102 protein-coding genes, 1 tRNA gene, 3 pseudogenes and 1 riboswitch (2 of these 107 running past the window's edge) are annotated in these 115,343 nt (G+C 61.7%); of the genes and pseudogenes, 61 read left to right on the forward strand and 45 right to left on the reverse strand.

Annotated elements, in window-relative coordinates:
- The 4 genes from AAIA72_RS08415 to AAIA72_RS08430 form a co-directional block, all read left to right on the forward strand.
- A protein-coding gene (locus AAIA72_RS08415) for an amino acid ABC transporter substrate-binding protein (protein ID WP_369599881.1) crosses the window boundary here: on the forward strand, nt 1-684 show its 3' portion. It extends 339 nt beyond the left edge of the window; the window shows 684 of its 1,023 coding nt (coding positions 340-1,023); the start codon falls outside the window, past its left edge; it ends in the stop codon at nt 682-684.
- A gap of 145 nt (nt 685-829) precedes the next feature.
- The gene (locus AAIA72_RS08420; protein ID WP_369602985.1) at nt 830-1,957 is read left to right on the forward strand and encodes an amino acid ABC transporter permease; all 1,128 of its coding nucleotides are present in this window, start codon (nt 830-832) and stop codon (nt 1,955-1,957) included.
- Nucleotides 1,958-1,960: 3 nt separating this feature from the next.
- A complete protein-coding gene (locus AAIA72_RS08425; protein ID WP_369599882.1) occupies nt 1,961-3,055 on the forward strand; it encodes an amino acid ABC transporter permease in 1,095 nt (364 codons plus the stop codon).
- A gap of 68 nt (nt 3,056-3,123) precedes the next feature.
- On the forward strand, nt 3,124-3,852 hold the full coding sequence (locus tag AAIA72_RS08430; protein ID WP_369602986.1) for an amino acid ABC transporter ATP-binding protein: 729 nt from the start codon (nt 3,124-3,126) through the stop codon (nt 3,850-3,852).
- On the opposite strand, the gene AAIA72_RS08435 is transcribed toward AAIA72_RS08430, so the two are convergent.
- Complete coding sequence (locus AAIA72_RS08435; protein WP_369599883.1) at nt 3,830-4,615, reverse strand: substrate-binding periplasmic protein; 786 nt, start codon at nt 4,613-4,615, stop codon at nt 3,830-3,832. The two genes, AAIA72_RS08430 and AAIA72_RS08435, sit on opposite strands and share 23 nt — an antisense overlap.
- Before the next feature lie 110 nt (nt 4,616-4,725).
- Between AAIA72_RS08435 and AAIA72_RS08440 the strand changes: the two genes are divergently transcribed.
- Nucleotides 4,726-5,529 carry a PhzF family phenazine biosynthesis protein gene (locus tag AAIA72_RS08440; RefSeq protein WP_369599884.1) on the forward strand — a complete coding sequence of 268 codons (804 nt, stop codon included), beginning with the start codon at nt 4,726-4,728 and terminating at the stop codon, nt 5,527-5,529.
- 3 nt (nt 5,530-5,532) lie between these two features.
- On the opposite strand, the gene AAIA72_RS08445 is transcribed toward AAIA72_RS08440, so the two are convergent.
- Together AAIA72_RS08445 and AAIA72_RS08450 are read right to left on the reverse strand one after the other, a co-directional pair.
- A complete protein-coding gene (locus AAIA72_RS08445) occupies nt 5,533-7,257 on the reverse strand; it encodes a protein phosphatase 2C domain-containing protein (RefSeq protein ID WP_369599885.1) in 1,725 nt (574 codons plus the stop codon).
- A gap of 3 nt (nt 7,258-7,260) precedes the next feature.
- Nucleotides 7,261-8,726 (reverse strand): annotated as a pseudogene (locus tag AAIA72_RS08450) (NarK family nitrate/nitrite MFS transporter).
- 361 nt (nt 8,727-9,087) lie between these two features.
- Between AAIA72_RS08450 and nirB the strand changes: the two are divergent.
- The 9 genes and pseudogenes from nirB to AAIA72_RS08495 all read left to right on the forward strand — a co-directional run bounded on the left by nirB (nt 9,088) and on the right by AAIA72_RS08495 (nt 18,633).
- Complete coding sequence (gene nirB, locus AAIA72_RS08455) at nt 9,088-11,544, forward strand: nitrite reductase large subunit NirB (protein ID WP_369599886.1); 2,457 nt, start codon at nt 9,088-9,090, stop codon at nt 11,542-11,544.
- Nucleotide 11,545: 1 nt separating this feature from the next.
- On the forward strand, nt 11,546-11,878 hold the full coding sequence (gene nirD / locus AAIA72_RS08460) for a nitrite reductase small subunit NirD (RefSeq protein ID WP_369599887.1): 333 nt from the start codon (nt 11,546-11,548) through the stop codon (nt 11,876-11,878).
- A gap of 132 nt (nt 11,879-12,010) precedes the next feature.
- Nucleotides 12,011-14,434 (forward strand): annotated as a pseudogene (locus AAIA72_RS08465) (molybdopterin oxidoreductase family protein); the annotation flags it as partial.
- Nucleotides 14,431-14,631, forward strand: coding sequence for a (2Fe-2S)-binding protein (locus AAIA72_RS08470; protein WP_369599888.1), 201 nt, complete (start codon nt 14,431-14,433; stop codon nt 14,629-14,631). The pseudogene AAIA72_RS08465 and the gene AAIA72_RS08470, both read left to right, overlap by 4 nt.
- A gap of 124 nt (nt 14,632-14,755) precedes the next feature.
- Nucleotides 14,756-16,186, forward strand: a complete 1,431-nt coding sequence (locus AAIA72_RS08475) for an ATP-binding protein (RefSeq protein WP_369599889.1) — start codon at nt 14,756-14,758, stop codon at nt 16,184-16,186.
- Nucleotides 16,164-16,829, forward strand: coding sequence for a response regulator (locus AAIA72_RS08480; RefSeq protein WP_369599890.1), 666 nt, complete (start codon nt 16,164-16,166; stop codon nt 16,827-16,829). Before AAIA72_RS08475 ends, AAIA72_RS08480 begins: the two co-directional genes overlap by 23 nt.
- A gap of 75 nt (nt 16,830-16,904) precedes the next feature.
- Complete coding sequence (locus AAIA72_RS08485) at nt 16,905-17,285, forward strand: Spy/CpxP family protein refolding chaperone (RefSeq protein WP_369599891.1); 381 nt, start codon at nt 16,905-16,907, stop codon at nt 17,283-17,285.
- Between the two features lie 119 nt (nt 17,286-17,404).
- The gene (locus tag AAIA72_RS08490; protein ID WP_369599892.1) at nt 17,405-17,527 is read left to right on the forward strand and encodes a hypothetical protein; all 123 of its coding nucleotides are present in this window, start codon (nt 17,405-17,407) and stop codon (nt 17,525-17,527) included.
- A gap of 122 nt (nt 17,528-17,649) precedes the next feature.
- On the forward strand, nt 17,650-18,633 hold the full coding sequence (locus AAIA72_RS08495) for a sensor histidine kinase (protein ID WP_369599893.1): 984 nt from the start codon (nt 17,650-17,652) through the stop codon (nt 18,631-18,633).
- A gap of 3 nt (nt 18,634-18,636) precedes the next feature.
- Here the strand turns inward: AAIA72_RS08495 and AAIA72_RS08500 are convergent, their stop codons facing one another.
- A complete protein-coding gene (locus AAIA72_RS08500) occupies nt 18,637-19,353 on the reverse strand; it encodes a tetratricopeptide repeat protein (RefSeq protein WP_369599894.1) in 717 nt (238 codons plus the stop codon).
- 135 nt (nt 19,354-19,488) lie between these two features.
- Here AAIA72_RS08500 and AAIA72_RS08505 point away from each other — a divergent pair, with 135 nt between their 5' ends.
- Nucleotides 19,489-20,595: a hypothetical protein gene (locus AAIA72_RS08505; protein ID WP_369599895.1), complete on the forward strand. Its 1,107-nt coding sequence runs from the start codon at nt 19,489-19,491 to the stop codon at nt 20,593-20,595.
- On the opposite strand, the gene AAIA72_RS08510 is transcribed toward AAIA72_RS08505, so the two are convergent.
- The 5 genes from AAIA72_RS08510 to pdhR all read right to left on the reverse strand — a co-directional run bounded on the left by AAIA72_RS08510 (nt 20,548) and on the right by pdhR (nt 28,059).
- Complete coding sequence (locus tag AAIA72_RS08510) at nt 20,548-22,221, reverse strand: putative transporter (RefSeq protein ID WP_369599896.1); 1,674 nt, start codon at nt 22,219-22,221, stop codon at nt 20,548-20,550. The genes AAIA72_RS08505 and AAIA72_RS08510 overlap by 48 nt on opposite strands.
- A gap of 224 nt (nt 22,222-22,445) precedes the next feature.
- On the reverse strand, nt 22,446-22,583 hold the full coding sequence (locus AAIA72_RS08515; RefSeq protein WP_369599897.1) for a hypothetical protein: 138 nt from the start codon (nt 22,581-22,583) through the stop codon (nt 22,446-22,448).
- 228 nt (nt 22,584-22,811) lie between these two features.
- Entirely contained in the window at nt 22,812-24,488 is a 1,677-nt protein-coding gene (gene aceF, locus AAIA72_RS08520) for a dihydrolipoyllysine-residue acetyltransferase (RefSeq protein WP_369599898.1), read from the reverse strand.
- 12 nt (nt 24,489-24,500) lie between these two features.
- Nucleotides 24,501-27,152, reverse strand: coding sequence for a pyruvate dehydrogenase (acetyl-transferring), homodimeric type (gene aceE / locus AAIA72_RS08525; protein WP_369599899.1), 2,652 nt, complete (start codon nt 27,150-27,152; stop codon nt 24,501-24,503).
- Nucleotides 27,153-27,288: 136 nt separating this feature from the next.
- Nucleotides 27,289-28,059: a pyruvate dehydrogenase complex transcriptional repressor PdhR gene (gene pdhR, locus AAIA72_RS08530; RefSeq protein ID WP_369599900.1), complete on the reverse strand. Its 771-nt coding sequence runs from the start codon at nt 28,057-28,059 to the stop codon at nt 27,289-27,291.
- Between the two features lie 264 nt (nt 28,060-28,323).
- Between pdhR and AAIA72_RS08535 the strand changes: the two genes are divergently transcribed.
- The 6 genes from AAIA72_RS08535 (at nt 28,324) to AAIA72_RS08560 (ending at nt 35,063) form a co-directional block, all read left to right on the forward strand.
- Entirely contained in the window at nt 28,324-29,076 is a 753-nt protein-coding gene (locus tag AAIA72_RS08535; RefSeq protein ID WP_369599901.1) for a (Fe-S)-binding protein, read from the forward strand.
- A complete protein-coding gene (locus tag AAIA72_RS08540) occupies nt 29,073-30,506 on the forward strand; it encodes a LutB/LldF family L-lactate oxidation iron-sulfur protein (RefSeq protein WP_369599902.1) in 1,434 nt (477 codons plus the stop codon). Before AAIA72_RS08535 ends, AAIA72_RS08540 begins: the two co-directional genes overlap by 4 nt.
- Nucleotides 30,499-31,185 (forward strand): lactate utilization protein C, encoded by a 687-nt coding sequence (locus AAIA72_RS08545; RefSeq protein WP_369599903.1) that lies wholly within the window; start codon nt 30,499-30,501, stop codon nt 31,183-31,185. Before AAIA72_RS08540 ends, AAIA72_RS08545 begins: the two co-directional genes overlap by 8 nt.
- Nucleotides 31,178-34,054 (forward strand): FAD-binding and (Fe-S)-binding domain-containing protein, encoded by a 2,877-nt coding sequence (locus AAIA72_RS08550; RefSeq protein WP_369599904.1) that lies wholly within the window; start codon nt 31,178-31,180, stop codon nt 34,052-34,054. Before AAIA72_RS08545 ends, AAIA72_RS08550 begins: the two co-directional genes overlap by 8 nt.
- On the forward strand, nt 34,011-34,499 hold the full coding sequence (locus AAIA72_RS08555; RefSeq protein ID WP_369599905.1) for a universal stress protein: 489 nt from the start codon (nt 34,011-34,013) through the stop codon (nt 34,497-34,499). Before AAIA72_RS08550 ends, AAIA72_RS08555 begins: the two co-directional genes overlap by 44 nt.
- Before the next feature lie 99 nt (nt 34,500-34,598).
- Nucleotides 34,599-35,063 (forward strand): hypothetical protein, encoded by a 465-nt coding sequence (locus tag AAIA72_RS08560; protein WP_369599906.1) that lies wholly within the window; start codon nt 34,599-34,601, stop codon nt 35,061-35,063.
- Nucleotides 35,064-35,124: 61 nt separating this feature from the next.
- Here AAIA72_RS08560 and AAIA72_RS08565 read toward each other — a convergent pair whose 3' ends face one another.
- From AAIA72_RS08565 to AAIA72_RS08575, 3 genes are read right to left on the reverse strand one after another with little or no spacing between them, the layout of a single operon-like run.
- On the reverse strand, nt 35,125-36,423 hold the full coding sequence (locus tag AAIA72_RS08565) for a hypothetical protein (protein WP_369599907.1): 1,299 nt from the start codon (nt 36,421-36,423) through the stop codon (nt 35,125-35,127).
- On the reverse strand, nt 36,423-36,623 hold the full coding sequence (locus AAIA72_RS08570; RefSeq protein WP_369602987.1) for a DUF2249 domain-containing protein: 201 nt from the start codon (nt 36,621-36,623) through the stop codon (nt 36,423-36,425). The genes AAIA72_RS08565 and AAIA72_RS08570 overlap by 1 nt, the downstream gene beginning before the upstream one ends.
- A gap of 45 nt (nt 36,624-36,668) precedes the next feature.
- Nucleotides 36,669-37,100 (reverse strand): hemerythrin domain-containing protein, encoded by a 432-nt coding sequence (locus AAIA72_RS08575; RefSeq protein WP_369599908.1) that lies wholly within the window; start codon nt 37,098-37,100, stop codon nt 36,669-36,671.
- A gap of 223 nt (nt 37,101-37,323) precedes the next feature.
- Between AAIA72_RS08575 and lon the strand changes: the two genes are divergently transcribed.
- Nucleotides 37,324-39,726, forward strand: coding sequence for an endopeptidase La (gene lon / locus AAIA72_RS08580; protein ID WP_369599909.1), 2,403 nt, complete (start codon nt 37,324-37,326; stop codon nt 39,724-39,726).
- Here lon and AAIA72_RS08585 read toward each other — a convergent pair.
- Nucleotides 39,675-40,439 (reverse strand): DUF3047 domain-containing protein, encoded by a 765-nt coding sequence (locus AAIA72_RS08585; protein WP_369599910.1) that lies wholly within the window; start codon nt 40,437-40,439, stop codon nt 39,675-39,677. The two genes, lon and AAIA72_RS08585, sit on opposite strands and share 52 nt — an antisense overlap.
- A gap of 30 nt (nt 40,440-40,469) precedes the next feature.
- Nucleotides 40,470-40,808, reverse strand: a complete 339-nt coding sequence (locus tag AAIA72_RS08590; RefSeq protein WP_369603026.1) for a hypothetical protein — start codon at nt 40,806-40,808, stop codon at nt 40,470-40,472.
- Between AAIA72_RS08590 and AAIA72_RS08595 the strand changes: the two genes are divergently transcribed.
- The 5 genes from AAIA72_RS08595 to AAIA72_RS08615 all read left to right on the forward strand — a co-directional run bounded on the left by AAIA72_RS08595 (nt 40,738) and on the right by AAIA72_RS08615 (nt 45,623).
- The gene (locus AAIA72_RS08595; protein WP_369599911.1) at nt 40,738-41,862 is read left to right on the forward strand and encodes a branched-chain amino acid ABC transporter substrate-binding protein; all 1,125 of its coding nucleotides are present in this window, start codon (nt 40,738-40,740) and stop codon (nt 41,860-41,862) included. The genes AAIA72_RS08590 and AAIA72_RS08595 overlap by 71 nt on opposite strands.
- A 69-nt stretch (nt 41,863-41,931) precedes the next feature.
- Nucleotides 41,932-42,861, forward strand: a complete 930-nt coding sequence (livH, locus tag AAIA72_RS08600) for a high-affinity branched-chain amino acid ABC transporter permease LivH (RefSeq protein ID WP_369599912.1) — start codon at nt 41,932-41,934, stop codon at nt 42,859-42,861.
- Entirely contained in the window at nt 42,861-44,162 is a 1,302-nt protein-coding gene (locus AAIA72_RS08605; RefSeq protein WP_369599913.1) for a high-affinity branched-chain amino acid ABC transporter permease LivM, read from the forward strand. The genes livH and AAIA72_RS08605 overlap by 1 nt, the downstream gene beginning before the upstream one ends.
- A complete protein-coding gene (gene livG / locus AAIA72_RS08610) occupies nt 44,155-44,922 on the forward strand; it encodes a high-affinity branched-chain amino acid ABC transporter ATP-binding protein LivG (protein ID WP_369599914.1) in 768 nt (255 codons plus the stop codon). The genes AAIA72_RS08605 and livG overlap by 8 nt, the downstream gene beginning before the upstream one ends.
- Complete coding sequence (locus AAIA72_RS08615) at nt 44,922-45,623, forward strand: ABC transporter ATP-binding protein (RefSeq protein WP_369599915.1); 702 nt, start codon at nt 44,922-44,924, stop codon at nt 45,621-45,623. Before livG ends, AAIA72_RS08615 begins: the two co-directional genes overlap by 1 nt.
- 66 nt (nt 45,624-45,689) lie before the next feature.
- Here the strand turns inward: AAIA72_RS08615 and AAIA72_RS08620 are convergent, their stop codons facing one another.
- The 8 genes from AAIA72_RS08620 to AAIA72_RS08655 all read right to left on the reverse strand — a co-directional run bounded on the left by AAIA72_RS08620 (nt 45,690) and on the right by AAIA72_RS08655 (nt 55,039).
- Nucleotides 45,690-46,196 (reverse strand): hypothetical protein, encoded by a 507-nt coding sequence (locus tag AAIA72_RS08620; protein ID WP_369599916.1) that lies wholly within the window; start codon nt 46,194-46,196, stop codon nt 45,690-45,692.
- 114 nt (nt 46,197-46,310) lie between these two features.
- On the reverse strand, nt 46,311-46,916 hold the full coding sequence (locus tag AAIA72_RS08625; RefSeq protein WP_369599917.1) for a hypothetical protein: 606 nt from the start codon (nt 46,914-46,916) through the stop codon (nt 46,311-46,313).
- A complete protein-coding gene (locus AAIA72_RS08630) occupies nt 46,913-47,464 on the reverse strand; it encodes a hypothetical protein (RefSeq protein WP_369599918.1) in 552 nt (183 codons plus the stop codon). Before AAIA72_RS08630 ends, AAIA72_RS08625 begins: the two co-directional genes overlap by 4 nt.
- A gap of 127 nt (nt 47,465-47,591) precedes the next feature.
- Nucleotides 47,592-48,236 (reverse strand): hypothetical protein, encoded by a 645-nt coding sequence (locus AAIA72_RS08635; protein WP_369599919.1) that lies wholly within the window; start codon nt 48,234-48,236, stop codon nt 47,592-47,594.
- On the reverse strand, nt 48,178-48,639 hold the full coding sequence (locus AAIA72_RS08640) for a hypothetical protein (RefSeq protein WP_369599920.1): 462 nt from the start codon (nt 48,637-48,639) through the stop codon (nt 48,178-48,180). The genes AAIA72_RS08635 and AAIA72_RS08640 overlap by 59 nt, the downstream gene beginning before the upstream one ends.
- 85 nt (nt 48,640-48,724) lie before the next feature.
- The gene (locus AAIA72_RS08645; RefSeq protein WP_369599921.1) at nt 48,725-49,627 is read right to left on the reverse strand and encodes an NAD(P)-binding protein; all 903 of its coding nucleotides are present in this window, start codon (nt 49,625-49,627) and stop codon (nt 48,725-48,727) included.
- Nucleotides 49,624-52,944, reverse strand: coding sequence for a YncE family protein (locus AAIA72_RS08650; protein ID WP_369599922.1), 3,321 nt, complete (start codon nt 52,942-52,944; stop codon nt 49,624-49,626). Before AAIA72_RS08650 ends, AAIA72_RS08645 begins: the two co-directional genes overlap by 4 nt.
- 220 nt (nt 52,945-53,164) lie before the next feature.
- Nucleotides 53,165-55,039: a hypothetical protein gene (locus AAIA72_RS08655; RefSeq protein WP_369599923.1), complete on the reverse strand. Its 1,875-nt coding sequence runs from the start codon at nt 55,037-55,039 to the stop codon at nt 53,165-53,167.
- A gap of 209 nt (nt 55,040-55,248) precedes the next feature.
- On the opposite strand from AAIA72_RS08655, the gene AAIA72_RS08660 reads away from it, so the two are divergent.
- Complete coding sequence (locus AAIA72_RS08660) at nt 55,249-55,692, forward strand: hypothetical protein (RefSeq protein WP_369599924.1); 444 nt, start codon at nt 55,249-55,251, stop codon at nt 55,690-55,692.
- A 51-nt stretch (nt 55,693-55,743) separates the two neighbouring features.
- On the opposite strand, the gene AAIA72_RS08665 is transcribed toward AAIA72_RS08660, so the two are convergent.
- Nucleotides 55,744-57,189 carry a DUF945 family protein gene (locus AAIA72_RS08665; RefSeq protein WP_369599925.1) on the reverse strand — a complete coding sequence of 482 codons (1,446 nt, stop codon included), beginning with the start codon at nt 57,187-57,189 and terminating at the stop codon, nt 55,744-55,746.
- Between the two features lie 352 nt (nt 57,190-57,541).
- On the opposite strand from AAIA72_RS08665, the gene AAIA72_RS08670 reads away from it, so the two are divergent.
- The 7 genes from AAIA72_RS08670 (at nt 57,542) to AAIA72_RS08700 (ending at nt 65,009) form a co-directional block, all read left to right on the forward strand.
- Nucleotides 57,542-58,105 (forward strand): TMEM165/GDT1 family protein, encoded by a 564-nt coding sequence (locus tag AAIA72_RS08670; protein ID WP_369599926.1) that lies wholly within the window; start codon nt 57,542-57,544, stop codon nt 58,103-58,105.
- A gap of 100 nt (nt 58,106-58,205) precedes the next feature.
- Complete coding sequence (locus tag AAIA72_RS08675) at nt 58,206-60,209, forward strand: methyl-accepting chemotaxis protein (protein ID WP_369599927.1); 2,004 nt, start codon at nt 58,206-58,208, stop codon at nt 60,207-60,209.
- Between the two features lie 98 nt (nt 60,210-60,307).
- Nucleotides 60,308-62,062: an arginine--tRNA ligase gene (gene argS, locus AAIA72_RS08680; protein WP_369599928.1), complete on the forward strand. Its 1,755-nt coding sequence runs from the start codon at nt 60,308-60,310 to the stop codon at nt 62,060-62,062.
- Between the two features lie 2 nt (nt 62,063-62,064).
- Nucleotides 62,065-62,631, forward strand: coding sequence for an SPOR domain-containing protein (locus tag AAIA72_RS08685; protein ID WP_369599929.1), 567 nt, complete (start codon nt 62,065-62,067; stop codon nt 62,629-62,631).
- A 109-nt stretch (nt 62,632-62,740) separates the two neighbouring features.
- Nucleotides 62,741-63,268: an ATP-dependent protease subunit HslV gene (gene hslV / locus AAIA72_RS08690; protein WP_369599930.1), complete on the forward strand. Its 528-nt coding sequence runs from the start codon at nt 62,741-62,743 to the stop codon at nt 63,266-63,268.
- Between the two features lie 18 nt (nt 63,269-63,286).
- Complete coding sequence (gene hslU, locus AAIA72_RS08695; protein ID WP_369599931.1) at nt 63,287-64,609, forward strand: ATP-dependent protease ATPase subunit HslU; 1,323 nt, start codon at nt 63,287-63,289, stop codon at nt 64,607-64,609.
- 10 nt (nt 64,610-64,619) lie between these two features.
- On the forward strand, nt 64,620-65,009 hold the full coding sequence (locus AAIA72_RS08700; RefSeq protein WP_369599932.1) for a gamma-butyrobetaine hydroxylase-like domain-containing protein: 390 nt from the start codon (nt 64,620-64,622) through the stop codon (nt 65,007-65,009).
- Nucleotides 65,010-65,110: 101 nt separating this feature from the next.
- Here AAIA72_RS08700 and AAIA72_RS08705 read toward each other — a convergent pair whose 3' ends face one another.
- From AAIA72_RS08705 to rppH, 3 genes are all read right to left on the reverse strand, one after another.
- Nucleotides 65,111-66,370: a patatin-like phospholipase family protein gene (locus AAIA72_RS08705; protein WP_369599933.1), complete on the reverse strand. Its 1,260-nt coding sequence runs from the start codon at nt 66,368-66,370 to the stop codon at nt 65,111-65,113.
- 81 nt (nt 66,371-66,451) lie between these two features.
- Nucleotides 66,452-68,740: a phosphoenolpyruvate--protein phosphotransferase gene (gene ptsP / locus AAIA72_RS08710; RefSeq protein ID WP_369599934.1), complete on the reverse strand. Its 2,289-nt coding sequence runs from the start codon at nt 68,738-68,740 to the stop codon at nt 66,452-66,454.
- A 2-nt stretch (nt 68,741-68,742) separates the two neighbouring features.
- On the reverse strand, nt 68,743-69,234 hold the full coding sequence (rppH, locus tag AAIA72_RS08715; protein WP_369599935.1) for an RNA pyrophosphohydrolase: 492 nt from the start codon (nt 69,232-69,234) through the stop codon (nt 68,743-68,745).
- Between the two features lie 153 nt (nt 69,235-69,387).
- On the opposite strand from rppH, the gene AAIA72_RS08720 reads away from it, so the two are divergent.
- The gene (locus AAIA72_RS08720; protein WP_369599936.1) at nt 69,388-70,044 is read left to right on the forward strand and encodes an HAD family hydrolase; all 657 of its coding nucleotides are present in this window, start codon (nt 69,388-69,390) and stop codon (nt 70,042-70,044) included.
- On the opposite strand, the gene AAIA72_RS08725 is transcribed toward AAIA72_RS08720, so the two are convergent.
- On the reverse strand, nt 70,045-71,244 hold the full coding sequence (locus AAIA72_RS08725; protein WP_369599937.1) for a class I SAM-dependent rRNA methyltransferase: 1,200 nt from the start codon (nt 71,242-71,244) through the stop codon (nt 70,045-70,047).
- Nucleotides 71,245-71,473: 229 nt separating this feature from the next.
- On the opposite strand from AAIA72_RS08725, the gene AAIA72_RS08730 reads away from it, so the two are divergent.
- The 4 genes from AAIA72_RS08730 to AAIA72_RS08745 are packed head-to-tail and all read left to right on the forward strand — an operon-like array spanning nt 71,474 to nt 76,297.
- Entirely contained in the window at nt 71,474-72,010 is a 537-nt protein-coding gene (locus AAIA72_RS08730) for a DJ-1/PfpI family protein (protein ID WP_369599938.1), read from the forward strand.
- Nucleotides 72,007-72,462, forward strand: coding sequence for a GlxA family transcriptional regulator (locus AAIA72_RS08735; protein WP_369599939.1), 456 nt, complete (start codon nt 72,007-72,009; stop codon nt 72,460-72,462). The genes AAIA72_RS08730 and AAIA72_RS08735 overlap by 4 nt, the downstream gene beginning before the upstream one ends.
- Nucleotides 72,459-74,063, forward strand: a complete 1,605-nt coding sequence (locus tag AAIA72_RS08740; protein ID WP_369599940.1) for a VRR-NUC domain-containing protein — start codon at nt 72,459-72,461, stop codon at nt 74,061-74,063. Before AAIA72_RS08735 ends, AAIA72_RS08740 begins: the two co-directional genes overlap by 4 nt.
- Entirely contained in the window at nt 74,060-76,297 is a 2,238-nt protein-coding gene (locus AAIA72_RS08745) for a helicase C-terminal domain-containing protein (protein WP_369599941.1), read from the forward strand. The genes AAIA72_RS08740 and AAIA72_RS08745 overlap by 4 nt, the downstream gene beginning before the upstream one ends.
- On the opposite strand, the gene AAIA72_RS08750 is transcribed toward AAIA72_RS08745, so the two are convergent.
- From AAIA72_RS08750 to AAIA72_RS08765, 4 genes are all read right to left on the reverse strand, one after another.
- Nucleotides 76,298-77,866: an inorganic phosphate transporter gene (locus AAIA72_RS08750; RefSeq protein ID WP_369599942.1), complete on the reverse strand. Its 1,569-nt coding sequence runs from the start codon at nt 77,864-77,866 to the stop codon at nt 76,298-76,300.
- A gap of 157 nt (nt 77,867-78,023) precedes the next feature.
- A complete protein-coding gene (locus AAIA72_RS08755; protein WP_369599943.1) occupies nt 78,024-81,059 on the reverse strand; it encodes an efflux RND transporter permease subunit in 3,036 nt (1,011 codons plus the stop codon).
- Entirely contained in the window at nt 81,059-82,165 is a 1,107-nt protein-coding gene (locus AAIA72_RS08760; protein ID WP_369599944.1) for an efflux RND transporter periplasmic adaptor subunit, read from the reverse strand. Before AAIA72_RS08760 ends, AAIA72_RS08755 begins: the two co-directional genes overlap by 1 nt.
- A gap of 2 nt (nt 82,166-82,167) precedes the next feature.
- Complete coding sequence (locus AAIA72_RS08765; RefSeq protein WP_369599945.1) at nt 82,168-82,767, reverse strand: TetR/AcrR family transcriptional regulator; 600 nt, start codon at nt 82,765-82,767, stop codon at nt 82,168-82,170.
- 149 nt (nt 82,768-82,916) lie between these two features.
- Between AAIA72_RS08765 and rimK the strand changes: the two genes are divergently transcribed.
- Together rimK and AAIA72_RS08775 are read left to right on the forward strand one after the other, a co-directional pair.
- Entirely contained in the window at nt 82,917-83,828 is a 912-nt protein-coding gene (rimK, locus tag AAIA72_RS08770; protein ID WP_369599946.1) for a 30S ribosomal protein S6--L-glutamate ligase, read from the forward strand.
- Nucleotides 83,829-83,830: 2 nt separating this feature from the next.
- Nucleotides 83,831-84,865, forward strand: coding sequence for a succinylglutamate desuccinylase/aspartoacylase family protein (locus AAIA72_RS08775; RefSeq protein ID WP_369599947.1), 1,035 nt, complete (start codon nt 83,831-83,833; stop codon nt 84,863-84,865).
- 21 nt (nt 84,866-84,886) lie between these two features.
- Here the strand turns inward: AAIA72_RS08775 and AAIA72_RS08780 are convergent, their stop codons facing one another.
- From AAIA72_RS08780 to AAIA72_RS08790, 3 genes are read right to left on the reverse strand one after another with little or no spacing between them, the layout of a single operon-like run.
- Nucleotides 84,887-85,765, reverse strand: coding sequence for a 30S ribosomal protein S6--L-glutamate ligase (locus AAIA72_RS08780; protein WP_369599948.1), 879 nt, complete (start codon nt 85,763-85,765; stop codon nt 84,887-84,889).
- Nucleotides 85,762-86,199 carry an ATP-dependent zinc protease gene (locus AAIA72_RS08785; protein WP_369599949.1) on the reverse strand — a complete coding sequence of 146 codons (438 nt, stop codon included), beginning with the start codon at nt 86,197-86,199 and terminating at the stop codon, nt 85,762-85,764. The genes AAIA72_RS08780 and AAIA72_RS08785 overlap by 4 nt, the downstream gene beginning before the upstream one ends.
- A 34-nt stretch (nt 86,200-86,233) precedes the next feature.
- Nucleotides 86,234-86,590, reverse strand: a complete 357-nt coding sequence (locus tag AAIA72_RS08790; RefSeq protein WP_369599950.1) for a DMT family protein — start codon at nt 86,588-86,590, stop codon at nt 86,234-86,236.
- 72 nt (nt 86,591-86,662) lie between these two features.
- Between AAIA72_RS08790 and AAIA72_RS08795 the strand changes: the two genes are divergently transcribed.
- On the forward strand, nt 86,663-87,379 hold the full coding sequence (locus AAIA72_RS08795; protein ID WP_369599951.1) for an alpha/beta fold hydrolase: 717 nt from the start codon (nt 86,663-86,665) through the stop codon (nt 87,377-87,379).
- On the opposite strand, the pseudogene purT reads toward AAIA72_RS08795, so the two are convergent.
- A pseudogene (gene purT, locus AAIA72_RS08800) lies at nt 87,376-88,613 on the reverse strand (formate-dependent phosphoribosylglycinamide formyltransferase). The gene AAIA72_RS08795 and the pseudogene purT sit on opposite strands and share 4 nt — an antisense overlap.
- 246 nt (nt 88,614-88,859) lie before the next feature.
- Between purT and AAIA72_RS08805 the strand changes: the two are divergent.
- The gene (locus tag AAIA72_RS08805) at nt 88,860-89,468 is read left to right on the forward strand and encodes an FMN-dependent NADH-azoreductase (RefSeq protein WP_369599952.1); all 609 of its coding nucleotides are present in this window, start codon (nt 88,860-88,862) and stop codon (nt 89,466-89,468) included.
- A 109-nt stretch (nt 89,469-89,577) separates the two neighbouring features.
- Here AAIA72_RS08805 and AAIA72_RS08810 read toward each other — a convergent pair.
- The 5 genes from AAIA72_RS08810 to rpsU all read right to left on the reverse strand — a co-directional run bounded on the left by AAIA72_RS08810 (nt 89,578) and on the right by rpsU (nt 94,165).
- Nucleotides 89,578-89,654 (reverse strand) — tRNA-Ile (locus AAIA72_RS08810).
- Nucleotides 89,655-89,714: 60 nt separating this feature from the next.
- Nucleotides 89,715-91,559, reverse strand: a complete 1,845-nt coding sequence (gene rpoD, locus AAIA72_RS08815; protein WP_369599953.1) for an RNA polymerase sigma factor RpoD — start codon at nt 91,557-91,559, stop codon at nt 89,715-89,717.
- Between the two features lie 128 nt (nt 91,560-91,687).
- Nucleotides 91,688-93,430 (reverse strand): DNA primase, encoded by a 1,743-nt coding sequence (dnaG, locus tag AAIA72_RS08820; RefSeq protein ID WP_369599954.1) that lies wholly within the window; start codon nt 93,428-93,430, stop codon nt 91,688-91,690.
- A 40-nt stretch (nt 93,431-93,470) separates the two neighbouring features.
- Complete coding sequence (locus tag AAIA72_RS08825) at nt 93,471-93,917, reverse strand: GatB/YqeY domain-containing protein (protein WP_369599955.1); 447 nt, start codon at nt 93,915-93,917, stop codon at nt 93,471-93,473.
- 32 nt (nt 93,918-93,949) lie between these two features.
- Nucleotides 93,950-94,165, reverse strand: a complete 216-nt coding sequence (rpsU, locus tag AAIA72_RS08830) for a 30S ribosomal protein S21 (RefSeq protein ID WP_369599956.1) — start codon at nt 94,163-94,165, stop codon at nt 93,950-93,952.
- Nucleotides 94,166-94,523: 358 nt separating this feature from the next.
- On the opposite strand from rpsU, the gene AAIA72_RS08835 reads away from it, so the two are divergent.
- From AAIA72_RS08835 to AAIA72_RS08855, 5 genes are all read left to right on the forward strand, one after another.
- Nucleotides 94,524-95,588, forward strand: coding sequence for an extracellular solute-binding protein (locus AAIA72_RS08835; protein WP_369599957.1), 1,065 nt, complete (start codon nt 94,524-94,526; stop codon nt 95,586-95,588).
- 77 nt (nt 95,589-95,665) lie between these two features.
- Nucleotides 95,666-96,733, forward strand: a complete 1,068-nt coding sequence (locus AAIA72_RS08840; protein ID WP_369599958.1) for an ABC transporter ATP-binding protein — start codon at nt 95,666-95,668, stop codon at nt 96,731-96,733.
- Nucleotides 96,730-97,587 (forward strand): ABC transporter permease, encoded by an 858-nt coding sequence (locus AAIA72_RS08845; RefSeq protein WP_369599959.1) that lies wholly within the window; start codon nt 96,730-96,732, stop codon nt 97,585-97,587. Before AAIA72_RS08840 ends, AAIA72_RS08845 begins: the two co-directional genes overlap by 4 nt.
- On the forward strand, nt 97,584-98,441 hold the full coding sequence (locus AAIA72_RS08850; RefSeq protein ID WP_369599960.1) for an ABC transporter permease: 858 nt from the start codon (nt 97,584-97,586) through the stop codon (nt 98,439-98,441). The genes AAIA72_RS08845 and AAIA72_RS08850 overlap by 4 nt, the downstream gene beginning before the upstream one ends.
- Nucleotides 98,442-98,501: 60 nt before the next feature.
- Nucleotides 98,502-98,610, forward strand: a riboswitch (SAM-I-IV-variant riboswitch).
- 48 nt (nt 98,611-98,658) lie between these two features.
- Complete coding sequence (locus tag AAIA72_RS08855) at nt 98,659-98,967, forward strand: hypothetical protein (protein ID WP_369599961.1); 309 nt, start codon at nt 98,659-98,661, stop codon at nt 98,965-98,967.
- Here the strand turns inward: AAIA72_RS08855 and AAIA72_RS08860 are convergent.
- Complete coding sequence (locus tag AAIA72_RS08860; protein ID WP_369599962.1) at nt 98,933-101,479, reverse strand: penicillin acylase family protein; 2,547 nt, start codon at nt 101,477-101,479, stop codon at nt 98,933-98,935. The two genes, AAIA72_RS08855 and AAIA72_RS08860, sit on opposite strands and share 35 nt — an antisense overlap.
- A gap of 100 nt (nt 101,480-101,579) precedes the next feature.
- Here AAIA72_RS08860 and AAIA72_RS08865 point away from each other — a divergent pair, with 100 nt between their 5' ends.
- From AAIA72_RS08865 to AAIA72_RS08890, 6 genes are all read left to right on the forward strand, one after another.
- Nucleotides 101,580-102,224 (forward strand): TetR/AcrR family transcriptional regulator, encoded by a 645-nt coding sequence (locus tag AAIA72_RS08865; RefSeq protein ID WP_369599963.1) that lies wholly within the window; start codon nt 101,580-101,582, stop codon nt 102,222-102,224.
- A gap of 116 nt (nt 102,225-102,340) precedes the next feature.
- Complete coding sequence (locus tag AAIA72_RS08870) at nt 102,341-103,459, forward strand: GGDEF domain-containing protein (RefSeq protein WP_369599964.1); 1,119 nt, start codon at nt 102,341-102,343, stop codon at nt 103,457-103,459.
- A 68-nt stretch (nt 103,460-103,527) separates the two neighbouring features.
- Nucleotides 103,528-103,983 (forward strand): flavodoxin domain-containing protein, encoded by a 456-nt coding sequence (locus tag AAIA72_RS08875; protein ID WP_369599965.1) that lies wholly within the window; start codon nt 103,528-103,530, stop codon nt 103,981-103,983.
- A gap of 54 nt (nt 103,984-104,037) precedes the next feature.
- Complete coding sequence (locus tag AAIA72_RS08880) at nt 104,038-104,961, forward strand: SPFH domain-containing protein (RefSeq protein WP_369599966.1); 924 nt, start codon at nt 104,038-104,040, stop codon at nt 104,959-104,961.
- Complete coding sequence (locus AAIA72_RS08885) at nt 104,958-105,428, forward strand: NfeD family protein (protein ID WP_369599967.1); 471 nt, start codon at nt 104,958-104,960, stop codon at nt 105,426-105,428. The genes AAIA72_RS08880 and AAIA72_RS08885 overlap by 4 nt, the downstream gene beginning before the upstream one ends.
- 118 nt (nt 105,429-105,546) lie before the next feature.
- Nucleotides 105,547-108,171 carry an EAL domain-containing protein gene (locus AAIA72_RS08890; RefSeq protein WP_369599968.1) on the forward strand — a complete coding sequence of 875 codons (2,625 nt, stop codon included), beginning with the start codon at nt 105,547-105,549 and terminating at the stop codon, nt 108,169-108,171.
- Here AAIA72_RS08890 and AAIA72_RS08895 read toward each other — a convergent pair.
- Nucleotides 108,113-109,129 carry an MBL fold metallo-hydrolase gene (locus tag AAIA72_RS08895; protein ID WP_369599969.1) on the reverse strand — a complete coding sequence of 339 codons (1,017 nt, stop codon included), beginning with the start codon at nt 109,127-109,129 and terminating at the stop codon, nt 108,113-108,115. The two genes, AAIA72_RS08890 and AAIA72_RS08895, sit on opposite strands and share 59 nt — an antisense overlap.
- Complete coding sequence (gene tesB, locus AAIA72_RS08900; RefSeq protein WP_369599970.1) at nt 109,126-109,995, reverse strand: acyl-CoA thioesterase II; 870 nt, start codon at nt 109,993-109,995, stop codon at nt 109,126-109,128. The genes AAIA72_RS08895 and tesB overlap by 4 nt, the downstream gene beginning before the upstream one ends.
- Nucleotides 109,996-110,178: 183 nt before the next feature.
- Between tesB and AAIA72_RS08905 the strand changes: the two genes are divergently transcribed.
- Entirely contained in the window at nt 110,179-110,436 is a 258-nt protein-coding gene (locus tag AAIA72_RS08905) for a cysteine-rich CWC family protein (RefSeq protein WP_369599971.1), read from the forward strand.
- A gap of 18 nt (nt 110,437-110,454) precedes the next feature.
- Here the strand turns inward: AAIA72_RS08905 and AAIA72_RS08910 are convergent, their stop codons facing one another.
- Complete coding sequence (locus AAIA72_RS08910; RefSeq protein ID WP_369599972.1) at nt 110,455-111,606, reverse strand: FAD-dependent oxidoreductase; 1,152 nt, start codon at nt 111,604-111,606, stop codon at nt 110,455-110,457.
- 2 nt (nt 111,607-111,608) lie between these two features.
- Nucleotides 111,609-111,776 carry a rubredoxin gene (gene rd, locus AAIA72_RS08915; RefSeq protein WP_369599973.1) on the reverse strand — a complete coding sequence of 56 codons (168 nt, stop codon included), beginning with the start codon at nt 111,774-111,776 and terminating at the stop codon, nt 111,609-111,611.
- A gap of 219 nt (nt 111,777-111,995) precedes the next feature.
- On the opposite strand from rd, the gene AAIA72_RS08920 reads away from it, so the two are divergent.
- The 5 genes from AAIA72_RS08920 to phoR all read left to right on the forward strand — a co-directional run.
- Nucleotides 111,996-112,553 (forward strand): hypoxanthine-guanine phosphoribosyltransferase, encoded by a 558-nt coding sequence (locus AAIA72_RS08920; protein WP_369599974.1) that lies wholly within the window; start codon nt 111,996-111,998, stop codon nt 112,551-112,553.
- A gap of 6 nt (nt 112,554-112,559) precedes the next feature.
- The gene (locus AAIA72_RS08925; RefSeq protein ID WP_369599975.1) at nt 112,560-113,123 is read left to right on the forward strand and encodes a chorismate lyase; all 564 of its coding nucleotides are present in this window, start codon (nt 112,560-112,562) and stop codon (nt 113,121-113,123) included.
- Between the two features lie 52 nt (nt 113,124-113,175).
- Nucleotides 113,176-114,063, forward strand: coding sequence for a 4-hydroxybenzoate octaprenyltransferase (ubiA, locus tag AAIA72_RS08930; RefSeq protein ID WP_369599976.1), 888 nt, complete (start codon nt 113,176-113,178; stop codon nt 114,061-114,063).
- A gap of 76 nt (nt 114,064-114,139) precedes the next feature.
- Nucleotides 114,140-114,832: a phosphate regulon transcriptional regulator PhoB gene (gene phoB / locus AAIA72_RS08935; protein ID WP_369602988.1), complete on the forward strand. Its 693-nt coding sequence runs from the start codon at nt 114,140-114,142 to the stop codon at nt 114,830-114,832.
- A gap of 4 nt (nt 114,833-114,836) precedes the next feature.
- Nucleotides 114,837-115,343, forward strand: the 5' end (the start) of a protein-coding gene (phoR, locus tag AAIA72_RS08940; protein WP_369599977.1) for a phosphate regulon sensor histidine kinase PhoR. The gene runs 831 nt beyond the window's last position; the window shows 507 of its 1,338 coding nt (coding positions 1-507); its start codon is at nt 114,837-114,839; its stop codon lies off the right edge, out of view.

Raw genomic sequence — 115,343 nt, forward strand, 5'->3', positions numbered from 1 at the left:
TCCCTGGGCCTGAACTTTGCCGGCGTGACCTACTATGACGGTCAGGGCTTCCTGGTCAGCAAGGACCTGGGGGTTTCCAGCGCGAAGGAGCTGGATGGTGCGTCCGTCTGTATCCAGGCCGGTACCACCACGGAACTCAACCTGGCTGACTACTTCCGTGAAAACGGCATGAAGTACAACGCCGTGGTTTTCGATACGTCGGACCAGACTGTCAAGGGCTTCGAGTCCGGCCGCTGTGACGTGCTGACTTCCGACCAGTCTCAGCTCTACGCACTGCGTCTGAAGCTGGCCAACCCGTCCAAGGCCGTGATCCTGCCGGAAGTCATTTCCAAGGAGCCGCTGGGCCCGGTGGTCCGTCAGGGTGATGACGAGTGGTTCAACATCGTCAAGTGGTCCCTGTTTGCAACGATCAATGCTGAAGAAATGGGTGTCACCTCCAAGAACGTGGACGAAATGAAAAAGTCCAGCAACCCGAACATTCAGCGCCTGCTGGGCACCGCCGGTGAGATGGGCAAGATGCTGGGTCTGTCCTCCGACTGGGCCTACAACATCGTCAAGCAAGTGGGTAACTATGGCGAAATGTTCGACCGCAATGTGGGCAAGAACTCCGCACTCAAGATCGAGCGCGGCCTGAATGCCCTGTGGAACAAGGGTGGCATTCAGTACGCACCGCCCATTCGCTAAGCCATACCGTCAGGCGGGCCCCGGGCCCGCCTTTTCCTTTACGTAACGCCTGTTTCAAGCCTGTATAGGAGAGTTGCGCGTGCAATCCGATCCTCAACAGCAGGTCAAACCCGTCAAAACCGGCAAATGGTGGAATGACCCGAAAATCCGGGGCATATTCTATCAGGCGCTCGCCGCCCTGGCCGTGGCCGGGTTTATCTGGTATCTCGCAAACAATGCGCTGACCAACATGGAGAAGCGCGGCATCACGACCGGCTTTGATTTCCTTAGTCAGCCGGCAGGTTTTGGCATCCTGCAAACACTGATTGACTACACGGAAGCCGATACCTACGGCAAAACCTTTGTTGTGGGGCTGCTCAATACGGTACTGGTTTCCGTCATTGGGATCATTCTGGCGACCATTCTCGGCTTCATCATGGGCATTGCCCGCCTGTCTCATAACTGGCTGATCCAGAAAATCGCCACCGCATACGTGGAAATATTCCGTAACGTACCACTACTGTTGCAGATTTTCTTCTGGTACTTTGCGGTGCTCCAAGCCCTGCCCGGTGCACGCAACAGCATTTCCATCGGAGAAGCCGCCTTTCTCAGCGTAAGGGGTCTTTATATTCCGCGACCCATCACGGAAGACGGCTTCGGCTGGGTGACGGCCGCCTTTGTGCTGGCCATCATCCTGGTCATTACCTACGTGCGCTGGGATCACAAGCATCAGGCGGAAACCGGGCAGATCCTGCCGGTCTTCTGGCCCTCCGTGGCGGTGCTGATTGGTCTGCCGCTCATCACCTACTGGATCATGGGCAGTCCGCTGCACTGGGAATATCCCGAGCTGAAGCGCTTCAACTTTGCCGGCGGAATCCGGGTGATTCCGGAGTTCATGGCGCTGTTGATGGCACTGGTCATCTATACGGGGACCTATATCGCGGAAACCGTACGTTCCGGTATTGAAGCCGTGTCCCATGGCCAGACCGAGGCGGCACTGGCACTGGGCTTCACCAACAGTCAGCGTCTGCGGCTGATTGTGGTGCCCCAGGCACTGCGGGTGATCATCCCGCCCCTGACCAACCAGTACCTGAACCTGACCAAGAACTCGTCGCTGGCCACGGCCATCGGCTATCCGGATCTGGTTTCCGTCTTCGCGGGCACCACTCTCAATCAGACGGGTCAGGCCGTGGAAATCATCCTGATGACCATGTCCGTGTATCTGACGCTGAGTCTGACAACTTCGGCCTTCATGAACTGGTACAACAAGCGCATTGCGCTGGTGGAGCGTTAAACCATGTCGACCTTTACTCCGAAACCGGATTTGCCACCACCCCGCAACATGGTGGGCGTGGTCGGCTGGATGCGTGCCAATCTGTTCAACTCCATCCCCAACGTGATCATGACCTTCGTGGGGCTGTATGTGATCTGGCTGGCCGTGTACTGGATCGTGGACTGGGGCATTCTGAACGCCGACTTTGTCGGCGACAAGGCGTCCGACTGTTCCCGCGAAGGGGCCTGCTGGGTGTTCGTGCGTGCCTGGATGGATCGTTTCATCTACGGGTTCTATCCCGATGCCGAGATGTGGCGGGTCAATATCGTCTTTGCACTGGCGGCGGTATTGGTTGCCGCACTCATTATCGAGGCTGTGCCCCACAAAGGGAAAATCGCCCTCTTTGCACTGACAGGCTTCCCCGTGATTGCCTTCTTCCTGCTGCACGGCGGTTATTTCGGCCTTGAGGTCGTGGAGACGGAAAAGTGGGGCGGCCTGATGCTGACCCTGGTGCTGGCCGTGGTGGGCATTGTGGCCTCCTTCCCCATCGGCATCATGTTCGCGCTGGGACGACGCTCGGACATGCCCATCATCCGCAGCATTTCCATCGTCTACATCGAGTTCTGGCGGGGCGTTCCGCTGATCACGGTGCTTTTCATGGCTTCGGTGATGCTGCCGCTGTTCATGACCGAAGGCACGGATCTGAACAAACTCATCCGCGCCATGATCGGTATCACCCTGTTCCAGGGCGCCTACATGGCCGAGGTGGTGCGCGGCGGACTGCAGGCCATTCCCAAGGGACAGTATGAGGCGGCGGATGCGCTGGGCCTGAGCTACTGGCAGAAGACCGGTCTGGTGATCCTGCCCCAGGCACTGAAACTGATGATTCCGGGGATCGTGAACACGTTCATTGCCCTGTTCAAGGATACCAGCCTGGTGCTGATCATCGGCCTGTTCGACCTGCTGTCCATGGTTCAGTCCGCCCTGACCAACCCGGACTGGCCCGGCTTTGCCACCGAGGGCTATCTGTTTGCCGGCTTCGTGTTCTGGATCTTCTGTTTCGGCATGTCCCGTTACAGCCAGCGCCTGGAAGCCAAACTGAATACCAGCCACCGCTGAACGCATTCCGGAGAACACACATGAGCGAACACAACGCAACACCCACCACCGACGCCTCGCGCAAGGTGATGATCGAGATGCGCAACGTCAACAAGTGGTACGGTCAGTTCCACGTCCTGAAGGACATCAACCTGACCGTCTACAAGGGCGAGCGCATCGTCATCTGCGGGCCTTCCGGGTCCGGCAAGTCCACCACCATCCGCTGCATCAACCGGCTTGAAGAACATCAGGCCGGCCAGATCATCGTGGATGGCACGGAGCTGACCAGCGATGTCAAGAACATCGAGCAGATCCGCCGTGAAGTGGGCATGGTGTTCCAGCACTTCAATCTCTTCCCGCACCTGACGGTACTGCAGAACTGTACCCTGGCCCCGATCTGGGTGCGCAAGATGCCTCAGAAGGAGGCGGAGGAGATTGCCATGAAGTACCTGGAGCGGGTCAAGATTCCTCAGCAGGCACACAAGTATCCGGGCCAGCTTTCAGGGGGCCAGCAGCAGCGCGTGGCCATCGCCCGCAGTCTGTGCATGAACCCGCAGGTGATGCTCTTTGACGAGCCCACCTCGGCCCTCGACCCGGAAATGATCAAGGAAGTGTTGGATGTCATGATCGAGCTGGCCGAGGAAGGCATGACAATGATCTGTGTCACCCACGAGATGGGCTTTGCCAAGACCGTGGCTGACCGGGTGATCTTCATGGATCAGGGACAGATCGTTGAAGAGAATGAACCGCACGAGTTCTTCAACAATCCGCAGAACGAACGTACCAAGCTGTTCCTCAGTCAGATCCTGGATCACTGAGTTCCGGCTGTCCTTCCAGTGGCGCCTGCAACTTCTGCAGTGCGCCACTGTTCCGCAGAGACGCGAAAGCGCTTCTCACTCTGTCTATCCACCCGGGGCGGCTGCCTCTGGAAAACGCCATATAGAGGCCACTGTCCAGCGCCTCAAGATCCAACACCTTGCGCAGCTTCGAGCACTCCACACGGCCACTCAGGCAGGCCAGGTTGCCCATTGCGATCAGGTCAATCCTTCCGGCAAAGAGCATGCGGTAGTTCAGCTCCTGATCCGAAACCGGAAAAAGCCCCGATTGCTTGCCCTCGGGAAACCCCTGTCCAAGCAGATACTGATGACGGACATCCTGATTGACAACGCCTGTCAGGTAACGTTTCGCATCCTCCAGTGAGCCGACGACAATATCCTGTCGCGACCTCAGCGCATAGAGGCCGTAGCGTATCGGCACAATGGGCCCGACCCAGGTAAACAGCGGTTCACGCTCCCGAGTGCGCGCAATGGAAAAAATAAGAACATCCGGCTGCGTGGTTGCAGTCTTGTAGGCCCGCGCCCACGGCATGGCCTGTATACGCCATGCAAGCCCGGCCTCCCTGAGCACCGCTTCAACAATATCCACCGCCGGGCCGAAGACCTTGCCACCTTCCGCATACTGAAGCGGCGGAGAGTGTTCCGTCACCACCTGCAAGACTCCGGCTCTTTCCTCTTCAGCAGCATGCACCATGCCGAGTATTCCCAGCCAGCCCGCCAGCATCCAGTAAATCAGACTGCGCACCTTTCTGCCCCTCCTGACAGGTGTGTGATCATTCAGCATAGCAGACCTGCAGAGTTGTGGAGAATCCGCCACAACGGGCGTATGCTGAAAAGAAAAAGGGAGGTTCGGCCATGTCACTCACCACTCGCCCCATCTTTCAGGTGGATGCCTTCGGGCGCGGGCCCTTTACCGGCAATCCGGCGGCCGTCATTCCGCTGGATGACTGGTTGCCAGACAACCTGCTGCTCGCCATTGCCGGCGAGAACAATCTCTCCGAGACCGCCTTCTACGTTCCGCGACAGACCGGCTATGACCTGCGCTGGTTCACGCCCACACAGGAAGTGGACCTGTGCGGCCATGCCACCCTGGCAACTGCATGGGTGATCTACAACCTGTATGATGCGAAGGATCGCGAGCTGGTGTTTCATACCCGCAGCGGGCAGCTCAATGTGCGCCGTGAAGGGACCGACCGGCTGTCACTGCTCTTTCCTGCCCGCCGCGCCCAGCCGGTTGAGCTGACGCCGGACATCCAGCGCATGGTGGATCAGCCCGTCAGTGCCGCGCTGCGCAGCCGGGATCTGATGCTGGTACTGGACTCGGAAGCCGCCGTCCTCCATGCGCGGCCCAACCTTGACTGGATACGCCGGGACAACTCGCTGGGCGTGATCATTACTGCCCCCGGCGAGTACTGCGACTTCGTTTCACGCTTTTTCGCACCCAATGCGGGAATTGACGAGGATCCGGTAACCGGTTCCGCCCACTGTACACTGACGCCATTCTGGTCGGAGCGCTTGGGCAAGGTGGAACTGCACGCGCGTCAGCTCTCGCGGCGCGGGGGCTGGCTGGAGTGTCATGCACTGGGTGATCATGTGCGGATTGTGGGCGAGGCGCAGTTGTACATGGACGGGCACATCCATGTGCCTTTCGAGTGCTAGCGCTCAGGACAACCAGGCCGCCAGGGTCCCCAGCCAGAGCAGGAGCAGCACGGCACTGATGACCTGCCAGGTCCGCTCCGGATAACGTGCCGCCAGAGGGCGCGGCGCATCGGGAACCAGTGTCCGGTTGGGTGTTTTCAGATCCGTCAGCCAGTCGGACAAGGCACCGTAGCGCTGCCCCGGATCAAGCCGCAGCGCCTTGGCCAGCGCGGCATCAAACCAGGGCGGAACCAGCGGATTGTGCGACCAGGCGGGCACATAACGCAGGCGGCCCAGGCTGACCGGTGACACCGCATCCTCCCAGGCTTCTCCGTAGGGATGGGCGCCGGTCAGCATCTCATAGGCCATCACGGCCAGGGCGAACAGCTCGGATCGCAGGGTGGGGGCCGCCCCCTGACGGTACTCCGGCGCACTGTAGCGACTGGAGCCCAGCGGCATGCCCTCATGGGGACGCCGTTCCTCTTCGCGCATGCCGCCGATCCAGACACTGCCGAAATCAATGAGCTTCACCTGCCCGTCAGGCCGGATCATCACGTTGGCCGGCTTGAGATCGCCGTGCAGCATGTCTCGTCGGTGGAAGGCCCGCACGGCCCTGACGAGCTGCTCCACAATGGCCACCACCGCCGGGATATCCGGTGCGGGGTGAGCGGTCATCCACTGCTCGAGCGTCACGCCCTCGACCCACTCCGACAGGTAGTACAGCCACGGACTCTCCGGCCGGGGCAGCACCTGTACCACATGGGGACTGTCCACGCGCCGGCCGGCCCAGTCTTCAAGCAGGAACCGGCTGATATAGGCGGCGTCATCGGCATAGCGTGGTGACGGTGTTTTCATCACGCACACATTTCCCGACGCATCCCTGACCCGGTAGACCTGGCCCCGCTCGCTGGCGTGAAGCTCGGCCTCCACCGTCAGACCATCCAGCACGTCACCCGGCGCCAGAAGCGGCGGAAACCGGACCTGGCCTGCGCCGGGAATTTCCGTCAGCGCCGCCTCACCGGCATCCAGCACACGGATGAACTGCACGGTCAGGTTGTCATCCGAGCCGGCATTCAGGGCAAGCTCCAGCGTCTTGTCCGCCAGCGCCTCCAGTGCCTCTCCGGAACCGGCCCGGGCGGCATCCTCCAGAATCCGTTGCCAGGTCTGCAAAGGCAAAAAGCCGTGCACGCCATCCGTGGTCAGCGCCAGGACGTCGCCGGCCCTGAGGCTGTGGTGCCGGTAATCCAGTTCCAGCGAACTGTCCATGCCCAGGGCACGGGTCAGGTATCCCGAGTCCTTTCCGAGCGCCAGATGATGATCCTGCGTCAGGCATCTGAGGGTGCCGTCGCGCCAGCGCCAGACACGGCTGTCACCCGCGTGGAAGACGTGCAGGCTGCCGGGTTTGAGAATCACCCCGCTGAAGGTGCAGACATAACCCCGGGCTTCACCCAGTGTCCGGAGAGACTGGCCGTGGAGCCAGCGGTTGAGTGCGGTGACCACCCGCGCCAAGGAGGTTTTCACCCGCCAGGTATCCGGAGTCGCATAGTAATCCTGCACAAAGGTCCGGACGGCCACCTCGGCCGCTTCACCTCCGCACTCGCTGGCACTCACGCCGTCCGCCACCACGGCGACCACACCCTTGCGGCGAATCACCGGAGATTCCGGAATGCAGAGGGCAAGGCTGTCCTCATTTCCGGTCTTGTGACCGGCCAGCGAACGCTGGCCGGCGATAACCCTCAGATCCGACATGGTTTATGCCACTTCAATCAGTTCGACGCGGCCATCCTCGTGCACTTCGGCAATATGGCCTTCCGGCTCGCGGACAAACTGCACCAGAACAAGGCACACCGCAGCCGCACCCGCAATCACCAGGAAGAAGGTGGAGGCATCCACGAAGGACAGCACCGTCAGGAAGGTCACGCCCCCCACGTTACCATAGGCACCTACCATCCCTGCAATCTGACCGGTCAGGCGGCGCTTCACGAGGGGCACCATGGCAAACACGGCCCCTTCCCCGGCCTGAACAAAGAAACTGCAGGCCATGGTGGCCAGGACGGCAACCGGGATCCACCAGCTGCCATCCACCTGACTGAGGACAAGATAGCCCACCATCAGCCCGCCGATCAGTACGGTCAGCGTTTTCTTGCGACCCAGCTTGTCACTGATCCAGCCACCGCCCGGCCGCGCGACCAGATTCATGAAGGCGAAGCCCGAAGCCAGCAAGCCGGCCTTGACCGCATCCAGGCCGAAGGTTTCCATGAAGAACAGGGGCAGCATGGACACCACGGCCAGTTCGGAACCGAAGGTCACGAAATAGGCCCAGTCAAGCACCGCCACCTGGGAAAAGGAGTAGCGATCCATCTCGGGCACCGGCTGACGCAAGCGTTCACGGTTGACGTCCACGATATGATAAACCTGAAAGGCAAACAGCCCGACCAGCCCGGCAACCAGCACCATGAAAGCACTTTCACTGATGAGGGCAACGCCGGACGGAGACAGTTTCCAGCCCAGTACGCCCAGTGCCAGATACATGGGCACGTTCATGGCTATATACAGGTACAGGTCACGCTTCGAGGAGACTTCCAGGCCGGTGCTCTTTCTGGGCCTGAAATAGGCGGAACCCTTGGGGGTGTTGCGCACCTTGAGATAGAAAATCACGCTGTAGGCCAGTGTCAGACCGCTGATGCACAGCAATGCATAACGCCAGCCATTATCGCCGCCGTAGATCAGTGCAAGGGAAGGCAGGGTCATGGCAGCGGCTGCGGAGCCGAAATTGCCCCAGCCGCCATAGATGCCTTCAGCCAGCCCCACCTGACGGGCGGGAACCATTCGCCCACCAGACGAATACCGATCACGAAGCCTGCCCCCACAAATCCCAGCAGGAAGCGTGTGAGCGCCAGCTGTTCCCAGCTCGTGGACAGGGCAAAGAGGGCGCTGACCACCGCACCTGTCGCCAGCAGCAGGCTGTACACCCTGCGCGGGCCAAAACGATCCACCAGCATGCCGATGAGAATGCGCGCGGGAATGGTCAGGGCCACATTGAGAATTAGCAGGGCCTTGATCTGTTCACTGCTGAGATTGAAGGCTTCCTTCAGGTGCCCGAGCAGCGGGGCGTGGGAAAACCAGAGCATGAATGTGAGGAAAAACGCGAACCAGCTGAAATGCAGCGTACGGATACGCGCGTCCTTGAGATTGAGCAGGTTGAACCCGGTTGACATGGTACTCTCCTTTGGGTGGTGAAGTTGAGACTCCCTCACTGCTCAATCACAAAACGCGCCACCTCCAGGTATTACCCTGTCATTTCAACAAGTTGCGTCATAATCCACCTTGTTTCCGGACTGATTTGGGGCGCCACACCCCCACTCTACCCACTTTGGGGTAATCCATTTTGATGCGTTTTCGGGCCTGCGTGCCCCAAAACGGGTCCGTTTCAATCCGTTCACCCGTCCGGCGCAGCGCGTTTTGCACGCAGATCGCTCATACCTGCATTCTATCCTATTGTTTTTAAAGTACCATTTTGAATATTGGCACTTTTTGCGCTTTATCCGGGGCAGACCCACCTGATTGAGAGAGTCTGGTATGAAGATGAAACTAGTCGTGATCGGAAATGGTATGGCCGGGATGCGTACCGTTGAAGAGCTCCTGAAAATCGCCCCGGATCTGTATGACATCACCGTGTTCGGCAATGAACCCTGGGGAAACTACAACCGGATCATGCTCTCGCCCGTACTCTGCGGTGAAAAGTCCATTGACGACATCATGATCAACCGTCCGGAGTGGTACGCGGAACACAACATCACGCTCCACGCCGGAGAAACCAAGCAGGTTGTCGAAATTGACCGGCGCAACAAGGTGGTCATCGCTGCCGACGGCACCCGTGCCGCCTACGACCGCCTGCTGATCACGACAGGTTCCAAACCGTTCATCATTCCCGTTCCGGGCAAGGATCTGGACGGTGTGGTGACCTTCCGCGACATCGCCGATGTGGAAGTCATGCTCGAGGCCGCCCGGACCCGAAAGCACGCGGTGGTGATCGGCGGCGGACTGCTCGGTCTGGAAGCTGCGAACGGACTGATGAAGCAAGGCATGCACGTGACCGTGGTGCACAACATGGAATGGCTGATGAACCGCCAGCTGGACAAGACGGCAGCAGACTTCCTGCAGGCCGCACTGGAAGAACGGGGCATCCGGTTCCGCATCCATACCCTGACGGAAGAGATCCTCGGCGACGAAAACGGACATGTCAGGGGGCTGCGCTTCAGTACCGGCGAGGAGATCCCGGCGGACATCGTGGTCATGGCGGCCGGCATCATCCCCAACACGGAACTGGCCCGGTCAGCCGGTTTGCATTGTGAACGGGGCATCGTGGTGAACGATACCCTGCAGACCTTTGATCCGGCCATCTACGCCGTGGGGGAATGCATTCAGCACCGCGGCGAGGTCTTTGGTCTGGTCGCCCCCATCTGGGATCAGGCACGTGTCTGCGCCAACCATCTTGCCGGCTACTGCACCAGCATTTACCAGCAGAAAGCCACCTCCACCAAGCTCAAGGTGACGGGCATCGACCTCTTTTCTGCCGGTGATTTCATGGGAGATGACACCACCGAGGACATCATCTTCCAGGATCCCAGGGCAGGTGTGTACAAGAAGGCCGTCATCCGGGACAACCGGCTCGCGGGCATCGTGCTCTACGGTGATACGGTGGACGGCCCCTGGTATTTCCAGCTCATCCGCGAGAAAACCTCCATTGCCGACTTCCGGGATACGCTGCTCTTCGGCCAGCACATGCTGGGCGATGCCGGGCATGACGGCCAGAGCGCTGTCGTCAACATGGCCGACGATGCGGAGGTCTGCGGCTGCAACGGCGTCTGCAAGGGAGACATCGTCAAGGCCATTACGGAAAACAAGCTGTTCACCCTCGAAGATGTGCGTGCCGCCACCAAGGCTTCCGCCTCCTGCGGCTCCTGCACCGGCCTGGTGGAACAGATCCTGGCCGCCACGGTGGGCGGCGACTACAGCCGGACCCCGGCGGAAAAACCCCTCTGCGGATGCACGGATTATCCCCATGAAGCCGTGCGCCAGGCCATTCTGGACAACCACCTGAAGAGCTTTGACGCCGTGGCAGCATTTCTGGAATTCCGCAACCCGGATGGCTGTCATGTCTGCCGCCCGGCCATCAACTACTACCTTGTGTGTGCCTGGCCGGGAGAACCGGTGGATGACCCGGCCTCACGCTTCATCAACGAGCGCGCCCACGCCAATATTCAGAAGGACAACACCTACAGTGTGGTCCCGCGGATCTGGGGCGGCGTGACCACACCCGCCGAATTGCGTGCCATTGCCGATGCGGCGGAAAAATATCAGGTCCCCTGCGTGAAGATCACCGGCGGCCAGCGTATTGACCTGCTGGGTGTCAAGAAGGAAGACCTGCCCCGGATCTGGGCCGATCTCAATGCCGCGGGCATGGTCTCCGGTCATGCCTACGGCAAGGCCCTGCGTACGGTAAAAACCTGCGTGGGCAGCGAGTTCTGCCGCTTCGGCACCCAGGACTCCACTACCATGGGCATCGAACTGGAGAAAATGACCTGGGGTGCCTGGACGCCGGCCAAGGTCAAGATGGCAGTCTCCGGCTGCCCGCGCAACTGTGCCGAAGCCACCATCAAGGATTTTGGTGTGGTGGCCGTGGATTCCGGCTGGGAGCTCCATGTGGGTGGCAACGGCGGCATGAAGGTCCGCGTCTGTGACTTTCTCGTGAAGGTGGAAACGCCCGAGGAAGTGAAGGAATACGCAGGCGCCTTCATGCAGATGTACCGTGAGCAGGCCCGTTATGGCGAGCGCACCGCCCCCTGGATCGAGCGGGTGGGCCTCTCGTACATCAAGGCTGAGCTGGTGGACAAGCCGGAACAGCGCAAACAGTGGTATGCACGATTCCTCGAATCCCAGAAGCACGCCCAGAAGGATCCGTGGGCCGAGCCTGCGCAGGATGCCCGTGTGCGTGCTCGCTTCATTCCCCTTTCCGATGTCACGGAGGCCTGAGATGACTGAATGGAAGGCCGTTGGCCATATTGAAGAGATCCCTGTTCGCGGTGCCCGGGTGGTGGACACCCCCTGGGGCGAGATCGCCGTGTTCCGTACCCGGGACAACAAGGTCTTTGCACTGCGGGACAAATGCCCCCACAAGGGCGGTGCCCTGTCACAGGGCATCGTGCACGGCCATGCCGTGACCTGCCCCCTGCACAACTGGGTAATCAGCCTGGAAGACGGTGAGGCCCAGGGTTATGACACGGGCTGCACCCGGACCTACGTGGTCCGGGTAGACGAACAGGGCACGGTATTCCTGTCCCTGGATTCGGTGCGCCACTGCGCCTGAGTGTTCCCCCGCCGAGGGGGCGTGACAGACCCGCAACCCGTCACGCCCCCTCACCTTTGTACAGACAGGTGAAATGCCCATGAACGAACCCGATTTTGCCACTGCGACCACCTGCGCTTACTGCGGCGTGGGCTGCGGCATTCAGGCACGTCCCGGTGGCGACAACCGCTCCGCCACGGTACAGGGCCTGGCCGATCATCCCGCCAATTTCGGACGCCTGTGCTCCAAGGGCAGTGCCCTGGGCGAAACCCTCGGACAGGACGACCGGCTGCTTCATCCGTTCGTCGATGGCCGGCAGGTCAGCTGGGATACGGCCCTGGACACCCTGACCCGCCGTTTCAGGGAGACGCTGGAAACCTGGGGCCCCGACAGTGTGGCCTTTTATCTCTCGGGACAACTGCTCACGGAAGACTACTATGTGGCCAACAAACTGATGAAAGGCTTCATCGGCTCGGCCAATGTGGATACCAACTCGCGCCTGTGCATGTCATCTTCCGTATCCGGCCATACAAGGGCCTTCGGCAGCGATACGGTGCCCAACTGCTATGAGGATCTGGAGCTGGCGGATCTGGTCATTCTCACCGGCAGCAATCTGGCCTGGTGCCACCCCGTCCTGTTTCAGCGTTTGCGTGATGCCCGGGCCAGACGCCCGGAAATGAAGATCGTGGTCATCGACCCCCGCCGGACGGACACCTGTGACCTGGCCGATCTCCACCTCGCCCTCCGGCCCGGCACCGATGGCTGGCTGTTCACCGGTCTGCTGGCCTGGCTGGGCCGTCAGGGCGCACTGGACTATACTTGGCTGGAAGCCCACACGGAGGGCTTCGGGCCTGCGATCCGGCAGGCGCAGCAACTCTGTCCGGATCTGCACAGCATCGCCGAACCCACCGGCCTCAGCGCCGCCGACATCTCCCGCTTCTTCAGCTGGTTCGTCACCCGCGAACGGACTCTGACCCTGTATTCCCAGGGCATCCACCAGACATCCAGTGGTACGGACAAGGTCAATGCCATCATCAACTGCCATCTGGCAACGGGACGAATCGGCAAACCCGGCAGCGGCCTGCTGTCCCTGACCGGCCAGCCCAATGCCATGGGCGGCCGCGAAGTGGGCGGCCTGGCCACTCAGCTTGCCGCACATCTGCCTTTCACCGGACGCGCGGTGGAGGCGGTACGGGAATTCTGGCAGGCACCGGCGGTGGTCACCGGCCCGGGCAAGACCGCCACCGAAATCTTTGACGCCATGCACCGGGGCGAGATCCGCGCCATCTGGATCATGGGCACCAATCCGGCGGTCAGTCTGCCGGACGGCAACCGGGTCCGGGAAGCACTGGCCCGCTGCCCGCTGGTGGTGGTATCCGAAGTCTCCGCCCGGGCCGATACCCTGAATTATGCCCACATCCGCCTGCCGGCGGCCGGCTGGGGGAAAAGAACGGCACCGTGACGAACTCCGAGCGACGGATCAGCCGCCAGCGTCCCTTTCTCCCGCTCCCGGGTGAAGCGAGACCGGACTGGTGGATGCTCACCGAGGTTGCCCGACGCCTCGGCTTCGGAAAGGCTTTCGACTACCGGCACCCTGCGGATATCTTTCGCGAGCATGCAGCCCTGTCCGGCTGGCGCAATACGCCGGACGACCTGCCCAGAACCTTCAACATCAGTGCGCTTGCCGATATCAGCGTCGCCCAGTACGATGCCCTGACGCCCATCCAGTGGCCGGTGACCGAATCCGCCCCCTGCGGCACAGCCCGGCTCTTCGGGGACGGCGGATTTCCCACCGCCTCCGGAAAGGCCCGAATGTTGTCCATTGAACCCCGCGGGCCGGCCCGGCCGCCGACGCCGGAATACCCGTTCTCACTGCTGACCGGCCGCATCCGGGATCAGTGGCACACCATGACACGGACAGCCCTCGCCCCGCGTCTCAACCAGCATGAGCCGGAACCGGTGCTCAGCCTGCATCCGCTGGATGCCCGTGAACTGGCGCTTGAGCCAGGCCAGCTGGTCCGGGTGTGCAGCGACCGGGGCGAAGCGGTACTGCGTGTCCGTGCGGATGAGCGGATGCGCTGCGGACAGGTCTTTGCTCCCATGCACTGGAGTGCCGAACTGGCCCCCTTCAGCCGGATCAATACGGTGATTCCCGCCATCGTCGATCCGGTGTCCAAACAGCCCGAATACAAGCATACCCCTGTCCGGCTGGAACCCGTGAAGCCTGCGGCCTGGCTGACACTGGTTTCGGCCACCCGGCCCCGGCAACCGGAAAATGTCCTGTATCAGGCCCATGTCCGGCTGGCCGCAGGCTGGCATGCCATCTCGGCCCTGTCCTGCCCACCGGCGGACCTCTGTCCGCAGTGGCTGGTCAGTCTGCTGTCCGAAACGGACCATCCCGGAACCATGGAGTGGCTGGAATACCATGACGCAGCCCATCAGGTGCATCGTTATGCTGCTCTCAGGGAAGGCCGGCTGGTGCTGGTGGCCTATCTTTCCCCGAACCGCCGGAAGACAGTCCCGGCTGGCTGCACGACGCGCTCGGTGAGGCGCAGCTTGACACGCTGCGGCGCATGAGCCTGCTTGCCGGCCGGCCACTGAGCGGCGGGGCCGGACAGGGCCGGACGGTGTGCGCCTGCTTCGGCGTGGGTGAGCAGCGCATTCTTGCCCTCCGGGAAGACGGCGTTACCCAGGTGGAAGAGATCTGTCAGCGAACCCAGGCCGGCACCAACTGCGGCTCCTGCCTCCCGGAAATCCGTCGGCTGCTGCGCTGACGCCAACCGTTTACGAGGCACCTCAGCAACGACCGCCTCGCTTCGGGGTGCTCCGGCACCCCCTTTTCCCCATTTCCTGCACAATTTTGCGCTACACTGGCGGACATTCCGGAGAGAGATACCCATGTTCCGCCGATTTCACACGCGCCTGACCCTGACCTTCGCCCTCTATGCCCTGGCGATTCTGCTCATCAGCACCCTGGCCCTGCACCTGAGCCTGAGCCGGGGGTTCGACAGTTACCGACGTGAAGCACAGCGTCAGACGTTGGAACAACTGGCAGAGCGCCTGCAGGATCGCATCACCGATGCCCGGAGCTGGGAACGGCTTGCTCCACGCCTCGTCTCCCCCTGGATCATGCCGGATATGCCCGGCGCGTTCCCGCCGCCCGAAACGGATGATCATGGTGATGATGATCATCATCCGCACCGCCATCCCATGTCACCGCGACGACCCGGCATCATTCCCCTGGACATGGCCGGCCGGCCGCTGATCCCGGGCCCGCCCGACATCAGCAAGGACGACAGGGTGCCCGTACTCGACCACAACGGCCGGCAGGTCGGCTGGCTTGCGTTGCCGCCGCCACGTTTCCGGGATGACAGTGTGGGCCAGCGTTTTCTGGAAACCCAGCGCCGCCAGATGATCTGGATCGCCCTGCTCGCCCTGGCAGGCGGCAGCCTGCTGGCCTGGTGGCTTGCGCGACAGGTGACCCGTCCCGTCGCGCAGCTCAGCGATGCCATGCAGCAGGTCCGACAGCGGGACTTCTCCCCGCTGCCCGAACCGACAGGGCAGGATGAACTGGCTGACCTGATCCGCGACTTCAATCACATGGTGGCGCAGCTGGCCCGGCATGAACGTCAGCAACGTCAATGGACAGCGGACGTGGCCCACGAACTGCGCACCCCCATCACTATCCTCAAGGCCGAGCTGGAAGCCCTGAAGGACGGTATCCGCCCCCTGACACAGGAGGCCGTAACCTCCCTGCACGAGGAAGTCCAGCGGCTTGGACGGCTGGTACAGGATCTCCATGACCTCACCCGGGCGGACATGGGTGCGGTGCACTACCGGTTTGAGGAGGAGGATCTGGCCGACTGCGTGCGCCATGTCCTGAACCGCGGGGCGCCGATGCTGGTACAGGCGGATATCTTCCTGACCTCCGACCTGTGCGACACCGCCCCCGTCCGTGCCGATGCCGACCGGCTGACCCAACTGCTGGACAACCTGCTCCAGAATACCCTGCGCTACACCGACAGCCCCGGCACGCTTCACGTCTCCCTGCAGCGCGAAGACGACCGATTCGTGCTGCGCTGGTGTGATTCGGCCCCCGGCGTTCCGGAGGCGGCCCTCCCCCATCTCTTTGACCGCTTCTACCGCGTAGACGCCAGTCGCAACCGGGCACTGGGCGGCAGCGGTCTCGGCCTCGCCATCGCTGCGGCCATTGCCCGGGCACACGGTGGAGAAATCGGGGCCTCCGCGTCCCCCGCCGGGGGACTCTGCGTCGAGCTGCGCTTACCTGTTCACGAGGAAGAAACCGATGACACGCATCCTGATCGTTGAAGACGAACCCAAGCTGGCCAGTCTGCTGGCCGACTATCTGGCGCGGGACAATTTCGACACCCGCGTGGTAGATGACGGTCCGGCGGCGCTGGCGGCCTTCGGGAGCGATTCACCGGACCTGATCCTGCTGGACCTCAACCTGCCGGGCATGGATGGCATTGAAGTCTGCAAACGCATCCGGCAACAGAGTCAGGTGCCCATCATCATGACCACCGCCCGTGTGGATGAAGTGGATCGCCTGATCGGCCTCGAACTGGGTGCGGATGACTATGTGTGCAAGCCCTACAGCCCCCGTGAAGTGGTGGCCCGTGTCAAGGCCGTCCTGCGGCGCATCTCGCCGGCCACCGGCACCACGCCCGGGCTGACCCTGCAGGAAGATCAGCTCAGGGTCAGCTGGCAGGGCCGTCACCTGACCCTGTCCGCGGTCGAATTTGCGCTGCTGGCCGCGCTGGTCAGGCACCCCGGCCGCATCTACAGCCGGGAACAGCTGATGGACATCATCTATCCGGATGGCCGGGTGGTGAGTGACCGCACCATCGACAGCCACATCAAGAAAATCCGCCGCAAGCTGGAAGGCGCTTTCGAAGGACTGGACTGCATTCACAGCGTGTACGGTGCCGGCTACAAGTACGAGCTTCCCTGATTGCTCCACATTTCCTCCCAAGTGGGCGGATATTCTGACACTACAGAAATGAAGCAACCCACGAGGAGAACAACCATGAACACACTCAAGACCCTTGCACTGTCCACCCTGCTGACCATCGGACTGACCGGCACGGTGCTGGCGCATGACCAGGACCGAGGGCCCGACTTTGACCGCATGGCGGACAAGCTGGAACTGACGCAAGAACAGCGTGATGCCTTCATCGACATCATGAAAGGTCAGCATGAAAAACGCCAGGCCATCATGGACAGTACGCGCGAGCAAATGAAGGCCCTGGATGACGAAACCCGCGCCAGGCTCAAGAACGTCCTGACCGAGGAACAACTGGCCAGGATGGAGCGCCGCCGCCGCGGGATGGACGAAGGTTGTGACGGCCCGCGTCGCGAACACATGGGCGAACGCATGGGAGATCACGGCCCCCGTTGGCACGACTAGTCTGACCCATATCAAGCCGAACCGACAAGCCCCTCCTCCGGGGCTTGTTTTTTGTGTCCGGGCCCGCCATATTTTGCATGGCGATCCGAAAATCCCGATATCAGCAAGAGGAGACTCTCATGGCAGGACATGAATTGCCGGGCAAGCATGGCGACTCGATCGACTACGACATGCTCAATACTTTCCTGATCAGCTTTGCGGCAGGGATCGTGCTGGGCATTGTGCTGATCGTGGCGCTCTGAAATCCGGTACCGGAAGCCCCGCTTCCGGTTACCTTCCCCCGCTTCCACTGAAATGACCCGCCCCCTGCAAACCCAGAATTCCCTGCTACACTTTCCGTTAGTCTCCAAAGGAACCGGGTTTGATGACAGACGATTCCACACTTGAACAGCTCCGGACAGAACTGGAAGCGGAACGCAGGGCCAGGCGGCACGCCGAATTTGAACTCAGGCGCCGGGAAAGCCAGTTGATGACACTCAACGAGGCCCTGACGACGGCCCTGAGGGAAGCCCACGCGCTCAACAAGCAGCTTCGGGAGAGCCATGCCCAACTGCAGGAAAGCCACCGCCAGCTGCTGCAGTCGGAAAAGATGGCCTCGCTGGGCCAGCTTTCCGCCGGGATCGCCCATGAAATCAACAATCCCGTCGGTTTCATTCACTCCAACCTGGGCACCCTGGAAGGTTACCTGGATGACCTGCGTGCACTCCTGGGTCTCTATCAATCCCTGGAATCCCGGCTCCCCGAAGAGGCCCAAAAGACCATTCAGGCGTTCAAGAAAGACATTGATTTTCGCTACATGATGGATGATCTGGGGCTCATCGTCAGGGAAAGCCGGGAAGGCACCGAACGGGTCCGGCAGATTGTCCGCGACCTGAAGGAGTTCAGCCGCACGGATGATGTCCGTTTTGCCGAGGCCGATCTGACGGCACTGATCGACAGCTCCCTCAACATTGCTCACAACGCCATCAAGTACAAGGCCACCGTGGAGAAAGATCTCAACCATCGCCGGCCGCTGCGCTGCATTCCCAATCAGATCAGTCAGATTCTGGTGAACCTGTTCGTCAACGCCGCCCAGGCCATTGAAAAACAGGGAACGATCCGGGTGCACACCCATGACGATGGCGATTCAGTGGTGCTGGAAGTCAGAGATACCGGCTGCGGCATGACAGAAGAGGTGCGCTCACGCATCTTCGATCCGTTCTTTACCACCAAACCCGTCGGGCAAGGCACAGGGCTGGGCCTGGCCATCGTTTACGGTATCGTGGAACGCCACAAGGGCAAAATCGAGGTAGACAGTGCGCCGGGCGAGGGGACCTGTTTCCGGATCACCCTGCCCGCCGCGGCCTGACGCCTATTTGGCCTTGGCCACCTGTGACTTGGCCTGCTTCCAGGCCAGCGCCTGCTCCTGCGCCTGCTTCAGCTCCTCTTCCTTGAGATTGGGCTTGAGGAATGCGGCAAACTGGGCGCCGCGCTTGAATCCGGCATCCGCGCTGAGCAGCGCCCATTTCATGGCTTCCACCAGATTCTTCTCCACGCCTTCTCCGGTTGCGTAGGCATAGGCCACATTGAACAGGGCAAAACGGTTGCCCTGTTCGGCGGCCTTGCGATACCACTCGAAAGCCTGCTTCAGATCCTGCGGCACCCCTTCACCCTTGGCATAACGCAGCCCCAGATTGTACTGGGCGACGGCGTTACCGGCCTCGGCCGCCTTGCGGAACCAGGCCACGGCCTCTTCCGGGTTCGCCTTGACGCCCTTGCCCTTCAGATAGAACTGGGCCAGGTTGTTCTGGGCAGAGGCATGTCCCTGCTCGGCGGCAGCCTTGTACCAGCGGAAGGCCTCCTCGTCATTCTTCTCCGTACCCCGGCCATTCTCGTACATCATGGCCAGCAGAAACTGTGCGACCGGATCACCGGTGGCCGCGAGCTCCTTGAGCTGAACAAAGGCGGTGTCAAAATCCTTGGCCTTGACGGCCTCGGCCACTTCTTTCATGGACGCGGCCTGAACGGCTCCGGCCAGGCAAAGGCCCAGCACCAGCACACGCCCTGCATTTTTTATCAGTGTAATCATTCAGATGTCCTCACCAGACGGGCTCCCAGACCCAGCGTACCTTAGCACCCGGGCGCCTTGTCCGACAAGTGAACAGATCACGTTTGAGACCTCCTTCAAATTGCGCAGTCCAGAGGGGCGCGTTACAGTACGCAGATGCTGAATTTCAACCGTCAGAAGCTTCGCGAACATCACGAAGGGCTGTGGCTGCTCTGGGATCTGACCATGCTGGCGGTGCTGGTGGCCAACCTGGTGATGCTGCTCTTTGATACTCTTTATGCCACCGAGGCTGTCCGGGGAGCACTGGCCCGATCCATACCCGCCCTGCACGATGCCTGGGCACCGGTCCATGCCAACTTCGCCCTGGTCGACCTGGGCTTTGTGGCCTTTTTCCTGACCGAGTTCTTTCTGCGCTGGCTCATTGCCATCCGGCGCCGCGAGTACGTGCGCTGGTATTTCTTCCCGTTCCTCCACTGGTACGATCTGGTGGGGTGCATCCCGGTGGCCGGCGCACGCATTTTCCGCTTTCTGCGTATCGCCTCCATCCTCTACCGGCTGCAGCGGGCCGGCGTGATTGACCTGACGCAAACCCGCGTGTTCGCCTTTATCCACTTCTACTACAACGTCTTTCTGGAGGAGCTGAGTGACCGGATCGTGATCAAGGTGCTCAGCGACGCCCAGGCGGACCTGCGCATGGGCTCGCCGCTCATCCGGCAGATCCGCGAGGAGGTGGTACAGCCCCGACTGCCGGCGGTATACCAATGGATCGCCCATATCCTGCATCAGGCCGGCCAGGTGATCGAGGCCGAAGAGACGGGACAGGCCATCAACGGCCATGTGCGCGAGAGCGTGCGCCGGGCCATCCGGGAAAGCGCGGACATCCGGCGGTTTGCACGCCTGCCGGTGGTGGGTGACACCATCGAAACCCTGCTGGAAAATGCGGTCACGGATGTGGTGGTGCAATCGATCATCCACCTGCTCAAGGACATGACAGCGGACCGGGTGGAAAACCTGGCCGAACGTGTCCACGAGCGAACCTCCGTATCCGAAGCCGACCGCCATCTGGACCGGCAGATCCTGATGCTGGTGGACGAGAGCCTGGAACTGGTCAAGGCCCATGTGGCGCAACAGCGCTGGAAAGCCCACTTCGCAGACGACCTGCCAGACGGCGCGCCGGACACTGCCTCCGGGGCGGAAGCCGGCGCCTCCTCTGCTTCAGGCGTGCCAGACCGCCCAGAGCAGCACCGCAATGAGTTGGGGTGACAGGATGCGCAGACACATGACCAGAGGATAGACGGTGGCATAGGCCAGTGCGCTGGCACCACAATCCGGGCGCAAGGCATTGGCAAAGGCCAGCGCCGGCGGATCGGTCATGGAACCGGCGAGCACGCCGCACAGCGACAGGTAATTCATCTTCAGCCACAGGCGTGCCAGCATGCCCATGATGAACAGGGGCAGCAGCGTAATGAGCACACCGTAGCCCATCCATTTCAGGCCGTCCCCTTCCGTCAGTGTATTCAGAAAACCGGCTCCCGAATTGATACCCACCACAGCGAGAAAGAGCACAATACCGATGTCACGCAGGGCCAGGTTGGCACTGGGTGGCATGAACCAGTAAAGGGGGCCGATGTTGCCGACCCGGGCCAGCAGCAGCGCCACAATCAGTGGGCCACCCGCCAGACCCAGCTTGATGGGTGCGGGCAGATGTGGCAACTGGACTGGAATGGAGCCCAGCAACACCCCCAGCCCGATGCCGATGAAGATGGGCATCATCTGTACCTGATCCAGCTTGCTGCGGGCATTGCCCATCAGGCGGGCCACGTATTCCACGGCCTGGGCATCCCCGACGATATTGAGAATGTCACCGAACTGGAGCACGGTATGCCGGTTCGGCACCAGCTCCACCCCGGCCCGGTTGAGCCGGGAGATCACCACATCGTAACGGTTCTTGATATCCAGCTCGCTGAGCTTGCGCCCGAGCATCCTTTCATTGGTGACCACAATGCGGACACTGCGCAGGTGTGTGCCTCGGGTCGAGAGCGACTCATCCGCTTCACGGCCCAGACGTTCTGCCACCTGTTTCAACCGGATTTCATCACTGCCCACCAGATGCAGGTAGTCGCCGCTGCGGATCCGCAAGCCCGGACCGGGCACCACCAGTCTGCCCTGCGACTTGACGCGAGAGCAGATCACGTCCTCTCCGAGCATCGACTCCAGCCTCTCAAAGGGCAATCCGTCAACATCGGGCTTGTCCACCCGGACGTTGATGGCCTGCAGCGTGCCCCGCTTGCCATTCCCCTGCTCCGCATCCCAGGCACGCGCTTCGTCCTCCACCGAAATGCGCAACAGCGCACGGACCAGCCACATGCTCAGGAGGATGCCGAGAATGCCGAACGGGTACGCCATGGCATAGCCCGTTCCCAGCAGACTAACCTGCTCACCGGTAAACCCCAGTTCCGAGAGGATCTGCTGGGCGGCCGCCAGTGACGGTGTGTTGGTCACCGCGCCGGACTGAATGCCCAGCACCACATTTAGTGGCAGATCAAACCCCAGCGCCAGCCCTACCGTGATCAGGCTGCCCAGCAACACGATCCCCACGGCCACGGCATTCAGGCGCAGCCCATTCTGGCGCAGGGACGCAAAGAATCCCGGCCCGACCTGAATGCCGATAGTATAAACAAAGAGAATGAGGCCGAACTCCTTGATGAAATGCAGGGCGGCATGATCCAGATGCCAGCCATTGCGGTGTGCAAAATGCCCGACGATCAGACCACCGAACAGGACGCCGCCGATGCCCAGTCCGACACCGCGAACCTTGAGCCGGCCGATGGCCAGCCCCAGCACGGCAACCGCCGAAAGTACAACCAATGTCAACGCCACCTGGCTCATGAGAAGGGTCCTTGTCCATCCATTGATTTGCTTAAATTGTAGTTATTTTACTCCCTTTACATATTGACGTGCGTCAACCCTCCGCTAGATGTGCCTGACCACAACGCAAGTAAATTAAACACAAACCCTTCCAAAACAGGCACAAGACAGGCACGACGCGCACAATGTGATTGATGTTATATTACATCTCTACTCGGCCTGAACCGGCGGATGCTCACATGCTTTCAGGCCCTCACGGCCAGACAGGCATAGTCCTCAAGTCCGCCAATAAAGAGCGCTGCGCCGATACCTTCCTTGCTGCCAAAGTGATGATCCAGGCGCCCCGCACAGTCTCCGTATACCAGCCGGATCAGTGCGAGCAAACATTCAGAAGGATCACGGGATGGACATGACTGCCCCGGGCAAACAGATTCTGGCCGCCCAACCCTTTTCGGCCAGACTGGGAACGGAACTGCTGCACATGGAAGAGGGATTGGCCGTGGCGCAATGCCGGATATCTGCTGTCCAGGCATTGGGCGAGGAAGTGCCCTGCGCCGTGGCACAGGGCACGATCGTGACACGCGCACAGGTTTCGCGCGTGTTCAGGCAGGTCAGAGCAGCAGCTTGCGGATGTCGCCCAGCAGCTCTCCGAGCAGGGTCGTGAAGCGGGCTGCGTCGGCGCCGTTCACGGCCCGGTGGTCGTAGGACAGACTCAGCGGCAGCATCAGGCGCGGCACAAACTCCTTGCCATTCCAGACCGGCTTCACCTGCGCCCTGGAGACACCGAGAATCGCCACTTCAGGCGTGTTCACGATCGGCGTGAACGCAGTGCCGCCCACACTGCCCAGACTGGATATCGTGAAGCATCCGCCCTGCATTTCTGCCGGCTTGAGCTTCTTGTCCTTGGCCTTGGCGGCCAGATCCAGCGCTTCCTCCGCCAGTTCCCAGATGCTCTTGGTGTCCACATCCCGGATCACCGGCACCATCAGGCCGTGGGGCGTGTCCACCGCCACACCGATGTGGATGTAGTGCTTCTGGATGATCTCGTGCTTCTCCATGTCCAGCGAGACGTTGAACTGGGGCAATGCCTTCAGCGCATAGGCACAGGCCTTGAGCAGGAAGGGCAGCGGCGTGAGCTTCGTGCCGCGTCTTTCTGCCGCCGCCTTCTGGGCCTTGCGGAAGTCTTCGAGATCGGTAATGTCCGCTTCGTCGAACTGGGTGACATGGGGTACTGTCAGCCAACTGCGTGCCATGTTGTCGGCCGTGACCTGATGGATCTTGCTCATGGCACGACGATCGATCGGACCAAACTGGCTGAAGTCCGGCAACTTCACCGTGGGCAATCCCATACCGGCGCCCACGGGTGCCGAGCCACTCTGCAGCTTCTGCATGCCTGCCTTGACGAAGGCCTGCACGTCCTCCTTGAGGATGCGGCCCTTGGGACCACTCCCCTTCACCTGCGTCAGATCGACGCCAAATTCACGGGCCAGCTTGCGCACGGCCGGGCCCGCATGCACCTTGCGCGCCGAGGCGTTGGCAATGGCTTCCTTGTCCGCATCGCTGGCAGGCGCTGCAGGCGCAGCGGAGGCGGGTGCGGCAGCCGGTACAGCGGCGGGTGCTGCGGTCGGGGCCGGCGATTCGGCCGGGGCGGCCTGACTGGCCGGTGCGGATGCCGGTTCAGCCGCGGTACCACTCACCTCGATTTCCGCGATGGGCGTGCCTTCGTTGACCTTGTCATCCACATTCACCAGCAGCCGGACCACCTTGCCGGCCACGGGCGACGGCACTTCCATGGTCGCCTTGTCGGACTCCAGCACAATCAGGCTGTCCTCCTCCGCAACCACGTCACCGGGCTGAACACAGAGCTCGATGACCGGCACGTCCTTTGAGCCGCCGATGTCCGGGACACGGATCACCTCGATCCGTGCCTCTCCGGCTGCAGCGGGGGCAGGCTTGTCTTCCGCCGGTGCCGAGGGCGGGACGGATGCCGGCGCGACAGCCTCGGGTTCCGCCTGAGCCTGGGCCTGAGATGAATCTCCGGCCGTGGTAGCATCCGTTTCCAGCACAAGCACCAGATCGCCTTCATTGACCCGGTCGCCGACCTTCACCTTGACCTCGCGCACCACGCCTGCATGAGGACTCGGAACCTCCATGGTGGCCTTGTCCGACTCCAGCACAATAATCGAATCTTCTTCTGCCACGGTATCGCCGGGGCTGACCAGGACCTCGATCACCTCCACGTCGGAGGCGCCGCCGATATCCGGAACGGTGACTTCAATAATACTCACGTCAACCTCCTTTTACGCATACAGCGGATTGAGTTTGTCCGGGTCAATATCGAACTCGCGTATCGCCTCGGTGACGACGCACGGTTCGATCTTGCCAGCCCTGGCCAGACCTTCCAGCGCGGCCACCGTCACGAAATAGCGGTCCACCTCGAAGTGGCGACGCAGCTTCTCGCGCGTGTCGCTGCGCCCGAAACCATCCGTGCCCAGGACCGTGTAGTCACCCGGCACAAAGGCGCGGATCTGATCCGCAAACAGCTTGATGTAGTCCGTTGCCGCCACGACCGGCCCTTCGCCCTCCTGCAGACACTCGGTGACATAGGCGGTGCGCTGCTTCGACTCGGGATGCAGCAGGTTCCAGCGCCGCACATGGTGTCCTTCACGGGCCAGCTCGGTGAAGCTGGTGACACTCCAGACATCCGAATCCACATCGTACTTTTCCTTGAGCAACCGGGCGGCCGCACGGACCTCATTGAGAATGGCGCCGGAACCCAGCAGCCGGGTGCGGGCCTTGCCACTCTCGCCCACGGTCTCGAGCTTGTACATGCCCTTGAGAATGCCTTCCTCGACCCCTTCGGGCATGGGCGGATGCTCGTAGTTCTCGTTCATGACGGTGATGTAGTAATAGACACTTTCGTTGTCCACATACATCCGCTTGATGCCGTTCTGGATGATGACCGCCAGCTCGTAGCTGTATGTCGGATCATAGGAAATGCAGTTGGGCACGGTCAGCGAATAGATATGGCTGTGTCCGTCCTCGTGCTGGAGACCTTCACCGTTGAGCGTGGTCCTGCCCGAGGTCCCGCCGATAAGGAAGCCGCGGGCCCGGATGTCGCCGGCGGCCCAGCACAGGTCACCCACCCGCTGGAATCCGAACATGGAGTAGAAGATGTAGAACGGAATCAGCGGATAGTCATTGGTACTGTAGGAAGTGGCCGCAGCAATCCAGGCGGACATGGCACCGGCCTCGTTGATGCCTTCCTCGAGGATCTGGCCCTTCTTGTCCTCCCGGTAATACATGACCTGGTTGCGGTCCACGGGTGTGTACTTCTGCCCTTCGGAAGTGTAGATCCCGAGCTGACGGAACATGCCTTCCATCCCGAAGGTCCGGGCTTCGTCCGGCACGATGGGCACAATGCGCTGCCCGATCTGCTTGTCCTTGACCAAGGTATTGAGAATGCGCACAAAGGCCATGGTGGAGCTGATTTCACGGCCCTCGGATCCTTTGAGCATGTTCTCGAAGGCGCTGAGTTCGGGTGCCTTGAGCGGATTGGCATCCTTGCGCCGCTTGGGCAGGTATCCGCCAAGCGCTTCGCGACGCTTGCGCATGTAAAGGATCTCGGGCGAGTCTGCCGGTGGCCGGTAATAGGGCAGATCCCTCAGCTCTTCATCGGTCAGCGGAATGCCGAAGCGATCCCGGAACGACTTGATGGTCTCGAAGTCCAGTTTCTTGAGCTGGTGAGTGGTGTTCTGCGCTTCGCCCTGCTCGCCAAAGCCGTACCCCTTGACGGTCTGGGCCAGAATGACCGTCGGCTGGCCCTTGTGGTTGACCGCTGCATGATAGGCCGCATAGATCTTGAACGGATCATGACCGCCACGGTTGAGGTTGCGGATGTCCTTGTCCGACAGGTCCTCCACCAGCTTGAGCGCTTCCGGATGCTTGCCGAAGAAGTGCTTGCGGGTATAGGCACCGCCGTTGTGCTTGTAGTTCTGGTACTCGCCATCCACGGTTTCATCCATGATCTTCTGCAGGATGCCGTTCTTGTCCTTCTCCAGCAGCTGATCCCAGAGACGCCCCCAGACCACCTTGATGACGTTCCAGCCGGCGCCGCGGAAGATGCCTTCCAGCTCCTGAATGATCTTGCCGTTGCCACGCACCGGGCCGTCCAGACGCTGCAGGTTGCAGTTGATGACGAAGATCAGGTTGTCGAGCTTCTCGCGACCGGCAAGACCGATGGCACCCAGGGTTTCCGGTTCGTCACACTCGCCGTCCCCCACATAGCACCAGACCTTGCGGTTGCCCATCTTCACCAGCTCGCGGCTGTCGAGATACTTCATGACGTGCGCCTGGTAGATGGCCTGGATCGGGCCCAGCCCCATGGAAACCGTCGGGAACTGCCAGTACTCGGGCATCAGCCAGGGGTGCGGATAGCTGGAGAGTCCGTTACCGTCCACCTCACGGCGGAAGTTGTCCAGCTGCTCTTCGGTCAGCCGGCCTTCCAGATAGGAACGCGCATAGATACCCGGTGCCGAGTGCCCCTGGAAATAGATGAGGTCACTCTCGCGCGCGCTGTCTCCGGCATGGAAGAAATAGTTGAAGCCCACATCATACAGGGTGGCGGCAGACGCAAACGTGGAGATATGCCCACCCAGATCGCCCGGCCGCTTGTTGGCACGCAGCACCATGGCCAGCGCATTCCAGCGCACGAGCGAACGGATACGGCGCTCCATGAACAGATCACCCGGCATGCGGGCCTCTTTCGCCGGCGGAATGGTGTTGCGATAGGGCGTGGTGATGGAATACGGCAGCTGGGTTCCGTCACGGGTGGCCCGTTCGGCCAGCCGGGTCAGCAGATAGGAGGCACGTTCGATGCCCTCCTGTTCAATCACGGTTTCCAGGGACTCCAGCCACTCCTGGGTTTCAATCGGATCTGGATCGTCATGCATAAAGGCTACTCCTTTGAGAGCTTGGTCAATCATTTGTTATCAATACATCGCACGGTGCCGGGCCTTGTGAGCCGGCGCCCGCACATCCCGGAGTCCCCGGCGGACAGACCCTGATCGTCTGACCTGCCGGCGGCATTCATTTCTCGTCCAGATGCTGCAATCGCCGCAGCGAACGGCTGTTGCGCAGCTCCGCCTTGCCCTTCTCCAGCAGCACCTCTTCCACAAAGGCCAGATGTTCATGGGCCGCCTGGCGCGCCCCCTCCGGATCACGCGCGACCACGGCCTCCATCAGCTGCTGGTGCTGAGCCCGGATCCGCTGCCGCAGGGCATCTTCCTTGTAGAGAAAGTGCAGATTGCTGACGATATGCTGTTTGAGCAGCGTAAACAGGGCGCGCATGGTATGCAGGAGCACCACATTGTGCGCCGCCTCGGCAATGGACAGGTGAAACTCCGCATCCGCCCGAGCCTCGTTATCGGAATCCTTTGCCTCGTGAAAATGCAGCCAGTCCTGATAGCGCCTGACGATAATTTCCCGGTCCGCATCCGTACCCCGGAGCGCGGCATAATAGGCCGAGACACCCTCCAGGGCATGGCGGAACTCAAGCAGGTCGTACTGGCTTTCGGGATGGGCGTTGATCAGCTCAAACAGCGGTTCGGTAAAGCTTGATCCCAGATTGGAGGCCACATAGTTGCCCCCTCCCTGGCGGCGTACCACCAACCCCTTGGCTTCCAGCTTCTGAATGGCCTCGCGCACACTCGGGCGGGACACTTCGAACCGGGCGGCCAGCTCACGCTCCGGCGGCAGGCGCTGTCCCGGCTTGAGCGTGCCCTCAAGAATCATCTGTTCAATGCTGTCGGTAATCACATCCGACAGTTTCGGCTGCCTCACCGGTTTCACACCTGCCATCCCGCGCCCTGTTCAGAAGTTAAGCATAGCCGAAAAATCCGGTCTGACCACACACATGGTCTGACCAATCACAAACATGGAGGAAAATTACCACATCATAAATGCACCTGGCAATCCACCCCCGACAAAAGTCTTAATGCAGATCAATTTGCACAATTTTCAGCCATCCTCATCTTGACACCCCCAACCACCCCGGATTAACGTAAGGGTACACCAATGGTAAATTGGTCTGACCAATTAAAACAACACTGACCGGAAGCGAACATGAGACCTACACCTCCCCCGGAACGCCCGACCCGCGCCTATCTGTTCGGCACCTGCCTCATTGACCTCTTCGATCCGGATGCCGGTGTGTCTGCCGTGGCGCTGCTCGAGCGCGAAGGCATTCAGGTCCTCTATCCGGAGGACCAGAGCTGCTGCGGCCAGCCAGCCTGGAACTCGGGTCATGACGACGAGGCCCGCGCCGTGGCCCGGGCTCAGCTGAAACTGTTCCCCGGCCCCTGGCCCGTGATTGTGCCCTCGGCGTCCTGCGCCGGCATGTTCCGGCACCACTATCCCGTCCTGTTCCGGGGCACACCGGAGGAAGGCCTGGCCCGGGATCTGGCGGCACGCACCTGGGAACTGACCGAGTTCCTGGTTCGGGTTCTGAATGTCCGCCTGCAGGACAAGGGCAGCCCCCTGAGCATCGTGGTGCACAATTCCTGCAAGGCGCAGCGTGAGGTCCATTGCGACGCGACCACCCATGCCCTGCTGGCCCAGCTGGACAACGTGGCCATTCACCACCACGAGCGGGCCACGGAATGCTGCGGCTTCGGTGGAACCTTCTCGGTGAAGGTCCCCGAAGTCTCGGCAGCCATGGTGACGGACAAGGTGGATGCACTGACCGCCACCGGTGCCACCACGCTGGTCAGCGGCGACTGCGGTTGCATGCTGAACATCAGTGGCGCGGCAGAAAAGGCCGGAAAACCGCTGACCGCACGCCACATCGCCTCATTCCTGCTGGAGCGCACCCGGTGAGCCACTTCAATCCCGACACGCTGAACCGAGACTTTGACGCGCGTTTGCACGACGCCACCCATAACCCGCGCATCCGCCATCATTTCCGCGGCGCCATGTCCTTTCTGCGCGAAAAGCGGGCGGCTCAGTTTGCCAGCTCGGATTTTTCCGAGCTGCAACGCCAGGCGGAGGCCATCCGCAACCGCTGCCTGCTGCACCTTCCCGAACTGCTCGAACAGCTGGAAGCCCGCTGCCAGGCCAACGGCATCCGGGTGCACTGGGCAGCAACCGGAGAGGCGGCCAACCGGATCATTCATCAGATCATTGATGCAGAGGGCGGTCGCCGGGTCGTCAAGGGCAAGTCCATGGCCACGGAAGAAACCGGGCTCAATGCCGCTCTGGAACGACAGGGTATCGAGTGTGTGGAAACGGACATGGGCGAATACATCGTCCAGCTCGCCGACGAAACACCCTCCCACATCATCATGCCGGCCATCCACAAGGACAAGGACGAGATCGCGCGTCTCTTTCACGAGCGTCTGGACGTCCCCCTGACCCACGATGTGAACGAACTCATCGGCATCGGTCGCGCCACCCTGAGAAAGAAATTCGAGGCGGCCGACATCGGCATCAGCGGCGTCAATTTTGCCGTTGCAGAAACCGGCACCCTGTGTCTGGTGGAAAACGAAGGCAACGGCCGCATGAGCACCACGCTTCCCCGCGTTCACATCGCACTTTGCGGCATCGAAAAGGTGGTGGCGCACCTGAGCGACGTACCACCGCTCCTGCATCTGCTCACCCGCTCCGCCACCGGTCAGGCCATCACCACCTACGTCAACATGATCTCCGGTCCGCGGCGAAGCGATGAAAAGGACGGCCCGGCGGCAGTGCACCTGGTGCTGCTGGACAACGGCCGCAGCCGGATGTATGCCGACCCGGAGCTGCGTCAGACGTTGCGCTGTATCCGCTGCGGCGCCTGCATGAATCACTGCCCGGTGTATGAACGGGTGGGCGGCCATGCCTATGGTGCGCCCTATCCGGGCCCCATCGGACAGGTGGTGGCACCGCAGATCTGGGGACTGGACAAGGCTGGCAAACTGACCCAGGCCTGCTCCATGAACGGGGCCTGCAAGGATGTCTGCCCGGTCGGGATCCCTCTGCCGGATCTCATCCGCCGCCTGCGCCGGGAGGCCGTCTCAACACAGGGCGACAGCCCCGTGCAGGGCCGGGGCAGCCTGCGCCGTCCCGCCGAAGCCTGGATCTGGCGCGGCTGGGCCTGGCTCAACACCCACCCGCGCCTCTATCGGCTGTTTCTCAAACTGGCCACGCGCCTGCGCGGGCTCACACCCGCACGCCTGGGCCCATGGACCCGCTATCGCACCGCACCCCGGCCCGCATCGCGCAGCCTGCATGAACGTCTGCAAGCCCGGAAGGAGTCTCAACATGACTGATCGCCAGACCATTCTCGACCGCCTTCGCCGGTTCCGGGCACAATCAGGCATCGCTCCTGTCAGTTCGCCGGAAACCATACCGGCCCATGCCGGCGTGGCGTCCTCTTCCCACCCCCCGCCGGACCCGGAAGCGGAGCTGGCCACCTTTGTCCAGCACCTGAAAGCCGCGCATGCGGAGGTCTGCCACGTGCCCAAGGCGGAGTGGGCCGGATGGGTGGCACACAGGGCCGAGTCGGAAGGCTGGCAACTGCTGGCCTGCGGAGCCCGCCCCGAACTGGCCGCTCCCCTTGCCGGACACCTGTCCGCCGAACGGCTCTGGGTTATGGATGAAGCGATCGACACCCGGCGCCATCGCCTCTTCCACCAGGTGGACGCCGGGATCTCGCTGGCCCAGGGCGGAATCAGTGAAACCGGCACCCTCATCCTGGCCACCGGCCCTCAGGAGCCACGAACCCTGTCACTGGTCCCACCGGTACACGTCCTGCTTTTCGATCCGGCCACCCTGTACCCGGATCTGGCCACCGCACTGAATGCCCGGGGCTGGGCCCGGCAGATGCCCACCAACCTGCTGCTCATTTCCGGCCCGTCCAAGACTGCCGACATTCAGCAGACCCTGGCCTACGGCGCTCACGGCCCCAAGCGGCTGCTGGTACTCATTTTGGAGGCACACCATGGCTGACCTCACCGCCTTTGTCCGGGCCGTGGCAACACATCTCCCTGACGCGCGCATCATCCGTGATCCGCTCAGACGATTTGCCTACGGCACCGACGCCAGCTTCTACCGCCTGACACCGGAAATCGTGCTCAAGGTGCAGACACTGACCGAAGTGGTGGCCGTAATCCGGGCCGCGCACGCGCATACCGTGCCCATCACCTTCCGCGCTGCCGGAACCAGCCTCTCCGGGCAGGCCATCACCGACAGCGTACTGGTAGTCCTGGACGGCTGGACGGCGCACGAGGTGATCGGAGAGGGCGAGGCCATCCGGCTTCAGCCCGGTGTCATCGGCGCGCAGGCCAACCGTTATCTCTCTCCCTGGCGGCGCAAGATCGGGCCTGACCCGGCGTCCATCCATGCCGCCAGGATCGGCGGCATCGCCGCCAACAATGCCAGCGGCATGTGCTGCGGGACACGCCAGAACAGCTACCACACCCTCAGCGCCATGAAAGTGGTGCTGGCCGACGGCACCCTGCTCGACAGCGCCGACCCGGACAGCCGCGAGGCACTGCGCCGCAAGAGACCCGAACTGATCCGGGGGCTTGCCGGACTGCGCGCCCGGCTGCTGGCTGATCCGGTGCTGGCAGACAAGGTACGCCACAAGTACCGGCTCAAGAACACCACCGGTTACGGCCTGAATGCCCTGCTCGACTTCGAAGATCCGATCGACATGCTGACCCACCTGATGATCGGCTCCGAAGGCACCCTCGGCTTTATCGCCGAGATCACCTACCGCACCGTGCCTGACGAACCCTTCAAGGCCACTGCCTTCCTGTGCTTCAACAGCGTCCGGGACACCTGCAAGACCGTCATGGCACTCAAGCCGCTGCCGGTCTCGGCCGTGGAACTGATTGACCGGCGCGGTCTCACCGCACTCGCCGGCAAGCCCGGTGTACCCGATTATCTGAGTCGCCTCGGGCCGGATGCCGCCGCACTGCTGGTGGAAGTGCGCGCAGACACCGGGACAGGACTGGATCATCGCCTCACGGAGGTGGACGCCCTGATCGCCCGGCATCCGGTTACGCACCGGGAACCCTTTACCCAAGATACCCGCCGCTGCGCCGAACTCTGGACCCTGCGCAAGGGGCTGTTTCCTGCCGTGGGTGCCATGCGGGATCCGGGCACGACCGTCATCATCGAAGACGTGGCCTTCCCCATGCCCCACCTGGCCGAAGGGGTGCAGGCCCTTCAACAGATCTTCGACGAACTCGGTTACGATGATGCCCTCATCTTCGGCCATGCGCTGGAAGGCAACCTGCACTTTGTCTTTTCACAGGATCTTGCCCGGCCGGATTCCCGGGCCCGGTACGAAACCCTGATGAACCGGGTGGCGGATCTGGTGGCCGTGCGTTATGGCGGTTCGCTCAAGGCCGAACACGGAACGGGCCGCAACATGGCCCCCTTCGTCCGGCTGGAATGGGGAGATGAAGCCTACCGGCTGATGCAGCAGATCAAGGCCCTGCTGGATCCGGAAAACATCCTCAACCCGGGCGTCATTCTCAACGATGATCCGGACATCCACCTCAAGCACCTCAAACCCATGCCACGGGTCGATCCATCGGTGGATCAGTGCATCGAGTGCGGGTTCTGTGAACCGTCCTGCCCCTCGCGCAAGCTGACCCTCACACCGCGACAGCGCATCGCGACCCGCCGCGCCATCGAAACGCTTCGGGCGGATGGCGCAGCGCCGGAAACACTGCGGCATTGGGAAGCCGACTATGCCTACATGGGCGACGAGACCTGTGCTGCCTGCGGCCTGTGCGCCCTGTCGTGCCCCGTGGGGATCAACACGGGAGATCTCACGCGGCTGCATCGCCATCAGCGCAATGCCGGGTATCATTCCCGGGCGCAGTGGATTGCCGACCACTTCGATACGGTCACCCGCCTCACACGCCTCGGGCTCGGGACGGCACAACTGACCGGGAAACTCATCGGCCAGACAGGCCTGAAAGCCCTCACCCACACGGCGCGACGGCTCAGCGGCGGCAAGGTGCCCGAATGGCATCCGGCCATGCCCACGCCGGCCCGGCCCGCACACGTACCCATCCTTCCCGGACCGGAAGACGAGACGGTCGTCTGCTTCTCCAGCTGCGGCTGCCGGACCATGGGACCGGCCCGGGGCGAAGCCGATCCCAGACCGGTGAGCGAAGTCATGCGCTCGGTACTCACCAAGGCGGGTTTCCGAATGATTGACCTGAATCAGTACGATGAACTCTGTTGTGGATTACCTTTCCGCAGCAAGGGATTTCCGGATCTGGCCGATGCCAAGCGTGACGAGACCCTGAGGCGTCTTGAGGAGATATCCCAGTCCGGGCGCTTCGCCATTGTCAGCGATACCAGTCCATGCTCTCTGGAACTTCAGGCGGCACAAAAAGCTGGCCTGAAGATTCTGGACAGCGTACAGTTTCTGTACGAGCAGGTATTACCGCGCCTGCAGGTGACGCCCGAGGAAAGACCGGTTGCCCTGCACCTGACCTGCAGCACGCGGCGCATGGGCACGGCAGAACACCTTGAAAGACTGGTTCGCGCACTGGCTCGGCAGGTGATGATTCCCGAGGACATCACCTGCTGCGGCTTCGCCGGCGACAAGGGCTTCACCACGCCGGAGCTGAACGCCAGTGCACTGGAAACCCTGAAACCCCAGGTACAGGCTGCCGGGTGCGTGGAGGGGGTCTCCAACAGCCGGGGCTGTGAAATCGGTCTGTCATACCATGCCGGACTGCCCTGGCATCATGTCATCTACCTCATGGACCGGGTTAGCCGGCCTCTGACGAAAAAGGAGAGCAACCATGCTCACAGACATCAGAAAGATCCTGTTCGCGACCACACTTGAACGTGAAACCCGTGCCGTCACCGAGATGGCCGCCTCACTGGCCGTGAAGTACGGCGCCGAGGTCATCATGGTGCATGCCCTGGAACCCCTGGGGAATTTCGGCCGCGCCATCGTGGACTCCTACATTTCCAGGGAACTGGCGGAGAAAATCCGTACGGAAGGGCGTCAGGAACTCATGCAGGAGATTGAAACCAAGGTGCGCACCTTCTTCGAAGAGGAAATGATCACCGACCCGGCCCAGCAGCACCTGCTCAGGGAAATCATCGTCCGCGAGGCCATGCCGGAAGATCTGATCCTTCAGGTTGCAGATGAGCAAAACGTGGATCTGATCGTCATGGGCAGCCACCACCGGCGCGGCCTCAGCAAGGTCCTGATGGGGTCCACGGCCCGCAAGGTTGTGGAACTGTCCACCCGGCCCGTGCTGACGGTGCCCCTGAGGGACTGATTCCCGCGTCACGGTTTGAGGCACAAGCCCCGGCAACAGGCGCCGGCCCCTTGCATTCACGTAACAAAGTGTTACATTGTGGAGCTCAGGAGCCTGCGCATGAAAAACGTACTGTTACCCCTTATGCTGATTGCTGTCATGCCGAAAGCGGCCGGGCTGGAGCGCCTGTCCGACAGCGACCTGTCCGAACAGGGCGCTGCCGGCCTCATGCTGGAGGTTCAGTCGGAACACGAACGCCGGGTGAATACCAATCTGGAACTCATCACGGATCCCGCCATCCGCACCGGCAATACCACCGAAGACATTCCCGAAGTGCCGGTTTCCCGGGAGCCCCGGCAAAGCCTGGACACCCGCTACGGCCGCATCATTGCCGATACGCCGCCGCCGGACATCCAGGTGCAGGCAGAGGATCGGGGACACCTGTCAATGGATCTGAAGCAGACCATCCCCCAGTTTGAAGCCCAGGCCCTGAAAACTGCGCCCGATGCACCGGCCGACCGGGGGACCTTCACGGGGATCGGGATCCAGATCCAGACCTCCACCACTCTCACTTTCAAACCCTAGGGGAAACCCATGCGCAAGGGACTGTGGCTGCTGATCCTCGTCGGGTGGCGGGCTTCGCGCCTCAGCCCGGTGGAAGCACTGCGAGGCGAGTAGCCCGTCGGTAAAGGCGACAGGCCTGTTGCACCGCGTACCCGAGGATGATGGCCTCAGCTGCACACACGGCGGCCAGCAGCCACAATGGCAAGGGCGCCACCGCCGCCAGGGCCCACAGCCCCGCCGAGACCCCGTGCAGACGCACCAGCCAGGTCTGGCGTTGTGGCGGCCAGAGCACCCGCATGCCCGGCAATTGCCGGATGATGTCGTAACGGCCATTCGCTGCCCGTTGCAGATGCAGATAGCTGAGAAACGGTACAATCTTGAACAGCATGGCGGTGACCACGCCCCAGATCACCCCCCAGAGCCAGAGAGCGCCCACTGCAGTCTCCGACAGGGTTTCCGGCCACAGGGCGCGAAGTATCATCAGCACTACCGCCACCATGGCCACGATGGCGACCTGTTTCCACAAGTCCACGGCCGGATCGGGCGTGCTCCGGCGGCGGTGCAACAGTAACCGTGCCAGCGCCAGCAACCAGACCGCTCCGACACCCGCACCCAGAACCATGAGCGGTGTCACCAGCCACCAGCGCCCCAGCCATGCCGATACGGCTGCCACTGCGGGCAAACCGGTCAGGAGAGCGGCCGTCAGCACGCGCCAGCGGTCATCCAATGCCGGCGTCACAAAGAACATGGGGACAAAACGGCTCGACACGGCCACAATCAGCACGCCGATCCAGGCCGATAGCGCCATGAAGACATGAACGGACGTCCAGCGCGCATCCTCAGGCAGCGGCGCCCAGTCGAGCCACCCGGAATGCAGGGTGGATTGCTGCCAGCCCAGCAACAAGGTGAACACCAGTCCGAACCAGGCCTGAATCAGCTCGCGATAGGCCTTCTGACGAACGCCGAGCGTGACCATCACCAGCGCATAGCTGGTCAGAACGACCGCAAGCAGTGCCACGCCGGTACCGACCGCGACCCGCCCGCCAAACGCCAGCCCGCCCGTGAACAGCGCCGCGCCACCCCACAGGCCGGCACGCCAGAACGGCACCCAGAATCCTTCGCCGGGAATCCTGAGCGCCGTCATCACGGCGGAAAACTGCACGGATGCCGCCACCAGCACACTCATGAGTGCACCCAGAGTAAACAGATGAACTGCAGCGATGAAGACGGGGGCAAGCCGGTGAATATGCGGCTGCCAGATCCCCAGTGCGGCAACCGCGGCCCAGGCCAGCGCCGCCAGCCAGGGTGCCGCCCGGAAAAAACCGAAAATCCGCTTCCAGGGCGGCAGATATTCCAGTGAAAGCCCCTGAGGTACGCTCATCAGCGATCCTCGCCCGGAACCTCCAGCTCCGGATCCAGCCACAGATGGATATAATACTGCCCCGGCTCGAACTCCAGCACCCGGACAAAAAAACCCTGCTCGCGGGCAATTTCATAGAGGGGATAGGGCTCGCGATCCAGAATCACCCGCAGCACCTGCCCCGGCCCCAGCATGGCCATCTGGCTGGTCGCCTGCACCAGGGGTTCAGGGGGGAAAGTCCCCGCACATCCAGATCCACATACATGTCAGCCGGCCTCCGCTTGCCGGCAGGACAGTGTCAGCGCCACGGGTCCCGTCACCGTCTGATCCAGCATGGGATAAAGAATGCTTTCTTCCTTCATGTTGTGCTGCTGAATGGTGGCCATCAGCGCATCGGCCGCATCCAGCGCCGCATCCGTATCCCCGCTGGCGATCCGCTCGGAAACCGTATCGAGCATGTCACGCATCATCGCATGTTCCTGACGCATGACCAGGGTCGGTCCCATCGGTCCGCGCTGAGCCTCGAACCCGGGGAACAGCACATTTTCTTCCTGGCTGAAGTGCAGCAGCAGTGCCTCACCAAAGGCCTGCCAACGTTCAGCTGCCGCCGGATCGCCGGTCTGGATGGCAGCTTCGGCACGGGCGAACAGATCATCACAATAACGGTGATCCTGTGTCATGTCCTGAGAGATACTCACGGTCAACCCCGTTATCAGTTCTTGTACGAGGGCCCAGTATGCCGCATCCCCCCTTCGCCTCGCATGACATTCATCAAGCGCCGGTGACTTTTGTGGCGGATCCGGTGTCTGCCGGAGCCGGCGTTTGACATGCGTCATCCCCGGACACTTTTCCGGGTTCAACCTTTAAAAGCAGTTCCGGCGTCCGCATATACAGGATAAGTTCAATTTCAGAGGTGGCTCCATGACGGAACAGGACCGCAGTACCGATATCCCCGAAGTGATTCGCGATGGTGAGGCAGCCGGCAGCCCGGCCATCCCCCGTGACGTGCTGCCCACCAGCATCTATCTCATCCCCATTACCAACCGCCCCTTCATGCCCGGACAGATCCAGCCGGTGATGGTGGACGCCGAGCGCTGGGGAGAAACCCTGAAGCGGGTCGCCAACACCGCACACCGGATGGTGGGGCTGGTTTATGTCCCCAACCCGGTGGATGCCATCCTGCCCGATCAGCCGACACTGCCCATGACCGGCTGTCTGGTACAGGTACACCGGATCAGCGAGGAAAAGGGGCAGCTCCAGTTTGTGGCCCAGGGCATCCGTCGCTTCCGCATCCGTCACTGGCTGCACCGTTCGCGGCCGTATCTGGTGGACGTGGAATACCCGCGCACGCCCGATGCGGAAGATCCGCAGCAGATCAAGGCCTATGCCCTGGCCATGATCAACACCATCAAGGAACTGCTGAAGCTCAGCCCCCTGTATTCCGAGGAGCTGAAGCAATACCTCACCCATTTCGGCCCCGAACAGCCGGAACCGCTGACCGATTTCGCCGCGTCCATGACCACCGCCAGCGGCGAGGAACTGCAGGAAGTGCTGGACACCCTGCCACTGGTCAAGCGCATGGAAAAGGTGCTCCACCTGCTGCGTCAGGAAGCCGAAGTGGCGCGCCTGCAGACGGAAATCCGCGAAGAGGTCAACGAAAAGATCCAGAAGCATCAGCGTGAGTTCTTCCTGCGCGAACAGCTCAAGGTCATCCAGAAGGAGCTGGGGATGCAGAAGGATGACCGCACCGCCGACATCGAGGAATTCGAGGCCCGCATGGCGGCCCTGAACCCGTCCGAGGCGGTCATGAAGAAGTTCCGCGAGGAACTGAAGAAGCTGTCCGTGCTGGATCCCCACTCCGCCGAGTACGGGGTGGCGCGCAACTATCTGGACTGGCTGACCCAGGTGCCCTGGGGGCACTACAGCACCGACAACCTGGATCTGAAACACGCCCGCAAGGTGCTGGATGCGGAACATGACGGGCTGGATGACATCAAGGACCGGATCATCGAGTTTCTCGCCGAAGCCGCCTACAAGGGTGAAGTGCGGGGCTCCATCATCCTGCTCGTGGGCCCGCCGGGCGTGGGCAAGACCTCCATCGGCCGTTCCATCGCCGCAGCGCTGGGGCGTGAGTTCTACCGCTTCAGTGTCGGCGGCATGCGCGATGAAGCCGAAATCAAGGGGCACCGTCGCACCTACATCGGCGCCCTGCCGGGCCGGATCGTGCAGGCCCTGAAGGAAACCGGCACCTCCAACCCGGTCATCATGCTGGACGAGATCGACAAGATCAGCCACAGCTATCAGGGAGATCCGGCTTCCGCCCTGCTGGAGACCCTGGATCCGGAACAGAACAGCGCCTTCATGGATCACTACCTGGACGTGCGTCTGGATCTGTCCCGGGTTCTGTTCATCTGCACGGCCAATACCCTCGACAGCATTCCGGGACCGCTGCTGGACCGCATGGAAATCATCCGCCTGTCCGGCTACCTGACCGATGAGAAGCTGGCCATTGCCAGGCACCACCTGTGGCGACGCCTTCTGGAACGGGCCGGTGTCGCTCCGGATCGCATCCGCATCACGGATGCCGCCATCCGGCATATCATCGAGGGCTACGCCCGCGAGGCCGGCGTGCGCAATCTGGAAAAGCAGCTCCACCGCGTGCTGCGCAAGGCCGTGGTCAGGCTGCTGGACGATCCCCAGGCCCGGGTCTCCATCGGCGTGAAGGATTTGAAAACCTACCTGGGCGAGCCGGTCTTCCGCAAGGAAAAGCAGCTCAAGGGTGTCGGAGTGGTCACCGGTCTGGCGTGGACCGCCATGGGCGGTGCCACCCTGCCCGTGGAAGCCCAGCTCATCCACACGGCCAACCGGGGCTTCAAGCTGACCGGCCAGCTCGGGGACGTCATGCGCGAGTCGGCCGAAATCGCCTACAGCTTCATCAGTTCACGGCTGAAGCAGTACAAGGGTGATCCGGCTTTTTTCGACAAGGCCTTTGTCCATCTGCACGTGCCCGAAGGGGCCACGCCCAAGGACGGCCCCAGCGCCGGTATCACCATGGCCACCGCATTGCTCTCGCTGGCCCGCAATCAGGCACCGAAGGCCGGCGTGGCCATGACCGGTGAACTGACCCTCACCGGCCAGGTGTTTCCGGTCGGAGGCATCCGGGAAAAGGTCATCGCCGCCCGTCGCCAAGGCATCCGCGAAATCATTCTGCCGGCGGCCAATCGTGGCGACGTGGAGGAACTGCCCGATTACGTGCGCGAGGGCGTGACGTTCTACTTCGCCTCCACCTTCGACGACGTGTTCAGGGTGATGTTCTCCAGCTGAAGCCCGGTGTACCAGGCAGTCGCCCGCTCACCGGTGTTGTCCGTATCGGTCATCACGGCGACACCGGTCAGCCCCCGCGGCCGGAATCCGAACGCGGCCTCGAAGTCCGCCATCAGGTTGCGGCGGTGACTGCGCCACTGGCCCGCCTCTGCCGTGCCGCTGTCCACCACGATCATGCGCACCCGGTCCGTATAGGGGTTCGGAACGATCAGCCCCTTTTTCGCCTTGCTTGCCCAGATGTAGTTGATGGCCGCAAAGGGCAGATCCTTGCCATAGATCATGCGTGCGGCGCGCAGCTTCATGCGCTCACCCCAGCTCAGCAGCCCTTCATCGAAATCAAAGGTGACATAGATGCGGGCCGGATAATCATCACCATCCCGGCGCGACACATCGCCCCGGGCCAGCACACCGGATACCTTCCAGCGCCAGCTCAGGGTGCTTTCCGGGGTCAGCCCCACGTTCAGCGCATACCTCAGGCCCGAGGCAGAAGCCTCCGCCTCGGCTTCCAGGATACCGCCCGCGTCCTCCGTCACCAGCCGGTAGCGGGTATGGCGGGGAATCTTTTCGAACGTCATCGGCGCCCAGCGGGCATCCAGTCCCCCTTGTGCTCCGGCAAAATCCAGGGCCAGGGACTCTGCCGCCGCCTGCCCGGCGAGCCCAAGCATAACCAGACCGCCTGCCAACACACCAATCAATTCCTTTATGGAATACATGCCATTCCCCATCGTTGTGGTATTTACGTATTACACCACAAACACCTGCTGCATAAAATGCGCATCACCAGTTGTGATGATGTTTTGTCCTGTCTTTCTATCATAGAAGAGCGTTTGCAAGGTGCTGTTTTCAGCACCTTTTTTTTTGCCTTTTTGGGAAATCCCGGCTGTCAAGCTGCGGCAACCCCTGATTGCGCGGGGCTTTCCACGACCGCCGTTTACGGGTAACATTTCCCCGTTTGCTTCCGTCGGAAGCGATATGAAGATTCTAACGATAACCATTTTCGGGAAGACAATAATGAAGAAAACATTCGCTCGAAACGTGCTGAGCCTCAGCGCTTCTGTGATGCTGATGGGCGCAACAGCCATCACACATGCGGACACCATTCAGATCGCCATCGCCGGCCCGGTAACCGGCCCGGTTGCCCAGTACGGCGACATGCAGATCATCGGTGCCAAGATGGCCGTTGAGCAGATCAACAAGGCCGGTGGCGTCAATGGCGACACCCTGGAAGCGGTTGTCATGGATGATGCCTGTGATCCCAAGCAGGCGGTCGCAGTGGCCAACAAGGTCGTGAACGAGGGCATCCGTTTTGTCGTCGGTCACCTGTGCTCCAGCTCCACGCAGCCGGCATCTGACGTTTATGAAGATGAAGGCGTACTGATGATTACTCCGGCCTCAACCAACCCGGAGATCACTCAGCGTGGTTACAAGTACATCTTCCGCACCATCGGTCTGGACAGCGACCAGGGTCCGACGGCGGGCAACTTCATCGCCAGCAAGATCAAGCCCAAGCGGGTTGCAGTGCTGCATGACAAGCAGCAGTACGGTGAAGGCATCGCCAGCTCCGTCAAGAAAACCCTGGAAGAAAAGGGCATCAAGGTCGTGATGTTCGAAGGGATCACGGCCGGCGACAAGGACTTCTCCGCCCTCATCGCCAAGATGAAGCAGGCCGATGTGGATTTTGTGTACTATGGTGGTTATCACCCCGAGCTTGGCCTGATTCTGCGCCAGTCTCGTGAAAAAGGCTTCAAGGCCCAGTTCATGGGTCCGGAAGGTGTCGGCAACAAGGATCTGAGCGCCATTGCCGGCGAAGCGTCAGAAGGCCTGCTGGTCACCCTGCCGCCTGCATTCGACCTGCGCCCGGAAAACAAGGCACTGGTTGAGGCATTCAAGGCCAAGGGTCAGGATCCCAGCGGTGCTTTCGTCATGACGTCCTATGCTGCAGTCAAGGTCATGGCTGATGCGATTGCCGCAACCAAGACAACGGATACCGATGTCCTGCAGAAGTACATCCACACCCATTCCTTCAACACCCCGATGGGTGAGATCAGCTTCCAGGAGAACGGCGATCTCAAGGGATTCCAGTTTGACATCTACACCTGGCACGCTGACGGAACCAAAACGCCGGTCAAGATGTAACCCGACCCTGAGCCCGAAACACCTTCCCGCGCAGGCGGGAGGGTGTTTTTTTTAATGCGGAGAGAGTCAATGTTAGCGTTTGACCCCTATTACTTTGCCCAGCAGTTGCTCAACGGTCTGACCGTGGGCAGCACCTATGCACTGATCGCCATTGGTTACACCATGGTGTACGGCATCATCGGCATGATCAACTTCGCCCATGGCGAGATCTACATGATCGGCATGTACAGTGCGTTTGTTGCCATTACCGGCATGGCCGCATTCGGCATCGAGTTCCTGCCGGTCATCTTCTTCGGTGCCCTGATATTTGCCATGATCATCGCCAGCTCGTTCGGCTGGGCGGTGGAGCGGGTCGCCTACCGGCCCCTGCGCGGCGGCAACCGGCTTATCCCGCTGATCTCCGCCATCGGGATGTCCATCTTCCTGCAAAACTATGTCCGCCTGTTCCAGGGCTCATCCGACATTGCCATTCCCCACCTGATTCAGGGTGGCTGGTCCTTCGGAGACGCCTCGGGCTTTCAGACTACGCTGTCCTACATGCAGCTGATCATCTTCATTACCACCATTGTGTCCATGGGTGCACTGACCCTGTTCATTTCCCGCTCGCGCATGGGGCGCGCCTGCCGTGCCGTGGCGGAAGACCTGAAGATGGCCAACCTGCTGGGTGTGGACACCAACAAGGTCATTTCCTTCACCTTCGTCATCGGGGCGGCGCTGGCTGCCGTGGCCGGCCTGCTGCTCGGCCTGTATTACGGCGTCACCAACCCCTACATCGGTTTCATCGCCGGACTCAAGGCCTTCACCGCAGCGGTACTGGGCGGAATCGGCTCCTTGCCGGGCGCCATGCTGGGCGGCCTGATTCTCGGTGTCACGGAAGCCATGACTTCTGCCTACTTCAGCACGGAATACAAGGATGTGGTGGCCTTCGGCCTGCTGGTGCTGATCCTGTTGTTCCGGCCCACCGGCATTCTGGGCAAGCCTGAAGTGGAGAAAATCTGATGCCTGCAACCTTACCCTTTGCACTGTTCACGGCGCTTATCACCTTCCTCGTGTCTTTCCCCATCATGGGGGTCAGGCTCTCGAAGGAAGGCACGGATCTCGTCCTGCGGTCGGCCGATGGCGGCACGCTGACGGGCATTGGCCTGGCCGTTCTCGCCGTCTTTCTCTTTCAGTTGTTCAGGCCACAGATCACCGGCCTGTTTGGTGGCCTCAAGGCCGGGCTTCCGGCACTCCCGGCCATCCTGCCCAAGGATGAAGACAAGAAGGCACGCGTCGAGCGGGCCATCCTCTGGGTATTGGTCGGCATTGCGCTGGTATTCCCGTTCATGAGCTCCCGGGGCGCCACGGACCTGGCCACGCTGGTACTCATCTATGTGATGCTGGGCCTGGGACTGAATATCGTGGTCGGCCTGGCCGGTCTGCTGGATCTGGGTTACGTGGCTTTCTATGCCGTGGGTGCCTATTCCTACGCCCTGCTCAGCGACTACTTCGGCTTTTCCTTCTGGGCCGCGCTGCCCATCGGGGGTCTGCTGGCCGCCACTTTCGGCTTTCTGCTCGGTTTTCCGGTACTGCGGCTCAGGGGCGATTACCTGGCCATCGTCACCCTGGGCTTTGGTGAGATCATCCGCATCCTGCTCAACAACTGGACTGAACTGACCGGTGGTCCAAATGGTATTGGCGGCATTCCCAAGCCCACCCTGCCGGCCATTCAGCTGGATCCGGAGGTTGCCGTGGTCGGCCTGGAGTTCGGCCGCCGGGCCAAGGAAGAGGGCAACATTCCCTTCCATGAGTTCTTCGGCATTCCCTATGACAGTGGCTACAAGGTCATTTTCCTCTACGTGATTGCCCTGGTGCTGGTTCTGGCCACGGTCTACGTCATCAACCGACTGATGCGCATGCCGGTGGGCCGCGCCTGGGAGGCCCTGCGTGAAGACGAAATTGCCTGCCGGTCGTTGGGCCTGAACCGCACGGCCATCAAGCTGAGCGCCTTCACCATCGGCGCCTCCTTTGCAGGTTTCGCCGGCTGCTTCTTTGCCGCGCGTCAGGGATTCATTTCTCCCGAATCCTTCACCTTCATCGAATCTGCCATCATTCTCGCCATCGTGGTGCTTGGCGGTATGGGCTCCCAGCTCGGCGTCATTCTTGCCGCCGCCGTCATGACCATCCTGCCCGAGGTGGCACGCGAGTTCTCCGAGTACCGCATGCTCATGTTCGGCCTGGTCATGGTCGTCATGATGATCTGGCGTCCGGAAGGTCTGATCCCCATGAAGCGTCCGAAACTGGAGTTGGCCCATGACTGATATCATGCTTGATGTTCAGAACCTGAAAATGCAGTTCGGGGGGCTTCTGGCCGTCAACAACGTGTCCCTGCAGGTCCGGGAACACCAGATCGTCTCCATCATCGGCCCCAACGGTGCAGGCAAGACCACCGTGTTCAACTGCCTGAGCGGTTTCTACCGCCCGACCGGCGGCACCATTCATTTCCGCGGACAGCCGGTACACGGACTGCCGGATTACAAGATCTCCCGGCTGGGCATGGTGCGGACCTTCCAGCACGTGCGCCTGTTCAGCCGCATGACCGCCGTGGAGAACCTGCTGGTGGCGCAGCACCGGCACGTGAATACCAACCTGCTGGCAGGACTCTTCAAGACACCGTCCTACAAGCGCAAGGAGTCCGAGGCCATGGAGCGGGCCACCTACTGGCTGCGCAAGGTGGGGCTGCTGGAATTCGCCAACCGGGAAGCCGGCAACCTGGCCTATGGTCAGCAACGTCGCCTGGAAATCGCACGCTGCATGGTGACCGAACCCAAGCTGCTCATGCTGGACGAGCCCGCTGCCGGCCTGAACCCGAAGGAAACCCGTGACCTGGATGAGCTGATCGTCAGCATCAAGGAAGACTACAACGTATCCGTGCTGCTCATCGAGCACGACATGGGACTGGTCATGGGCATCTCCGATCACATCTACGTGGTCAACCAGGGCACTCCGCTGGCGGATGGCACGCCGGAAGAAGTGCGCAACAATCCTGCCGTCATCAAGGCTTACCTGGGAGAGGCGTGATGCTCAAACTCGACAATGTCACCACACACTACGGCAAGATCGAGGCGCTGCACGGCGTCTCCGTTGAAGTCAGGCAGGGCGAAATCGTCACCCTGATCGGTGCCAACGGTGCCGGCAAGACGACGCTGCTCATGACCGTCTGCGGCGACCCGCAGGCCAGCTCGGGCACCATTACCTTCGAGGGCCAGGACATCACGCACCTGTCCACTTCCGAGATCATGCGTAACGGCATTGCCATCGTTCCCGAAGGGCGGCGCATCTTCCCCGGCCTCACCGTGCTGGAAAACCTGCACATGGGCGCCTTCTTTCAGACCAGGGCCCAGTATGAGGAGTCACTGGAACATGTCTTTGCCCTGTTCCCGCGACTCAAGGAACGCGTCAACCAGCGTGGCGGCACCATGTCCGGTGGGGAGCAGCAAATGCTGGCCATCGGTCGCGCACTGATGAGCCGGCCCCGGCTCCTGCTGCTGGATGAGCCCTCTCTGGGTCTGGCACCGCTCATCATTGCCCAGATCTTCGAGATCATCGCCCGCCTGCGCGAAGAAGGCATGACCATCTTTCTGGTTGAACAGAATGCCAACCAGGCCCTGAAGCTGGCGGACCGCGGCTACGTGCTGGAAAACGGACGTGTCGTGCTGGAAGATACGGGAGACGCCCTGCTGGTCAACGAGGATGTCCGCAAGGCCTATCTGGGCGGCTGATGTAAACAGCGCTCCACCAGGGAGCGCTGTCACTGTGTCACTGTTTCCGGTCAACTGAGCAGGCTTTCAGTTAACCTTGACCAGATCCTTCTTCAGGCTGGCCGGAACATCGTTGATGGAAATCACTTTCATGCCATCCACGACACCCTGACTGCTGGCGGCATTCAGCGCGGCTTGCTCACTCAACGTAACCGCGTGCTGCTCGGGCAGTTTCCACATGGCACCAGTAGCCGGATCCACAATCAGAATACCTATCAAGCCACCAAACAGGATATTTCCGACGTACCAGCCATCCAGACTGGTATCCAGCGTGGAAACCTGCTCCTGGTAGCCTTCCTTGTCAAACTTGACCTGATAAGTCTCTCCCTGAAAGAAGCCCGCCTTGGTGCTCAGAATGATGGTTGAGGGAGTTTCTCCGCTATGCACCAACACTCCAGACTTGTTGCGAATTTCAAAGTGCGCCCCGCTGGGATAGGACGTGATCGCTACCGGATACTTACTATCACTTACGATCGTTGCACATCCGGACAAGCCCACACCAACAGCCGCAGCTACTGCCAATTTTTTAAACATTCTGTACAGCTCCTGTAAAACAATCCAATGTTGCCCTCCAAAATGGGCAGCGGGATTTTACACATCCGGCCCGTCAATTTCTACCATTCGGCCTAGAACATTCGGAAGGCTCACTCAGTTTTGAAAAACTCGTCCTTCAGCTGCGTTGGGTGGTGTCAGATATAGTGTTTCCTCCGTGGGCCAGCGCGCCGGCAATGTCCGGACGCTGGCCGGTTTCATTTCAGGAGGGCGATTGGTCAGCCGCCAGACCGGCCCGGACCTGGCCAATACCGCCGCATCACCCGCCCAGACCGGATCCAGCACCCGCCAGGACGGTAACACTTGCCTGAGCATCTCGGGACCATGCCGGGTAAGCAGAACGCCTCCTTCTCTCTGCTGCCCGAGGAGGTCGGCAGCCTGCCAGACCGGTGGCGATGAAGGGGCCTGCCATGCGGCGATCCAGCCGGAGAGCGCAGCGGCCAGCAAGAGCGCGGCAGTCAGACGCCGGTAATGGGAAAGCCCCCAGAGGCAGGCGAATACGAAAACAGGCAGCAGGTGCCGCAAGTGCTCCGGGTTCTGGGCCAGCAACGTCCAGCCGGCGGTTGCGGCCCATAGCCATCCGTAAAAACCTTTCTTCCTCGCCGCCCGGATTCCGGTGTGCCGCAGCAACGGCAGCATGCAAATTGCCGCCAGGATCAAGCCATTGAGGCCATAACGGGCCAGAGACTCGCCCCAGTTCATCCGTGGCGTTTCCCCCAGGCCGTTCCCCAGGCACCGAAATGTCCCCGGAGAAAACGTGCCCCTTCCACCCACAGCGCCTCACCGTCATGGGCCCACATCCATGCCACCTGACTCATGACCCCGGCACCCGCAAGGCTCACCCACAGTGTTTTCCGGCCAAAAGACAGATCCCTGGCCTGAACCCAGGCCATCACTGCAAGTATCAGCCAGAGAGGTGCCAGACCCGGTCGCACCCCCACACCGAGAATCCAGGCCAGCACGAAGAGACCGTAGCGCTTGCGCAGCAAGGCTGCACAACAGGCCACCAGCAGGCTGGTGCCCGGCAAATCGGACATGCCGGAAACCATGGCCCCCACCACCAGTGGCTGCACGGCGATAAGCAAGGCTCCCCATCCGACTGCCCGGAAGTCTCCGTCACCGTTGCGCCGTTGCAACAGCACGAACACTGCCAGGAACAGGAGCATCCAACTGATGGCATTGACCCGGATCAGCGCCTCCCACGCCGGAATGCCGGCCGCTGTCCCGATGGCACGGGCGAGCAGTATCAATGCAGGGTAGCCGGGAAAGTGGGGGACAGCATGACAACGCTGTAGTCCTCCACCCCCATCGCCAGCCGGAGTGCATCATCATGGGGTGGCAGAATTCCCGCCCCGGCAAGGTCCACGGTCAGCCGACTCAGAAGAGATGTTGCCGGAGGAGCCCGGCAAGCTGTTTCCGGGCCTTCACCAACCCGTCCCGGTCCGGGGGGACCGCGCCGGCACCGAACACACCGGGCTGTCCCACGGCCTGAACACACTCATGCAGCAAGCGCTCCGCCTCTTCACGTGCGGGCGGCGACAGCCTCGGCATCAGGGGCGCCATGTAGGCACGCGTCTTGGCCACCAGCACTTTCGCCTTCTGATAGTCATCCAGCGACTTTTCCGCCAGCTCCAGACGATGGATCACCTTGAGCGCGAACACCTGATCCATGAGACGGGTCACCTGCTCCGTATCCCGCACAGCCACCGCATCCTCGAGTGCATCCCTGAGTTCCGTGGCGTATCGCACATCCAGATAGTCCGCTTCAGCGAGCACATCCGGCACCACCTCACCAAGGGCAGCCTCATCCTTTTCCGCAAGTGCCTTCAGCAGTGTCTGACGCCACTCCAGCAGGGGCTCGGTACCCGCTTCCGCATAGGAGTATGCGGCAACCGGCGAACTCGCCAGCAGCAAGCACATCAGCAGCAGCGCACCGATCAGGGCCGGTCCCAGCAATCCCCACTCAGGCCACGCTGTCCACCTCAATAACCGTTTTCTCGTTCCGGTGGTTGTAGATTTCATGTCTGAGATCCTCCGATCTGAGAATGGAACGGGCCGCCATCATGCCCATTTCCATGGCCGTGTCCGTAAATATGTAGCGGAAGGTGCCCTGGCGTCCACAGGGAATCAGGTTGTCGTACCGTCCCAGCCAGGCCAGATTGCGGGCCCGTTCGCGTTCGTAGCCCATGACCATGAGCGGATAGGCGTGGGCCGCATGGGCATGAAACACTTCTCCCGTATGCCTTGAGGGATCAATGCCCAGTCTGGAGAGATCCGACCAGGCGCGGGCCTTCAGCGTACCGGCGTCAGCACGCCAGAGCGCATCCCCTTCCTGACAGGGAATCTCCAGCATGACCGACGAGTGCCCTGCCGGGGCCATGTCCGGTGAACGCCGGCGTGGCTCCTGCAGACGGGTGGCCATCATGTCCGGGTCCGAAAGGTATTGCCATGTCCAAGGCGAAATGTCTCCTCCCGAACCGGCATATTGAGAAAGCGCAGGGCCCGGAAGCTCAGGGTTGAGGTGCCGCCCAACATCCGGGTGACGTCAGGCAGGGGCAGCGTACTGACCACATGACTCGCGGGCCGGACCTCATGCCCGCCACCACGGCTGAACCGGACGCCGGTGATCCGCCGCCCTGCCGTCTCAAAGCCCGTGACGCGGGCATCGGTGACCACCTCGCATCCCCTTTCAAGGAGCCACTCCCGCAGGCGCTCGAAGATCTGACCGAAACCCAGCCTGGGATACCGGTAGTGCCGGGCGTAGGTTCGGGGGAGGGGCCGCGTCCGGGCAGCAGCCGTCGTGCGACATCCCTGAGGTCAATCAGGGAGATGCGCTGCGCCGCCCAGTCCCCGCTCAGATGGGCCGGGTCGATCCCCCACAGCTTGGCGGTGTAGCCTTCGAAAAAATGCTGATAGAGCGTGGGGCCGAAACGGGCGGTAATCCAGTCCCGGAAACTCATCTGATCATCCGCAACGGCTTGACGGGGCGGACGGATCAGACGCAGGAGCAGGTCCCGGGCCGCACCCACCAGCAAGGGGAAGGGGGCATTGGTCAGCAGATTGCCGAGCGACAGGGGATAGTCGTACACCCGTCCGCGATAGCGGATGACCGAAGCCCTTTCCGCATGCAGGAGGTCGTCGCCCAGCAGTGTCTCGATGAAGGCAAGCAGCTCCGGGTCGCGTGTCAGAAAACGGTGCCCGCCGAAATCGAAACGATAGGTCCCGTCGCGACCCTCGAACGTCTGGGTTGCCGCCAGCCCCCCAACCTGCCTGGCAGCTTCCAGCACCACCACCCGGGCCCCGCCTTCCACCAGCTTCCACGCCGCGGCCAGCCCGGCGGGCCCGCCACCGAGCACGATCACCGGCGGCTCACACTCCGGTCCGGACACCACACTCTTCCGTTTGTCTGTCACTGATCAGTCTCCAAAGTCATGACCTCCCGAACGAGCGTGACCACCGGCGGTTCAGGCAAGTCGGGCACGCTCCTGCGTACGGTGTCCGTCACCCACTGGGGATAGATGCGGAAGTTGAGACGGACCTCCGCCTCCAACGGCCCCCCGGCATTTTCCGGCAGGTCAAATACCTCATCCCGGTAGCCATCCGCGGGAATGCGTGTATCACTGAGCAGCCGGGCATAACGCCAGAACCGCAACCCCACGGGCTTGCCTTCCGCATCACCAAAGACTTTCATGAACAGACGCGTCTCCGGTGGCAGATGCCCTCTTTCATCCGGCTTGCCATGCTCCATGACGATCCGCCCGGCCGCATCGCGCACAGTCACCTGAAGCCAGAGCTGACGGAAATCCGCCACCCCCGTGGGCAGTGCATGCCCTGCCCCGACATTGCGCACGCGCACAACGAGCTTGCCCGGTTCGGTGCGCAGTTCCAGTTTTGCCGAACGTTTCAGCAAGGCCAGGCTCTGGCGCTCAAGATCCGGATTGCGCAGCCCCACAAGGTGATGATTGGCGCCGACAAACTGGTGCGTGACCACGTTATCCTTGAGTCTCCCTCCCTCAGTGCTGCGCCCCGGCACCGGGTCACCGATACGATCCGGATCCGCATGCATATGGCAGTCAATGCAGGTGCGATGCCGGTCCGTGCCCGGCGCATTGAAGGAAGACCGGGCCCACTCATCCCAGGTCGTGACAATGCGCGCGCCATGCCCGGGTGAAAACTCGTCATGGCATCCCTTGCAATACACCGGATCCTTGTAGAACGGCTGACTGTAGGACTCGGCATGAACCCGGGGCGCAGCGTTGATCATGCGCTCGCCGAGCCAGCGTGCGGGTGCAAACCGGCTTTGCTCGCCCACATAAGTGGGCCTGTCCTTCAGATTGACCGTGAACGCGGCGTTACCCCCCGCATCTTCCACCCGGGTAATCCGGTGACAGAACAGACAGCCGGTGCCCTCGTCCAGTGCCCACGGCTGCCGGGAAAACTGTGCTTTCAGTCCGGCGCCCCCGCGTTCGAACATGCGGTTTTCGTTGCCACGGAAGGGCAAACCTGCGGTCAGTCTCTGCGGATTATGGCAACCCACACACCAGCTCCGGAAAGCCTCGCCTTCCGTCTGGCCCGCAAGATCCTCCAGCACCCGGTAATAGGGATTGGACTCCGCCATCAGGCGATGATTGGAGTCCGCCCACTGGCGGAACAGGGTTTCATGGCAGCCGGCACAGGCTGCGGAGCTGATCCACGCTTCCCGGTGTACTTGTGGCCGGCTGTCATCCAGTCTCAGCCAGGTCGATACGAACGGCAGGTTCTCGGCGAGCCGGACCCAGCTGTGCAGTGCCGTCATGTCTTCCGCCACCCCGGCAGGCGGCGCATCCGGATCCACCGGCTCTGCGCCGTCCCGGGGATCTGCGCCCAACCCGCCCTGCGTATCCTGTATGATGCGGATATAGTCCCCCACAAAATCGGAGGCTATCAGGGTTTTCAGTCGCGCATGGCCTGTCACGGCGTTTTCATGCTTGTCCTGGGCGTGAGCCGCCATCAGGAAACGGTTGGTGAAGTTGAAACCATCCATATGGCAACTGCTGCAGCTCATCCAGTTGTCCCCGGCCACCGGGTACCGGGGATTCGCCTGCGTATTGCCGAGATGAAACAGTCGCGAGCCACGACGTTGCTCCGGGGTAAGGCGATCCAGAGTGCCGGTCCGTCCCCACGCCTCGGCCTCCACACGCACCCGGCTGAACGGGCCGCCGTCACCGGTATCCAGTCGGGTCAGCGTGCGCGACTGGATGTTCTGGACCAGCAGCTTCCGTTCAAGGCGCACCAGCCCCCAAGGCATCTGACCCGGCAGATGCCGGACAATCTGGACCGCCTGAGCCCCGCCTTCCGACAACTTGCCCCTGCGGCGCCCCCTTCGCTCGCCGGAGGAGACGCTGTGTCCCCGTGCCCGGTCAAACACAACCAAGTCTTCACTGCCGCTGAAGGTGACATACACCTTGCTTCCGTCTTCGGAAAACACCGCACTCTGAGGGTTGGAGACAATATGTGTCCGGTTGCGCACATCCCGCAGGTTGATCTGCCGGAACAGCACCTTTCGCTCATCGGTTTTCTCCACAATCCGGTCTCCGACAGCCAGCACGGAAATGGCCGGAAATATCGTGGACTGAAACTGGAAGGGATGGGTAAAACTCCAGAGCAGATGGGGCAGCCAGATTTCCTGTTCATCCGGGCTCACCGCGATTTCATCGAGCCCTCGCGGCAGCCCCTGGGGGACAAAAGGATCCGGATCCGTTGTCGTACTCAGACGGAGGGTCTGCAAGGGGCCGGACGCCGGATCCCGGCTGTCCCACACCGTCACCTGCCCCAGCAGCATGTGGCTGATCAGCAGCCGCCCGTCCGACAACAACGCCAGACCTCGCGGGGTCTCGGGCACCGTCACGTGCAAGGCCCGGGTACCGTCCGGCCGGATTGCCACCAGCCCGGCGGACTCGAACAGGGTGACCCAGTACCAGTCGTTGGCCGCATCGTAAAGGACCCCCCATGGGCGCCCGCCCAGCTCAACCCGATGCAACGGCTCCAGCGTCACCGCATCCAGCAGCCAGACCACGCCGGCCACGCTGTCGGTCGCGGCCAGCTGCCCTGCTGCCGGGTTGAGTGCAACCGTCGCCATCATGCGGCCGAGCATGCGCTCCACTGGCCGGTCAGGCGCAGCGGTTTCAATCCGGGATACCGTACCTGCGTCCCGGTTGGCACTATAGAGCACCGCACCATCCGGAGAGGCAATCAGGGCACCACTCCAGATGGCAGCGGCCACAGGTGCAGGCGCTGCCAGTACCACCAGTGCAGTCAGCAATTTCCTGACCACGGACCAGCGCCAGGCATGGGCCAGCACCAGCGGTGCAACCAGCAGGCCGGCATACAGGTGAACCCCCGCGATCCAGGTATCGGCCAGTTGCCCCCGGTTGCCCACCAGCAGAAGCCATACACCGCTGCCCAGCAGGAAACCCAAAACGACATCCAGCAGACGACCGCTGGTTCGCATCCACGGGCGCCGGGAACGACGAATGAGGGCACGGTGGGCCCACCAGAACGGTACAATCCAGACCAGTGACGCCACCAGGCCGCCCACCGAATGAAGGACCATGATCCACCTGTACAGCGTCCAGGGCAGTTGCAGCACATCCCAAAGGACAATGCCCGACACTGCCAGCAGATAAAGGGCGGTTTCCACAGCCGTATTGCGGTAGGCAAGGGGTCTGGAAGTTCGGGAGGAAGGGCGCACGGATCACCTCTGATGCAAATACGTTCGCATTATATTCTCATTTGCACCATTATCCGATATGCAGAGCCGGGTTCATTGACCCCGGTCAATTCACCTGCCCCGGCAGCTCAGGGCCCGACACGCACGCGCCCTGCCATCACCATGGCCGTACCATGGGGACCACCGGCACCGGTAATCTGGGGAACCTGATCACCATCGTTATCCACGCCACCCGAAGCCGTCATGTTTTCCCCGAATCACCCAGCCATTCGGCAAGCTGCATGCCCTCATTCTGTGCCCCGCCATTGATGACCGTGCGGAACCAGTCGGTATAACGTCCGACCAGCGCGGCCACCTCAAGTGCCGGGACATTCTCTGTCCCCTCGTTCCTCAACTGAAGCAGTGCCGTACGCAGACCCGCCGAGATTGCCGCTGCGGTCCAGGGCGTATATTCCACCGTCTCCTCACCCGGAGAGACCCAGTATCCCTTGCGTGCCATCAGACGATCGACGGCCTGATAAAGCGCCCTGGCCGCCTCACGGTAACGGCTGTCCGAAGTCGCGGAGAATGCCGCACCCAGGCCGCGCAGTACCGCAAACTGGGTATCCACGGAAACGCTGCTTGCCATGCGGACTTTCTCACCGGCAACTTCAGCCCCATCGGCATACAACCCGTCCTCTCGCCGAAGCTGTGTCAGGATAAAGTCAGCCTGAGCCTTCAGAAGCGACAGCGCCGCCTTGCCCTGAGCCGTCCCCAGTCCACCCGCGCCGGCTTCTGCACTCGCGTAACCGACAGGCAGGGCATCCACCGCCTTCTGGTAGACGGAAAGCGCAACCAGGGCATAGGCCGCATCATAAGTGGTCACGTGCCGGCCCGGCTTGCCGTCCCAGCGATCCACCAAAGTGCCTGCCTTGCGATCGAAATGGAGCGCATGCAGATTGGTGAACAGCACGTGAGACAGTGTCCGTGCGAGCGAGAACGCGTCATTGGCCGGCACATCGTTGTCCGGAGAGGCATCCCGGTTCACCGCAGGCGCCGCTGCAAACGGTTGCCCGTCAAACACCGCGCGGAATGCCGGATTGGTTGCCTTTGCGGCATCTCGTTGATCGGCAAAGGCGAAGTACTCCGCTGCCGGCCACAGAAGCATCCAGACATCACGAAGGCTCGAGTGCCTTTCCGCCACGTTCAGCCCCTCAATGGCGAGCCCGCCTTCAAGATCACGGGTCCGGGCCTCCAGACGATGGGGGAACCAAACGGGCTTCGTACCGTCATAGGCAGGCGTCAGCCGGACGCCCAGCGACCGGCCATCAAAGGCCAGGCGCTCTGCAAGCCAGCGCATCTTTTCCAGGGAGATCTCGGTCAGAATCACACCGTTCAGGCCGTCCACGGCGGACACGCCGAGCGCATGTCGTCCATCCTGATCCATGGTTGAAGAAGTGGCCTCCACTTCCTCATCGGTATCGCGGGTATGCATGCCACCAAGAAAATCCTGAGACCACATGACTTCCTTGAGCCAGATCCCCCCGATGGCCGCCGGCGTGATTTCGGGGCGGACACCCTCCCGGGTCCAGCGCAGGGATGCATAATCCCGGTAGTAGGCGGGGATCAGCACATCACCGTCCCGGTTCACCACATCCGTATTCACCGGCCCTGCAAATTCCGGCAGCCCGGATGCCCAGGGCAGCGCAAGCGGATAAAGATTCAGGGGGATTTCAGCAGGCGAAATACCCACGCTCCCGGCAAGGGTCACAAAGCGCTGGCCCAGCGACTTCAGCGACCCGCCCCGTTCCGCATTGCGCAGACCATGGGCCAGATGCAGTCCCAGACCGGACTGATAATTCAGCGCATACATGGCTTCTTCCGAGTACTCGTAGCTTTCTATCCCGGCCACATAGTCAAAAGCGGTCGGCTTGTCCCGCACATTCGGATCGAGCACATCCAGATCCAGCCCAAGCGCCTCCGCCAGCGGCTCTCCGGATAACTCGAACTCGGTATACGCCAGGAAAGCACCGCCTGTATCCAGGTGCTTGTCGAGCACCTCAACCCGTGCTTCCGCACCTGCCGTACCGGCCATGGTGCCCAGCACCACCCCCAGGACCAGCCACTTCTTGCCCATCACAATGTACTCCTTTCAGAAGGCTTCTGTTCACCAAAACGATATGCGCATGATAATTCTTATCATTTAGCTTGGCAAACACTAATCCGTCTCCTTTGCAACATTCCTTCCGGCCGCACCCTTGCATACCCGCTCTTTGACTCCCCGAAAAACCGTGTGCTACGATTTTTCCCCAGGCAGGACGCTACATATGTGCACGGAAGAGCTTTATGAAACCTTTGCTGACCTCCACCCTGGCGATACTGGTTGCCTGCACACCCGCCCCCTATCAGCCTCAGATCATGACAAGCGGTGACTGTCAGCTGGTCTGGCACGGGGAATCTGAAGCGGCCACCAACACCTGCCCACTTCCTGACCGCGTCAAGGCGGCAATCATTGTGTTGGCGAAGGCACCCACGCTGGAGGCGTACCAGCAACAAATGGCCGCACTGGAATCCTTCGACTTCGAGGGCGAACAGGCCATTCTGGCACTTGGCTTTACCGAATCCATCTTACAGGATGGCTACCACCTGTCTCCGAGGGAGGCTGCCGCCCTGCTGAAAGGCAACGCATTCACCCTCATGTTGATGAATGCTTCCGGGACAGTCCTGATGCAAAGCCATCAACCCGTGTCTGCCCAGGCACTGGTGGATACCCTGAACCCGCACCCCTGAGGGCCTGATCGCCCGTGGCGAAAAGGCCCGCAAGGCCTGACGACCATTCGTTTATTTCAGCGGCTGCCCATTGATGGATGGCACACCATCCTTGATGGCTGCCTTGAACCTGTAATGTTTCCCGGACGCGTCGTAGTCGAGCATGCCTGTTTGGGTGTACTGGTCAAGCAGCTCCATGGCCTGGGCGATCTCCCGCAGCTTGACCTGAGCGGTACGCTCGGCCGATCGCCCTCTCTGCACACCCTGCGCATCCGTCACCAGTGCCATGGCCTTCTCCACAAAGGCCCGGCCAAAGGTCAACTCGGCATCCCCTTCAATCAGGTTCCAGATCTGCACCGGCGAGATGGCCAGCGTCTGAAAGTCGGCCTGACCCAGATTGACGCTGCGCCCACTGGCCTGAATCCGGGCCGTCTCCCCGCCGAGATTGATCTCCACGGGGTCAATCTTCAGTTCCGCCTGCTTGAGCACGGACTTCAGCAACGCTTCAAGCGCTCTCTGCCCGGCCTCCGTTTCCGTCATGACGGGCAAGCCTTCGGCATTCAGGTCATCCAGCGCCACCGCCAGCTTGTCGGCCTGAAGTGCATCAATGCCCCCGACAGAAATCCGCATGCGCCAGTCGCCGAATGACAGGTCATTGACACGTACATCCTGAATCCGGATCTCGCCCGAAGACAGCAGTTCACCGTTCTTGACGTCGGTCATGCCCGAGGTTTCCACCCCGGCGACAGAGAATCTGTGCACCCTGGCATCCGGCAGGTTCTCGGCCGTCAGCCCACGAATGGCCACGCGCCCTTCCCCCACCTGCAATGCGGTTCCTGCTCGGCGCTGATCAACGCTCAGGGTAAACCCGTCAAAGACCATCCTGGCCCCCAGGGCTGACACTTCGATGCCACCCCACTCACCCGACGACCGAATGAAGCTGGCCTGCATGTCGCTTGCGACAGCCAGACTCGCCGGGCGCACCTGAATGATCACCTCACCCTGACCGTCCGGAGCGGGCTGAGCCAGCCTGAAGGCCTGCAGCTTGATTTCATGCTGCAGCCCCCCGCTGACGCCAATGCCTGAACGGATTTCCAGCGGGCCTTCTTCGCCAAATTGTTCGTAGAGTTTGCGGGCGTCTTTATCACCCTGAATGCTCTGAGCAAAGTCACAGTCGGATTGTGCCGTGTCTGCAATCAGGGTACTGCGTGCTTCTACCCAGAAGCCCTGTACCAGCTGCAACGGGGAATGCGAGAGTTCGGTGGAGAAATCCACACACCCTTCGGACGCACCGGTTTTCGGATCCATGACTTCCAGCCGGTACACGCCGGTCGAACTGGCATAACCTCGCTGGTAATCCTTCAAGACGATCCTTAACGGCATCTTCTGGCGCTGCATCCGGTCATTCGCGGATGCGACTTGCAGCCGCAGTTGCTCCTCGGCCTTCCAGGCCAGCCCCACTGGCAGTACTGCAACTGCCACAGCCGCCACCCCGGCGGCAACAATACGTTTGTTCATGTGTGCTCCTTGCATTTTCAACGTACACAGCGCCCCAAACCGGGCGCCGCCGGAAAAGGGTAACATGAAGCTTCGCAGGAACCCATGACTTCCGGTCTTCATTGCGCCGCGTTTTTCAGCAAAGGCGCTTCTGGCCACCCTGCCTCTTTCCTCTGACCATCGTATTCAGTACAATGCGGCCACCTTCGGGGGAGTAGTCCGCCGGCCCTGGCCGGACGGGTCATCAACAGGATTGGGCCTCATGCCCATGGTGATCCGGTTCCACGGGAATGGACGAGACCTGAGGCAACAGGCCCTGTCTGGCGGGAGGGGTGTGTTGTCTCTGTGTCGAACCCTCCCGCCGGAGAAACCCATGGATGCCTTTCTGAACGCCACACTTGCGGTCGCACTGGCCGAAATCGGTGACAAAACCCAGCTTTTATCCCTTTTCCTGGCCATGCGCTTCAGCAACCGCTGGGCGATCGTCGCCGGCATACTCGTGGCCACCCTCCTCAACCACGCTGCATCCGCCTGGTTCGGCCAATGGCTGGCGCAGTGGCTGTCACCCGACTGGTCACGCTGGCTCGTGGGCGGCAGTTTCATCGCCGTCGGGCTCTGGCTGCTCATCCCCGATGAGGAGGATGATCAGCCTTCCGCACTCGACAAATACGGCGCCTTCATCGCCACCACGCTGCTTTTCTTTGTCGCGGAAATCGGTGACAAGACACAGATTGCCACCGTTCTGCTCGCCGCCCAGTACCAGAGTGTTCTGCTGGTCACACTGGGTACGACGCTGGGGATGATGCTGGCCAATGTTCCGGTCGTCTGGGCAGGCGAAGCCCTGATGCAGCGTCTGCCCGTCAGATGGGCACACCGGATCGCCTGTGCCCTGTTCATCGGACTGGGACTGGCAACCCTGTTTTGGCCGGATATTTGATCTATGTCATTTCGTTAGCCATTGCGCTGGCAGAACATGAACGGACGAACTACGCTCATGAGACCATTCACTCATATTTACCGTCAGGGAGGATCGGTTCATGCTGAACAGTCTCCGCACTCGTCTCGTCCTGCTCAGTGCCGTACCGCTGTTGCTGGCACTCATTTTCGTGGGCATCAATCTGGATGATGCCCGAAACCGTTACGAGAACCTCCATGCGCTGCACCCGGCCATCCGTCTGGCCGGCTCTCTGTCCGCCCTGGTTCATGAACTGCAGAAGGAGCGCGGTGCCTCTGCCGGTTATCTGGCCTCGGGTCAGGACAGTTTCCGCGACCTGCTGACCCGCCAGCGACAGAACACGGACAAGGCGCTGGCGGATCTTGATGCGGCACTGGCAAACGGTCTCGGGAGCAACCTGCCCCCGGCAGTCCGCAAGGCCCTGCAAAGACTCCGGGACAATCTGCCGGGTCTGCCCGGCCTGCGAGGACAGGTGGATCAGCAGGCACTCAGTGTCCGGAATGTTCTGGAGCGCTATACGGCACTCAATACCCAGGCACTGCAAACAGTGGATGCGGCGGGACAGACACTCTTTCTGCCCGGATTGCGCAACCGGTATGACGCCTATACCGCCTTCCTGAATGCCAAGGAGCGTGCCGGCATCGAGCGGGCGGTTCTCAGCGCCGTCTTCGGTGCCGATCAGTTCAGGGACGGTCTGGCAAGGGACTTTATCCGGCTTGTGGCAGAACAGGAGGTGTATCTCGGCCAGTTCCGTTCACGCGCACCGGAAGCATGGGTCGGCAAGCTGGATGAAGTCGTCACCCAACCGGCCTTTGCGGAAGTCAATGCTTACAGACAATCCGCCTTCACCGCCATTGAGGCGTTGACCGAAAAGCGCCCGTTCACCGGTTTCGACCGTGATGCGGCCTCCTGGTTCCAGACCATCACCCGCAAGATCAACCAGCTCAAGGCGCTGGAAGACATGCAACAGGAGGACCTGGAAACACAGGTGGCCACGCTGCTCGACAAGGCCCGCGGTAACCTGTGGCGCGATGCCATCATCGCCATCGCGGCGGTATTGCTGGTCCTGACCACAACCCTGATGCTTGCCCGAAGCCTGATGCGCCCCATCAACCGAGCCGTGGCAGCCGCCGAACGCATTGGTCAGGGTGACCTCACCACCTCGCTGGATTCGGGCCGCAAGGACGAGCTGGGCACCCTGCTGCGCGCTCTCAAGGCCATGCAGGACGCCTTGCGCACGCTTCTGCTGGAACAACAGCAGCAAACGCAGGAGCTGGCCAGCGTCGCCACCCAGATTCAGGGCTCTGCTGTCCAGGTCAGCCAAGCCGCCGAGAAGCAAAAGGAAGAAGCGGATCAGCTGGCCACGGCCATGAACGAGATGACCGCCAGCTTCCACGAAGTGGCTCAATCCACGGAGCATACGGCAGAAGCCGCCCGCCGGGGCAGTGAACAGTCCGAATCCGGTCTGCATGCCCTGGACCAGTTGCTGGAAGCCATGGCAGCCCTCAACACCAGTGTGGATGCCGCTGCGGGTACCATCACCCAACTGGAAGAAAAAACACGTACCATTGCCACGACACTGGGCACCATCAGTGGCATCGCGGAACAGACCAATCTGCTGGCACTCAACGCCGCCATCGAGGCGGCTCGTGCCGGCGAGCAGGGTCGCGGTTTTGCAGTGGTGGCCGATGAAGTCCGCCAGCTTGCCGGCCGCACACAGGAGGCCACGGTGGAAATCACCCAGATCATCCAGTCCCTGACTGAAGAAGTGGAGCAGGCCGTGGGACAAATGAACGCGGCGCGTGAACGCTCCGCCGATGCGGATGCCCACTGTGAAACCACGCGCAATGCCATTCGGACCATCAACGCCGCGATTTCCGACATCACCGACCGCATCCAGCAAGTGGCATCAGCCAGCACTGAACAGAGCGCCGTGGCGGAGGAAATCAACCGCAACGTCCAGCATATTGCCGACCTGGCTGATGACAACGCCGAGGCCGTTCAGCAGAACCGTGTGGCCAGTGACGCCCTGGAACAGATGGCTACCCGTATGGTGGCACACGTCCGGCGCTTTCGCCTGAGCTGATATCCCCCTTTCTCCCCGTCCGGTTGCCCCCCTGCGCCGGGCGTGGGATAATACCGCCCCTTTTCCCAACTGCCATTTTGACCGGAGAGCGCCGTTCCATGAAGTCGCACGTTGCTGACCTGTTTACCCAAGCCCTCGAGAGCCTGACTCAAGAAGGTACCCTTCCGGAAAGCAGCCGACAGGTGCCGGTCAAGGTGGACAACACCCGGGACCCGTCGCACGGCGACCTGGCCACCAACATTGCCATGGTGCTCGCAAAGCAGGCCGGCATGCCTCCGCGCGCACTGGCCGAAAAAATCGTTGCGGCCCTGCCCGCCGATCCCGCCGTCCGCAAGGTGGAGATTGCCGGCCCGGGCTTCATCAACCTGTTCCTTGATCCGGCGGCACACTTCTCGGTGATCCGCGCCATCTTCGAAGCAGGCGCGCAGTTTGGTCGCGCCACGCCGAACAGCCGCGAACGCGTGCAGGTGGAATTCGTGTCCGCCAACCCTACCGGTCCGCTGCATGTGGGGCACGGCCGCGGTGCTGCCTACGGGGCCACCATTTCCAACCTGCTGGAAGCCGCCGGTTATCAGGTACACCGGGAGTATTACGTCAATGACGCCGGGCGTCAGATGAACATTCTGGCCACCAGTGTCTGGCTGCGCTATCTGGAAGCCCTGGGTGAAACCTTCCCCTTCCCCAGCAATGGCTACAAGGGCGACTACATCCGTGACATCGCCGAGACCCTGCACAAGGAGGTCGGCGACCGCCTGCATCATCCCGCCGATACCGTTTTTGAAGGGGTGCCTGCCGACGAGCCGGCCGGGGGTGACAAGGAAGCCCATATCGACGGGCTCATCAACCGGGCACGCACTCTGCTGGGTGCGGACTATGAGCACGTCTTCAATCTGGCACTGAACAGCATCGTGGAGGACATCCGCAACGACTTGGAAGAGTTCGGTGTCACCTATCAGGAATGGTTCTCCGAAAAATCCGTGCAGCCACAGGTGGAACGGGCCATTCAGATCCTTCAGGACAAGGGCTACATCTACGAAAAGGACGGCGCGCTCTGGTTCCGCTCCACCGATTTCGGTGATGACAAGGATCGCGTGGTACGCCGCGAAAACGGGGAGACCACCTACTTCGCCTCGGACATCGCCTACCACCTGAACAAGTTCGAGCGCGGCTTTGACCGCGTCATCAACGTCTGGGGCGCGGATCACCATGGTTACATCTGCCGCGTGAAGGCGGCCCTGCAGGCCATGGGTCTGGACCCCGAGCGTCTGGTCGTCAAGCTGGTCCAGTTTGCCATCCTCTACCGGGGTGGCGAACGCGTGCAGATGTCCACCCGCTCCGGCTCCTTCGTGACCCTGCGCGAGCTGCGCGAAGAGGTGGGCAACGACGCGGCACGCTTCTTCTACGTGACCCGCAAGGCCGATCAGCACCTGGACTTCGACCTGGATCTGGCCAAGTCCCAGAGCAAGGACAACCCGGTGTACTACATCCAGTACGCCCATGCGCGGGTCTGCAGCGTGCATCGCAAACTGACCGAGCAGAACCTCAGCTGGACGCCTGAAGACGGGCTGGCTGCACTGGATGCCCTGACCCTCCCCGAGGAAAAGGCCATTGCCCAGATGCTGGCGCGTTATCCGGAAGTCGTGGCCAATGCGGCCGAGCAACTGGAGCCCCATCAGGTGACCCATTACCTGCGTGATCTGGCCTCGGAGTTCCACGCCTGGTACAACAACAACCGGGTACTGGAAGACGATGCACGCCTGCGCAATGCCCGCCTGGCACTGGCCGAAGCCGTGCGCAGCGTGATCCACAACGGCCTGTCCCTGCTCGGCGTCAGCGCACCGGAGTCCATGTAAGCATGGCCAAAGCCGCGAAAGCGACACGCAAGCCGGTCCCGCTCTGGCTGTGGCTGCTCAATCTGGCCGCAGCCAGCGGGTTCGTGTACTTTCTCTATCACCTGCAGTCCATCCCGGACAAGCCCATGCCGGTTGTGACCCGGCCGGCAAGCCCGGCCACCGCACCGGCGACAACCCCGGCAGCCGGCACGAAGCCGACCCCGCAGCCCCCGGCGCAGACCGCCACCCAGGATGAACCGCGCTTCAAGTTTTATGAAATGCTGCCCAAGTCCGGGGTGGATACGGCACCGGTCGAGGTCTATGCGCCGAAAACGCCCAAGGTCACTTATGATTACCTGATCCAGACCGGCTCCTTCCGCAATCGTGCAGATGCCGAAAAACAAAAAGCCAGGATTGCCTTTCAGGGCCTGCGGGCAGAGATCCGGGAGATCACCACGGAAAACGGCACCTGGTACCGCGTGCAGATCGGCCCGGTGAGCAACCGTTCGGTCATGAACAAGATGGTGGACAAGCTCGTCGCCCTCAACATTCAGCCGCTGGTCAAGAAGATCAGGCGCGACGATCAGTAGCCGCTGTGCCGGGGCGGGCAACCGGCCCGCATCCCGATGCCCCCCTTGAATTTGGTTGCGGCCGCCCCCATAACCCTTCCTCAGGATCGAATCCCAACCAGGAGTGGACATGACCACCATCGTATGCGTACGACGCGACAACCATGTCGCCATGGCCGGAGACGGCCAGGTTTCACTGGGCAATACCGTCATGAAGGGCAATGCCCGCAAGGTCCGCCGCCTTTATCACAACCGGGTCATCGCCGGATTTGCCGGTGGCACGGCCGACGCCTTCACCCTGTTCGAGCGTTTCGAGGGCCAGCTGGAGAAGCATCAGGGACACCTGACCCGGGCAGCCGTCGAACTGGCAAAGGACTGGCGCACCGACAGGGCCCTGCGGCGGCTGGAAGCCCTGCTCGCGGTGGCGGATGCGGAAACCTCGCTCATCATCACCGGTAACGGAGACGTGGTGGAGCCCGAATTCAACCTCATTGCCATCGGCTCCGGCGGGCCCTATGCCCAGGCCGCCGCGCGTGCACTCATGGAAAACACAGACCTCAACGCGCGGGAAATTGCTGAAAAGAGCCTCGATATTGCGGCCGAGATCTGTGTGTACACCAACCACTTCCGCACTCTGGAAGAAATCATCACCACCTGACAGGAACAGGTTTGACCCATGGCATTTCTGAAACCCCGAGACATCGTCAACGAGCTGGACAAGCATATCGTCGGCCAGCAAAAGGCCAAGCGTGCGGTGGCCATCGCCCTGCGCAACCGCTGGCGCCGCATGCAGGTGGATCCGTCCCTGCGCGAGGAAATCACCCCCAAGAACATTCTCATGATCGGTCCTACCGGTGTGGGCAAGACCGAGATCGCCCGGCGCCTGGCCCGACTGGCCGACGCCCCCTTCATCAAGGTGGAAGCCACCAAGTTCACGGAAGTGGGTTATGTGGGCCGGGACGTGGAGTCGATCATCCGCGATCTGGTCGAGATGGCCATCAAGATGCTCCGCGAGCAGGAAATGAAACGGGTCGAGGATCGCGCGCTGGAGGCCGCCGAGGAACGCATTCTGGATGCCCTGCTGCCGCCGCCACGCTCCGGTGACCTGGGTGAGCGCGAAGGCAGCGCCACCCGGCAGGTCTTCCGCAAGAAACTGCGCCAGGGCGAACTGGATGACAAGGAAATCGAGATCGAGCTCAAGGCCACACCCGTGGGCGTGGAGATCATGGCACCGCCGGGCATGGAAGAGATGACCAGCCAGTTGCAGAGCATGTTTTCCAGTCTCGGCGGAGACCGCAAGCGCAGCAAGCGCATGCGCGTGGCTGACGCCCTGCGCAAGGTCCGGGACGAAGAAGCCGCCAAGCTCATCAACGAGGAAGACATCAAGGCACGCGCCGTCAAGGCAGTGGAGCAGAATGGCATCGTCTTCCTGGACGAGATCGACAAGGTTGCCCGCCGGGGCGAACACGGCGGGGCGGATGTCTCCCGCGAAGGGGTCCAGCGCGACCTGCTGCCGCTGATCGAAGGCTGCACCGTATCCACCAAGTACGGCATGGTCAGGACAGATCACATCCTGTTCATTGCCAGCGGCGCCTTCCACCTGTCCAAACCGTCCGACCTGATCCCGGAACTTCAGGGCCGGCTGCCCATCCGCGTCGAGCTGGATGCCCTGACGCCTCAGGATTTCGAGCGCATTCTCACCGAACCGGACGCTTCCCTGACCGAACAGTATCAGGCCCTGCTGAAGACGGAGGGCGTGGAGCTGGAGTTCGAACCGGAAGCCATTCGCCGGATCGCCGAAGTGGCCTGGAAGGTCAACGAGAAGACGGAAAACATCGGTGCACGGCGCCTGCATACCGTCATGGAGAAGCTTCTGGAAGAAGCCTCCTTCGATGCCGGAGACGGCATCCAGTCCCGCTTCGTGGTCACTGCGGACTATGTGGACAGCAAGCTGGGCGAACTGGCCAATGACGAAGACCTGAGCCGCTACATCCTGTGAGGGGAACCCCATGACTGACGCACAACAGGCCCCGCGCCCACGCCGGGTCGAAATGTCTGATGATGGCCGGGCCATCACGCTGACTTATGCGGAGGAGCCCCCCGTCACCCTGACGGCAGAGTTCCTCCGGGTCTTCTCACCGTCTGCGGAGGTGGTGGGACACGCCCCGGGTCAGGAAGTGCTGCAGACCGGCAAGCGCAACGTCCGCATCCGGGACATTCAGCCCACCGGCCATTATGCCCTGCGCTTCGTGTTCGATGACGGACACGATTCGGGCCTCTACACCTGGGGTTACCTGCGCTTTCTGTGCGAACACCGGGACGAGTACTGGGAGGGTTATCTCAGGCGCCTGGAGGCGGAAGGCAAATCCCGGGATCCGGAAGAAAGCCCCGCCACGTGACAGAGAGGGCTGGCCATTTTGTAGCCAGCCCTCTAGAATTAAAACGCCCCTCGTCCGGAATGGGGTTGATGGAGGGGGATATTCGGACGAGGGGCAAAAACCTACTTGCTGCGGCCGGGGATGAAGCGTTCGGTAATGTCTTCCAGGCGCTCACCCAGCTGCTTCAGCGGATGGAACCCAGTCGGTTCAGCATGTCTGTAAAGCGGCAGCGATGCACCATACAGACTGGTGGACAACGTCCGCTGATCATCCTCCAGCACATCCCGCTTCAGGGTCACACCAAAGGGTGCCAGCGCCTCGGACAGCTCCTCGTAACGCGCCAGCAGATCACGCCGGGTCATCTGGTAGGCATGCTCGCACACCACCCTGCGCGACTGGAAACTGAAGATGTTGGAGAAGAACAGGCGCGCGTCATCCCGGCGCGGCTCAAAGCGCAGCAGCGTCCGTCCGGGATACTGGGCTTCATAGAGTTCAAACCCGGCATTCATGCGGGAATAGACCATGGCCCGGTAGGCCTGTGCGACCACATTGGGCATGCCCTTGTTGAGCAGGGCACCTTCGCTCATGGTGCCGGCTGCCACGGCGGCCGGCGCATCAATGGGCACCACCGGATTGATGGCCAGCACCAGCTCTGCACCATCCTCCAGGGCCACCGACGCGTGCATGCCACGGCGAATCGTGCCGTCAACATAATGCCGGCCGTTGATCTCCACCGGCATGTACAGAACCGGGGTGGCGGTACTGGCCTGCACCGCCTTTGAAATGGGCACCTGATTCAGGCCCGGCGCGCCAAAACGTACCGCCTCACCGGTTTCCAGGTCGGCCGCCAGCAGATAGAGCCGGTGCCGCAACTGACGAAAATCATTGGTACGCCCCAGCAGGCTGTAGGAGCGGGCCAGATAGGCTTCCAGACCGCTGTTCTCGAACAGCCCGGCCGGTGCCGCCTGTGCCAGCGTGGTAAAGGCATCCAAAACCGTCTGATCACCGGGATTGGCCAGCAGCTTGGCCGCAGCCTCCATCAGCAGGCCGGGAACCGCCAGCATGCGCCGGCCGTACTCGCGAAATGCGGGGCGATAAAGCACATCCGGGTGGAACGGGTGCACATCCGCCTCATTGCGCACAAAAATCCGGCACATCTGCGCCGTGGTCATCTGGTTGGCCAGGTTGGCGGCAATGAAGGCACCGGCGTTCACGCCCACATAGACGTAGAGGTGATTGAAGTCCACACCCTCCAGCGCCTCATCCAGTGCACGCAGGGCACCGATCTCATAGATGGCACCCAGGGCTCCGCCGCCACCGAGCACGAGGCCGATGCGGGATCCGTTGTGCGGTCTTGTCTTGCTCTGCATGGGGTGATTCATGGGCATTCCCGTGGTTGTCGGATGGCCTTCCACTGAACAGATTCTACCTGCACGGTAGCAGCCACAGTTAGAATAATCACACTAATCCTGAGCGGGCGTCTTGCGCAGCGGGCGCACGTAGCGCTCGAAACCGAGCTTGCGCAGATGATGCTCCAGAATGGATTTCACCACCTGGGGGCTGTCCCGGTAGAGGACGTCCCGGACCACCTCCTCGGCCTGGCGGCGCGACACCGTGCGGATCACGGACTTGATCTTCAGCAGACTGACCGCACTCATGGACAGGGAATCATAGCCCATGCCCAGCAGCAGGAGCGCGCCGGCCGGATCACCCGCCAGCTCACCACAGATTCCGACAGGCGTGCGTGCCGCGTGGGCATCGCAGACAATCTTGTACAGCGCCTGCAGCACCGCGGGATGATAATGGTGGTACAGACTTGCCACCCGCGGGTTGTTGCGGTCAACCGCCAGCATGTACTGTGTCAGGTCATTCGAGCCCACCGACAGAAAATCCACCCGTTCACAGAGGTCACGAATCTGGAAGACCGCTGCCGGAACTTCGATCATCACGCCGATGGGGGGCATCTGGATATCCAGCCCCTCGCCCCGCAGTTCCTCGTGCACCCGGAAAATGAGCCGCTGCGCTTCTTCCACCTCGGACACATTGGAGATCATGGGCAACATGATGCGCAGATTGTGCAGGCCGGCACTGGCCTTGAGCATGGCCCGCACCTGGGTGAGGAAGATTTCCGGGTGATCCAGGGTGACGCGGATGCCCCGCCAGCCCAGAAAGGGGTTCTGCTCCTCAATGGGGAAATAGCTCAGTGACTTGTCCCCACCGATGTCCAGCGTCCGCATCACCACTTCGCAGGGGGCGAATGCTTCCAGCTGTTCCCGATAGGAACTGTATTGCTCCTGTTCGCTCGGAAACCGTTCGTTGATCATGAACGGAATTTCAGTCCGGTAGAGGCCGACCCCCTCCGCACCTTGGCGCAGGGAGCGGGCCACATCCGTCATCAGCCCGGTATTCACAAAGAGCTGCACACGGTGGCCGTCCAGGGTCTCTGCCGGGAGTTCCGCCAGCGCACCCAGCTGTTCCTGTTGCTGCGCTTCTTCGGCCACAATGTCCGCATAATAACGCTCAAGCTCGGGCGACGGATTGGCGTAGACATCACCGTTGAAACCGTCCACGATCAGGCGCTGCCCATCAAGGCGGCTGATGGGCAGATCCACGATCCCCACCACACAGGGCAGTCCCATGGCCCTTGCCAGAATGGCCACATGGGAGTTCAGGGACCCCTTGACCGACGCCAGCGCGCGCAGGCGCTCGCGCGGCACTTCACCGAGCATGGCGGGGGTCAGCTCATCGGCCACCAGTATGGTATCAGACGGATAGTGGTATTCGACCTGGGTATCGCGCTGCAGGTAGGACAGGACACGCTGGCCCAGATCCCGGATATCCGTGGCCCGCTCGCGCAGATAGTCATCTTCCAGGGCCTCGAAGTGGCGGACATAGTCCCGCACGACATCCCGCAGGGCAGCCTGAGCCCACTGCCCGCCCTGAATCCGGCGGATGACTTCTCCCTTGAGGGCCTTGTCATCCAGCATGTTGGCGTACACGGCAAAGAGGGCCGCTTCTTCCGGTCGCAGTTCACCGGACAGATTGGCGGAAACCCGATGGATATCGGCCCGCACGGCTTCAACGGCCTTGCGGAAGAGTGCAATCTCCTCCTGCACGTCCTGCGTCTGGCGGTCCGGCACCGCATCCAGATCGGCAGGCGGATACTTGACCACGCAGATGCCCATGCCCACGCCCGGCGCCCCCGCCACACCATGAAATTTGACGTCACGCCGCGGGGCCTGGCTCTGGCGCAATACCTGCTGCAGGGGATCCACCGCTTCCGAATGAGAAATCACCGCCGCCAGCTGCGCCGAAACGGTGACCAGAAAGGCCTCTTCGCCTTCGTCAAACTGGCGGCTGTCCTTCTGCTGCACCACCAGCACACCCAGATTGCGACGCTGGTGGATGATGGGCACCCCGAGGAAGGCGTTGTACTGCTCCTCACCGGTTTCCGGAAAATAGCGGTATCTGGGATGCTCGCGGGCATTGACCAGATTGACCGGTTCTTCGCGCACACCGACCAGCCCCACCAGCCCCTCCGAGTGTCCCATGCTGACGCGGCCCACGGCGGTGGGCTTCAGCCCGCGCGTCGCCATCAGCACATACCGGTTGGTGACCGGATCCAGCAGGTAGATGGAGCAGACTTCCGTATCCATGGCTTCACGCACCCGCTCGACGATCACTTCCAGTGCGTCCATCAGGCTTTCCGCCTGACTGACGTCCTGCATGATGCGCCGGAGCAGTGCGAGCATGTTCATCCGTGACGTCCCTGCCGCCGGTAGAGATAATGGGCAAATTCTTTCATGGCCTTGCGGTATACTTCACGCTTGAAGGAAACCACCTGGCCCAGCGGATACCAGTAACTGACCCAGCTCCAGCCATCAAACTCGGGCTTGGGCGTGAGGTCACAGCGGATGCAGTCATCATCCGCCAGCATCTGGAGCAGGAACCATTTCTGTTTCTGACCGACACACACCGGCCGGGAGTCCTTGCGGATCATGCGCCGGGGCAGGCGGTAGCGCAGCCAGCCCCGCGTCGAGGCCATGATACGGATATGCTGAGGCTCAAGACCCACTTCCTCGTTCAGTTCCCGGTACATGGCCTCTTCCGGACTCTCATCCCGGTTGATGCCCCCTTGGGGGAACTGCCACGAGTTCTGACCGATGCGCTTGGCCCAGAAGACCTGGCCCTCGGCATTGGTTAAAATGATGCCCACATTGGGGCGAAACCCTTCTGAATCAATCACACTGAGCCCCTGAGTTTTTGATTTCATTGTTTCACAAATCAGTGTGTTATGACAAATACATCTGTACCGGGTTCAACAAGGTGGACAGATCTGTCCGCCTTGTGCAGCATAAGCACCGGATAATCCTCACCATTCTGATCAAAGGAGTTTCACGTGGCCCTGGCCATCTTCGACCTGGACAACACCCTCATCGCCGGCGACAGTGACCACAGCTGGGGAGAATACCTGGCCGACCACGGCTGGGTGGACCGCGATACCCACCGGGCAAGGAATGACGCGTTCTACGCGGACTACCTGCGTGGCGAGCTGGACATCCAGGCCTATCTGGAGTTTGCCTTGTCCGTGCTCAAGGGCCGGACCCCCGAAGAGATGGAAGGCATGCGGGCACAGTTTGTGGAAGAACGCATCCGCCCGATCCTGCTATCCAGGGCACAGGCGCTGGTGGACCGGCACCGTGACGCCGGCGATACATTGCTGGTCATCACCGCCACCAACCAGTTTGTCACCGAACCCATCGTCAACCTGTTCGGCATTGAATCACTGATCGCTCCCGTTCCGGAGATTGTCGAAGGCCGTTACACGGGCCGGATCACCGGTGTGCCGAGCTATCAGGAAGGCAAGGTCATCCGGCTAAGGGAATGGCTCAAAGACCACCCGCACGATCTCTCGGAAGCCTGGTTCTACAGTGACTCACACAATGACCTGCCACTGCTGCAACAGGTCGGTCATCCCGTGGCCGTGGATCCGGATGACCGCCTCCGGGCCGAAGCCGAACAACGCGGCTGGCCGGTGATCAGCCTGCGCGACTGATCAGCCCACCAGACTGACGTGAAACAGCATGGCCTTCAGGTACGCCGTTTCCGGCACGGCCGGCAGGATCGGATGATCCTCTCCCTGGTGGCCTTCCCACACCAGGCGCACATCCCGGTCCACCTCGCGTGATGCGGCGCGCACCAGGTCCAGCAGCCGGGCGCGCTCCAGGTGCATGGAACAGGAGCCGGTCATCAGCCAGCCACCCGGCTTCACCAGCCTGAGCGCGAGCTGATTCAGTCGCCGGTAGGCCTGCTCGCCGTTGCGGATGTCCTTGCGGCGAGGAATGAGTGCCGGCGGATCCAGCACCACCACATCGTAGCGCTCCTTCTCGTCACACAGCGCCTTCAGGACGTCAAAGGCATTCCCTGCCAGCAGGCGATGGGCACCGCCCACCGCTTCGGCGTTATCTCCGGCCCACTGCAGAGCCGGCTCGGATGCGTCCACAAAATCCACTTCCGCGGCGCCGTGGGCCAGAGCCTGCACCCCCCATCCGCCCACATAGGAGAACACATCCAGAACACGTGGCGCATCCAGCCGCTGAATCAGTGCATTCAGCCGCGCCCGGTTGTTACGGTGATCAAAGAACCAGCCGGTCTTCTGCCCTTCAAGCACATTGAAGCGGCACGCCACGCCATTTTCCTCAACCGCAAGCTCGGCTCTGGCCTCCCCGTGTGCGCAGGTCACTTCACCGGGCAGCCCTTCCACCTCACGCATCTTGCCATCATTTTTCAGCCAGATGGTGCCCGCCTCCCATTTGCTGGCCAGCAACCGCACCACCACCGGCAGCCAGGGTTCCATACCCGCCACACTGTTCTGAATAACAAAGTCCTGCCCGAACCGGTCGATCACCAACCCGGGCAACCCGTCACTGTCACCATAGACCATGCGGTAGCTGGTACCCCCCACCAGCGCCTGGCGCAGTGCATCCGCCTGCTCCAGACGCCGCTTGAGCAGGGATTTTGTCAGTCCCTGTTTGGGGTGACGACTGATCAGGCGAGCGCAGATGAGCGCATGCGGATTGACCATGAACACACCCAGCGGCTTGCCGTCATGGGTCGTGATCAGGGCTTCCGCGCCGGGCTCGAGATCCGCAAGCGGGGTGGTGTCGGTATCCACCTCGTTGCTGTACACCCAGACATGGCCGCCACGCAGGCGACGTTCGGCTTTGGGCTTGAGGGCAAGGGTTGGTCTTTCCACGGGAACTCCTGTGATGGCTGAGGCGGAACATTATACGCCGGCCCACAAAAAAAGCCCGCATCCGGTGACAGCCGGGCGGGCCTGAACTCCGTTCGCACGGAAAAGGGACAAATCAATCCAGGAAGGATTCACCCATTCGGGTTAACACCGAAAGGCCGAACCATGATGACAGGCTGTTCACAGATTGAAAACTGTCGCAAACGACACTTTTTAGGTTAAAATTGCCACTATGAAAGATGTCTGCATCCTTGGCTTCGACGGGGCGCTGGCCTCCGCCATCACCGGCATGACCGACCTGCTCAGCATGGCGGGGGTAACTTGGTACGTGCTCCACCGCGAGACGCCGCGACCGGCCTTTCGCGTGCGGCTGCTGAGCCGCGATGCACGCCCCATCCGCTGTGCCCATGGCCTCACGCTCCATGCTGACGGTGACTTCAATGACGCTGCAGGTGCCGACGTGCTGCTGGTGCCCACCATTGCGGCGGACATCCGCACCACCCTGGAAGCCAACCCGGACCTGATCAGCGTGCTGCGCCAGGCCCACCGCCGCAACATCCTGCTGGCCGCCAACTGTACCGGCGTGTTCTTCCTCGCCGAGGCCGGCCTGCTCGACGGACGTGCCGCCACCACCCACTGGGCCTACGCCCAGTCCTTCCGCCGCCGCTATCCGGAGGTGCGCCTGCACCCGGAACAGATGGTCACGGAAGACGGCCCATCCTGTGCTCCGGTGGTGGCGCCGCCTGGAAGGATCTCGGGCTCTACATGACCGAACGCTTTCTGGGCAAGGAGGAAGCGCTGCGGCTTGCCCGTACTTTCGTTCTGGAACAGGCCCACCCCAACGCCATGCCCAGCCTGTCCTGGCGGACACGCCCCTGGCATCAGGACGAGGACATCCTGCGCATTCAGGACTGGCTCGAGCAACATCTCGGCGAACCCATCCGCATGGAGGAGCTGGCACAACGGTTCAACATGAGCACCCGCACCCTCACCCGGCGCTTTCAGAAAGCGGTGGGAGATACCCCGCTGGGCTACCTGCAGACCATCCGGCTCGAACAGGCCAAGGCCATGCTGGTTCAGACCCTTGAGCCCATCAGCCTCATCACCCACAGCGTGGGCTACGAGGATGTGAGTTCCTTTACCAAACTGTTCCGTCGCAAGACCGGGATGACGCCACGGGATTACCGCAGCCAGTTCCAGCGCCGCACCCTGCCGGAATGATGTCCGCCGAGCTGCCTCCCCTGTATTATCTCGACAACCTGCGCACGCTGGTGCGCCATGTGCTCGGCCTGTACGCCGACATCCTCCCGGATGACATGCTCGGACGCAGCGAAGATTTCCTTGCGCTCCCGGACGCGGAAGCCGCATTGCTCACCCGGCTCCTGTGCCGGAAGGGTCCCCTGTTCCGGACGGACAGGCTGCATTACCCGGAAATCGGCGCACTGGAAGACGCGCTGACCGGACTGAGGGAAAAGGGCTGGATTGACCGCCCCGGCCCACCGGAGCGGGACGCCTTGCTGAGCCTGCTCACCCTCCCCGAACTGAGGCAACGGTTTGATGTGCCGGCCGCTGCCCGTACCCGCAGTGCCGTGATCCGGGCACTCTCCGATCTGGATGCGCGCGCGTTGCTGGCGCTCTCCGGTCTGGAGGTCATCGCCCTGAACACGGGTGACTGGCTGGACTGGATGCGTCTGGCCTTTTTCGGCAACCTGTATCAGGACATGACGACTTTCGTGACAGCCCAGCTCGGTGTGCAGCGCTATCCCGGCTACCGGTTGCGCCGTGCCACCCGGCTGTTCAACAGTGCGACGGAAATGGAGGCGGCCATGACACTTCACCGCCTGCGTGAAGCCGTGCCCGATCTGCCGTCGCCGGAAGCACTGAACGCAGCGGTGGCCAGTCTGCCGCCCGATACGGACCACCCCCTGCTGCAACGTCGTCGCCGCAAGGCATTGAACACCCTGGCCCGACGCGCAGAACAACTGGGCGATCCGGTTCTGGCTGAACGGCTGTATCGGGAGTCCGGCCTGCCGCCTGCCCGGGAGCGCCTCGTCCGCCTTGCCTTCCGGGACGGCCGCCTGGAGGAAGCCGAAGCCTTGCTGGAGGCCATCGCCGCTCATCCGGCCAGTGAAACGGAGCTGGCCTTTCGTGAGCGCTTTCTGCCACGACTGCTGAAAAAGCGAGGCCAGCGTGCCGAACCCGAGTGGCAGCCCGAAGCACCGGAAACACTCTGCCTGACACCTCATCCGGATGGTGTGGAAGCGGCAGTGTGCCATCATCTGGCCACACGGGGCATCACGGCCTTTCATGTGGAGAACCGGCTGTTCAATGTCCTCTTCCGCGCACACTTTCATGACGTGCTCTTCGCCGATGTACAGGGTGCCCTGACACATCCCTTTCAGATGGCTCCCCATGACCTGCGCGACCCGGAGTTTCACGCACGGCGACAGCCACAGATCGAACAGGCGTGGCAGGCGCTGTCCGGCCCCGACTGGACGGCACATCTGCAACGGGCCTTGTCCCGCCCGGAATGCGCCTATCTGGAAGACTGGTTACCGGAGGGGCCCGAGGTACTCGCTCTCGCCCTGTCCCGCATACCGGCCGCCCACCTGGCGCTCATTTTCAGGCGCATGCTGCGTGACCCGCACAGCAACTGCAGCGGCCTGCCGGATCTCATCCTGTTCCCGCCTGTGGCCGGTTACACCCTGCTTGAAGTCAAGGGGCCGGGTGACCGGCTGCAGGACAACCAGTGGCGCTGGCTGCGCTACTTTCATCAGCACGGGCTGCCGGCCGGCCATGTCCGGGTGGTGTGGCACACATGACCGCAACCTTCTGTCTCAGTGTTCAGGAAGCGGCCCGGTTGCTGCTGCGAAACGGTGCCGCACATGCGGGACACGGTAGTCATGCACGCATCGGACAGGCGGTTCACCGCCGTCTCCGGGCCCTGTTCCCGGATGCCCGCCGCGAAGTGGTGCTGGCAGCCACCTTGCCGGCAACGGACGTCCGGATAAAGATCCAGGGGCGGGCCGATGTGATTGCCGGTCCGGACAACGCGCCGCTCATTCTGGAATGCAAGAGCTACCGGGGCCAGCAACCTCCGGTGCCCCACCCGCTGGAGACCCTGCAGCTGCAACTGTATGGCGTGCTCTACCGGCTCCGTTACCCGCAGGCACGGGTTTCTCTGAGCCTGTACTACCTGCATGCCGATCACGATACGCCCCATGAGGTCGGTGTGGATGCGGAACCGGTCAACTCCGGACTATTACTGGAAGCGCTCGCCACGGACCTCTGCCCGCTTTTCAGTCACCTGCAGCAGCACCGGCAACACCGGTCACAGGCACTGAGGCGGCTGCCTTTCCCCTGGCCCCGCCTGCGTCCGGGTCAGACTGTCGCCCTGCGCACGCTCTACCGGGGGTATCGTCAGCAGCAGCGATGGCTGTTCCAGGCCCCTACCGGTACCGGAAAGACCCTGGCCGTCCTGTACCCCGCCCTGCGTGCCCTGGCACACCGGCCGGACAGCCGCATTCTGTATCTCAGCGCCCGCCGGGCAACCCGTGCCATGGTGCAGGATACACTGGATCGTTACGGGCAGGGCTGGCCACTGCGGATTCTGGCGCTGGAAGCCCGGACGCGGCTGTGCCGGCAACCGGAGGGGTGCGACTGTCGGGCAGAGACCTGGGCTGCACTGGCAGAGGCCCGCCGTGATGCCCTCAGTCTGCAGGACTGGACGCCAGACGTGCTGTCCGGTATCGCACTCCGGCACCGGGTATGTCCCCATGCTCTGCAACAGGCGCTGGCCCCCTGGGCGGATGTGGTGATCGGTGACTATCACGCTGCCTTCGCCCCTGCCGGCGGTGAGAGCCTGAGGCCCTTTGGCCAGCACACCCTGCTGCTCGTGGATGAAGTCCACAACCTGCATGACCGGCTCTGCGACCACCTGTCCCTGGACATCCCGACCGGCAAGGCGGAAGGCTTCTCCAACCTGCCGCTGGTACGTGCCGCGCGCCGCCATGCCCTTGGAGACTGGCATCCCCTCGCAGAGCTGTCTCAGCGTAGCCGCGAGCGTACACTGGAGCACGTCGGCGCCCTACTCGCTGACCTGCAGCACCAGTGGGAAAGACCGGCAGACCTGTTGCAGGATACCCGACCCGACCAGGCCCGGCTGGAGACGCTCCTGCGCCTCGTCACACTGCTCAGGCAGCCGGAAGACACTTTGGCCTGGTGCCGGGAACCGCACTGTATCCGCCTGCGGGCGCTCGATGCCAGGGCACTGATCCGGAGCCGCCTGGACGAGGCGAGTGCCTGCGTGCTGTTTTCTGCCACCCTGTCCCCCCTGCCAGTCTGGCAGGATCTGTTTGACGTGCCGGACGCTCATACGCTGACACTACCCTCTCCCTTCCCCGAGTCACACCGCCGCGTGATCACGGTGACCGGCATTGATCTGCGCCAGCGTACCCGCACCCACAGCCTCGGGCCGGTGGCCCATCTTGCCGCCCGGATATGGCTCGCGCGCCCCGGCAACTATCTGATCTTCACCCCCACCCACCGCTACGCCCGACAACTGCTTGAAATCCTGACCGCCCTCTATCCGGATCTGCCCGTTCAGGTGGCAGGGGACGCGGAAGCCGACCACGCGCTGATGCGGCGGCTGGCCAGAGACCCACAGACCGGGCTGGTGCTGACCGCTCTGTCGGGGCGCTGGTGTGAAGGGATTGATCTGCGTGGCGAAGCGCTTGTAGGGGTGGTGGTTCTGGGCACCGGCATGCCGCCCTGGGATGACTTTCAGCGACTGAAGGCGGAAAGGCTGTCCCGGCAGGGACTCGACGGTCACCTGCATGGCTTTGTCTATCCCGGATGGATGCGGGTGCTGCAGGCAGCCGGTCGGGTCATCCGCAGCCAGAGCGACCGCGGCGTGATCATTCTGGTGGACCAGCGCTGGTCTCAGCCCCCCTGGCGCGCACTGCTGGAAGCGACCTTTCCACAGATCCATGACAGCCGAACGCCCCGGCATCTGGAGGCGATACTGGGGCGCTTCTGGACAGATGTCAGACGCTGATCAGGGCAGCATGAATCCGCGAATGGCATAGAAGGCGATCGCCGCAATCACGGCCGTGGCCGGCACCGTAATGACCCACGCGGCCGCAATTTTCCAGAGATGCGAGCGCGTCACCAGCTTTTCCTTGTACACCTTCTTGAGCCGCTTGCGCTCCGGTTTGGTCAGCGGCATTTCCTTCTTGTGCTTCTTCGCCCAATCCAGCATCTGTTTCATTTCGTCCACGGAGGCACCACGGAATTCCTTCAGGAACTTCTCGATCCGCTCCCGCTCCGCCTCGTCATGTTGCTCGGCAATCTTGTGCAGCTCGGACGCATAGCTGGTCTTGAGGATCTCTCTCAGAAAGCCCACACCAAACACGGCGCCCACGGCAATGTGCGTGGTGCTGACCGGCAGGCCAAGCTGGGACGCCAGAATCACCGTCATGGCCGCCGCCAGCGAAATGCAGAAGGCCCGGGTCTTGTCCAGCTCGGTGATTTCGCTGCCCACGGTACGGATGACCCGCGGCCCGTAGAGCAGCAGACCAATAGAAATGCCCACCGCACCCACCATCATGACCCAGGTGGGAATCGCCGCCTTGGTATGGATCACGCCGTGCTCCAGTGCATCCGTAATGGCGGCCAGAGGTCCGACCGCGTTGGCCACATCGTTGGCACCATGGGCAAAACTGAGGAAAGCAGCTGCCAGAATCAGCGGCCAGGTGAACAGATCACTGACACTCTCTCGGTTGTTGTCCATATCCCGGGACTGGCGGGCAACCCGCGCCTTCACAAACAGCCAGGCAACCACAGCCACCCCGAAACCGATGATCGCCGCCTGCCCGAAGGGCACCTTGTACAGGTGCTTGAGCCCCTTGATGATCAGGTAAGTACTGAAGGCCCAGATCATCAGGCCTATCCAGAGTGGGACCCAGCGTCGGGCGGCATGAATGCGGTCCGGCTGAAAGAGCACGGTCTTTTTGATTGCAAACAGAAACGTGGCCGCCAGCGCTCCACCCAACGCCGGGGAGATCACCCAGCTGGCGGCAATCTTGCCCATGGTGCCCCAATGAGCCACCTCCATACCGCCTGCGGCAATGCCGGCCCCCAGCACACCGCCGACAATGGAATGTGTGGTAGATACCGGCGCACCCACGGCCGTGGCCAGGTTGAGCCAGATGCCGCCGGCAAGCAGTGCCGCCATCATCAGCCAGACGAAGGTGCTGGTATCCGCCACCAGTTGCGGATCAATGATCCCCTTCTTGATGGTGCTGACCACATTGCCCCCGGCAATCAGTGCACCGCTGGCCTCGAAGATGGCCGCAATCATCAGTGCACCCAGCAGTGTAACGGCCCTGGCACCGACAATGGGGCCGACGTTGTTGGCCACATCATTGGCCCCGATGTTCAGCGCCATGTAGCCGCCGATGACCGCAGCGGCGACCAGCATGCCCCCTCCCTGGAGCGAGCCCAGGTGGCTCGTGGCGTACAGGAACACAATCAACAGAAACAGCAGCGCAGCACCCAGACGGGCAATGTCCTGCTGACCGACAGCGGTGGCTTTTTCCACCTGATCGATATTGGAAATATCCATGCTGACCTCAAGGGAGTTTGAAACCGCGCGAACTTTACCACAACCGCAAGGAACCTGCGAGAATCGGAGGGTCAGGGACTGTCAAACCGAACCATTTCATGCACACGATTCGGACTGGACGGGCACATCGTGTGCCCGCCCGTCAGCACAATCGAAGTCAGGCCTCTGCCGGCCGGCGCTCCCGATGGCTCAAATACAGATACATGGCCGGCACAACAAAAAGCGTGAACAGTGTGCCGATGGAGAGCCCCGCGGCAATCACCAGCCCGATGTCGAAGCGGCTGGCGGCTCCGGCACCGGTGGCCAGCAACAGCGGGATCACCCCCACCACCATGGCCGCCGTCGTCATGAGGATGGCGCGCAGGCGCATGCCGGCCGCATGCTCAATCGCCTCGCGGCGGCCCATGCCCTGTTCGCGCAGCTGGTTGGCGAAGGACACCATGAGAATGCCGTGCTTGGAGATCAGTCCGATGAGCGTCACCAGGCCAATCTGCGTGTAGATGTTGAGGGAGGTCACGCCCAGCGCAATCGGCAACAGTGCCCCGACCAGAGACAGCGGGACGCTGACCAGGATGATGAACGGGTCGCGGAAGCTCTCGAACTGAGCCGCCAGCACCAGATAGATCAGGATCAGCGCCAGCACGAAGGTCATCACCAGATCACTGCCCTCCTGCTTGAACTGCCGGGACTGACCCGCATAATCCAGCCGGATGTCCGCCGGCAGGCGCTCGCGTGCCGTCTGCTCAAAGAATGCCAGTGCATCCCCCAGGCTCACCCCTGGGCGCATCACGCCCTCGATCACCATCGCATTCATCTGCTGGAACTGGCCCCGGGCATTGGGTTCCACCCCTTCCACCACGCGTCCGATTGTGGACAGGGGCAGCATCTCGCCGGCAGCCGAGCGCACATAGATCCGCGTCAGGATATCCGGTGTCAGGCGGGCCTGGCGCTCCATCTGCGGGATGACCTTGTAGCTGCGTCCTTCCACGCTGTATCGGGTCACGTAACCACCGCTGAGTGACGTGGCCAGCGCGCGGCCGATATCCGCCATGCTGATGCCCAGCTCGGCGGCACGGGCCCGGTCAATTTCCAGTCGGGCATTCGGCTTGTTGAACTTCAGGTCCGCATTGATAAAGAAGAACTTGCCGCTCTTGCGCGCCGCATCCATCAGTTCCTCGCCCATCTCGTACAGCGTTTCGTACGGGCGCGCGGCCGTCAGCACCACCTGAAGCGGCAGCCCGGTTGCACCGGGCAGTGTCGGCAGGTTGAAGGAAACCGTCCGCAGGCCGGCGATCTGCCCCATCTGCCCCTGCATCTGAGGCACCAGTTGCATCTGGGTCTGGCTGCGCTCGGACCAGGGCTTCAGAATCACGCCGGACATGGTGGTGTTGACACTGCCGTTGGCCCCCACCACGATGAAGTAATCCGAGCGGCCCTCGAACTGGTCGAAGATGGCCATCATCTGGTCCACATACGCCTGCGAGTACTCGATGGTGGCATTTTCCGGCGCAGTGGAAATGCTGAACACCACGCCCTGATCTTCCGGTCGGGCCAGCTCCTTCTTGCTGAACAGGTAGAGCCCGGCACAGCTGACCAGAATCACCACAACCACCACCAGGGTCACAGGCCGGTAATCGAGACTACCATGCAGACGGCTCTCGTAAGCCTTGCGCAGCGACTCAAAACGCGCATCCAGCCAGCTGGCCAGCCGCCCCTGTTGCGGTGTGAGCAGCCTGGAGCTCATCATGGGCGACAGGGTCAGGGCGATGACCCCCGAAATGATGACCGCACCGGCCAGCGTGAAGGCAAACTCCTTGAACAGACCACCGGTCAGGCCGCCCATGAAGCCGATGGGCGCATACACGGTTGCCAGCGTCAGTGTCATGGCCACTACCGGGCCGGCAATTTCGCGCGCCCCCTGAATGGCGGCCTGAAAGGGTGTAAGTCCTTCCTCGATATGTCGGTGAATGTTCTCGACCACCACAATGGCGTCGTCCACCACCAGGCCAATGGCCAGCACCATGGCCAAAAGCGTCAGCAGGTTGATGGAGTAGCCCAGCATGAGCAGGAAGAGACAGACCCCCACCAGCGACAGCGGAATGGTCACCACGGGCACCAGTACCGACCGCACCGAGCCCAGGAAAAGAAAAATCACGAAAATCACGATCACCGTGGCTTCACCCACGGTCTTGATGACCTCGTTGATGGAGTCGCGGATAAAGCGCGTGGCGTCATAGGCCACCTTCATGTTCAGCGCGGACGGCAACTGACGGCGGATATCCGGCAGACGCGCATAGACGGCATCGATCACGTCCAGCGGATTGGCGGAAGGCAGAGCATTGATGGCCATGAACACGGCGCGCTGACCGTTGAAATACACGGCCGAGTCCTCGCTTTCCGCGCCCAGTTCCACACTGGCCACATCCTCCAGGCGCACCAGAGTGCCCTGATCGCGCTTCACCACCAGGCGCCGGAATTCGGCCAGATCATGCAGGTCCGTATCGGCGGAAAGGTTGATGGCAATGTACTGCCCCTTGCTCTGCCCCGCAGCCGAGAGGAAGCTGTTGCTGCCCACCGCCGCTGCCACGTCCTGGGGTGTCAACCCAAAGGCGGCCAGTTTCTGCGGATTGAGCCATATACGCATGGCAAAGGTCTTGGCCCCCAGCAATTGCGCTTCGGAAACGCCCTCTGTGGTTTCCAGCAAGGGTTGAACTACGCGCTTGAGGTAATCGGTGATCTGGGCCTCGCTCATGGCATCGCTGTAGAAGCTGAGATAGAGCAGTGCCGTGGTCTGTGCGGCCTGCTTGGCGATCACGGGTTCCTCGGCTTCTTCGGGCAGCTGCTGGCGCACCTCGGCCACTTTCGACAGCACTTCCGTCATGGCCGTGTCCGAGTTCTGGCCCAGTTTCAGATGCACCTCCACCACGCTGACGCTCTGCTTGCTGGTGGATTTCAGATAATCCACCCCCTCTGTCGAGGCCACGGCCTGCTGGATGGGCGAGGTGATGAAGCCGGCGACCAGGTCGGAGCTGGCACCCGGATACGCCGTGGTAATGGTGATGACGGCACTTTCCAGCTCCGGATACTGCCGCACCTGCATGGACTTGATGGCGTTGAGGCCGAGCAGCAGAATCACCAGGCTGACCACCGAGGCCAGCACCGGCCGGCGAATAAAGATGTCGGTAAAGTGCATTACTGACCTCCGGTCGCCAGGCTCACGCGGTTGTCGATCTTCACGGGTGTCCCGTTCTGCAGTTTCAGTTGACCGGCCGTGACCACGGTTTCACCGGGCCTGAGGCCGTCGAGGATGCGGATCATGCCATCCTGAACTGCGCCCGTCTTCACGTAGCGCCGTTCCACCGTGGGCGGCTCACCTTCGCTTGCCGGCTTCTGCACCACAAAGGCAACATTCCCGTAGAGATGGGTTTCAACGGCCGTCTGAGGCACTACCACCACGTTTTCAGGCGCGCCGACCAGCACCTTGAGCGTGGCGAACATGCCCGGTACCAATGTCAGCCCGGGGTTCGCAAAGGTTGCACGCACCTTCAGGTTCCGGGAGGCGTCACTGATACGCGCATCCAGTGCACTCACCTGGCCCCGAAAAACCTGATCCGGGAGGGCCGCCATGCGGGCCTCCACCGTCAGGCCGGGGTGAATGCGACCGGCCCAGTGTTCGGGCACGCTGAAATCCACGTACACGCGTTCGCGGCCCAGCAGCGTGGCGATGGGTGTCCCTGGCTGGAGATACTGACCGGGCGACACCTTGCGGATGCCGATTTCACCATCAAAGGGGGCACGCAAGGTTTTTTTGGCGATCCGGGCCTTCTGAGCGGCCACGTTGGCCTCGGCACTCGCCAGGTTGGCCCGGCTGGTTTCAAAGTCCAGCGAACTGGCCACCTTGCGTTCACGCAGCTTCAGGTCGCGCTCATAATTGGCACGGGCCAGGGCCAGTGCGGCTTCCAGCCCGCGCAGCACCGCCTCATCCTCGGTCGTGTCGAGTTCCACCAGCACATCACCGGCACGAACCCGCTGACCAGATTCAAAACGGATCGCACGAATGACACCGGGAACCTCCGTCGTCAGCGCCACCTCATGTTCCGCCTTCACCGTCCCCACGCTCTCGACGAAGGGTTGCCATTGCGCCGTGCTCACCTCCGTGGCGGACACCACCACAGGTGGCGGCTTCATGCTGGCAAAGTACTGTGCCATCATCTGTGGCCGCACCACCCCCAGAAAATAAAATGTGCCGCCAAACACGGCTCCCAGCACCACAATGGCGATGGCCATCCGCTTCCACATGGTCAGTCCTCTCTCCTCAGCCGGTATTCGTCAGTCACGAGCCCACGCCAGGCCACCTCAAAGGACTGGCGTATGGCCTCTTCATCCACGGTTGTCTTGCCGCCCATCTGCCACTTGACCAGATTGATCATGGGCATGAACAGGCAGGCACTGATCACTTCCTTGGTCAGTGGACGAAGCACCCCGTCATCCATCAGGCGACGGTAATAACGGTGCAGGAATTCAAAAAAATCCATGACCTGCTCTCGGGACGCCTCCGTAATCACCGGGTTGTTGCCGAACTGTTCGACAAACAGGAAGTCTTCGGGCTGCTCCCGAAGGTAGGTCCACATGGCCCGCCACACCTCATAGAGCGCTGCCCTGGGTGGGCGGGTGTCATCCAGGGCCGCGCGCAGACTGGCGCTCATCCGGTAGTAGATGCCGATGAACAGCTTGTTGAGCATGTCATCCTTGTTCTCGAAGTGCACGTACAGGGTAGCCGGTGACACTCCGGCTGCCGCGGCAATGCGTGCCACCGAGGCACCGGCCAACCCGCGCTCGTTGATCACGTGGATCGCCGCCCGGAAAATACGGATACGTTTGTCATCATCTTTGGTTCGCATGGGCTGCATGTTAAACGAATGAACATTCATTTAAAACACGATTGCGGCAAATGCGTATCCGTCGCGCATGTGACGTATCCGGGACAGCCGGCATCCAAATGCACTACACTGAATCAGACCCCGTTACCCTGTGGAACAAGGAACACCTCATGAAAGTCGCCATTCTCAGCCGAAATGCCAAACTCTACTCCACCCGCCGACTGAAGGAAGAAGGACAGGCCCGCGGGCACGAAGTCCACGTGATCGATACGCTGCGCTGTTACATGAACATTTCCTCCGGACGCCCGTCGATCCACTACAAGGGCGAGGATCTGCAGGGCTTTGATGCCGTCATTCCCCGGATCGGTGCCTCCATTACCTTTTACGGCACCGCCGTGCTGCGCCAGTTCGAAATGATGGGGGTCACCCCGCTCAACGAATCCGTGGCCATCACCCGGTCACGCGACAAGCTGCGCAGTCTGCAGCTCCTGTCACGCAAGGGCGTCGGCCTGCCGGTGACCGGTTTTGCCCACTCGCCTGACGACATCAATGACCTGATCGAGATGGTCGGCGGTGCCCCGCTGGTCATCAAGTTGCTGGAGGGTACCCAGGGCATCGGTGTGGTGCTGGCCGAAACCCGAAAGGCGGCAGAAAGCGTCATCGAAGCCTTCATGGGGCTGAAGGCCAACATCCTTGTCCAGGAATTCATCAAGGAAGCCGGCGGAGCGGATATCCGCTGTCTGGTGGTCGGCGACAAGGTGGTGGCCGCCATGAAGCGGCAGGCCCAGGCCGGTGAGTTCCGCTCCAATCTCCACCGGGGCGGCAGCGCCCAGATCATCCGCATCACGCCGGAGGAGCGCTCCACTGCCGTGCGCGCGGCAAAAATCATGGGCCTGAACGTGGCAGGCGTGGATATCCTGCGATCCAATCATGGCCCGGTAGTCATGGAGGTCAACTCCTCCCCCGGACTGGAAGGCATCGAATCGGCCACCGGCAAGAACGTTGCTGCGCTTATCTACGCGCACCTGGAAAAGGCCATCCAGTCACCAGGCAAAAGCACCCGCACACGAGGCAAGGGCTGACCATGACAGACACCGTGAAGCAACGCCCCTTTACCCTCATGGGCGAAACCATTCGCCCCGGCGAGACCCGCACGCTCAATCCACAGATCGGGCGGCTGCTGGGCCATGATGCCGTGACCATGCCGATCACGGTAGTGCACGGCCGCAAGCCCGGCCCGCGTTTGCTGCTGACCGCAGCCATTCATGGCGATGAACTCAACGGGATCGAAATCATCCGTCGGGTACTGAACGCCCGCTGGATTCGCCCCCTGCACGGTACCGTGGTCGCCATCCCCATGGTCAACATTTTCGGCGTACTTCAGCGCAGCCGTTACCTGCCTGACCGGCGTGATCTGAACCGCTCCTTTCCCGGATCCGAAAAGGGTTCGCTGGCGGCTCGCATGGCCCACTTGTTAACACACCACATCCTGCCGTGCGTGGATGTGGCCATTGACCTGCACACGGGCGCGATCCACCGTTCCAACCTGCCCCAGATCCGAGTCCACCTGGAAAACGCGCGTGCCGCGGCCATGGCCCGCGCATTCGGCGCGCCGGTCATGCTCAATGCCGAAATTCGCGACGGCTCCCTGCGTGGTGCCGGTGATGATCTGGGCATTGCCATCATCACCTACGAGGCTGGCGAAGCCCTTCGGTTTGATGAAACCGCCATCGTGGCAGGTGTTCAGGGTATACGCAACGTCATGACTGACCTTGGCATGATCCGAAAGCGCACCCACAAGCCAGCCATCGAGCCCGCCCTGGCGCATGCCTCCACCTGGGTACGCGCACCGGCAGACGGTTTCTTTCGTCCGCATGTACAGCTCGGAGACCGGGTGCGCAAGGGGGACGTGATCGGCTATGTCTCGGGGCCGCTGGAGAGCACGGGAGAACCCGTTACTGCAGTGGCGACCGGACTGGTCATCGGCATGAACAACTTGCCCCAGGTGTACGAGGGGGAAGCACTGTACCACATTGCACGCTTTGAAAGCGTCCGCGAGGCAGAGCAGACCGTGGACACCTTCCATGCACAACTGGAAGAGCCGAACCTGGACAACTGACGATGCCTGTGGACCAGCCGCTCAGCCTGTTTTCAGCCAGGCCTTGACCAACCGATCGCCCGGCTCATCGCCGAGCATTGCCTGATATCGCAGGATATCGGGCACGGTCTGCACCTCGATGACCAGCGGACCGCGTGCCGCGCGGATCCAGCTGACTGCCGCAAAGTCAAGTCCGAGACCCTTGACCGCGGAAAGCACCAGCTCCCGCTCCGCTTTCGCGGTCCTGACGGCGTTCCATCCGGTTCGGTTTGCCTGCCTGTTCCCCACATCATACTCACTGTATTCGGTGGGCCGGCCGAGGGTTGCCAAAACCCGGCCGCCCGCCACCAGTGATTCATACACCTGACCATCCGTGTCAGGCACATACTCCTGGATCAGAACCTGGGCATCCAGCCCCACAAACGCTTCTACCACGCTCTCCGCCGCCTTGCGGGTTTCCGCCAGGACAGAGGACTGAATCTGGCCATCCTTGAGAATCTTGATCACAATGGGTGCGCCCCCAACCATGCTGATCAGGTCGTTGACGTCATCCGGCTTGTGCGCAAATCCGGTTGCCGGCATGCCCACGCCCTTGCGGGCCAGTAACTGCAGGGACCGCAGCCGGTCCCGTGCACGAACCAGCGCCGTGGACTCGTTGACCGTCTGCACACCCGCCATCTCGAACTGGCGCAACACGGCCGCGCCGTAAAAGGTGTAGCCCTTGCCAAAGAGGGGTACGGCCAGATCCACACCGCTCACATCTTCGCCCCCGCGACGCACGACAGGATGATGCGTGGCAATGCGCATGTAGCAGCGCAGCACATCGAGCACAACCGCCTCATGTCCCAGGGTTTCAATTCGGGATTTGAGATAACGTGTCTCTTCCCGGGGCCGGGAATGACAAAGCAACGCAATATTCACACCTGTGGCTCTCCCTGAACATACGACAAATCGGGACGAACCAGCAACTGACCGGCCATGGCACGGCGTCCCAGCAACATCCGGAAGCGCATGGAATCCCGGTTGGTCAGTGTCAGCTCGATGGTTTTTCGCATCCTTCCCAGCACCATTTCGGTTTCAATGACATAACGGTTTTCACGATGCCCGCCCGAATCGGAGACAAGGCGCTGATCCTTGACCGGTGCCTCACACACGACTACGGTTTCCACATCACCCTGAATCGGGTGCACCCAGAAGCGCACCCATTCACGTCCCCCGCGCTCGAAACTCTCCAGCTCAAAGGCGTGCAGGCACGACGTCTTCGCGCCCGTATCCACCTTGGCCTTGATGTGCGGCAGGCCCAACTCCGGCAAGGCCACCCACTCACGCCAGCCCACGGTTTCCAGTTCAGTCATCATCGTTTCCCGGTTGTTTAGCCTTGAGTATACCTTATCCGGCCGGACCTGCCCCCTCCCGGAATACGAACCAGGCCGCCAGCAGCAGACAGACACCCGCGGCAGCATAGTTCCAGGTGACCCTGGCCTTCATGTAAAACACCGCAAAGGGAATGAACACCAGCAGGGCGATAACTTCCTGAGTGATCTTGAGCTGTTCGAGCGTGAAATGCTGATGGCCAATCCGGTTGGCCGGCACCTGAATGAGATACTCAAAAAAGGCGATTCCCCAGCTGACCAGTGCGGCCAGAAACCAGGGTTTCCCATTCATGTCTTTCAGATGCGCATACCATGCAAAGGTCATGAACGTATTGCTGACCATCAATCCTGCAAAAAAAGCCCAGGCACCCATATCTGTTCTCCTCCGAAAACTGGACGCAATAGTGTACGATACGCGGCATTCCCGCAATGGTCCGGAGTACGTATGCTGTCTGGTCACCTCTGGCTGCTGCATGGCCAGCTCCAGCGCCCCGACGTCTGGTCTGCCCTGTTGTTCCCACCCGGTTGGCGTACCCATCCGGTGGACCTGTGGTCAAGACCCTGGCAGGGATTTGATGACCTTTCCGAATGGCTGGCGGAAGCCGTATCTGACGCCGGGGCCGGGCCCCATGTGCTGCTGGGCTATTCCATGGGCGGACGCCTGGCCCTCCATGCGCTGACCCGCCAGCCGGAACGGTGGCAGGCAGCCGTGATTGTTGCTGCGCATCCCGGTCCGGAATCCGGCCGCGACCGCGAACAGGCCGCCCGTTTCGATACTCACTGGGCCAACCGCTTTCGCCATGAACCGCCGGACGCCGTGCTGGACGACTGGTACCGGCTTCCGGTCTTTGCCGGGCGACCACCGGCACATCGTTTCGCGCTGAAGGACACCCCGGCCGAACGAGTAGCCGCCATGTTCGAGGTGTTCTCCAAGGCGCGCCAGCCCTGGCTACTGCCTGCACTCGGGCGCCTGAGACTGCCAATCCATTACATCACCGGCAGCCTCGACCGTCCCTATACCGACTGGGGCAAACGACTTGGCCACGCTCTCCCCACACTGACACATCATGTGATTCCGGATGCCGGTCACCGGGTGCCCTGGGAACAGCCTCAGCGCTTCATGACCTGCCTGACCACCATTCTCGAGGGCATCCCCCTCTAATTGCGGCTGCGGTAGGGCGGCAACGAGACATTGTTGACGGGGTTGTCCGGATGCTCACCATCGCTGACCGTCACAGCCGTCGCCACCCGGACGGCCTTATCCCGCGCCGCCTCCAGGGTATCCCCCGAGCCAGCCCCACGCCCATCCGGCGCTTGCCGCGGACCTCCGGCTTGCCGAACAGACGCAGATGCGTGTCCGGCTCGGCCAGGGCCTGCTCCAGCCCGCCATATACCAGGTTATCGCTCTGCCCCTCCACCAGCAGGGCACAGGATGCTGAAGGGCCGAACTGCCGGATCACGGGAATGGGCAGCCCCAGAATGGCCCGCGCATGCAGGGCAAACTCGGACAGATCCTGAGAGACCAGCGTCACCAGCCCCGTATCATGGGGGCGGGGACTGACCTCGGAAAACAGCGCCTTGTCCCCATGGATGAACAACTCCACACCGAAAATGCCGTAACCGCCCAATGCCTCGGTGATGGCCCCGGCAATGCGCCGGGCATCAGCCAGTGCCGCCTCGCTCATGGGCTGAGGCTGGTATGACTCGCGATAGTCGCCATCGACCTGGACATGCCCGATGGGATCACAGAACGCAGTACCCGATACGGAGCGGACGGTCAACAGGGTGATTTCGTAATCAAAATCCACAAAGCCTTCCACGATGACCCGGCCCTTGCCTGCCCGTCCCCCTTCCTGGGCATAACGCCAGGCACGATCCAGATCCGCCTCCGAGTGCACCACGCTCTGCCCCTTTCCCGAACTGCTCATGATGGGCTTGACCACGCAGGGCAACCCCAGCTCGGCCACCGCGGCCCGGAACGCCGCTTCCGTGTCCGCAAAGCGATAGGGGCTGGTGGGCAGTCCCAGTTCTTCAGCGGCAAGCCGCCGGATCCCCTCCCGGTTCATGGTCAGCCGGGCTGCACGAGCCGTGGGGACGACAGTAAAGCCCTCCTGCTCCAGCTCAAGCAGGGTATCGGTAGCGATGGCCTCGATCTCGGGCACGATGAGGTGCGGCCGTTCGGCCTCCACCACCCGGCGCAGCGCAGCACCGTCAAGCATGTCAATTACATGGCTGCGATGTGCCACCTGCATGGCCGGCGCGTTGGCGTAGCGGTCAACGGCGATGACCTCACAGCCGAAACGCTGCAGCTCGATCACCACTTCCTTGCCCAGTTCACCGCTGCCCAACAGCAGGACGCGGGTGGCTGAAGACGTCAGGGGGGTTCCGGGGTTCATGTGTCTTCCTCATTCAGATGTCAGCGCAGAGGATAGTCGTTCGGCGGACTTCGGACAATACGAAAGCCCATGTGCCCGGAACGCTTCAGTCCTCTGACCAGGTTGCAGCGCGCCGTTTTCCAAGGTCACTTACATTTCAAAAATTGGAACGTTTTTCGCGATTATTTCTGATTTATGTTCGTACGGGCCGACCCCATACTGGTGCCTACACAGCCGAACCACACCATGTTTCATCAGGAGGTTGCCATGAAAAATGTTCTGTTCATTCACTCAAGTCCCATGCTGGAACAATCCAGCTCTCGTGAACTGGCGGCACATTTCAGAAGTCGCCTGCTCGAAGCTCGTCCGGATGCACAGGTCACCGAACGGGATCTGGTGCGTCACCCCTTGCCCCATATCGATCAGGCCATGATCGCCAGCTATTACACCGCCCCCGAACAACGCTCGGCCGAGCAGAAGGAGGTGATTGCCACCTCAGAAGCGCTCGTGGACGAGCTTCTGGCTGCAGATACCGTGGTGATCAGCACCCCCATGCACAATTTCACCATCCCCTCCGGGCTGAAGGCGTGGATTGACCATGTTGCCCGCGTGGGACGAACATTCAAGTACACGGAAAACGGCCCGGTGGGGCTGGCGCAAGGCAAGAAAGTCTTTGTGCTGGCGGCATCCGGTGGCGACTACCGTGAAGGCAGTGCCGCGGCGGCCATGAACCATCTGGACCCCTACCTGAAAACGATCCTGGGCTTTCTGGGCATGACCGACGTGACCTTTATTCATGCCTGGGGCATGGCTTCGGGATCGGCCGGTCTGGATGCCGCCAAAGCCGAGATTGATGCGCTGTTCACCAAGGCATGAGCGATGCGCCGCGGGCGGCAAGGAATGCGAAGGAAACGGCCGAACTCATTTGTTCAGGGACAGGGAAGGCCCTGATTGCACACAAAACCGTTTCGGCCGGGGAACAGGATGGTGGGCCCACCAGGACTTGAACCTGGGACCAAGGGATTATGAGTCCCCTGCTCTGACCAACTGAGCTATAGGCCCACTGGAAAGCGGGCGCCAATTATACCCACGGACGGGCACTGGCGCCAGCCCTTGAAATGATTACTCGTCCAGGAACGAACGCAGGTGATCGGAGCGGCTCGGATGACGCAGCTTGCGCAGCGCCTTGGCTTCGATCTGACGGATCCGCTCACGGGTCACGTCAAACTGCTTGCCCACCTCTTCCAGGGTATGATCCGTATTCATCTCGATTCCGAAGCGCATGCGCAGCACCTTGGCCTCGCGGGCAGTGAGCCCGGCCAGTACGCGCCGTGTTGCTTCCTTGAGACCTTCAACGGTCGCCACATCCACCGGTGACAGGGAGTTGCTGTCCTCGATGAAGTCCCCCAGATGGGAATCCTCATCGTCCCCGATGGGTGTTTCCATGGAGATGGGCTCCTTGGCGATCTTCAGCACCTTGCGCACCTTGTCTTCGGGCATGTCCATGCGGTGTGCCAGCTCTTCCGGCGTCGGTTCGCGGCCCATTTCCTGGAGCATCTGCCGGGAAATGCGGTTGAGCTTGTTGATCGTTTCGATCATGTGCACCGGAATCCGGATGGTCCGGGCCTGATCCGCAATGGAACGGGTGATGGCCTGCCGGATCCACCAGGTGGCGTAGGTGGAGAACTTGTAGCCGCGGCGGTACTCGAACTTGTCCACGGCCTTCATCAGGCCGATGTTACCTTCCTGAATCAGGTCCAGGAATTGCAGACCGCGGTTGGTGTATTTCTTGGCGATGGAGATAACCAGACGCAGGTTGGCCTCGACCATTTCCTTCTTGGCACGGCGGGCCTTCGCTTCACCAATCGACACGCGACGGTTGATGTCCTTGAGTTCGGACACGGGCAGGCCGGTCTGCTGCTCGATCATCAGAATACGACGCTGGAGGCGCTGAATTTCCTCGGCATTCTCCGCAACCTTCGGGCCCCATTCGGTGCCGTTGTCCGCCAGGCTCTGCACCCAGTCCATATTGGTTTCATTGCCGGGGAACTCCCGGATGAAGTGCTTGCGCGGCATACCACACTGACGGATGCAGATATTCATGATCTGCCGCTCGTAGTTGCGGATGGTATCGTTGGTATCGCGAACAGCCGCAACCAACCGGTCAAACTGCTTCTGGGCCAGCTTGATGGAGGCAAATACCTCGCTCACGTGCTCCATGGCCTCACGGGCCTGCGGCGAGTCCGGGCCATGTTCTTCAGCCGCCTTCAGCGCGGCTTCCCAGGCATTCTCCAGTTGAGTGAAACGTTGACGCGCCTCCTCCGGGTCCGGGCCGCCATCGGTGTCGGCGTCATCATCCGAATCGTCATCGTCCTCGTCGTCATCATCGTCATCTTCCGCAACAGCGACTTCGGGCAATTCGGGTTCAGGCGCGTCTTCCGGTACCTCTGCCACGGGATCCAGGAAGCCGGTGATGACTTCACTCAGACGACCACCATCTTCTTCAAGGGTTTCCTTGTAGGCACTGAGAATGCTTTCCACGGTGCCCGGGAAAAACACCAGCGCGGCCATAACATCGCGCAGGCCTTCCTCGATACGCTTGGCAATCTGGATTTCGCCCTCGCGGGTGAGCAGCTCCACCGTGCCCATTTCGCGCATGTACATGCGCACCGGGTCGGTTGTCCGCCCCACATCGCTTTCCACAGCAGCCAGTGCTGCGGCCGCTTCTGCAGCATCCGCATCATCAGCGGAGTCCCCGTCCGTGAGGAGCAGGGTATCGGCATCCGGTGCTTCTTCGCACACCATGATGCCCATGTCATTGATCATGCGGATAATGTCTTCCACCTGATCCGGGTCTGCGATATCCTCTGGCAGGTGGTCATTGACCTCGGCGTAGGTCAGATAGCCTTGTTCCTTGCCACGGGCAATCAGCTCTTTCAAGCGAGACTTCTGGGTATTTTCGGACATAGTCACCCTATACGTCGTTCTGGTGGCGTCAAAGTGTAAAAATCAAACAGACATTATAGCCTGTCAGGGTTTTACCCGCTAGCCAGCCTTACATGGGGGCTGGCAGCCCAGTTTCAACCCGTTCGGGGTCAGTGGGCACGCGCGAGGCGTGCCTTGTCTTCCATCAGCCTGACAAGACGTGTCTTCAGCTCCGGATCATCCGGTCGTTCACGCAGCGATTGCTGTACATGCTCAAAGGAGACATCCAGGTACTTGCGCTGATAGGCCAACACCGCATCCCGCACGAGCCGTTCCAGCAAGCCGGGATCCGGCTCAATCTCCAGGCCGGCCAGAAGCGCCTGCCAGGCCTTTCTCAGCCCGGGCCGTGTGCACAGGGCCCAGGCCAGTTCTTCTTCGGTATCAATGTCGTTCTCCAGCATCCAGCGCACACAGCGCTGCAGCCGCTTGTCCTTCTCATCCCGCAGGGTGAGATGCGCGAGGGGCTCGGCGAGACGCACAAGATCAGGCCGGCTGGCCAGTGCCCAGGCCACCTGGGCCGCACCGAAGTTATTGGCAGATGCGGCCACGGTCACATTGCCCCCCCGGCCCGCCCGCTCCCGGTCCGCACGGCTCCGGGTGCGCTCACGCAACGCTTCCCAGAGGCCATTTCTGAGTACCGGTGCCTCTCGGTTATCCTTCATGCGTGCCAGCATTTCCCGCCCCCGGCGGTTGAACTCTCCGCGCTGCTCCGGCACGCTCAGGTCCAGGTCTGCCGCGAGCCGGTCGAACAGAAATGCAGACAGGGGCTGAGCCTCCGAAAGCAGCGCCTCAAACGCGTCGCCACCGATACGGCGTACCAGGGTATCCGGGTCATCCCCGTCCGGCAGGACCAGAAAGCGGATCTGATCGCCGTCCTTCAGCAGCGGCAGAATGTTCGCCAACGCCTTGTCGGCCGCCTTGAGGCCCGCCGGATCCCCATCAAAACAGAACACCAGGTGACGACTGTGTGTCAGGAGCTGGTTGAGGTTGTCTTCGTTCGTCGCCGTGCCCATGGTGGCCACGGCACCCGCCACCCCATGCTGCAGCAGGCTGATGACATCCAGATAGCCTTCCACCACGAGCAGACGATCCAGCTGGCGGAATCGCTGCCTGTTTTCCCAGAGTCCGTAAAGTACCTGGCTCTTGTGAAATACGGGGCTTTCCGGCGAGTTGATGTACTTGCTGCGGTCATCTCCCAGTGTCCGCCCGCCAAATCCGACAATGCGGCCCCGCGTATCCCGAATGGGGAACATGAGCCGATAGCTGAACAGGTCAAACAGATCCGCTTCACGCCGGATCAGCAGCCGTACCTGCTCTGCAGCCGGCTTGAGGGCCGGATTGAGCCGTCGCGTCAGAAAGGCCCGATCCGCCGGCGCCTCCCCCAGACCAAAGAGCTCTGCAGTCGCCTCGTCCACACCACGACGGGCAAGATACCGGGCGCCTTCGCCTTCCGGGTGCGACAACAGGTACTCCCGATACACGGACTGGGCAACGGACAGCACGTCGAAAAGCGGCTTGCGCTCGTCCATGCGGCGCTGTACCGCTTCATCCCGCGGCACCTCCAGCCCCAGGCGCCTGGCCAGCACTTCCACGGCTTCAACAAAGGACAGGTGATCCAGCTCGCGCAAGAGCGCAATGGCGTCGCCGTGGGCACCACAGCCGTAACAGTGATAGTGCTGGGGATGAGCCTGGTGATAGACGTGGAAGGAGGGGGTCTTTTCGTCGTGAAAAGGACAGCAACCGGTCAGGGTGGCACCCGACTTCTTCAGCGACATGCGTTCACGAAGAAGTCCCGGAAGGTCCGTCCGCTCAAGTATCGTGTCAATGAAGCTCTGCGGAATGGCGCCTGCCATGGAACCTGCCTGGCCCGGTTGAGAGCCGAAGGGGGGCAGTTCAGCCCCCCAGCGACGATTTGACGAGTTTGCTGACTTCCGTCATGTCGGCACGTCCCTGCACCTGCGGCTTGAGCTGCGCCATGACCTTGCCCATGTCTCTCATGCTGCTCGCGCCCGTGGACGCAATCGCATCACTCACCAGCGCAGCCAGCGCATCCGCTGACAGCGGCTGAGGCATGAATTCCTGGATCACGGCCATTTCGGCCTCTTCGATCTCGGCAAGATCTGTCCGCCCCGCCTTCCGGTATTGCATGGCCGAATCCTTGCGCTGCTTGACCATCTTGTCGAGAATGGCGAGCACGGCGGCATCATCCGCCTCCTGTTGCGAATCCACTTCGACGCGCTTGATGTCAGCCATGATCAGACGAAACGCAGACAGGCGCGCCTTGTCACGCGCCCGCATGGCATCTTTCACGGCATCTGAAATCTGTTCTTTCAGTGCCATTGGACTGCTCCGGAAAGCCTTGGAGGCAACGCTCAGTACAGGCGTTCGAACTTGCGCTGTTCGCGCTGCAGCTTCTTGGCGTGACGCTTGATGGCAGCAGCCAGCTTGCGCTTGCGACGCGCAGTCGGCTTTTCATAGAATTCACGACGGCGCACTTCAGAGAGGACACCGGCTTTCTCACAGGCACGCTTGAAGCGACGCAGCGCCACGTCAAATGGTTCGTTCTCTTTTACTTTAACCGCAGGCATTCAGTCTGTTCTCTTTGTCTGGTTGAACACAAACATCCATCAAATCGTTCAGCAAAACTGCTGAGGGCGGGCATTCTATACCCTGGATTGATCAATGTAAAGCCAAACCACGGCCTGCCGGCACGCTTCCGTGCATGTGCAAGAGGGCGCTCCAGACAATCGGGCATGAGGCACCGGACACCCACCGCCCGCGTGACCGGGAAGAAGTCGCCCCCGGCCCGGTTGGCGTCAGCACCACGGCCGGGCGGTTGTCCTGTAAAAATGCACAGGATTGTGTCGTTAGCCGTTGCGTGTCACAGTTCTGTCACGGTTCCCTCATAGAGTCAGGATCGTTCACAGACACAACGGAGAAAACAACATGAAGAAGCGTGTGGTAACGATACTTTGCAGTGCCCTGCTCGGGCTGTCCGTCAACGCACAGGCCGAAGAGGTCCTGCGTCTGCTCACCTGGAAAGGCTATGCACCGCAACCGCTGGTGGAGAAATTCGAGAAGCAGACAGGCATAAAGGTGGAAGTCACCTACTCCAACAACGAGGAGATGATTGCCAAACTGCGGGCCACTCGTGGTGCCGGCTTCGATCTGGCTCAGCCCAGCCAGGATCGCATTGCATCCGTCCAGGCCAAGTTCCGGCTGTACCAGCCCATTGACTACAGCAAGGTCAAGACGGACCAGATCGTACCGTCCATGCTGGAGGCGGTGAAGAAAAATACCCGCGTCAAGGATGCCTCCTACGCCGTGCCCTTTGCCTATGGCACCTCGGGCCTGATCGTCAACAAAAAGGAGGCACCGGGCGCAAATGACTATACCGCACTGCTCGACCCGACCTACAAGGGTCGCATCAGCTACCGGCTCAAGCGTCCGACACTGATCGCGATGGCTTTCGCCCTGGGTGACGATCCTTTCGCCAAGTACAGCGATCCGGACGCATACAAGCAGCTGATGGAAAAGGTCCGCGACAAGCTGATCGAGGCCAAGCCGCTGGTGAAGAACTACTGGTCCAACGGTGATGCCCTGCTGGAAATGATGCGCAGCGGCGAAGTGACGGTCGCCATGGGTTGGGACAACGGTGGCTGGAAACTGCACGCAGAAAACCCGGATATCGACTTCGTAGCCCCCAGGAGTGGTGCGCTGGGCTGGATCGACACCTTTGCCATTCCGGCCAAATCCAGGAATGTTGAGGCCGCCTACCAGTGGATCAATTTCATGCTGGAACCCGAGAATGCAGCCTTCTTCACCAATCAGGAAAAATACGGCACCGCCTCTCGTGATGCCGTAAAATATCTGGATCCTGAAATCCGCGCCAACTTTGAGCGCTCCTTCAGTCAGGCGGATATCGACAATATCAAGTGGTACCCGCCCGTACCGGCAAAAATCGAGCAGATCGAAGGCAAGATTCTCGATCAGATCAAGTCGGCTCGCTGAGCCTCCCTGCAGATCTTTCTGCACTGACCTGACCAGGCGGGTGAGCCCGCCTGGTTGACGACAAACAAGGGACAAGAATGACGGCTGTTCTTGAACTCAGAAACCTGACCCGAAAATTCGGCGATTTCATTGCCGTGAACGATCTGTCCCTAGAGGTGGAAGAAGGCAGTTTCTTCTCCATTCTGGGACCCTCGGGCTGCGGCAAGACCACACTGCTGCGCATGATCGCCGGTTTTCAGGCCCCCTCGTCCGGCGACATCCTGATCCGTGGACAATCTGTCCTGAATGTGCCGCCCAACAAGCGCCCGGTCAATCTGGTGTTTCAGCATCTGGCGCTCTTTCCCATGATGAATGTGGCGGAAAACATTGCCTTCGGTCTCAAGCGCCGCAAGGTACCGGCCCCCGAACGGCGCCGGCGCGTCGAGTCCATTCTGGAACGGGTGGGTCTGGCAGGCTTTGGTGAGAAGCGCATCGATCAGCTCTCTGGCGGTCAGCGTCAACGTGTGGCCATCGCCCGGGCACTGGTTCTGGAACCGTCCATACTGCTGCTGGATGAACCTCTGGGCGCGCTGGATCTGAAACTGCGCGAACACATGAAGATTGAACTCAAGAAACTCCAGGCCCAGGTCGGAACGACTTTTGTGTACATCACCCACGACCAGTCAGAAGCGCTGGTGATGTCCGATCGCGTGGCCGTCATGAACGGGGGTCGCTTCGAACAGGTCGGCACCCCGCGGGCGCTTTACGATCAGCCGGCAACCCGGTTTGTGGCCGGTTTTGTCGGAGAGAGCAACCGGTTTGAAGGCACACTGGATGCCCAGGGCATTTTTCAGGCACGGGACGGTCTGACACTGCACGTCGCCCCCCGCCCCGGAACACTGCCGGGCAACGCGGAACTGTTCGTCCGGCCCGAGGCCATTTTGCTGGAGCCCGACAATACGCTGGACACGCTGAACCGGTTCCGCATCCGGGTGAAAAACGTGATCTTCGACGGCTCCAACACCCGGGTACTGGCCGATGTGGAGGGCACCGGCCATGAGATCGTGATTGCCCTGCCCCAGAACAGCCGCTTTGCCCATATCGGGCCGGGCAGCCGGGTGGAGGCAGGCGTGGCAGCGGAGGATTGCAGGTGCTTTCCGGCATGACCAATCAACGCCGTCTGGGCCTCTGGCTGCTGCTGATGCCCGTACTGCTCTGGCTGGTGCTGCTGATCGTGGTGCCCCATATCGAATTGTTCATCATGTCACTGAAGACGGAGGATGACTGGGGAGAACCGGTGTGGAGCCTGGCCAACTACCGCCACTTCTTCGAGGAGCGGCTGTACTGGGTGACCTTCCTGCGCACCGCCCTGTATTCTCTGCTGGTGACAGTGCTCACCTTCCTGGTCACCTTCCCGGTGGCATTCTACATTACCAAACTGGCACGCCCCCGAGCCGGCATGGCGCTGATGATCCTACTGCTCATGCCCTTCTGGGTGAGCGAGCTGGTGCGCGTGTACGGCTGGATGATCCTGCTTCGGGAAAGCGGCGTGATCAACCATTTCCTGATCAGCCTGGGCATTCTGGAAAAGCCGGTGGAAATGCTCTACAACGACGCCAGCATGCTGCTGGGACTGGTCTATACCTCCATGCTGTTCATGGCGGTGCCGCTGATCTCGTCTCTGGAAGGCATGGATGACAGCCTGATCGAGGCAGCCCATGATCTGGGCGCCTCCAAGTGGGTCATCTTTACCCGGATTGTGATTCCCTACGCCGCACCGGGTATTACATCAGGTTCCATTGTGGTCTTCATGCTGACACTTGGCAACTACCTCACCCCCAATCTGATGGGGGGCAAGAACTCGCTCTGGTTCACCGAGCAGATCTACAACCAGTTTATCGCCAGCTTCAACTGGAACCAGGGCGCAGCCTTCGGCTTCCTGCTGCTGTTGCTGTCGTCCCTGATGGTCTGGCTCGGACTGAAGCTGTCCGGACAATCTCTCGGGAAGGTCGCCTCATGATCCGGTCACTCCCCGCTTCACGCACCTACCGCTGGGGCATGACTGCCTATGTGGTCCTGTTCTACATCTTTCTGTTCGCACCGCTGGTCATCACCTGTGTGCTGGCATTCAATGACTCCGACTTTCCATCGCTGCCATGGAAGGGCTTTACACTGGACTGGTTTGTCGGCGATACCCATCCGCGAATCGGCATCTTTCATGATGAGAACAATCTCGCCAGCATCTGGGTCAGCATCCAGACCGCATTCTGGGTGTCGCTGATCTCGCTGACCCTGGGCACCATGGCGGCACTGCTGTTCGAGCAGGAAAACTTCCGTTTCAAGCCCTTCCTGTATTATCTGGCGCTGACGCCACTGGTGATCCCGGGCGTGATTCTGGGCATCTCCATACTGCTGACCGCCAACTCCGCAGGCCTCTGGTTCGAGGAGCGTCTGGGGCTGGATATCCCGATTCTGCGGCCCAGTTTCTGGCTGGTGGTGGTGGGCCAGACGGCCTTCGTGACGACCTTTGTCCTGCTGGTCGTTTCGGCGCGTCTGCGCAAGCTGGATCCCAGTCTGGCCGAGGCGGCGATGAACCTGGGCGCCAACCGCTGGCAGGTGTTCTGGCTGATCACGCTGCCGTATCTGCGCCCGGCCATGATCGGCTCCGGCGCGGTCGCTTTCCTGATGAGTTTCGAGAACTTCAACACCACCCTGTTTCTGGTGGGATCGGATACGACACTGCCCATCAATCTCTATCTGCAGGTACGCGATGGCAGCACACCGGTCATCAATGCGATCTCCTTCCTGATGATCGTGGGCACGTCGCTGTTGGGAATGGTCAATCTGGCGATGCAGCGGCGCAGGGCGTCATGAGCACCCCTTGTCCGGCACGGCCTGTCTTGCAATCCGGGCCGGACAGGGTGTACAGTAGCCGCCATGCATCCAGAGCAGGACTGACGTCCTCACCAACCTGCCTCGCCTGGGCAAGGTGGTGTCCGCTTACGGCGGAGATGTGGCCAACCTGGCAACCAAGCAGGTGCCCACCGCGTCAGTTCTCTCTCGTCATGGACCTGCGAGGAGAACACATCCGATGACTGATCTGATCACCCTTTCCGGACTCTGCGAGACACCGGTCAGCGAGCCCCTTGAAGTGCTGCACACCCTTTACGAGTGCCCCCTGTACGTCTGGAGCGCCAGTGCGCACGGCAGAACCTGGCTCTACGTGGAATACCGGGACGGCAGGGGCGCCAGCCGTTACGCCTGTTTCAGATTTGCACAGGCGGACGAGGTGATGACCTTCATCGAACAACTGCTGCCCACCGAATCCCTGGCAGGCATTGATCCGGAGGCCACCCGAGAGCGGCCTATTGCAGCGTCTGCGCGCCGGGCACGAGCCTGAGCACCCGGTTGTACTGCTTCTCTGCCGCCGCATCACTCAGTGGCATGGGACGGTTGCCCGGCTTCAACCATACGGCGATCCCGTCATCGTAATGGGGGCTGGCCGGGTTGCCGCTCTGCCCGCCACTGTTGATCACATGCAAAGGATCCGGCTGAGAGAAGTCCACGATCAGCCGCATGGCCGGGATGTTCCAGACATCGAAGCTCTCTCCGGTGGAGTGGCCGGCCACATTGACCGTGTTGCGATCGCCTCCGGCAGGATAGGGTCCGCGATCCAGAAAGTCGGTCAGCGCGCCCAGTGCCAGCTGCTCACCTTCACTGAGCCAGGGACGGAACTGGCTGGCGCCGCTTTTCCAGGTGTAGGTGTGCAACTGTCCCCACTGCCAGCGCGCCTGATCCTCGCCCAGTGTCTGCGTCAGCCAGGGCTCGATGCGGGCCAGTGCCCGCGCCAGGATGGTCCATTTGGTTTCCGCTTCCGGCGTGCGGATGTCATCCCAGAAGGGGCTGTCTTCACGTCCCAGCAAATGATCCTGCTGGGCGGAATAGGCCAGACCGCCGGTAAACACCAGTGACTGCCAGGCCGGCGTATCCAGCCCCAGCTCGTCGCCGAAGGTTTCCCGCATCATCAGATGTTCGAATACTCCCCAGTACAGTGCTTCACTGCTTTCCGGCGTCATCACCCCGTCAAAGTTGAGAATCTGACGCAACGCCGATTCCGCATGGGCCCGCTCCCTTTCCGGCAGCGCCAGAATGGCCTGCGCCAGGGCACGGCTGACCGCTGGTGTCTGCCACTGCTGCTGTATCTTGCCGACCAGCACGTTTTTACGGTCAAACTGAAGCTGCTCGGTGGAGGCCAGAGTCTGACGATCATTGGCCGCCAGCACTTCATTGATGCGCTCGAAACGCTCCGGATAATACCAGCTCGAGCTCATCACGAACCCGGGGTCACGAACCGTGCGGTGGTTGGCGGTGGCAAGATAGCCCTGCTCCGGGTCCCAGGCTGCGGGCTGCTGCGCCACGTCCACCCAACCCTGCCAGTCATATTCGCCTGTCCAGCCCGGCGAGGGGAAATGTCCCGTCCCCTTGCCCCGGATCGGGTAGCGGCCGGTCACCTGCCAGCCGATGTGATCCCGGTCGCCATAAACCAGATTCAGGTGAATGAAGCGGATACCCCGGACAATCTCCCGCGCTTCTTTCGCAGAGCGCGCCAGCCCCAGCCGAAGTACCGCTTCCATGGTCCGGTCCGGCACCTCACTGGTCTGACTCACGGCCAGACCATAGCGCGATGCGGTGGGTACCGGCAGCAACGGGTTGACACGGTCACCCGCCACGGCTTCATTCAGCAGCGGGCCGTGACGGGTACGACGCAGGGTACGGCGCACCGGCTCGTCCTGTCCGCGTACGTGAAACACTTCTTCCCGGGTGGCCACCGGCTCCCACGTACCCTGCCAGAGCGCCTCCCAGCGGCCGTTTTCAAAGCGCAGCTTTTCCAGAAACACATCCTGACTGTCGGCCATGACCATGGTCATGCCCCAACCCACATGGCCATTGCTGCCGGCCACGATACCGGGAATCCCGGCCAGGGCAATCCCGCCGGCACTGTATTCCGGTGTCCGCACCTGCATCAGCATCCACAGAGGCGGATGTTCAAGCAGAAGATGCGTATCGTTGGCGACAATGGACGCGCCGCCAGCCGTTCTGCCAGGTGCAACGGCCCAGTTGTTGGAGGCCGCCATGCCTGAACTGAGCCCCTGTGTCTGGAGCTGGCCGGCAAGGGTCTGCAGAGCCGTGGCATCCCGGGCCAGCGCCTGCAGGTTCAAACCGGACAGCTTGGCCGCTTCGGCGTGATCAATGGGTTCATCCGGATAGATGGGCAGCAGCCAGGCAGCCTTGTCCACCCCCACCTTCGCGGCCAGATTGATGAACGCCAGCTCTTCCTGCAGGTTCACGCCCAATCCAAGATTGATGAGCGCGAAAATGTCACAGGCGTTTTCCGCTTTCCAGGGTTCGGGCTGATACCCGGCCAGGGCCACGCCAAACGGCATGCGGTCACGATGATCCGCCATCCAGGCATTGACCCCGTCGGCGAAATCTCCCAGCAGTTCGCGCATGTCGGGCGACAGCGCCTGACACTGGCGCATGGCAATCTCGTGAACGCCCAGCGTGCGCATGTACACATCCATGTTCAGCGCCACGGGCCCGGCCAGCTCCGCCAGCCGACCCTGAGCCACCAGAACAAAATTCAGCATCTGCTCAAAACGGTCAGACGCCATGACCCAGCCCGTCGCACGTGACAGATCCCTCAGATTCTCCGCTTCGATCCGGGGAATACCCAGCTCATCGCGACGCACCGTGACCGGTGCAGACAGCCCGGGCAGTGTCAGTTGCCCGGTTTCCGGATCCAGCGAGTCCTGCGCCAGTTGCTGCAGGAGCGCCGTCCGCTGCGTCCACAGCCCCATCAGCAGGGCCACCACCACGAACATGACCAGTGTCATGCGAAACCGTCTGACCATTTCCTGTTCTCCAAACATGAGCATTGATCACGTTATAATATGATCATTGATCAGATTTTGCTACACTTGATTTCAGGAACATCATCACAGGCCCGACAACATGACATCGTCCCTCTCCCCTCGCCGCAAACCTGCCCAGTCCCGCAGCCGCAAGCGGGTGGATGCCATCCTCAGTGCCGTGGTGCGGCTGGTGGTGGACAAGGGCTATGCACAGGTCTCCATGCGGGAAGTGGCACGGGAGCTGGGCATTCCCATCAGTTCGCTCTATCAGTATTTCCCCTCCAAGGAAGCCATTGCCGCTGCGCTGGCAGATCACTACATGGGGGAATTGCACCGCCTGCTGCCGGGAACCCTGGCACGACTGGATCTGAAGACACCAACGGGAGAGCTGATCGCGGCCGGTGTCGGGGCCATTGTGGATGCCTACTGGCAGTATTACCGCGCCCACCCGGAACTGCCGGCGCTCTGGGCCGCCTGCCAGGCCGACCCGGCACTCCAGGCGCGTGACCGTGCGCAATGCGAGAATCAGGCCCGCGATCTGGCCCGGCTCATGGCGGCCCATGCCCGCAGACCCGCAGACGACCCCGACTTGCTTGCCCATGCGCGCTGGTGTGTCGAAACGCTGGGCGCCACCCTGAGGCGTGCCATCACACTGCCGGAAAGCGAAGCCTGCGCGTTATTGGGTGTCTGCCGGCAGCAACTCGCGAGCGCATTGACTGCACTCGCGCAACGGTATAATAAGTGACCTGACACACAGGAATACAAATCGTAACAGAGATTTCCCCGGATCGGCCCGCCTCCCTCGTCCAAATGGATGTTTCTGGGGTATACTCGGGCGAGCAAGAATAAAAAGAAGCGAGCATGGATAACGAAGAACCCCGAACCGCACCGGCTGCCCTGCGTGAACTCGTGGAGGGTGATGCGCGCGTCATCCGCATACTCCACGCCCTGTGCTGGGCAGGGGTCGTCACGCTCGTCGGCATCGGCACCAAGGCCTGGTTTTCCGGGCATCATGTCTATGGGGTATCGCTCTACCTCTTCGCTGTCGCCCTGGCACTGAACGCCGTGGTTCACCACCACACGGCAAATGATACCCTGTTCAGAAACGCCTTCATCGGCATTGTGGGCATGCTGTTCTGCTATCTGGCCGCGTCAGGCGGGGAAAGCAACACCGGGATCCTGTGGCTCTATACCTTCCCGCCATTCGTGTTCTATCTGGTCGGTCTGCAACGCGGCCTGGTCATGATGGCCCTGATGATGGCGGTCGTGGTCATCGTGTTCCTGTTCCCCGACCTGCCCTTCGTCAAGGCCCGGTATGAGCCGGACTTCAAGATCCGCTTCCTGACGTCCATGGCATTTGTCACCACATTCTGCTACATCCTGGATGCCTCCCGGCGCAAGACCGGTGAGGAACTCATGGCCATGGCGAGCCTGTTTGAAAAGGCCTCGCGAACGGACGAGCTGACCCAACTGCCGAACCGGCGCGACATGCGTCAGCGCCTGGATCAGGAGTATTACCGCTACAAGCGCCATGGCCGCCATTTCTCCATCATTCTCCTGGATATCGACTTCTTCAAGAAGATCAACGATACCTACGGCCATGATGCAGGAGACTACGTCCTCGTGCGCTTTGCCGAGGTCCTGTCGCACAGCTGTCGCAAGCTGGACTCGGCCGCACGCTGGGGGGGCGAGGAGTTTCTGGTGCTGCTTCCGGATACCTCGCTGATCCAGGCCCTGGCACTGGCCGAGCGTCTGCGGGACACCGTCGAGAAGACCGCCTTTGTGTACAAGGGGCGGCGCATTCAGGTCACCACCAGTGCCGGCGTCTGCTCCATTGGTCAGACCAAGGACCTGGAAGCGCTGCTCAAGCAGGCGGACATCAATCTGTATCAGGCCAAGATCAAGGGGCGCAACCGCGTCATTCCCCCGGTACTGACCCGGTCCGGTGCCGACAATGACGGCACCAGCGGCTCAGCCTGACCGGGACAGCGATTCGTCATTCTGGTACACTGAAATACCCAACAAATTCAGACGGGTATTCGTTTCTCATGGCTGATGTTTACATCCTGTACGGCAGTGTCTATGGTTCGGCGCGCGACGCAGCGGAACAACTGGCACAGCACCTGCAATCCCGGGGCATTGATGCACAGCTTCTGACCACCGTGGACACGTCCACGCTGGAAAGCTCGGAGGCCCCGATCGTCATTGTCACTTCCACCACGGGCGCGGGCGACATCCCGGACAACCTGATGCCGTTTTATGCCTGGCTCCAGTCTTCCCCGAACATCTACCAGCGCCCCTACGCCCTGGCCGTTCTGGGTGACAGCAGCTACTTTGACACCTTCTGCGGCGCCGGTGAAAAGCTCAGGGCGGCACTGGACGACCTGGGTGCCCGTGAACTCGTGCCCATGCTGCAGGTGGACGCGCTGGAACATGCCGACCCGGTACCGCCGGTGCTGGCCTGGGCCGACGCACTGACCGCACAACTGGGTTTGTCAGCCTGACCGGGCTGGGCTACAGTACACTCTGGACTGAATCACACAAGGAGCCGGCAACACATGGAACTTTCAACTCTCGTACTGGGACTCATCGTCGTCATTGCCGTGGTCGTGGTGGCCAAGGGCGTGGTCGTGGTCCATCAGGGCTACGAATATACGGTCGAACACTTCGGCAAGTACACCCATACACTCGGGCCGGGCCTGCACTTCATCATGCCCTTTGTGAAGCGCATCGGCGCCAAGGTCAACATGATGGAAACGGTGCTCGACATTCCGGCACAGGAAGTCATCTCGAAGGACAACGCCACCATCATGGTGGATGGCGTCTGCTTCTTTCAGGTGGTGGATGCAGCCAAGTCCGCCTATGAGGTCAATGACCTGTACCGGGCCATCCAGAATCTGGTGATGACCAACCTGAGGACCGTCATGGGTTCGCTGGAGCTGGATCAGATGCTTTCGGAACGGGATACCATCAACGCCAAGCTGATGAGCGTGGTGGATCACGCCACGGATTCCTGGGGTGTCAAGATCACCCGTGTGGAAATCAAGGACATCCGCCCACCCCAGTCCATTACGGAAGCCATGTCCAAGCAGATGACCGCCGAGCGGGAAAAGCGGGCCCAGATTCTGGAAGCCGAAGGCTTGCGGCAGTCCGAGATCCTGAAGGCTGACGGCGAGAAGCAGGCGGCCATTCTCGAAGCGGAAGGCAAGCGGGAGGCGGCCTTCAAGGAAGCCGAAGCCCGCGAACGTCTGGCCGAGGCCGAGGCCAAGGCTACCCACATGGTGTCCCAGGCCATTGCCAAGGGCGATCTGAACGCCATCAACTACTTCGTGGCCCAGAAGTATGTGGAGGCACTGAAGGATATCGCCAGCGCCCCCAACGAGAAAGTGGTGTTCTTCCCCGTCGAGGCCTCCAAGGTCATGGGCGCCTTGGGCGGGATCGAGGAGCTGGTCAATTCCGTGCGCGGGAAGGACCGCTCATGACAGTGGAAATGCTGCTCGAAGGGCTCACCCGGTGGGAGTGGTGGGCCATAGCCGGCATCATCCTGCTTGTGGCCGAAGCCTTTTCCTCAACCGAATTTATGGTCTGGATCGGCCTCGCCGCGCTGACACTGGCGCTGATTGCTGCCAGTGTCGAGCCCCGCTGGGAAGTCAATCTGGTCCTCTTCTCCGGCCTGTCCTTCGTGTACACGCTCCTGGGCCGGCGCTACTGGCGCAAGGTGGGCAAGCACACCGACGATCCCACGCTCAATCATCGCAGCCTTGCCCTTGTTGGCCGCGTCTGCACGGTGGCAGAACGGGTGACGGAAGCCGAAGGGCGGGTGCGCGTGGGGGATACCACCTGGTCCGCGGTGGCTGCGCCGGGGAAGGGCCCCTTCGAACCGGGCACGGAAGTCCGGGTGATCGCTGCACGCGGCACCCTGCTGATCGTGGACGACAAGCCGGCCTGAACACGGACCGGCCAGCCCGGCCGGAATTCACAAATTTTGACACGCCATCACTGGCGTGACAGGTCAGTCACCTCTATTCTTGATAACGACCTGTCATGTCTGAAGGAGGCTGCACCGCGTGCGGCAAAGGGTACATTGGAGCGTCCTGCTGATCCTGCTGCTGAGCGCATCCTTTCCGGGATTCGCTGCACACAGTACGCCCGGCACATTACCATACACACAGAACGTTATCGATGACACGCCGTACCAGATGCCGGAGGTGGCCTATGTGGCCGATGCGGGCAACCGTCTGACGGCAGAGGGGATTGCGACGGGAGATCAGCACGTCCTCTGGCAGCAGGTGCCGGCGGCCCGGACAAGCTTTGGCTACACATCCACCCCCTACTGGTTCCGTCTGGATGTGCACAATCCGTTCGATCAGCCCCAGGAACGCTTTCTGGTGCTGCCACTGCCCTACATGGATGACATCCGGATCTGGGAGCTTGCCGGCGACCGGATTCTGAATGCCGTGCAGCTGGGAGAAAATCTGCCTTATCACCAGCGGCTCGTGGATCACCCCTGGTACATCCTGCCGGTGACACTCGCGCCCGGATCAAGCCGGACCTGGCTCTTCCGCCTGCAGACCCAGGGGTCCATCGAATTCCCGCTGGGCATCTGGAAACCTAAGGCCTTCTTTGAAGAGCAGGTCGCCTACCAGCAAGGCCTGGGCCTGTTTTATGGAGCCATGCTGCTGGGACTGGTCCTGATCTTGCTGCTCTGGCTCAGGCTCCGGCGCAGCCTTTACGGTTTCTACGCCCTGTTCTCCGCCAGCGCGCTGGTTCTGATGGCTGCCCAGCATGGCACCACGTTCCGTTATCTCTGGCCCGATCATCCGCACTGGCAGAACCGGGTGCTGTTCCTGGGTATCCCGCTGTGCACACTGGGCGCACTGGAATTCAGCCGACGATTCCTGCGTCTGGACAAGATCTCCCCGATTCTGAACCAGATGCTGAAGATCCTCAGCATTCTGGTACTTGTCCATATTGCCCTCCTGCCCTGGCTGCCCTCATCCTGGGCAAACCGTGAAGCCCTGTTGCTGGGCATGGTCACGGCCCTGATGCTGCTGATTGCCGGCCCGATTGCGCTGGTTCACCGTCAGCCCGGCGCGCTGTACTTCAATATCGGCTGGTTCTTTCTCGAACTGGGCGTGCTCATCAGCGGCCTGCAGAAGTTCACCCTGCTGCCTGCCACGCACTTCACCATCAACGCCATTCTGTATGGCCTCGCGGCGCAAACCGCTTTTCTGACCTTTGGCCTGGTCGACCGGATCTATCATGAGCGCACGCGACGGATTCAGGCGGAAAAGGCCAGAAGGCAACTTGAGGCAGAGCGCGCGGATGATGCCGCCCGCCATCTGGCGGATGCCACCCATGATCCCGTCACGGGCCTGCCGAACCGCACCTTCCTTGAAAACCATCTCCGGACGCGCCTGAGGCAGGGCCAACCCCTTGGTCTGCTCATGATCCGGCTGGAGCGTTTCCGTGACATTGACCGAACCCTGGGACAGGTGCACGCAGATACCGTCATCAGGCTGGCAGCCGAACGACTGGCCCTGCACCTCAGGGGCTTCGCCGACGCACAGTTGATTGAGGAAAGCACCCAGGCCCAGGCAGCCCGGGTCAACGGTTCCACTTTTGCCGTGGTCTTCAGCCCGGAAATCCTCTCCGACATCCGGCTCCATGCCCTGCCGCTGCTGGAGGCCATGCGTGACAAGCTCGACTATCAGGGCATGCCGCTGGATCTTGATCCCCGCATGGGTGTTGCGCTGGCACCTGATCATGCCGACGATGCCACCGGACTGATCCGTCGCGGACTCATCGCCCTGGACATGACCCACCGGCACACTCAGCCCGTCTGCATCTATGATCCGCTGCAGGATCCATACAGCTCGCGCCGCCTGACTCTGCTCAGCGAGCTGGAAGATGCCATTCATACCGGGCAGCTGCAGCTGCATCTTCAGCCACAGCTCTCGCTTCACGAAGGCCGGATCGAAGCCTTTGAAGCGCTGGTGCGCTGGCTGCACCCTGTCCACGGTCAGATTCCCCCCATGGAATTCATCCGGCTGGCCGAGGACACGGGCCTGATCCACCCACTCACCCGCTGGGTGATCCGGGAGGCCATCCGCCTGCTGGGTCAGCTGGAACTTGATGGCTATCCGAATACCCGTATCGCAGTCAACATTTCGGCGGAAGACCTGATCCAGCCGGACTTTGCGGCGGATGTGCTGGCCTGCCTCGCGGATGCGGACGTGCCCTGCAGTCGCCTCACCCTGGAAATTACGGAAACGGCGGCCATGCGTCATCCCGAGGATGCCATTGAGATCCTTCGGGAGCTGGCCTCGGCAGGCGTTAGTCTGTCCCTGGACGACTATGGCGCAGGCTATTCCTCCCTGCTGCAGATCAAGCGTCTGCCACTGCATGAGATCAAGATTGACCGCTCCCTGATTGCAGACATCACCCAGACGCCGGAAACGCGCCTGATCGTGGAAACCACCCTGAACATGTGTCACAGTCTGGGCTATCAGGTCGTGGCCGAGGGCATCGAGGATGAAGACACCCTGGCGCTGCTCGCCGAGCTCAGATGCGATCTGGCACAGGGCTATCATATTGCCCGCCCCATGCCCTATCCATTCCTGATCCCCTGGCTCAGAGAGTTCGAGGGGGCTCAGCCAGGCCCAGCGGACGCGTCTGTCCGATTGCCATGACCACCGGTGCAGCCCGGCCGGCGGCGGCCAGAAAGCGCTCCCGGGGTTCCCAGAAAGGCTCCGTGGTCAGGCGAAGCGTGCCCCAGTGCATGGCAACCGCCTCGCGCGCACCAAAGCGATCCGCCACCTGACGCGCCTCTTCCGGAGTCATGTGTACCCGCGCAAACACTTCCGGCGGCCCATAGGCACCAGCCGGAACCAGCGCCACATCGGCACCGCCGAGCAGCTCCGCTGTCCGGTCAAAGCAGTCAGAGTCACCGCTGTCGCCGGCAAAGAAGAGCCGGCCGGCATCGCTTTCCACAAAAAAGCCACCCCACAGGGCTCGGTCCTGATCCCAGGCACTGCGTCCGGAGAAATGACAGGCCGGCGTCAGGGTGATGAGCACATCCCCCAGCTCCACGCATTGAAGCCAGTCCAGCTCGATCACTTCACGTGCACCCAGCCCGCGCAGACTTCGCCCCGTCCCCAGCGTGGTCACGATGGTGACCGGTCTTTTGCCGCACAGCGTACGAATGCTCGTCCGATCCAGGTGGTCATAATGGTTATGGGAGATGAGCAACACATCCGGATCCAGATCCGCCGCAACCAGCGGCTGAGGCACCAATCGCCTTGGTCCCGCAAAGGGTACCGGTGAAGCCCTTTCCCCCAGAAAGGGATCCGTCAGCAGGTTGGTGCCGGGCAGGCGGATGTAAAAACAGGCCTGCCCCAGCCAGGTCAGCGTGGGAGGGGGTGTCAGCCGCAGTGCCGCCAACGCCTGATCGCGGGACCAGACATGCCCGGGCAGCAGATTCTCCAGCGGGCGATTGCCCTCCCGTGCCAGTGTCCAGAGCACCTTGCGCATGGCCGCCGAGCCCCGACCGTCCGGATGGGGCGAAGGCGGATTGCGGAACCGCCCCACGCCATGGTGGTGGCGGTCCCGCCAGGGATGATGATCCACACGCTCGAAAATGCGTGTCACGCCCAGTCCTTGCGCCGGCGGATCAGGGCTTCCTGTGCCGTGGACGCGACCAGAACCCCGTCACGGGTAAAGATCTGGCCCCGGTTCATGCCCCGGCCGCCCGAGGCAGACGGGCTGTCCATGCTGTACAGCAGCCAGTCGTCCGCCCGGAAGGGCCGGTGGAACCAGACCGCGTGATCCAGACTCGCCACCTGCATGTCCTTCTGCATGAAGGTCACGGCATGGGGCTGGAGGCTCGTGCCCAGCAGACCGAAATCGGACGCGTACGCCAGTACGCAGTGATGCCAGCGAATGGCGTCCGGCAGCCGGCTGACCGCCCGGAACCAGTTGTGCTTGACGGGCGGCATGGGCTCCGGCTTCAGATAGTTGACCGGATTGACCGGGCGAATCTCGATGGGCCGGTCACAGGTAAATTGCTCGCGAATGCGCTCGGGAATCAGATCCCTGAACTTCCGACGCATTTCCAGCTCGGAAACCAGACCTTCCGGACCGGCCACCTCCGGCATCTCAGCCTGATGCTCAAAGCCCTCTTCTTCGGTCTGGAAGGACGCCATGAGCGCCAGGATTTCCTTGTTGTGCTGACGGGCGATTACCCGGCGCACGGAGAAGGAGCGGCCATCCCGCACCTCGGTCACTTCATAGAAAATGGGGTGGTGAGGATCACCCGGACGCAGGAAGTAGGCATGGAGACTATGCGCCGTGCGGTCCTCCGCGACGGTGTTGTACGCCGCCATCAATGCCTGGGACACGACCTGTCCGCCAAATACGTTGCGGAATCCCAGATCCTGGCTTTCGCCCTGAAAAAGGCATTCATCCAGAGGTTTCAGTTCAAGCAGGGACAACAATTGCTGAACCACATCCGTCATGGGGCATTCTCCTGTCATTTGAGTGTTGGCCCAATGCTGCCAGCCCGCCGGCCAAAGTGCAATGGCGTAAATCACCTCATGAACCGGTCATTCCGGCCAAAGGTAACAAATCGCATTAACCACCAGATATTTGACTTTCAGGAGCAGTGAACCACAATATATGGGCACACAAGGAGAGCCGCCATGAAAAACGTGCTGGATAACCTGCCCCACGCCTTTACCCACACCTGCCCGGAATGCGAGCGCCCGGCCCGCTGTGATCTGGAAGCCGGGAAGTCCGTCTGCTGGTGTTTCAGCCTGCCCGCCTCGGGCGACAACCGCTGGGCATTTTCGGAAGGCCAGCGCTGCCTGTGCCGCAGCTGCCTGCACAAGGCACTGGCCGCCCTGGCCACCCCGGCCGCTGTCAGTCAGCCGGCAGCGGCCAGCCCCGAAAGCCCCTGATAGCGGCCGGAAACCGGCTCAGCCTCCGGCAGCCAGTTGCCGGGTCAGCGCCATCTTTTCGGCAACGGCGTCGCCGGTCAGGGCAAAGCCTTTCAGCTGCCCCTGCTCATCCTCAAAGCGGCAGACCAGACTACGGGGGCCTTGACTGGTCACGACCCACTGCCCCGTCGTCCCGACGGGCGGTGGTGCCGTCACCACCGGACATGCCGGCGTCTTGACCACGACCGGCATGGGGCCGAATTGCACCGCCGTCGGCTGCCCGTTCAGCGTTTTCGCCAGCGCCCGGGCCGACATCATCAGAGGCTGCACGAACAGGCGTACCTGACCGTCAATTTCCGCACAATCCCCCAGCGCATAGACATCAGGTGCCGACGTGCGCAGGAAGGCATCCACCACGATTCCCCGGTTCACCGACAGACGTGCCTGCCGGGCCAGCGTGAGATCAGGCCTGAGGCCCACGGCAGAGATCACCCTGTCCACCGCCAGCACCCTGCCGTTGCCAAGTTCAGCCTCCACCCCGTCATCCCGGGGTGTCAGACGCTCCACCACGTCACCCAGGTGAAAGTGTGCACCCGCCTCTTCGAGCGCCTCCTGAAGCGCCCGGCCCGCCTCCACCGGCACCAGCCCCGGCAACGGGGCTTCACAGGGCACCACGACATCCACGCCGAATCCACCGGCCAGCAGGTCATTCGCCAGCTCGCTGCCAATGAGCCCCGCACCCATGATCAGCACCCGTCCACCCGGTCGGAGACCCTGGCGAAACACCCGGTAATCCATCAGGCTGTTGATGTGAAAGACATGATCCGGCGCATCCGCCTCCACGGGCAGGCGAATAGGCGCCGCCCCCGAAGCCAGCACCAGGGTCCCCCAGTCCAGCGTCTCGCCGGTATCCAGCGTCAGCTGTCTGCGTCCGGTATCCAGTCCGGTCACGCGCGTCAGGGTACGCACGATGACGCCCAGCTGATCGGCCATGTCCGCCGCCGAGGCCATGACCAGTCCGTCCGCATCCGTCCCCTTGGCAAAGCCGGTGGAGAGCATGGGCTTGGAGTAACTGGCACCGTCGTCCCGGGTAATGAGCGTGACCGGCCGGGTCTTGTCCAGCTTGCGCAGTTCACGGGCCAGACCATATCCGGCCAGTCCGGTACCGATGATGACCAGGGGTGTCGTCATGATCAGGAAACCTCAATCATTTCAAAGTCTTCCTTGCCCACACCGCAGTCCGGACAGACCCAGTCATCCGGAATGTCTTCCCAGCGCGTCCCCGGCGCGATGCCTTCTTCCGGCAGCCCCAACGCCTCGTCATAAATGAACCCACAGACGACACATTGCCATTTGCGCATGCTTTCTTCCCCTTGTTGAGAAATTTGCTGCACCATACCGCCACAAACGCCGGGAGGCAATCCCGCGGGCCATGCTGGCCGCGAAACATGAAATCCGACACGGCCCATCGCCCCCGACCAACCCATCCGGGTGCGGAAAAAGCCTATGCCAAAGCGCGAGGAACACGCTATAATCCCGCCCTTACCCTGATTCACCGCCGTCCGACCAGGTAGAGATTCATGAATCCCACACGTGAAGAGATGCAAACCGTCTTTGAGGAAGCTGATTGCCTGCGCACCGAGGCTGAAGTCGACGCCGCCATAGACAAGGTTGCCCGGGAAATTACGGCAACACTGGCCGATGCCAACCCACTGGTGTTCTGCGTCATGACCGGCGGTCTGATCTTCTCCGGTCGCCTGCTGCCCAAGCTGGTTTTCCCCCTGGAACTGCACTACATTCACGCCACCCGCTACCGGATGGAAACCACCGGCGGCATCCTCGACTGGCTCGTCGAACCCCAGGTACCGCTGCGCGACCGGACCATCCTGATTCTGGATGACATCCTGGACGAAGGCACGACCCTGGCCGCCATTGAGGAATACTGCCTCAGGAAAGGCGCCAAGCGCGTCTACACGAGCGTGCTGGTGGACAAGAAGCACGACCGCAAGGCACGCCCGGGCATGAAGTGCGACTTTACCGGCATGGAAGTGGAAGACCGTTTCCTGTTCGGCTACGGCATGGACTACAAGGGCTACTGGCGCAACGCCCCGGGGATCTACGCCGTCAAAGGTCTCTGATGTCCCATGACTGCCCCGGCCGCCGGAATTCCCCTGATCAGTCGCACACTGCTGAAATCGCTGCGCTGGACGGATGCGGGGCTTGTCCGCCAGTGTCTGCCCCCCGTGTGGCGCAACTGGCTGCTGGATGAGGGCTCCCTGACAGCCCGGCTGATGGCCCGTTTCGGCACCGACAGCTTCCGGGTCCGGGTGCTGGCCACCCGCACACAGCAACCGGTCCTGTCCGAACGCATGGCACTGGCCCTGCCGCCACGCTTCCTGTGCTGGACGCGCGAAGTGGTACTGGTGTGCGGCGGACAGCCGCGCGTCGTGGCACGCACCCTCATTCCCCAGCACGCCTTTACCGGAGCCGCCCGGCAGCTCCGCCTGCTGGGCGAACGTCCGCTGGGTGCCGCCCTGTTCCGGACACCCGGCATTGTCCGGCACCCCATGGAGGTGGCGGTCCTGCCGGCGCTGTCCGGCCATGCTCACGGCTGGGCCCGGCGCTCCGTGTTTGTCTTCCACGGCTGCCCGGTACTCGTCTGCGAATTTTTCCTCCCTGCCTGCCTGACACCCCCCGCCCTTTCGTGAAACCGCCTGTGCTGGTACACTCCGGCACAATCGTCCGGACAGGCAGGTGCACATGATCGAAACATGGCTGAATCGTTTCCCCCTGCAACGTGATCACTGGCCCCATTACGTCCAGCTCATGCGGCTGGACAAGCCCATCGGCATCTACCTGCTCCTCTGGCCCACCCTCTGGGGGCTGTTTGCCGCTGCCCGGGGGCTGCCCGATCCCGGCAATCTGATCATCTTTACCTTGGGCGTCGTGCTCATGCGTTCCGCCGGATGCGTCATCAATGACTACGCGGACCGCCACATCGACGGACACGTCAAGCGCACACGCGACCGTCCCCTGGCGGCCGGCAAGGTCACCGAAGCCGAAGCCCTGACCCTGTTCGTCCTGCTGGTCTTGGGCGCCTTCATTCTGGTGCTGTTCACCAATACGCTGACCATCCTGCTGTCGTTTGGCGGTCTGGCGCTGGCGGCCACCTATCCTTACATGAAGCGCCACACCTATCTGCCACAGGTGGTGCTGGGGGCGGCCTTCTCGTGGAGCATTCCCATGGCCTGGGCCGCCCAGACCGGCGACATCTCGCCCGTCGCCTGGCTCCTGTACACCGCCAACCTGCTCTGGACCGTCGCATACGACACGGAATATGCCATGGTGGACCGGGATGACGACCTGCGCATCGGGGTCAAGTCCACAGCGATACTCTTCGGCGAAGCCGACCGGGCCATGATTGCCATCCTCCAGGGGCTGTCCCTGTGTGCGCTCTGGCTGGCCGGTCAGCGGCTGGAACTGGGGCTGCCCTGGGTACTGGGCCTGCTCGGTGCCACCCTGCTGTTCATCTATCAGCACCACCTGATCCGCTATCGGGAACGGGACAACTGTTTCCGGGCCTTTCTGAACAATCACTGGGTGGGACTGGTCATTTTCATCGGTCTGGTTGCGGATCTGACCCGCTAATCGCCGCCGCTGTCACGGTTTTGTCATATTCTGACTGTGTAATACCATGGCAACACCGGACAGAAAGGACACCTTCATGGGACGCAAACGCATCCTCATCGTTGATGACGAGCCCGCCATCCGGGAGATGATTGCCGTGGCACTGGAAATGGCGGACTACGACTACATGGAAGCCGGCGACGCCCGCGACGCCCACGCCAAGATCGTCGACCACAAGCCGGATCTGATTCTCCTTGACTGGATGCTGCCCGGCACATCCGGCATCGAACTCGCCCGGCGGCTCAAGCGCGACGAAAGCACGGCCGAAATTCCCGTCATCATGCTGACCGCCAAGGCTGACGAGGACAACAAGATCCTCGGGCTGGAAACAGGGGCGGATGACTACATCACCAAACCCTTCTCGCCGCGTGAGCTCGTGGCCCGGCTCAAGGCCGTGCTGCGTCGCGCCACCCCTCACGGCGTGGAAAGCCCCATTGAAGTGGAAGGGCTCCGGCTGGATCCGGTCAGCCACCGTGTCACCGCCCACGGCGAGCCGATCACCATGGGGCCCACCGAGTACAAGCTGCTGCAGTTCTTCATGACCCATCCGGAGCGTGTCTACAGCCGCAGTCAGTTGCTGGATCAGGTCTGGGGCGGTAATGTGTACGTTGAAGAGCGCACCGTGGATGTGCACATCCGCCGCCTGCGCAAGGCCCTCAGCCCCCACCACGACCATTTTGTCCAGACGGTCCGGGGCACGGGCTACCGGTTCTCCACCCAGACGGAGTGACGGCATGACGCCACGCCCGGCCGGCGAATACATCCGCAACCTGCTCCTGGCACTGGCCGCCACCGCGCTGGCAGGTGCCTTGGCCGGCTCCGTGCTCTGGGGGCTCACCCTCGGCCTCGCCGCCTACCTGCTCTGGACGTTGCGGCAGGTCTTCCGGCTGTACCAATGGCTGAACCAGGATCAACCGGGCGAGCCGCCGGAAAGCCGCGGCCTGTGGGGCGACATCTTCGACCGGATCTACCGGATCCAGCGCCGCCAGGAGGCCGCCAACGCCAGGCTGCAGTCATTCATCCGGCGCATTCAGGACTCGGTCAATGCACTGGATGACGCCGTCCTCCTGACCAACAAGCGCGGCGATCTCGAATGGTGGAACCGGACCGCAGAAACCCTGCTTGGCCTGCGCGTACCGGACGACCGGGGGCAGTTCATCTGCAACCTGATCCGTGACCCGCAGTTCCGGCGCTACTTTGACGCCCGCAACTACGATGAACCGCTGACACTGCGCATCGAG

Origin of the sequence: Thermohahella caldifontis, assembly GCF_041153465.1 — a bacterium.
Classification (GTDB): domain Bacteria; phylum Pseudomonadota; class Gammaproteobacteria; order Pseudomonadales; family Oleiphilaceae; genus Thermohahella; species Thermohahella caldifontis.

Coding starts and splice junctions, on each gene's coding strand:
- AAIA72_RS08595 (WP_369599911.1), top strand. CDS start 40,738: ATGAAGAAAACATTCGCTCGAAACGTGCTGAGCCTCAGCGCTTCTGTG.
- livG (WP_369599914.1), top strand. CDS start 44,155: ATGACTGATATCATGCTTGATGTTCAGAACCTGAAAATGCAGTTCGGG.
- tesB (WP_369599970.1), bottom strand. CDS start 109,995: ATGACGGATGTGGTTCAGCAATTGTTGTCCCTGCTTGAACTGAAACCT.
- AAIA72_RS08840 (WP_369599958.1), top strand. CDS start 95,666: ATGACGGCTGTTCTTGAACTCAGAAACCTGACCCGAAAATTCGGCGAT.
- AAIA72_RS08670 (WP_369599926.1), top strand. CDS start 57,542: ATGGATGCCTTTCTGAACGCCACACTTGCGGTCGCACTGGCCGAAATC.
- AAIA72_RS08620 (WP_369599916.1), bottom strand. CDS start 46,196: ATGTTTAAAAAATTGGCAGTAGCTGCGGCTGTTGGTGTGGGCTTGTCC.
- lon (WP_369599909.1), top strand. CDS start 37,324: ATGACGGAACAGGACCGCAGTACCGATATCCCCGAAGTGATTCGCGAT.
- hslV (WP_369599930.1), top strand. CDS start 62,741: ATGACCACCATCGTATGCGTACGACGCGACAACCATGTCGCCATGGCC.
- AAIA72_RS08835 (WP_369599957.1), top strand. CDS start 94,524: ATGAAGAAGCGTGTGGTAACGATACTTTGCAGTGCCCTGCTCGGGCTG.
- AAIA72_RS08675 (WP_369599927.1), top strand. CDS start 58,206: ATGCTGAACAGTCTCCGCACTCGTCTCGTCCTGCTCAGTGCCGTACCG.
- AAIA72_RS08860 (WP_369599962.1), bottom strand. CDS start 101,479: ATGGTCAGACGGTTTCGCATGACACTGGTCATGTTCGTGGTGGTGGCC.
- phoB (WP_369602988.1), top strand. CDS start 114,140: ATGGGACGCAAACGCATCCTCATCGTTGATGACGAGCCCGCCATCCGG.
- AAIA72_RS08535 (WP_369599901.1), top strand. CDS start 28,324: ATGAGACCTACACCTCCCCCGGAACGCCCGACCCGCGCCTATCTGTTC.
- ptsP (WP_369599934.1), bottom strand. CDS start 68,740: ATGCTCGCACTGCTCCGGCGCATCATGCAGGACGTCAGTCAGGCGGAA.
- AAIA72_RS08510 (WP_369599896.1), bottom strand. CDS start 22,221: ATGAGCCAGGTGGCGTTGACATTGGTTGTACTTTCGGCGGTTGCCGTG.
- AAIA72_RS08500 (WP_369599894.1), bottom strand. CDS start 19,353: ATGATTACACTGATAAAAAATGCAGGGCGTGTGCTGGTGCTGGGCCTT.
- AAIA72_RS08750 (WP_369599942.1), bottom strand. CDS start 77,866: ATGGATATTTCCAATATCGATCAGGTGGAAAAAGCCACCGCTGTCGGT.
- AAIA72_RS08605 (WP_369599913.1), top strand. CDS start 42,861: ATGCCTGCAACCTTACCCTTTGCACTGTTCACGGCGCTTATCACCTTC.
- AAIA72_RS08430 (WP_369602986.1), top strand. CDS start 3,124: ATGATCGAGATGCGCAACGTCAACAAGTGGTACGGTCAGTTCCACGTC.
- AAIA72_RS08550 (WP_369599904.1), top strand. CDS start 31,178: ATGGCTGACCTCACCGCCTTTGTCCGGGCCGTGGCAACACATCTCCCT.
- AAIA72_RS08760 (WP_369599944.1), bottom strand. CDS start 82,165: ATGTGGAAGCGGATGGCCATCGCCATTGTGGTGCTGGGAGCCGTGTTT.
- AAIA72_RS08545 (WP_369599903.1), top strand. CDS start 30,499: ATGACTGATCGCCAGACCATTCTCGACCGCCTTCGCCGGTTCCGGGCA.
- AAIA72_RS08920 (WP_369599974.1), top strand. CDS start 111,996: ATGAATCCCACACGTGAAGAGATGCAAACCGTCTTTGAGGAAGCTGAT.
- AAIA72_RS08485 (WP_369599891.1), top strand. CDS start 16,905: ATGAACACACTCAAGACCCTTGCACTGTCCACCCTGCTGACCATCGGA.
- AAIA72_RS08615 (WP_369599915.1), top strand. CDS start 44,922: ATGCTCAAACTCGACAATGTCACCACACACTACGGCAAGATCGAGGCG.
- AAIA72_RS08785 (WP_369599949.1), bottom strand. CDS start 86,199: ATGACTGAACTGGAAACCGTGGGCTGGCGTGAGTGGGTGGCCTTGCCG.
- AAIA72_RS08740 (WP_369599940.1), top strand. CDS start 72,459: ATGATGTCCGCCGAGCTGCCTCCCCTGTATTATCTCGACAACCTGCGC.
- AAIA72_RS08765 (WP_369599945.1), bottom strand. CDS start 82,767: ATGCGAACCAAAGATGATGACAAACGTATCCGTATTTTCCGGGCGGCG.
- AAIA72_RS08490 (WP_369599892.1), top strand. CDS start 17,405: ATGGCAGGACATGAATTGCCGGGCAAGCATGGCGACTCGATCGACTAC.
- AAIA72_RS08745 (WP_369599941.1), top strand. CDS start 74,060: ATGACCGCAACCTTCTGTCTCAGTGTTCAGGAAGCGGCCCGGTTGCTG.
- nirB (WP_369599886.1), top strand. CDS start 9,088: ATGAAGATGAAACTAGTCGTGATCGGAAATGGTATGGCCGGGATGCGT.
- AAIA72_RS08475 (WP_369599889.1), top strand. CDS start 14,756: ATGTTCCGCCGATTTCACACGCGCCTGACCCTGACCTTCGCCCTCTAT.
- AAIA72_RS08925 (WP_369599975.1), top strand. CDS start 112,560: ATGACTGCCCCGGCCGCCGGAATTCCCCTGATCAGTCGCACACTGCTG.
- hslU (WP_369599931.1), top strand. CDS start 63,287: ATGGCATTTCTGAAACCCCGAGACATCGTCAACGAGCTGGACAAGCAT.
- AAIA72_RS08730 (WP_369599938.1), top strand. CDS start 71,474: ATGAAAGATGTCTGCATCCTTGGCTTCGACGGGGCGCTGGCCTCCGCC.
- AAIA72_RS08635 (WP_369599919.1), bottom strand. CDS start 48,236: ATGAAATCTACAACCACCGGAACGAGAAAACGGTTATTGAGGTGGACA.
- AAIA72_RS08445 (WP_369599885.1), bottom strand. CDS start 7,257: ATGTCGGATCTGAGGGTTATCGCCGGCCAGCGTTCGCTGGCCGGTCAC.
- AAIA72_RS08905 (WP_369599971.1), top strand. CDS start 110,179: ATGAAAAACGTGCTGGATAACCTGCCCCACGCCTTTACCCACACCTGC.
- dnaG (WP_369599954.1), bottom strand. CDS start 93,430: ATGGCAGGCGCCATTCCGCAGAGCTTCATTGACACGATACTTGAGCGG.
- rd (WP_369599973.1), bottom strand. CDS start 111,776: ATGCGCAAATGGCAATGTGTCGTCTGTGGGTTCATTTATGACGAGGCG.
- rpsU (WP_369599956.1), bottom strand. CDS start 94,165: ATGCCTGCGGTTAAAGTAAAAGAGAACGAACCATTTGACGTGGCGCTG.
- AAIA72_RS08565 (WP_369599907.1), bottom strand. CDS start 36,423: ATGAGCGTACCTCAGGGGCTTTCACTGGAATATCTGCCGCCCTGGAAG.
- AAIA72_RS08590 (WP_369603026.1), bottom strand. CDS start 40,808: ATGGCTGTTGCGCCCATCAGCATCACAGAAGCGCTGAGGCTCAGCACG.
- argS (WP_369599928.1), top strand. CDS start 60,308: ATGAAGTCGCACGTTGCTGACCTGTTTACCCAAGCCCTCGAGAGCCTG.
- AAIA72_RS08425 (WP_369599882.1), top strand. CDS start 1,961: ATGTCGACCTTTACTCCGAAACCGGATTTGCCACCACCCCGCAACATG.
- AAIA72_RS08505 (WP_369599895.1), top strand. CDS start 19,489: ATGCTGAATTTCAACCGTCAGAAGCTTCGCGAACATCACGAAGGGCTG.
- pdhR (WP_369599900.1), bottom strand. CDS start 28,059: ATGGCAGGTGTGAAACCGGTGAGGCAGCCGAAACTGTCGGATGTGATT.
- AAIA72_RS08805 (WP_369599952.1), top strand. CDS start 88,860: ATGAAAAATGTTCTGTTCATTCACTCAAGTCCCATGCTGGAACAATCC.
- rpoD (WP_369599953.1), bottom strand. CDS start 91,559: ATGTCCGAAAATACCCAGAAGTCTCGCTTGAAAGAGCTGATTGCCCGT.
- AAIA72_RS08660 (WP_369599924.1), top strand. CDS start 55,249: ATGAAACCTTTGCTGACCTCCACCCTGGCGATACTGGTTGCCTGCACA.
- AAIA72_RS08775 (WP_369599947.1), top strand. CDS start 83,831: ATGACAGACACCGTGAAGCAACGCCCCTTTACCCTCATGGGCGAAACC.
- AAIA72_RS08885 (WP_369599967.1), top strand. CDS start 104,958: ATGACAGTGGAAATGCTGCTCGAAGGGCTCACCCGGTGGGAGTGGTGG.
- AAIA72_RS08875 (WP_369599965.1), top strand. CDS start 103,528: ATGGCTGATGTTTACATCCTGTACGGCAGTGTCTATGGTTCGGCGCGC.
- rimK (WP_369599946.1), top strand. CDS start 82,917: ATGAAAGTCGCCATTCTCAGCCGAAATGCCAAACTCTACTCCACCCGC.
- AAIA72_RS08665 (WP_369599925.1), bottom strand. CDS start 57,189: ATGAACAAACGTATTGTTGCCGCCGGGGTGGCGGCTGTGGCAGTTGCA.
- AAIA72_RS08845 (WP_369599959.1), top strand. CDS start 96,730: ATGACCAATCAACGCCGTCTGGGCCTCTGGCTGCTGCTGATGCCCGTA.
- AAIA72_RS08910 (WP_369599972.1), bottom strand. CDS start 111,606: ATGACGACACCCCTGGTCATCATCGGTACCGGACTGGCCGGATATGGT.
- AAIA72_RS08850 (WP_369599960.1), top strand. CDS start 97,584: ATGATCCGGTCACTCCCCGCTTCACGCACCTACCGCTGGGGCATGACT.
- AAIA72_RS08865 (WP_369599963.1), top strand. CDS start 101,580: ATGACATCGTCCCTCTCCCCTCGCCGCAAACCTGCCCAGTCCCGCAGC.
- AAIA72_RS08440 (WP_369599884.1), top strand. CDS start 4,726: ATGTCACTCACCACTCGCCCCATCTTTCAGGTGGATGCCTTCGGGCGC.
- AAIA72_RS08705 (WP_369599933.1), bottom strand. CDS start 66,370: ATGAATCACCCCATGCAGAGCAAGACAAGACCGCACAACGGATCCCGC.
- livH (WP_369599912.1), top strand. CDS start 41,932: ATGTTAGCGTTTGACCCCTATTACTTTGCCCAGCAGTTGCTCAACGGT.
- AAIA72_RS08560 (WP_369599906.1), top strand. CDS start 34,599: ATGAAAAACGTACTGTTACCCCTTATGCTGATTGCTGTCATGCCGAAA.
- AAIA72_RS08555 (WP_369599905.1), top strand. CDS start 34,011: ATGCTCACAGACATCAGAAAGATCCTGTTCGCGACCACACTTGAACGT.
- AAIA72_RS08795 (WP_369599951.1), top strand. CDS start 86,663: ATGCTGTCTGGTCACCTCTGGCTGCTGCATGGCCAGCTCCAGCGCCCC.
- AAIA72_RS08825 (WP_369599955.1), bottom strand. CDS start 93,917: ATGGCACTGAAAGAACAGATTTCAGATGCCGTGAAAGATGCCATGCGG.
- AAIA72_RS08700 (WP_369599932.1), top strand. CDS start 64,620: ATGACTGACGCACAACAGGCCCCGCGCCCACGCCGGGTCGAAATGTCT.
- AAIA72_RS08640 (WP_369599920.1), bottom strand. CDS start 48,639: ATGATGGCCACCCGTCTGCAGGAGCCACGCCGGCGTTCACCGGACATG.
- AAIA72_RS08470 (WP_369599888.1), top strand. CDS start 14,431: ATGAGCCTGCTTGCCGGCCGGCCACTGAGCGGCGGGGCCGGACAGGGC.
- AAIA72_RS08685 (WP_369599929.1), top strand. CDS start 62,065: ATGGCCAAAGCCGCGAAAGCGACACGCAAGCCGGTCCCGCTCTGGCTG.
- AAIA72_RS08625 (WP_369599917.1), bottom strand. CDS start 46,916: ATGAACTGGGGCGAGTCTCTGGCCCGTTATGGCCTCAATGGCTTGATC.
- aceE (WP_369599899.1), bottom strand. CDS start 27,152: ATGCATGACGATCCAGATCCGATTGAAACCCAGGAGTGGCTGGAGTCC.
- AAIA72_RS08655 (WP_369599923.1), bottom strand. CDS start 55,039: ATGGGCAAGAAGTGGCTGGTCCTGGGGGTGGTGCTGGGCACCATGGCC.
- ubiA (WP_369599976.1), top strand. CDS start 113,176: ATGATCGAAACATGGCTGAATCGTTTCCCCCTGCAACGTGATCACTGG.
- nirD (WP_369599887.1), top strand. CDS start 11,546: ATGACTGAATGGAAGGCCGTTGGCCATATTGAAGAGATCCCTGTTCGC.
- AAIA72_RS08855 (WP_369599961.1), top strand. CDS start 98,659: ATGACTGATCTGATCACCCTTTCCGGACTCTGCGAGACACCGGTCAGC.
- AAIA72_RS08495 (WP_369599893.1), top strand. CDS start 17,650: ATGACAGACGATTCCACACTTGAACAGCTCCGGACAGAACTGGAAGCG.
- AAIA72_RS08755 (WP_369599943.1), bottom strand. CDS start 81,059: ATGCACTTTACCGACATCTTTATTCGCCGGCCGGTGCTGGCCTCGGTG.
- AAIA72_RS08585 (WP_369599910.1), bottom strand. CDS start 40,439: ATGTATTCCATAAAGGAATTGATTGGTGTGTTGGCAGGCGGTCTGGTT.
- AAIA72_RS08790 (WP_369599950.1), bottom strand. CDS start 86,590: ATGGGTGCCTGGGCTTTTTTTGCAGGATTGATGGTCAGCAATACGTTC.
- AAIA72_RS08735 (WP_369599939.1), top strand. CDS start 72,007: ATGACCGAACGCTTTCTGGGCAAGGAGGAAGCGCTGCGGCTTGCCCGT.
- AAIA72_RS08480 (WP_369599890.1), top strand. CDS start 16,164: ATGACACGCATCCTGATCGTTGAAGACGAACCCAAGCTGGCCAGTCTG.
- AAIA72_RS08870 (WP_369599964.1), top strand. CDS start 102,341: ATGGATAACGAAGAACCCCGAACCGCACCGGCTGCCCTGCGTGAACTC.
- AAIA72_RS08880 (WP_369599966.1), top strand. CDS start 104,038: ATGGAACTTTCAACTCTCGTACTGGGACTCATCGTCGTCATTGCCGTG.